At 59.9% G+C, this 111,550-nt stretch carries 108 protein-coding genes and 2 pseudogenes (1 of these 110 cut by a window edge); 46 read left to right on the top strand and 64 right to left on the bottom strand.

Annotation, left to right across the window (positions count from 1 at the left end; all coding sequences use genetic code 11):
- Positions 1–31: the end of a methyl-accepting chemotaxis protein gene (locus ACP7EE_RS19975; RefSeq protein WP_426236128.1), read on the top strand. It extends 1,574 nt beyond the left edge of the window; 31 of the gene's 1,605 nt are visible here — the last part of the coding sequence; its start codon lies off the left edge, out of view; it ends in the stop codon at positions 29–31.
- Positions 32–103: 72 nt separating this feature from the next.
- On the opposite strand, the gene ACP7EE_RS19970 is transcribed toward ACP7EE_RS19975, so the two are convergent.
- Both ACP7EE_RS19970 and ACP7EE_RS19965 read right to left on the bottom strand, forming a co-directional pair.
- Complete coding sequence (locus ACP7EE_RS19970; protein ID WP_420649645.1) at positions 104–340, bottom strand: DUF2789 family protein; 237 nt, start codon at positions 338–340, stop codon at positions 104–106.
- A 47-nt stretch (positions 341–387) separates the two neighbouring features.
- Positions 388–603: a hypothetical protein gene (locus ACP7EE_RS19965; RefSeq protein WP_426236166.1), complete on the bottom strand. Its 216-nt coding sequence runs from the start codon at positions 601–603 to the stop codon at positions 388–390.
- 487 nt (positions 604–1,090) lie between these two features.
- Between ACP7EE_RS19965 and ACP7EE_RS19960 the strand changes: the two genes are divergently transcribed.
- The 3 genes from ACP7EE_RS19960 to ACP7EE_RS19950 all read left to right on the top strand — a co-directional run bounded on the left by ACP7EE_RS19960 (position 1,091) and on the right by ACP7EE_RS19950 (position 2,879).
- Positions 1,091–1,540 carry a hypothetical protein gene (locus tag ACP7EE_RS19960; RefSeq protein ID WP_426236126.1) on the top strand — a complete coding sequence of 150 codons (450 nt, stop codon included), beginning with the start codon at positions 1,091–1,093 and terminating at the stop codon, positions 1,538–1,540.
- Positions 1,537–1,734, top strand: coding sequence for a hypothetical protein (locus ACP7EE_RS19955; RefSeq protein ID WP_420649647.1), 198 nt, complete (start codon positions 1,537–1,539; stop codon positions 1,732–1,734). Before ACP7EE_RS19960 ends, ACP7EE_RS19955 begins: the two co-directional genes overlap by 4 nt.
- A gap of 128 nt (positions 1,735–1,862) precedes the next feature.
- Entirely contained in the window at positions 1,863–2,879 is a 1,017-nt protein-coding gene (locus ACP7EE_RS19950; RefSeq protein WP_426236124.1) for an ABC transporter substrate-binding protein, read from the top strand.
- A gap of 89 nt (positions 2,880–2,968) precedes the next feature.
- On the opposite strand, the gene ACP7EE_RS19945 is transcribed toward ACP7EE_RS19950, so the two are convergent.
- The gene (locus tag ACP7EE_RS19945; RefSeq protein WP_426236122.1) at positions 2,969–5,101 is read right to left on the bottom strand and encodes a TonB-dependent receptor; all 2,133 of its coding nucleotides are present in this window, start codon (positions 5,099–5,101) and stop codon (positions 2,969–2,971) included.
- A 93-nt stretch (positions 5,102–5,194) separates the two neighbouring features.
- Entirely contained in the window at positions 5,195–5,581 is a 387-nt protein-coding gene (locus ACP7EE_RS19940) for a DUF2946 domain-containing protein (protein WP_420649650.1), read from the bottom strand.
- Positions 5,582–5,675: 94 nt separating this feature from the next.
- Between ACP7EE_RS19940 and ACP7EE_RS19935 the strand changes: the two genes are divergently transcribed.
- Positions 5,676–6,116 (top strand): DUF3995 domain-containing protein, encoded by a 441-nt coding sequence (locus ACP7EE_RS19935; RefSeq protein WP_420649651.1) that lies wholly within the window; start codon positions 5,676–5,678, stop codon positions 6,114–6,116.
- A 4-nt stretch (positions 6,117–6,120) separates the two neighbouring features.
- On the opposite strand, the gene ACP7EE_RS19930 is transcribed toward ACP7EE_RS19935, so the two are convergent.
- The 7 genes and pseudogenes from ACP7EE_RS19930 to ACP7EE_RS19900 all read right to left on the bottom strand — a co-directional run bounded on the left by ACP7EE_RS19930 (position 6,121) and on the right by ACP7EE_RS19900 (position 13,325).
- Positions 6,121–6,483, bottom strand: a complete 363-nt coding sequence (locus ACP7EE_RS19930; RefSeq protein ID WP_420649652.1) for a Na+/H+ antiporter subunit G — start codon at positions 6,481–6,483, stop codon at positions 6,121–6,123.
- The gene (locus ACP7EE_RS19925) at positions 6,480–6,758 is read right to left on the bottom strand and encodes a K+/H+ antiporter subunit F (protein ID WP_003225959.1); all 279 of its coding nucleotides are present in this window, start codon (positions 6,756–6,758) and stop codon (positions 6,480–6,482) included. Before ACP7EE_RS19925 ends, ACP7EE_RS19930 begins: the two co-directional genes overlap by 4 nt.
- A complete protein-coding gene (locus tag ACP7EE_RS19920; RefSeq protein ID WP_426236119.1) occupies positions 6,755–7,243 on the bottom strand; it encodes a Na+/H+ antiporter subunit E in 489 nt (162 codons plus the stop codon). The genes ACP7EE_RS19925 and ACP7EE_RS19920 overlap by 4 nt, the downstream gene beginning before the upstream one ends.
- Complete coding sequence (locus tag ACP7EE_RS19915; protein WP_426236117.1) at positions 7,240–8,919, bottom strand: monovalent cation/H+ antiporter subunit D; 1,680 nt, start codon at positions 8,917–8,919, stop codon at positions 7,240–7,242. Before ACP7EE_RS19915 ends, ACP7EE_RS19920 begins: the two co-directional genes overlap by 4 nt.
- Positions 8,916–9,260 (bottom strand): Na+/H+ antiporter subunit C, encoded by a 345-nt coding sequence (locus tag ACP7EE_RS19910; protein WP_003192163.1) that lies wholly within the window; start codon positions 9,258–9,260, stop codon positions 8,916–8,918. Before ACP7EE_RS19910 ends, ACP7EE_RS19915 begins: the two co-directional genes overlap by 4 nt.
- A complete protein-coding gene (locus tag ACP7EE_RS19905) occupies positions 9,260–12,178 on the bottom strand; it encodes a monovalent cation/H+ antiporter subunit A (RefSeq protein ID WP_420649655.1) in 2,919 nt (972 codons plus the stop codon). Before ACP7EE_RS19905 ends, ACP7EE_RS19910 begins: the two co-directional genes overlap by 1 nt.
- Positions 12,179–12,307: 129 nt before the next feature.
- Positions 12,308–13,325, bottom strand: a pseudogene (locus tag ACP7EE_RS19900) (DMT family transporter).
- Between ACP7EE_RS19900 and ACP7EE_RS19895 the strand changes: the two are divergent.
- Complete coding sequence (locus ACP7EE_RS19895) at positions 13,320–13,883, top strand: helix-turn-helix domain-containing protein (RefSeq protein WP_426236115.1); 564 nt, start codon at positions 13,320–13,322, stop codon at positions 13,881–13,883. The pseudogene ACP7EE_RS19900 and the gene ACP7EE_RS19895 sit on opposite strands and share 6 nt — an antisense overlap.
- Before the next feature lie 33 nt (positions 13,884–13,916).
- Positions 13,917–15,332 carry an FAD/NAD(P)-binding protein gene (locus tag ACP7EE_RS19890; RefSeq protein WP_426236113.1) on the top strand — a complete coding sequence of 472 codons (1,416 nt, stop codon included), beginning with the start codon at positions 13,917–13,919 and terminating at the stop codon, positions 15,330–15,332.
- 64 nt (positions 15,333–15,396) lie between these two features.
- Here the strand turns inward: ACP7EE_RS19890 and ACP7EE_RS19885 are convergent, their stop codons facing one another.
- A complete protein-coding gene (locus ACP7EE_RS19885) occupies positions 15,397–15,648 on the bottom strand; it encodes a hypothetical protein (RefSeq protein ID WP_426204286.1) in 252 nt (83 codons plus the stop codon).
- Positions 15,649–15,787: 139 nt separating this feature from the next.
- Positions 15,788–17,161, bottom strand: a complete 1,374-nt coding sequence (ppnN, locus tag ACP7EE_RS19880) for a nucleotide 5'-monophosphate nucleosidase PpnN (protein WP_420649659.1) — start codon at positions 17,159–17,161, stop codon at positions 15,788–15,790.
- Between the two features lie 211 nt (positions 17,162–17,372).
- On the opposite strand from ppnN, the gene ACP7EE_RS19875 reads away from it, so the two are divergent.
- A complete protein-coding gene (locus tag ACP7EE_RS19875; RefSeq protein ID WP_426236110.1) occupies positions 17,373–17,900 on the top strand; it encodes a DUF3087 domain-containing protein in 528 nt (175 codons plus the stop codon).
- On the opposite strand, the gene ACP7EE_RS19870 is transcribed toward ACP7EE_RS19875, so the two are convergent.
- From ACP7EE_RS19870 to ACP7EE_RS19860, 3 genes are all read right to left on the bottom strand, one after another.
- Positions 17,897–18,283 carry a DUF2784 domain-containing protein gene (locus ACP7EE_RS19870; protein ID WP_426236108.1) on the bottom strand — a complete coding sequence of 129 codons (387 nt, stop codon included), beginning with the start codon at positions 18,281–18,283 and terminating at the stop codon, positions 17,897–17,899. The two genes, ACP7EE_RS19875 and ACP7EE_RS19870, sit on opposite strands and share 4 nt — an antisense overlap.
- 144 nt (positions 18,284–18,427) lie before the next feature.
- Positions 18,428–18,700: a hypothetical protein gene (locus ACP7EE_RS19865; RefSeq protein ID WP_420649662.1), complete on the bottom strand. Its 273-nt coding sequence runs from the start codon at positions 18,698–18,700 to the stop codon at positions 18,428–18,430.
- Between the two features lie 258 nt (positions 18,701–18,958).
- The gene (locus tag ACP7EE_RS19860; RefSeq protein WP_426236106.1) at positions 18,959–19,636 is read right to left on the bottom strand and encodes an SOS response-associated peptidase; all 678 of its coding nucleotides are present in this window, start codon (positions 19,634–19,636) and stop codon (positions 18,959–18,961) included.
- Between the two features lie 219 nt (positions 19,637–19,855).
- On the opposite strand from ACP7EE_RS19860, the gene ACP7EE_RS19855 reads away from it, so the two are divergent.
- Positions 19,856–20,755 carry a polysaccharide deacetylase family protein gene (locus ACP7EE_RS19855; RefSeq protein ID WP_426236104.1) on the top strand — a complete coding sequence of 300 codons (900 nt, stop codon included), beginning with the start codon at positions 19,856–19,858 and terminating at the stop codon, positions 20,753–20,755.
- 110 nt (positions 20,756–20,865) lie between these two features.
- The gene (locus tag ACP7EE_RS19850; protein WP_420649665.1) at positions 20,866–21,108 is read left to right on the top strand and encodes a DUF1652 domain-containing protein; all 243 of its coding nucleotides are present in this window, start codon (positions 20,866–20,868) and stop codon (positions 21,106–21,108) included.
- Positions 21,109–21,112: 4 nt separating this feature from the next.
- Here the strand turns inward: ACP7EE_RS19850 and ACP7EE_RS19845 are convergent, their stop codons facing one another.
- A complete protein-coding gene (locus ACP7EE_RS19845; RefSeq protein ID WP_420649666.1) occupies positions 21,113–21,475 on the bottom strand; it encodes an NUDIX hydrolase in 363 nt (120 codons plus the stop codon).
- A 207-nt stretch (positions 21,476–21,682) separates the two neighbouring features.
- Positions 21,683–21,922, bottom strand: a complete 240-nt coding sequence (locus tag ACP7EE_RS19840) for a hypothetical protein (protein ID WP_420649667.1) — start codon at positions 21,920–21,922, stop codon at positions 21,683–21,685.
- Between the two features lie 177 nt (positions 21,923–22,099).
- Between ACP7EE_RS19840 and ACP7EE_RS19835 the strand changes: the two genes are divergently transcribed.
- Positions 22,100–22,309: a hypothetical protein gene (locus ACP7EE_RS19835; protein WP_426236102.1), complete on the top strand. Its 210-nt coding sequence runs from the start codon at positions 22,100–22,102 to the stop codon at positions 22,307–22,309.
- 74 nt (positions 22,310–22,383) lie between these two features.
- Positions 22,384–22,719 (top strand): hypothetical protein, encoded by a 336-nt coding sequence (locus tag ACP7EE_RS19830; RefSeq protein ID WP_426236100.1) that lies wholly within the window; start codon positions 22,384–22,386, stop codon positions 22,717–22,719.
- 65 nt (positions 22,720–22,784) lie between these two features.
- Here the strand turns inward: ACP7EE_RS19830 and ACP7EE_RS19825 are convergent, their stop codons facing one another.
- Positions 22,785–23,333, bottom strand: coding sequence for an RrF2 family transcriptional regulator (locus tag ACP7EE_RS19825; RefSeq protein ID WP_426236098.1), 549 nt, complete (start codon positions 23,331–23,333; stop codon positions 22,785–22,787).
- A 258-nt stretch (positions 23,334–23,591) separates the two neighbouring features.
- Here ACP7EE_RS19825 and ACP7EE_RS19820 point away from each other — a divergent pair, with 258 nt between their 5' ends.
- Positions 23,592–24,797, top strand: a complete 1,206-nt coding sequence (locus tag ACP7EE_RS19820; protein ID WP_426236096.1) for an NAD(P)/FAD-dependent oxidoreductase — start codon at positions 23,592–23,594, stop codon at positions 24,795–24,797.
- 55 nt (positions 24,798–24,852) lie between these two features.
- Here ACP7EE_RS19820 and ACP7EE_RS19815 read toward each other — a convergent pair whose 3' ends face one another.
- The 3 genes from ACP7EE_RS19815 to ACP7EE_RS19805 are packed head-to-tail and all read right to left on the bottom strand — an operon-like array spanning position 24,853 to position 26,133.
- Positions 24,853–25,131 carry a Rho-binding antiterminator gene (locus tag ACP7EE_RS19815; protein ID WP_426236094.1) on the bottom strand — a complete coding sequence of 93 codons (279 nt, stop codon included), beginning with the start codon at positions 25,129–25,131 and terminating at the stop codon, positions 24,853–24,855.
- Positions 25,132–25,135: 4 nt separating this feature from the next.
- Positions 25,136–25,393, bottom strand: a complete 258-nt coding sequence (locus tag ACP7EE_RS19810; RefSeq protein WP_426204273.1) for a DUF2024 family protein — start codon at positions 25,391–25,393, stop codon at positions 25,136–25,138.
- Positions 25,393–26,133, bottom strand: coding sequence for a hypothetical protein (locus tag ACP7EE_RS19805; protein ID WP_426204272.1), 741 nt, complete (start codon positions 26,131–26,133; stop codon positions 25,393–25,395). Before ACP7EE_RS19805 ends, ACP7EE_RS19810 begins: the two co-directional genes overlap by 1 nt.
- A 117-nt stretch (positions 26,134–26,250) precedes the next feature.
- On the opposite strand from ACP7EE_RS19805, the gene ACP7EE_RS19800 reads away from it, so the two are divergent.
- On the top strand, positions 26,251–26,817 hold the full coding sequence (locus ACP7EE_RS19800) for a MarR family winged helix-turn-helix transcriptional regulator (protein ID WP_426236164.1): 567 nt from the start codon (positions 26,251–26,253) through the stop codon (positions 26,815–26,817).
- 159 nt (positions 26,818–26,976) lie between these two features.
- A pseudogene (locus tag ACP7EE_RS19795) lies at positions 26,977–27,147 on the top strand (MFS transporter); the annotation flags it as partial.
- Between the two features lie 123 nt (positions 27,148–27,270).
- Here the strand turns inward: ACP7EE_RS19795 and ACP7EE_RS19790 are convergent.
- Both ACP7EE_RS19790 and ACP7EE_RS19785 read right to left on the bottom strand, forming a co-directional pair.
- Entirely contained in the window at positions 27,271–28,146 is an 876-nt protein-coding gene (locus tag ACP7EE_RS19790; RefSeq protein ID WP_426236092.1) for a LysR substrate-binding domain-containing protein, read from the bottom strand.
- A 150-nt stretch (positions 28,147–28,296) separates the two neighbouring features.
- Entirely contained in the window at positions 28,297–29,475 is a 1,179-nt protein-coding gene (locus ACP7EE_RS19785) for a hypothetical protein (RefSeq protein ID WP_426236090.1), read from the bottom strand.
- A gap of 185 nt (positions 29,476–29,660) precedes the next feature.
- On the opposite strand from ACP7EE_RS19785, the gene ACP7EE_RS19780 reads away from it, so the two are divergent.
- From ACP7EE_RS19780 to ACP7EE_RS19760, 5 genes are all read left to right on the top strand, one after another.
- Positions 29,661–30,593 carry a LysR substrate-binding domain-containing protein gene (locus ACP7EE_RS19780; RefSeq protein WP_426204266.1) on the top strand — a complete coding sequence of 311 codons (933 nt, stop codon included), beginning with the start codon at positions 29,661–29,663 and terminating at the stop codon, positions 30,591–30,593.
- A 106-nt stretch (positions 30,594–30,699) separates the two neighbouring features.
- Positions 30,700–32,124 carry an aldehyde dehydrogenase gene (gene aldA, locus ACP7EE_RS19775; RefSeq protein ID WP_426204516.1) on the top strand — a complete coding sequence of 475 codons (1,425 nt, stop codon included), beginning with the start codon at positions 30,700–30,702 and terminating at the stop codon, positions 32,122–32,124.
- 82 nt (positions 32,125–32,206) lie between these two features.
- Positions 32,207–33,541, top strand: coding sequence for an MFS transporter (locus ACP7EE_RS19770; RefSeq protein ID WP_426236088.1), 1,335 nt, complete (start codon positions 32,207–32,209; stop codon positions 33,539–33,541).
- A gap of 1 nt (position 33,542) precedes the next feature.
- Positions 33,543–34,760 carry a mandelate racemase/muconate lactonizing enzyme family protein gene (locus ACP7EE_RS19765; protein ID WP_426236086.1) on the top strand — a complete coding sequence of 406 codons (1,218 nt, stop codon included), beginning with the start codon at positions 33,543–33,545 and terminating at the stop codon, positions 34,758–34,760.
- A 41-nt stretch (positions 34,761–34,801) separates the two neighbouring features.
- Positions 34,802–36,415, top strand: coding sequence for a GMC family oxidoreductase (locus tag ACP7EE_RS19760; RefSeq protein WP_426236084.1), 1,614 nt, complete (start codon positions 34,802–34,804; stop codon positions 36,413–36,415).
- 150 nt (positions 36,416–36,565) lie between these two features.
- Here ACP7EE_RS19760 and ACP7EE_RS19755 read toward each other — a convergent pair whose 3' ends face one another.
- Positions 36,566–37,450, bottom strand: coding sequence for a LysR substrate-binding domain-containing protein (locus ACP7EE_RS19755; RefSeq protein WP_426204256.1), 885 nt, complete (start codon positions 37,448–37,450; stop codon positions 36,566–36,568).
- Between the two features lie 156 nt (positions 37,451–37,606).
- On the opposite strand from ACP7EE_RS19755, the gene ydiJ reads away from it, so the two are divergent.
- Positions 37,607–40,630 carry a D-2-hydroxyglutarate dehydrogenase YdiJ gene (ydiJ, locus tag ACP7EE_RS19750; protein WP_426236082.1) on the top strand — a complete coding sequence of 1,008 codons (3,024 nt, stop codon included), beginning with the start codon at positions 37,607–37,609 and terminating at the stop codon, positions 40,628–40,630.
- On the opposite strand, the gene ACP7EE_RS19745 is transcribed toward ydiJ, so the two are convergent.
- Positions 40,631–42,022, bottom strand: coding sequence for an aldehyde dehydrogenase family protein (locus ACP7EE_RS19745; protein ID WP_426236080.1), 1,392 nt, complete (start codon positions 42,020–42,022; stop codon positions 40,631–40,633). It lies immediately after the preceding gene.
- 103 nt (positions 42,023–42,125) lie between these two features.
- Between ACP7EE_RS19745 and ptrR the strand changes: the two genes are divergently transcribed.
- Both ptrR and ACP7EE_RS19735 read left to right on the top strand, forming a co-directional pair.
- Entirely contained in the window at positions 42,126–43,007 is an 882-nt protein-coding gene (gene ptrR, locus ACP7EE_RS19740; RefSeq protein ID WP_426236162.1) for a putrescine utilization regulator PtrR, read from the top strand.
- Between the two features lie 85 nt (positions 43,008–43,092).
- Positions 43,093–43,437, top strand: a complete 345-nt coding sequence (locus ACP7EE_RS19735) for a gamma-glutamylcyclotransferase family protein (protein WP_426236078.1) — start codon at positions 43,093–43,095, stop codon at positions 43,435–43,437.
- A 119-nt stretch (positions 43,438–43,556) separates the two neighbouring features.
- On the opposite strand, the gene ACP7EE_RS19730 is transcribed toward ACP7EE_RS19735, so the two are convergent.
- A complete protein-coding gene (locus ACP7EE_RS19730; protein ID WP_426204249.1) occupies positions 43,557–44,375 on the bottom strand; it encodes an alpha/beta fold hydrolase in 819 nt (272 codons plus the stop codon).
- Positions 44,376–45,171: 796 nt separating this feature from the next.
- Between ACP7EE_RS19730 and ACP7EE_RS19725 the strand changes: the two genes are divergently transcribed.
- On the top strand, positions 45,172–45,513 hold the full coding sequence (locus ACP7EE_RS19725) for a hypothetical protein (RefSeq protein ID WP_426236076.1): 342 nt from the start codon (positions 45,172–45,174) through the stop codon (positions 45,511–45,513).
- Positions 45,514–45,920: 407 nt separating this feature from the next.
- Positions 45,921–46,415: a hypothetical protein gene (locus tag ACP7EE_RS19720; protein ID WP_426236074.1), complete on the top strand. Its 495-nt coding sequence runs from the start codon at positions 45,921–45,923 to the stop codon at positions 46,413–46,415.
- A gap of 15 nt (positions 46,416–46,430) precedes the next feature.
- Here the strand turns inward: ACP7EE_RS19720 and ACP7EE_RS19715 are convergent, their stop codons facing one another.
- Entirely contained in the window at positions 46,431–47,474 is a 1,044-nt protein-coding gene (locus ACP7EE_RS19715) for an LLM class flavin-dependent oxidoreductase (RefSeq protein ID WP_426236072.1), read from the bottom strand.
- 68 nt (positions 47,475–47,542) lie between these two features.
- Entirely contained in the window at positions 47,543–48,028 is a 486-nt protein-coding gene (locus tag ACP7EE_RS19710) for a flavin reductase family protein (protein ID WP_426236070.1), read from the bottom strand.
- Positions 48,029–48,353: 325 nt separating this feature from the next.
- Between ACP7EE_RS19710 and ACP7EE_RS19705 the strand changes: the two genes are divergently transcribed.
- Entirely contained in the window at positions 48,354–49,454 is a 1,101-nt protein-coding gene (locus ACP7EE_RS19705) for a polyamine ABC transporter substrate-binding protein (RefSeq protein WP_426204234.1), read from the top strand.
- A gap of 17 nt (positions 49,455–49,471) precedes the next feature.
- On the opposite strand, the gene ACP7EE_RS19700 is transcribed toward ACP7EE_RS19705, so the two are convergent.
- The 3 genes from ACP7EE_RS19700 to ACP7EE_RS19690 all read right to left on the bottom strand — a co-directional run bounded on the left by ACP7EE_RS19700 (position 49,472) and on the right by ACP7EE_RS19690 (position 53,197).
- Positions 49,472–50,440, bottom strand: a complete 969-nt coding sequence (locus tag ACP7EE_RS19700) for a TerC family protein (RefSeq protein WP_426236067.1) — start codon at positions 50,438–50,440, stop codon at positions 49,472–49,474.
- Between the two features lie 135 nt (positions 50,441–50,575).
- Positions 50,576–52,282, bottom strand: a complete 1,707-nt coding sequence (locus tag ACP7EE_RS19695; RefSeq protein WP_426236065.1) for an amidase — start codon at positions 52,280–52,282, stop codon at positions 50,576–50,578.
- A 126-nt stretch (positions 52,283–52,408) separates the two neighbouring features.
- Positions 52,409–53,197: an AraC family transcriptional regulator gene (locus tag ACP7EE_RS19690; protein WP_426236063.1), complete on the bottom strand. Its 789-nt coding sequence runs from the start codon at positions 53,195–53,197 to the stop codon at positions 52,409–52,411.
- A gap of 84 nt (positions 53,198–53,281) precedes the next feature.
- On the opposite strand from ACP7EE_RS19690, the gene ACP7EE_RS19685 reads away from it, so the two are divergent.
- Complete coding sequence (locus tag ACP7EE_RS19685) at positions 53,282–54,280, top strand: bile acid:sodium symporter family protein (protein ID WP_426236061.1); 999 nt, start codon at positions 53,282–53,284, stop codon at positions 54,278–54,280.
- An 11-nt stretch (positions 54,281–54,291) separates the two neighbouring features.
- Here the strand turns inward: ACP7EE_RS19685 and ACP7EE_RS19680 are convergent, their stop codons facing one another.
- The gene (locus ACP7EE_RS19680) at positions 54,292–55,221 is read right to left on the bottom strand and encodes a LysR family transcriptional regulator (RefSeq protein WP_426236059.1); all 930 of its coding nucleotides are present in this window, start codon (positions 55,219–55,221) and stop codon (positions 54,292–54,294) included.
- 129 nt (positions 55,222–55,350) lie between these two features.
- Here ACP7EE_RS19680 and ACP7EE_RS19675 point away from each other — a divergent pair, with 129 nt between their 5' ends.
- Entirely contained in the window at positions 55,351–55,626 is a 276-nt protein-coding gene (locus ACP7EE_RS19675) for a DUF2798 domain-containing protein (protein WP_426236057.1), read from the top strand.
- A gap of 364 nt (positions 55,627–55,990) precedes the next feature.
- On the opposite strand, the gene ACP7EE_RS19670 is transcribed toward ACP7EE_RS19675, so the two are convergent.
- Both ACP7EE_RS19670 and ACP7EE_RS19665 read right to left on the bottom strand, forming a co-directional pair.
- Entirely contained in the window at positions 55,991–57,169 is a 1,179-nt protein-coding gene (locus ACP7EE_RS19670; RefSeq protein WP_426236055.1) for a cystathionine gamma-synthase, read from the bottom strand.
- Positions 57,166–58,542 (bottom strand): pyridoxal-phosphate dependent enzyme, encoded by a 1,377-nt coding sequence (locus tag ACP7EE_RS19665; RefSeq protein ID WP_426236053.1) that lies wholly within the window; start codon positions 58,540–58,542, stop codon positions 57,166–57,168. The genes ACP7EE_RS19670 and ACP7EE_RS19665 overlap by 4 nt, the downstream gene beginning before the upstream one ends.
- Positions 58,543–58,768: 226 nt before the next feature.
- On the opposite strand from ACP7EE_RS19665, the gene ACP7EE_RS19660 reads away from it, so the two are divergent.
- Positions 58,769–59,029: a ParD-like family protein gene (locus ACP7EE_RS19660; protein WP_420649700.1), complete on the top strand. Its 261-nt coding sequence runs from the start codon at positions 58,769–58,771 to the stop codon at positions 59,027–59,029.
- On the top strand, positions 59,026–59,817 hold the full coding sequence (gene map / locus ACP7EE_RS19655) for a type I methionyl aminopeptidase (protein WP_426236051.1): 792 nt from the start codon (positions 59,026–59,028) through the stop codon (positions 59,815–59,817). Before ACP7EE_RS19660 ends, map begins: the two co-directional genes overlap by 4 nt.
- Positions 59,818–60,007: 190 nt before the next feature.
- Here map and ACP7EE_RS19650 read toward each other — a convergent pair whose 3' ends face one another.
- From ACP7EE_RS19650 to ribBA, 5 genes are all read right to left on the bottom strand, one after another.
- Positions 60,008–61,162, bottom strand: a complete 1,155-nt coding sequence (locus ACP7EE_RS19650; protein ID WP_426236049.1) for an ABC transporter ATP-binding protein — start codon at positions 61,160–61,162, stop codon at positions 60,008–60,010.
- Positions 61,163–61,179: 17 nt separating this feature from the next.
- Positions 61,180–61,989 carry an ABC transporter permease gene (locus tag ACP7EE_RS19645; protein ID WP_426236047.1) on the bottom strand — a complete coding sequence of 270 codons (810 nt, stop codon included), beginning with the start codon at positions 61,987–61,989 and terminating at the stop codon, positions 61,180–61,182.
- 6 nt (positions 61,990–61,995) lie between these two features.
- A complete protein-coding gene (locus ACP7EE_RS19640) occupies positions 61,996–62,940 on the bottom strand; it encodes an ABC transporter permease (RefSeq protein WP_426236160.1) in 945 nt (314 codons plus the stop codon).
- On the bottom strand, positions 62,937–63,962 hold the full coding sequence (locus ACP7EE_RS19635) for an ABC transporter substrate-binding protein (RefSeq protein ID WP_426236045.1): 1,026 nt from the start codon (positions 63,960–63,962) through the stop codon (positions 62,937–62,939). The genes ACP7EE_RS19640 and ACP7EE_RS19635 overlap by 4 nt, the downstream gene beginning before the upstream one ends.
- Before the next feature lie 190 nt (positions 63,963–64,152).
- Positions 64,153–65,262, bottom strand: coding sequence for a bifunctional 3,4-dihydroxy-2-butanone-4-phosphate synthase/GTP cyclohydrolase II (gene ribBA, locus ACP7EE_RS19630; protein WP_426236043.1), 1,110 nt, complete (start codon positions 65,260–65,262; stop codon positions 64,153–64,155).
- 64 nt (positions 65,263–65,326) lie between these two features.
- On the opposite strand from ribBA, the gene ACP7EE_RS19625 reads away from it, so the two are divergent.
- Entirely contained in the window at positions 65,327–65,620 is a 294-nt protein-coding gene (locus tag ACP7EE_RS19625) for a DUF1330 domain-containing protein (RefSeq protein WP_426236041.1), read from the top strand.
- A gap of 18 nt (positions 65,621–65,638) precedes the next feature.
- Here the strand turns inward: ACP7EE_RS19625 and ACP7EE_RS19620 are convergent, their stop codons facing one another.
- The 7 genes from ACP7EE_RS19620 to ACP7EE_RS19590 form a co-directional block, all read right to left on the bottom strand.
- Positions 65,639–66,202, bottom strand: a complete 564-nt coding sequence (locus ACP7EE_RS19620; protein ID WP_426236039.1) for an NUDIX hydrolase — start codon at positions 66,200–66,202, stop codon at positions 65,639–65,641.
- A 1-nt stretch (position 66,203) separates the two neighbouring features.
- Complete coding sequence (locus ACP7EE_RS19615; RefSeq protein ID WP_426204206.1) at positions 66,204–66,968, bottom strand: GntR family transcriptional regulator; 765 nt, start codon at positions 66,966–66,968, stop codon at positions 66,204–66,206.
- A 57-nt stretch (positions 66,969–67,025) separates the two neighbouring features.
- Positions 67,026–67,415: a carboxymuconolactone decarboxylase family protein gene (locus tag ACP7EE_RS19610; RefSeq protein ID WP_420649709.1), complete on the bottom strand. Its 390-nt coding sequence runs from the start codon at positions 67,413–67,415 to the stop codon at positions 67,026–67,028.
- A 130-nt stretch (positions 67,416–67,545) separates the two neighbouring features.
- Positions 67,546–68,031, bottom strand: a complete 486-nt coding sequence (locus tag ACP7EE_RS19605) for a flavin reductase family protein (RefSeq protein ID WP_426236036.1) — start codon at positions 68,029–68,031, stop codon at positions 67,546–67,548.
- 12 nt (positions 68,032–68,043) lie between these two features.
- Positions 68,044–69,525: an aldehyde dehydrogenase gene (locus ACP7EE_RS19600; protein WP_426236034.1), complete on the bottom strand. Its 1,482-nt coding sequence runs from the start codon at positions 69,523–69,525 to the stop codon at positions 68,044–68,046.
- A complete protein-coding gene (locus ACP7EE_RS19595) occupies positions 69,522–70,355 on the bottom strand; it encodes an alpha/beta fold hydrolase (RefSeq protein ID WP_426236032.1) in 834 nt (277 codons plus the stop codon). Before ACP7EE_RS19595 ends, ACP7EE_RS19600 begins: the two co-directional genes overlap by 4 nt.
- 31 nt (positions 70,356–70,386) lie before the next feature.
- A complete protein-coding gene (locus ACP7EE_RS19590) occupies positions 70,387–70,977 on the bottom strand; it encodes an amino acid synthesis family protein (protein WP_426236030.1) in 591 nt (196 codons plus the stop codon).
- 327 nt (positions 70,978–71,304) lie between these two features.
- Here ACP7EE_RS19590 and ACP7EE_RS19585 point away from each other — a divergent pair, with 327 nt between their 5' ends.
- Both ACP7EE_RS19585 and ACP7EE_RS19580 read left to right on the top strand, forming a co-directional pair.
- A complete protein-coding gene (locus ACP7EE_RS19585; RefSeq protein ID WP_426236028.1) occupies positions 71,305–72,348 on the top strand; it encodes a WD40/YVTN/BNR-like repeat-containing protein in 1,044 nt (347 codons plus the stop codon).
- The gene (locus tag ACP7EE_RS19580) at positions 72,345–74,729 is read left to right on the top strand and encodes an efflux RND transporter permease subunit (protein ID WP_426236026.1); all 2,385 of its coding nucleotides are present in this window, start codon (positions 72,345–72,347) and stop codon (positions 74,727–74,729) included. The genes ACP7EE_RS19585 and ACP7EE_RS19580 overlap by 4 nt, the downstream gene beginning before the upstream one ends.
- Before the next feature lie 181 nt (positions 74,730–74,910).
- Here the strand turns inward: ACP7EE_RS19580 and ACP7EE_RS19575 are convergent, their stop codons facing one another.
- Together ACP7EE_RS19575 and ACP7EE_RS19570 are read right to left on the bottom strand one after the other, a co-directional pair.
- Positions 74,911–75,630 carry a FadR/GntR family transcriptional regulator gene (locus tag ACP7EE_RS19575; RefSeq protein WP_420649716.1) on the bottom strand — a complete coding sequence of 240 codons (720 nt, stop codon included), beginning with the start codon at positions 75,628–75,630 and terminating at the stop codon, positions 74,911–74,913.
- 253 nt (positions 75,631–75,883) lie between these two features.
- Positions 75,884–77,620: an IlvD/Edd family dehydratase gene (locus ACP7EE_RS19570; protein ID WP_426236024.1), complete on the bottom strand. Its 1,737-nt coding sequence runs from the start codon at positions 77,618–77,620 to the stop codon at positions 75,884–75,886.
- Between the two features lie 194 nt (positions 77,621–77,814).
- Between ACP7EE_RS19570 and ACP7EE_RS19565 the strand changes: the two genes are divergently transcribed.
- From ACP7EE_RS19565 to ACP7EE_RS19530, 8 genes are all read left to right on the top strand, one after another.
- Positions 77,815–79,137 (top strand): MFS transporter, encoded by a 1,323-nt coding sequence (locus ACP7EE_RS19565; RefSeq protein WP_426236022.1) that lies wholly within the window; start codon positions 77,815–77,817, stop codon positions 79,135–79,137.
- Between the two features lie 152 nt (positions 79,138–79,289).
- Positions 79,290–80,282, top strand: a complete 993-nt coding sequence (gene araD1 / locus ACP7EE_RS19560; protein ID WP_426236020.1) for an AraD1 family protein — start codon at positions 79,290–79,292, stop codon at positions 80,280–80,282.
- Between the two features lie 9 nt (positions 80,283–80,291).
- A complete protein-coding gene (locus tag ACP7EE_RS19555) occupies positions 80,292–81,872 on the top strand; it encodes an aldehyde dehydrogenase (NADP(+)) (RefSeq protein WP_426236018.1) in 1,581 nt (526 codons plus the stop codon).
- A 166-nt stretch (positions 81,873–82,038) separates the two neighbouring features.
- Entirely contained in the window at positions 82,039–82,332 is a 294-nt protein-coding gene (locus tag ACP7EE_RS19550; RefSeq protein WP_426204188.1) for a DUF5629 family protein, read from the top strand.
- Positions 82,319–83,494, top strand: a complete 1,176-nt coding sequence (locus ACP7EE_RS19545; RefSeq protein WP_426236015.1) for a lactonase family protein — start codon at positions 82,319–82,321, stop codon at positions 83,492–83,494. The genes ACP7EE_RS19550 and ACP7EE_RS19545 overlap by 14 nt, the downstream gene beginning before the upstream one ends.
- Before the next feature lie 156 nt (positions 83,495–83,650).
- Positions 83,651–83,830 carry a hypothetical protein gene (locus ACP7EE_RS19540; protein ID WP_426236014.1) on the top strand — a complete coding sequence of 60 codons (180 nt, stop codon included), beginning with the start codon at positions 83,651–83,653 and terminating at the stop codon, positions 83,828–83,830.
- Between the two features lie 270 nt (positions 83,831–84,100).
- Complete coding sequence (locus ACP7EE_RS19535) at positions 84,101–84,313, top strand: hypothetical protein (RefSeq protein WP_426204185.1); 213 nt, start codon at positions 84,101–84,103, stop codon at positions 84,311–84,313.
- Positions 84,310–84,567 carry a hypothetical protein gene (locus tag ACP7EE_RS19530; protein ID WP_426236012.1) on the top strand — a complete coding sequence of 86 codons (258 nt, stop codon included), beginning with the start codon at positions 84,310–84,312 and terminating at the stop codon, positions 84,565–84,567. Before ACP7EE_RS19535 ends, ACP7EE_RS19530 begins: the two co-directional genes overlap by 4 nt.
- Position 84,568: 1 nt before the next feature.
- On the opposite strand, the gene ACP7EE_RS19525 is transcribed toward ACP7EE_RS19530, so the two are convergent.
- From ACP7EE_RS19525 to ACP7EE_RS19480, 10 genes are all read right to left on the bottom strand, one after another.
- On the bottom strand, positions 84,569–85,165 hold the full coding sequence (locus ACP7EE_RS19525) for a glutathione S-transferase (RefSeq protein WP_426236010.1): 597 nt from the start codon (positions 85,163–85,165) through the stop codon (positions 84,569–84,571).
- A complete protein-coding gene (locus ACP7EE_RS19520) occupies positions 85,162–88,803 on the bottom strand; it encodes an AAA family ATPase (protein ID WP_426236008.1) in 3,642 nt (1,213 codons plus the stop codon). The genes ACP7EE_RS19525 and ACP7EE_RS19520 overlap by 4 nt, the downstream gene beginning before the upstream one ends.
- Positions 88,800–90,044 (bottom strand): exonuclease SbcCD subunit D C-terminal domain-containing protein, encoded by a 1,245-nt coding sequence (locus ACP7EE_RS19515; RefSeq protein WP_426236006.1) that lies wholly within the window; start codon positions 90,042–90,044, stop codon positions 88,800–88,802. Before ACP7EE_RS19515 ends, ACP7EE_RS19520 begins: the two co-directional genes overlap by 4 nt.
- A gap of 201 nt (positions 90,045–90,245) precedes the next feature.
- Positions 90,246–91,889: a BatD family protein gene (locus tag ACP7EE_RS19510; protein ID WP_426236004.1), complete on the bottom strand. Its 1,644-nt coding sequence runs from the start codon at positions 91,887–91,889 to the stop codon at positions 90,246–90,248.
- Positions 91,886–93,622, bottom strand: a complete 1,737-nt coding sequence (locus ACP7EE_RS19505; RefSeq protein WP_426236002.1) for a tetratricopeptide repeat protein — start codon at positions 93,620–93,622, stop codon at positions 91,886–91,888. Before ACP7EE_RS19505 ends, ACP7EE_RS19510 begins: the two co-directional genes overlap by 4 nt.
- Positions 93,619–94,698, bottom strand: coding sequence for a vWA domain-containing protein (locus tag ACP7EE_RS19500; RefSeq protein ID WP_426236000.1), 1,080 nt, complete (start codon positions 94,696–94,698; stop codon positions 93,619–93,621). The genes ACP7EE_RS19505 and ACP7EE_RS19500 overlap by 4 nt, the downstream gene beginning before the upstream one ends.
- Complete coding sequence (locus ACP7EE_RS19495) at positions 94,691–95,188, bottom strand: DUF4381 domain-containing protein (RefSeq protein WP_426235998.1); 498 nt, start codon at positions 95,186–95,188, stop codon at positions 94,691–94,693. Before ACP7EE_RS19495 ends, ACP7EE_RS19500 begins: the two co-directional genes overlap by 8 nt.
- On the bottom strand, positions 95,185–96,129 hold the full coding sequence (locus tag ACP7EE_RS19490) for a DUF58 domain-containing protein (protein WP_426235996.1): 945 nt from the start codon (positions 96,127–96,129) through the stop codon (positions 95,185–95,187). Before ACP7EE_RS19490 ends, ACP7EE_RS19495 begins: the two co-directional genes overlap by 4 nt.
- Positions 96,130–96,134: 5 nt before the next feature.
- Positions 96,135–97,094, bottom strand: coding sequence for an AAA family ATPase (locus tag ACP7EE_RS19485; protein WP_007913915.1), 960 nt, complete (start codon positions 97,092–97,094; stop codon positions 96,135–96,137).
- Between the two features lie 289 nt (positions 97,095–97,383).
- Entirely contained in the window at positions 97,384–97,737 is a 354-nt protein-coding gene (locus tag ACP7EE_RS19480) for a hypothetical protein (RefSeq protein WP_426204172.1), read from the bottom strand.
- A 513-nt stretch (positions 97,738–98,250) separates the two neighbouring features.
- Here ACP7EE_RS19480 and ACP7EE_RS19475 point away from each other — a divergent pair.
- Positions 98,251–103,143 carry an NAD-glutamate dehydrogenase gene (locus ACP7EE_RS19475; RefSeq protein ID WP_426235994.1) on the top strand — a complete coding sequence of 1,631 codons (4,893 nt, stop codon included), beginning with the start codon at positions 98,251–98,253 and terminating at the stop codon, positions 103,141–103,143.
- Between the two features lie 78 nt (positions 103,144–103,221).
- Here the strand turns inward: ACP7EE_RS19475 and ACP7EE_RS19470 are convergent, their stop codons facing one another.
- From ACP7EE_RS19470 to ACP7EE_RS19455, 4 genes are all read right to left on the bottom strand, one after another.
- Positions 103,222–104,499, bottom strand: coding sequence for a hypothetical protein (locus tag ACP7EE_RS19470; RefSeq protein ID WP_426235992.1), 1,278 nt, complete (start codon positions 104,497–104,499; stop codon positions 103,222–103,224).
- Between the two features lie 205 nt (positions 104,500–104,704).
- Positions 104,705–105,106 (bottom strand): cupin domain-containing protein, encoded by a 402-nt coding sequence (locus ACP7EE_RS19465; RefSeq protein WP_426235990.1) that lies wholly within the window; start codon positions 105,104–105,106, stop codon positions 104,705–104,707.
- Positions 105,107–105,338: 232 nt separating this feature from the next.
- Positions 105,339–105,632: a putative quinol monooxygenase gene (locus ACP7EE_RS19460; RefSeq protein ID WP_420649742.1), complete on the bottom strand. Its 294-nt coding sequence runs from the start codon at positions 105,630–105,632 to the stop codon at positions 105,339–105,341.
- Between the two features lie 120 nt (positions 105,633–105,752).
- Positions 105,753–107,189: a PLP-dependent aminotransferase family protein gene (locus ACP7EE_RS19455; protein ID WP_426235988.1), complete on the bottom strand. Its 1,437-nt coding sequence runs from the start codon at positions 107,187–107,189 to the stop codon at positions 105,753–105,755.
- A gap of 309 nt (positions 107,190–107,498) precedes the next feature.
- On the opposite strand from ACP7EE_RS19455, the gene ACP7EE_RS19450 reads away from it, so the two are divergent.
- Complete coding sequence (locus tag ACP7EE_RS19450; protein ID WP_426204166.1) at positions 107,499–107,939, top strand: carboxymuconolactone decarboxylase family protein; 441 nt, start codon at positions 107,499–107,501, stop codon at positions 107,937–107,939.
- Here ACP7EE_RS19450 and ACP7EE_RS19445 read toward each other — a convergent pair whose 3' ends face one another.
- A complete protein-coding gene (locus ACP7EE_RS19445; protein WP_426204165.1) occupies positions 107,940–108,287 on the bottom strand; it encodes a hypothetical protein in 348 nt (115 codons plus the stop codon). It abuts the gene before it with no gap.
- A gap of 149 nt (positions 108,288–108,436) precedes the next feature.
- Here ACP7EE_RS19445 and ACP7EE_RS19440 point away from each other — a divergent pair, with 149 nt between their 5' ends.
- Genes ACP7EE_RS19440 through ACP7EE_RS19430 form a run of 3 tightly spaced genes read left to right on the top strand, consistent with a single transcriptional unit; the run spans position 108,437 to position 110,674 of the window.
- A complete protein-coding gene (locus ACP7EE_RS19440) occupies positions 108,437–109,156 on the top strand; it encodes an STN domain-containing protein (protein WP_426235986.1) in 720 nt (239 codons plus the stop codon).
- Positions 109,153–109,704: an RNA polymerase sigma factor gene (locus ACP7EE_RS19435; protein WP_426235984.1), complete on the top strand. Its 552-nt coding sequence runs from the start codon at positions 109,153–109,155 to the stop codon at positions 109,702–109,704. Before ACP7EE_RS19440 ends, ACP7EE_RS19435 begins: the two co-directional genes overlap by 4 nt.
- Before the next feature lie 31 nt (positions 109,705–109,735).
- On the top strand, positions 109,736–110,674 hold the full coding sequence (locus tag ACP7EE_RS19430) for a FecR family protein (protein WP_426236158.1): 939 nt from the start codon (positions 109,736–109,738) through the stop codon (positions 110,672–110,674).
- Positions 110,675–111,550: the final 876 nt, after the last annotated feature.

Raw genomic sequence — 111,550 nt, 5'->3', positions numbered from 1 at the left:
TCTGGGCTACAAACCGCAAAAGCCGCGTTGAGGCATTGTTGCTTGAACTGCAATTAATCCGTGCACGGCGGTCGCTGTCGGCGACAGCCTGCACTGATCGCGGTTATTTGCCGTCGTGCAGACGCACGTTCAGCTCATCGACTACGATCGCCTCCTCACCGTCAGCCCGTAACCACTCTTTGAGAAGTTGAGCCTGTTGCGGGGTCCAGAAGTCGGCATCGATCAATTTGGTCTCGGCATCCAGCGGGTGCGATTCGATGAAATCATCAATGGCGGTGCCCTCAGAAGGCAGTCCCAGTTGATCGAACAGGGTCTTCAGATCATAAGTAGGCAGTTGCATCATGTGCTCCTTTGGCAGACGCCGGGGTGGCGCGGTCAATCTCTCTTTCATCTGAGGCGGTCACTGGCCAGGAGTTCGATCCGCGATTCAAGCGCGCGGGCGAGAGCGCAAGCCTTGTTGTGATCTTCGCGGAAACCTCTGACACGTCCGGTGGAAATTTCCTTGATATGAAAGAAACCAATTCCGGCCGGAATCACCTGAAACAAGGGCGGTTGACCGCATTGATCCTCCGCGCGCAGCCCTTGCAAACCTTCGATATGCATCGTGAAAGGGGCGCTGGCTTGGGCGTTTGCGGGCAAAAACAGATGGCTCAGAGTGCACATATGAAGTCCTTTTCATGGATTGGCCCGCATTTACAGGCTGTTACGGGTAGTCGCGAACAGCGTCGCTGCTCTAGAATCGCCAACAGCGGTTGACGGCATGGCGTTATCTAAAGCAATTTTTTGCCTGCGATATGTCGGAAACGTGCTTTTCTTACTGAGTTTTTTCCCTAAAGTTTGTAGTCAGTTTCTCTGGCCTGCATGGAAGCGCGGTTCTTCAACATTTGGAGAACGTCTTTGTGGGTTTCGCGAGTGACATTCCAGTAGTCTTGGGAACCTCGCGATGAATCGGCACTCTGCTCGGTTCAGGTTTTTATTTGATTGATTCGGTAACACCGTCGGCCTGGCCGTTATTTCTGCCGTGCGCGCTTTTCGCGCAGGCACTCTTTTCAAGTGTGGGGACGTTTCTTTGGCAGTCAGTAACCTCGATATGCATGCTTTGTTCGTGCTGGGTGATTTGCGCGCAAAGCTGGTCAAGCTGTTCCAGTCGCGTTTTGTTTACATCACCGAGCAAAACGCCGAAGGCATTTACGTTGCCGAGATCGACACTGAGTCGGCGTTGGTGGTCGATGACAAGCCGGGTCTCAAGCTCAAGGTCGGTGATCACTTCAGCGCGGCAGTCCTGCCCAGCCGTGAAGGCGGCAAGCTGGATCTGCGCTTTCGCGAGATCAAACTGACGGTTTATGGTCTGGGCGATTACGCCTTTGTCACGACTGCCGATGGTCAAGCGATCCTGTTCAAGGAAGGCCACAGCGTGGTCACCGTGTTCGCTGCAAACGAGCAGTTGCAGGAAGGTCTGACCAAGACTTTGAAAGCCGTGACCGCCAAGGCGGCCAAGTGGCGCAAGGGTGAACTCGTCGCGTTCAAGGCCAGCGAGTGAGCCGCGCCGATTTCCATTTGCAGAATCTCGACAGCGCCCGGGTCGAAGCTCAGCGACTGTTTGCTGCCAAGGCCGACATGCAGGGCGCCTGGCTTGGCTGGGTCGCATCGCAGATCTACAGCTTGCAGCCGGCGGAGTACGCCAGCATGGTCAGACGCGAGCTGCAAAGCTTGAAGGAAAAGTCTGAAACGTAACCTCGTCCGCAGCATGCCCCGGAAAAACCAGGAACCTCGTCTACAGTCAGTTGACTGAGTATTCAGAGGCTTGCGGTCTTCTGTCAGGCCATCCTGCTATTGCTGTGAACAGCACGAGGTGCAAAAGCATGAACGGATTTCGACGGTTGCTGGCTGCCTGTCTGGCCACGCTGGGCGTGTTGACGGTGGTGCCAGCGGCGAATGCTGCGCCGGCGCCCATTCACTTCGCCGACCTGAACTGGGAAAGCGGCAGTCTGATCACCGATGTACTGCGCATCATTGTCGAGAAAGGCTACGGCCTGCCGACCGATACGCTGCCGGGCACCACCATCACCCTGGAAACCGCGCTGGCCAACAATGACATTCAAGTGATTGGCGAGGAGTGGGCGGGGCGCAGCCCGGTATGGGTCAAGGCTGAAGCCGAGGGCAAAGTCATCAGCCTTGGTGATACGGTCAAGGGCGCGACCGAAGGCTGGTGGGTGCCGGAATATGTGATCAAGGGCGATCCGGCCAAGGGCATCAAGCCGCTGGCGCCGGATCTGCGCAGCGTCAGTGATCTGAAGAAGTACAAGGACGTGTTCAAGGATCCGGAAAATCCGAACAAGGGGCGTTTCCTCAACAGCCCGATTGGCTGGACCTCGGAAGTGGTGAACAAGCAGAAGCTGACTGCGTACGGGTTGCAAGACGACTTCACCAATTTCCGCAGTGGTTCCGGCGCGGCGCTGGATGCCGAGATCAGTTCATCGATCCGCCGTGGTAAACCGGTGCTGTTCTACTATTGGTCGCCGACGCCGTTGCTCGGTAAATTCAAACTGATCCAACTCGAAGAACCGCCGTTCGATGCCGAGGCGTGGAAGACGCTCACCGATGCGGATAACCCGAATCCGAAACCAACGCGTTCGCTGGCGTCGAAGTTGTCGATTGGCGTGTCTGCGCCGTTTCAGAAGCAGCATCCGGAGATTGCAGAGTTCTTCAGCAAGGTCGATTTTCCGATTGAGCCGTTGAACAAGGCTCTGGCCGAGATGAGCGAAAAGCACACGGCGCCTCGCGAGGCAGCGGTGGCGTTCATGAAGGCGCATCCGGATGTGTGGCAGGCGTGGGTGCCGAAGGATGTGGCGGACAAGGTTTCGGCTGATCTGAAATAGCAGGTGAGGCCGCTGGCCTCATCGCCAGCAGGCTGGCTCCCACAATGGAATGTATTTCCCTGTGGGAGCCAGCCTGTTGGCGATGCTTTTTAGAAGCTGGTTTGTACCGCTAGCTCGAAGGTGCGCGGTGTCCCGAGGTAATACGCCGGCGATACGTGCGCAAACTCGGCATACACCTCATTCGTCAGGTTGCGCACCCGGCCAGTCACGGTGGTGTGCGAATCCACCTTGTAGCTCAGGAAGCTGCCAAACAACGTGTAAGACGGCACGGTCATGGTGTTGGCATTGTCAGCAAACACCGAAGCCACGTACCGCGCATCAACCCCTCCTTGCCACTTCGGCGAAAAGTCGTAGGTCAGCCACAGATTGCCAACCCGATCCGGCACGTTGGTCGGTGTATTGCCCTTGCGCGAAACCACCACGCCAGCCGCGTTCTTCTCGTTGAATTCGTCGTACTGTGCATTGACCCAGGCGAAATTGCCCTCTGCCAGCAATTTGTCGGTGAGGCGCAGCGAACTGGCGATCTCGATCCCCTTCGAAGTCTGTTGGCCGACTGGAATGCTGCTGGTCGGATCCAGTGGATCAGTCACGGCGAAGTCCTTGCGCTCGATGGCGTAAGCAGCAACCGTCGCCGAACCACGTCCATTCAGGTAGTCGAACTTGCTGCCGATTTCCCATTGTTTGCCGGTCGAAACATCGAAGTCCTGCGTGCCGTTCGGCTGTTCGGCGGCGGTGCTGTATTGCACATACACATTGGCTGAAGGAATGAATTGATAAGTCAGACCGACGCGCCCGGTTACCGGCTCCCAGCTGCGTTTCATATGGCGCGGGTTGGCAGCGGTCACCGTGCGGTGGTTAGTCACGTCGAGGTCGATGTCGTCGTAGCGCAGGCCGGTGAGCAACGCCAGCTTGTCGGTCAATGCCAGGCGGTTTTCGGCGAACAACGCTTTGGTCGTGACCTCGTTGGTCTTGTCGCTGACGAAGCCTGGTTTGGTGCCGGGAATGTCATAGAAATGCCCCGGTCGATAGTTGTTCGGGTCAACACTGTTCGCACCTTTGATGTTGAGTGGCGAGTTGGTGGTCTGGTTGACCTTGTACTCGAAGCCGCCGGACCAAGTGGTATCGAGGCCGAACAGCGTGTTGTCATGGCGCAGTTCGAACTGGTTGCCGTTCTGTTCACCCTGATGCCGAACCTGGTAGGCGGTGGAGCGATTTACCGCGCTGTTGTCGGCGTTGTATTGGTAGGTTTCGAGGTTGCGGTAATCGCGCTGGCTGTCGAGGTGATACAGCGTGTTGCGCAGGGTGGTGCTGTCGTTGATGCGGTAGTCGATGATCGAGCGCAGCCAGATAGTGCGTTGCTCGTAGCGCCCGTCCTCGACGTTGTAATTGTTGAAGCGGTTGTGCTTGTCGATCTTCAGTTCGCCAGCCTTGGGATTCAGTACCGGGGTGCCCCAGTACGGGCTGTCCTCGTGCTCATCCTGGTATTCCACGGCGAGGGTGTGCGACAGGCTCGGCGTCAGGTCGCTGAGCAGTGAGAACGCGACACTCCATGCGTCACGCTCCTGGCGGTCGATGTAGCCGTTGCTGGTGTTGTGGCTGACGTCGAGGCGCGCGTAGTGCTGTACGTCGGCGCCGGGTTCGGTGAGAGCATGATTCAGGCCGAACGCGGTTTCCGTGGTGTCATAGGTGCCGTAGCTGATTCGGCCTTCGATGGCCTGCTCCTCCCGGGTCGCGAGTTTGGTCACGTAGTTGAGCGAACCACCCACCGAGCCTGCGCCGTTGATCAGCGAGGACGGGCCGCCGACCAGTTCCACCCGGTCATAAATCCACGAATCCACGGGCCGTGCCAGTCCGCCGGAGACGTTGATGCCGTTGAACATCTGCGTGATCTGACTGCTGGTGAAGCCGCGATAGGAAACGAACCCGCCAAACCCCGGCGGGGCGCTGGCGTTGACCCCGGGCAGGGTGTTAGCGGCGTCCTGAAAGTTCTGCGCGCCATGGCGTTCGATGTCGTTGCGGTTGGCGATAGCGACTGAGGCGGGGGTCTCACGAACGCTAAGACCGAGGCGTGAGGCCATGCCGCTGGATTGCTCGAGGCTCAAACCCGGTTCAGCAGCGGATTCGCCATCAATGGTGATTGGCGCCAGATCCACGGCGGATTGCGCCCAGGCGTTGACGGACAGGCAGCCGCACAGGCTCGCCAGCAAGGTAAGTTGTTTCATCGTTTGAATCCTGAATGCTTGTCTAGGAGTCAGCGCACAGGCGAACGCCGCGCGTTGGCGCAGTGGGCTGACAAATCAAAAAGGCAAAGACACTCAGGCAAGCGGCGGGGCGCGCGGGTTGGCCGAAGGCCAGATGAAGCGGGCAGGCAGATCGGGGCTGACAATCAGCGGCAGCGGCGGGCTGTGTTGTTCCGGCAGGATCGCCAAGGTCAGGCTGGAGTTGAATGCCGGGCCCATGCCGCCGGTGGAACACAGCGGACAACCAAAGGCCTTGGCCAGCGTCGGCAATTGTTCTTCAGAAGGATTGCTGGCGAGCGGCGCCTGAGTGCTCGGGTCGACAGCGCAGAACTGGCCGCCGATACCGTTGAGCTGCATGCCGACCATTTGCCCGTGACCGATGCTGCAGGCGAACACGTTGAACAGGACGCAGCAATAAAGCATCCAGGCCAGTAGTGAACGATCGGAACGGGAGAATTTCATGGGGCGGCACTTTACCCCACTGCCGGCCGGTCGTGCACATCAAAAAAAGCCGACTAGGATAGTTTGTTCAAATCCCTTTCAAGGATTCTCGACCATGACCTTTGTGTTGGCTCAATGGCTGGTGACGACTTTCGCGGTAATCAGTCTGGTGCATGTGTACTGGGCGCTGGGTGGGCAGTGGGCAGCAGTGGCGGCGGTGCCGCACATTCCGGTGGAGGGCGGTGGGCCGAAGTTGCGGCCGGCGTTCAAGCCGCGTGGCTGGATGACGTTTCTGGTGGCGGCAGCGTTATTGGTGATTGCGCTGCTGGTGTGTTTGCGTGTCGGGTGGTGGTTGCCCCCGGTGCATCACTCGGCGTTGCAATGGGTGATCAGCGCGATAGCGCTGTTGATGTTTGCTCGGGCGATTGGTGATTCGAATCTGGTAGGGTTTTTCAAAGAAGTGAAAGGCTCGCGGTTTGCCCGGCTCGACACTTGGGTTTACTCGCCATTGTGTCTGGTGTTGGGAGCCGGGTTGTTGGCGGTGGCTTGGGTTTGACCGGTTAGCTACCGGTTTCAGTGCGCCGGCTACTGACTTCCGCCGGCACGTCGTCGCCGGCCATGCGCTTGCGGAACAACGCCGCCCGCGCCAGCAGCAGCGTGGTCACGGGTACGGTGATCGACAGCAGAATCGGAATCAGCCACGCGTGAAAAACCGGGCCGGACTTCAGCGCGGAAAAACAGATGATCGACGCCAGCGCCACGCACCAGGCGCCAATCGTTGAAGCCAGCGCCGGCGGATGCATGCGCTGAAAGTAATCCTTCATGCGCAACAAACCGACCGCACCGAGCAACGCAAAAATACCGCTGAGTACCAGCAGGATCGCCACTGGAATTTCCACCCACAGAGACAGTTCCGCGTTCATTCGATCACCTCGCCACGCAGGAGGAATTTCGCCAGGGCAAACGAGCCGACGAAGCCGAACAGCGCGATCAGCAGCGCCGCTTCGAAGTAGGTGTCACTGGAATAACGAATCCCCAGCGTCAGCATCATCAGCATGGCGACGATGTACAGATAATCCAGCGCCAGTACCCGATCCTGCGCGGATGGGCCTTTGAACAGGCGGATCAGCGTCAGTACCATGGCCAGAGAAAACAGGAACAGCGTCAGCAGGATCGCGTTCGACAGCAGCGGGCTCATTCGAAAATCTCCATCAACGGTCGCTCGTAAGTGACCTTGAAGTGCTGGATGAATTGCGCCTCGTCATCCAGATCGAAAACGTGCAACAGCAAGATGCTGCGGTCCAGTGCCAGCTCCGACCATACGGTGCCGGGAATCACCGTGGTGATCATCGACAGCGCCGCCAGACCGTTGGCATCACGCAAATCCAGCGGCACCTTGATGAAGCGCGAGCGCGGCGGGCGGCGACCAGCATTGAGTACGCCCCAGGCCACGGCAAGGTTGGAAGCGATCACGTCGCGCCCGACCAGCAGGAACAGACGCAGGATCACGCCCGGGCGACGGATGCGCACCCGTTGCGGGCGCAACTTGCGCATCATCAACGGCGCGCAGAAGCCCAGCACGGCACCCAGAAGGATGTTGCCGGGGCTGATCGACACGTTGAGTACCAGCCACAGCAGCCACAGAGCCAGCGACAGCCATGGTGCAGGAAACAGACGCTTCATGGCTGCACCTCGAGCATCGCGGCTTTGGCTTCCGGACTTGGTACCACGCGGGTGCCGAGCACCGCCATCACGTACTGCTGCGGATTATTCAGCGCATCGGCGGCTGCCTGGGTGTAGCGCAACAGCGGCTCGGCCTTGAAGGTCAGAAGGATGCTCAGACCAAGTAGCAGAAAGATCGGCGCGCATTCGAGTTTGCGCAGCAGCGGCGATGGGCGCTCTTCAGGCGTCCAGAAACGCTGGATGCCCAGGCGGGAGAACGCCATCAGCGAACCCAGCCCCGTGAGAATCAACAGCGCCAGCAACGCCCACGCTGCATTCGAGATCGGCTCGTCTGCACCGAGACCCAAAGGATTGAGCAGGGCGCCGATCAAGCTGAGCTTGCCGATAAACCCGGACAGCGGCGGCATGCCGATGATCAGCAGCGCGCAGGCAATGAAGCTCAGGCCGAGGAACGCCATGGTCCACGGGATCACCTGGCCAACCACGGCTTTCTGCTCGTCGTCGAGGTTGATGCCTTTGGGCGGTTGCAACGACTCCTGTTGACGCGGCAGGTAACCGCCTTCATCTTCCAGCGGGATTTCGTTGGCCGAACGCGAACGCTCGATCAACTCGGCCAGCAGGAACAATGCACTCAGTGCCAGAGTCGAGCTGACCAGATAGAACAGCGCCGCGCCGATCAGCTTCGGTTGGGCGAAACCCACTGCCGACAGCAGAATCCCCGCCGACACCAGAATGCTCAGGCTGGCCATGCGCTCCAGCCGCTGCGCGGCAATGATCGCCACGCCCGCGCAAACCATGGTCGCCATACCGCCGTAGATCAGCCAGTCGCCACCAAAGTAAGCCGATGCGCCGGCCTGGCCGGAGAACAGCAGCGTCCACAAGCGCAGCAAGGTATAGACGCCGACTTTGGTCATGATCGCGAACATCGCCGCCACCGGTGCACTCGCCGAAGAATAGGCTGGCACCAGCCAGAAATTCAGCGGCCACATGCCGGCCTTGGCCAGGAACGCTACTGCCAGAATCCCTGCGCCGGCGTGCAACAAGCCACGATCAGCTTCCGGTACCAGCGGAATCTTCAGCGCCAGATCGGCCATGTTCAATGTGCCGGTCACGCCGTAAATCAGCGCCGCGCCGATCAGGAACAGCGACGACGCCAGCAGGTTGATCGAGATGTAATGCAGCCCCGACGACACCCGCGAGCGCCCCGAGCCGTGCAGTAACAAGCCGTAAGACGCGGCGAGCAACACTTCAAAGAACACGAACAGGTTGAACAGATCCGCCGTCAGGAACGCGCCGTACAAACCCATCATCTGAATCTGGAACAGCGCGTGGAAACTCGACCCCGCGCCATCCCAGCGTGCCATGGCGAACAGCAGCGCGCTGACGCCGATGATCCCGGTCAGCACCAGCATCAGCGCCGACAGTCGATCGACCACCAGCACAATGCCGAACGGCACCTGCCAGTTGCCCGGCAGGTACACGCCGATGGAGCCGGGAACGCCTGTGGTCTGGGTCCATTGCAGCAGCAGCACCGAAATGAACAGGCCGAGCAGACTGGAGAACAGATTGATCTTGGCCTTCAGCGGTCGGTGCTTTTCACCAAGCATCAGCATGATCGCGGCGGTCAGCAGCGGCAGCAGAATCGGCGCGGCGATCAGGTGGGTCATCGCCATCATTCTTTAGGCTCCCGGCCGTCTACATGGTCGGTGCCGGTCAAGCCACGCGAGGCCAGCAGCACCACGAGGAACAGCGCGGTCATGGCGAAGCTGATCACGATCGCGGTGAGTACCAGGGCCTGCGGCAGCGGATCGGTGTAATTGAGCAAATCCTGCGGCACGCCGTCCTTGATGATCGGCTCTTTGCCGATAAACAGGCTGCCCATGCTGAAGATGAACAGGTTGACGCCGTAAGACAGCAGGCACAGGCCCATCACCACCTGGAACGTCCGTGGCCGCAGGATCAGCCACACGCCAGACGCGGCGAGTACGCCGATGGCGATTGCGATGACTTCTTCCATCAGACGGCTCCTTTGGTGGCGACGGATTTGGGCAGGGATGCAGTCTTGTGACCACGCACCGATTGGTGGGCGAGGGCGGTGAGGATCAATAATGTCGAACCGACAACCACGCCATACACGCCGATGTCGAAGAACAGCGCACTGGCGACGTGGATGTCACCCAGAATCGGCAAGCTGAAATGCCAGGTGTGCGTGGTCAGGAATGGATACCCGGCGACCATCGCGCCGAGGCCGGTGGCCGTGGCGAACAGCAGACCGGTGCCCATCCAGCGCAGCGGACGCAGGCTCATTTGCGCCTCGACCCACTGCGTACCGGCAACCATATATTGCAGGATGAACGCCACCGACATCACCAGACCGGCAACGAAACCGCCGCCCGGCTGATTGTGCCCGCGCATGAACAGGTAGAACGACACCACCAGTGCAATCGGCAGCAGCAGGCGCACCAGCACTCCCGGCACCATCATGAAACCGAGCGCGGTGTCGCTGGCCGAACGCGGGTTGACCAGGTCGGTGACCACGTCCGGTGCGAGCAGGCGTTGCTGGGCTGGCAGTTGCAGGCTTTCTTTCGGTGGGCGGAAACGCCGGAGCAGGGCGAATACGGTCAGCGCCACCGCCACCAGTACGGTGATTTCGCCGAGGGTGTCGAAACCACGGAAATCCACCAGCATCACGTTGACCACGTTGCTGCCGCCACCTTCCGGCAGAGCGCGGCTGAGGTAGAACGAGGAAATATCGTTCGGCGTCTGCCGGGTGAGCATCGCGTACGACAGCAGCGCCATGCCGCCACCGACCGCAATCGACAGCAGCAAGTCACGCAGACGTCGGACCTTGGCCCTGCGCACGCTGCTCGGCAATGGCGAGACTTCCTCGATACGTCGCGGCAGCCAGCGCAGGCCGAGCAGGATCAGCACGGTGGTCACCACTTCGACCACCAGTTGCGTCAAGGCCAGATCCGGCGCGGAGAACCAGACGAAAGTCACGCAAGTCATCAGCCCGCAAACACTGACCATGGTCAGGGCGGCGAGACGGTGGTACTTGGCTTGCCACGCGGCACCGAGGGCGCAGGCAATCGCCAGCAGCCACAAGGTCACGAACACAATGGAACCGGGGATCTTCGGCCGGTCGCCCCAGCTCAGGCTACTGTGCAGCATCGGGATCAGCCCGGCGAGCACCGCCGCCAGCACCATCAGGAACAACTGCGATTGCAGGCGTTTGGTGCCGATCCGCCGTTCCAGACGACGGGCCAGACGCATCATCACTACCAGACTGCGCTCGAACATGCGCTTGCCGTTGAGGCGCCCCGCCAGCGGCGGGTACTTGAAGCGCCCGAGTTTGAGCTGTTTGCGCAGCAACAGGTACAGGACGATACCGCCGGACATGGCGATCAGGCTCATGATCATCGGCGCATTCAAGCCGTGCCAGATCGCCAGACTGTATTCAGGCAGCACGCCGCCAACCACTGGCAGCGCGGCCGCGGCGAGCAGCGGGCCGACGATCTGCGCCGGGAAAATCCCCACCAGCAGACAGGTGAACACCAGCAGTTCCACCGGCGCACGCATCCAGCGTGGTGGTTCGTGCGGTGTGTGCGGCAGGTCGGTGGCAGTCGGGCCGAAGAACACATCGACAGTGAAGCGCAGCGAGTAGGCAACGCTGAACATGCCGGCGATGGTCGCAACGATAGGCAGGGTCATTTCCACCCACGCCGTGGCGTTGATGAACACGGTCTCGGCGAAGAACATCTCTTTCGACAGGAAACCGTTGAGCAGCGGCACTCCGGCCATCGAGGCGCTGGCGACCATCGCCAGCGTCGCGGTGAACGGAATCAGTTTGAACAGACCGTTAAGCTTGCGGATGTCGCGGGTGCCACTTTCGTGGTCGATGATCCCGGCAGCCATGAACAGCGAAGCTTTGAAGGTCGCGTGGTTGAGGATGTGGAACACCGCAGCCACAGCGGCCAGCGGGCTGTTCAGACCCAGCAGCAAAGTAATCAGGCCGAGATGGCTGATGGTCGAGTAGGCCAGCAAGCCTTTAAGGTCGTTCTGGAACATCGCGCAATACGCGCCGAGCAACAGCGTACAGGCCCCCGCGCCACTGACGATGTAGAACCATTCTTCACTGCCGGACAGTGACGGCCACAAACGCGCAAGCAGGAACACCCCGGCCTTGACCATGGTCGCCGAGTGCAGATAAGCCGAAACCGGAGTTGGCGCCGCCATGGCGTGGGGCAGCCAGAAGTGGAAGGGGAACTGCGCACTTTTGCTCAATGCGCCAATAAGAATCAGAGGTAGGAGAACAGGGTAGAGGGCATGTGCGCGAATCAGATCGCCGGCGGCCAGGACCTTGTCGAGGTCATAGCTGCCAACCACATGGCCGAGAATCATGACCCCCGCCAGCAGGCATAATCCTCCCGCACCGGTGACCATCAGCGCCATGTACGCGCCACGGCGGGCATCGTGGCGATGGTGCCAGTAACCGATCAACAGGAACGAGAAGAGGCTGGTCAGCTCCCAGAAAAATACGATCTGGATCAGGTTGCCGGAGATCACCAGCCCGAGCATCGCGCCCATGAACGCCAGAAAAAACGCGAAAAAACGCGGCACCGGGTCATCCGGCGACATGTAATAACGCGCATACAAAGAGACGAGGGTGCCGATGCCGAGCACCAGCATCGAGAACAGCCAGGCGAAGCCGTCCATGCGCAAAACGAAGTTCAGGCCCAGGCTGGGCAACCAGACGAACTCTTCGCGGATTACACCGCCATTGGCGATTTGCGGGTACATCATTGCAACCGAAACGGTGCCGATCAGGGCGACCAATCCGGCCAACAGGGATTCAGCGTTACGCGCGTTGTGCGGCAGCACCGCTGCCAGACAGCTGCCCACAAAAGGCAGAAGCAGTAGAACTATCAGGGACATAGGCTTCTAATCTGCGGAAGTTTGTGAAGCATCATACGTGCCAGCTCCCGGATCGCCAAACGCGAGGATGTCTCAGAATCCTACAAAGTAGTCTCGAAATGGTTGGTTCACATTGTTTCAACGGCGCGTTTATTGCTCGGTTTCACGACTCAGATCTTCTTCGCTGTCCGCGACAACCTTACCCTTGGTCTTCAGCTCACTGACAATCACCGCCGCCACAATCAGCCCCGCACCTACCAGCGCAATTGCCGGCAGCCGTTCCCCGGCAAGCCGTCCGACGATTCCGGCCCACACCGGTTCGCCGGCATAGATCAACGTGGCTCGGGTCGGCGAGACACTTTTCTGCGCCCAGTTCATCGCCACTTGAATCGCCGCACTCGCTGCGCCCAGCCCCAGCGCGCTGCACAACAGCAGCCAGGAGAAATCCGGAAGCACTTCACCAGTCGGCACCACCATCAGAAACGCCAGCACTGCGGTTACGCCCAGTTGCACCACGGTCACCCGGCGCACGTCGACTTGCCCGGCATAGTTGCTGATCAGGATGATTTCGGCGGCAATCGCGATGGCGCTGATCAGCGTGGCGATTTCACCGGGGCTGAAATTCAGCGCAGCACCGGACGGCCCCGACAACAACATCAACCCGGTAAACGCCAGCATGATGCCGATGCTCGGCATCAACCCCGGACGCCGCCCCAGCATCAGCCATTGCAGCAGTGGCACGAACGGCACGTACAGCGCGGTGATGAACGCCGACTGACTGCTCGGGATGGTTTGCAAGCCAACCGTCTGCAAGCCATAACCGAGCATGATCGCCACCCCGATAAAGGCGCCGGCCTTGAATTCGAACAGCGTCAGTTCGCGCAGGTGTTTCCACGAAAACAGCGCGACGATGCTCGCTGCTGCAGCAAAGCGCAGCCCGACAAAAAACATCGGGCCGCTGACGGTCATCGCGTGCTGCACCAGCAAAAAGGTGCCGCCCCAGACCATGGTGATCAATACCAGCACGCACTCGGCTTTGCTGAAACGAGAGAAATGAGAGGAGCTGGCTGTCGTCATGAACTTGCGCACTTTTGCAGAGGCGACGCACAATGCGCCAAATGTTGCGCAGTATACTGCCCAACCCCAGCCAGTGAGCAATATAGTGCACAAAGATTCTGTTCAACGCGCCTCGGTCTTGCAGCACGTCAGCCAGAACGTGCGGCGCCTGCGGCATGCCGCCGACATGAGCCAGACCACCCTGGCGGAGAAATCCGGGGTCAGTCGGCGGATGCTGGTGGCAATTGAGGCCGGCGAGAAAAACGTCAGCCTGACCACTCTCGACCGGGTCGCCGAAGCACTCGACGTAGCCTTCAGCGATCTGATCCAGGCCCCGGACAATCGCGATCCCGGGCGCATCAATGAAGTGGCTTGGGCCGGCAGTATTCCCGGCAGCAAAGCCGTTCTGCTGTCCAAAGCCGTCGCCACTCGCGCGGTCGAACAGTGGGAATGGTGCCTGCAACCGGGCGAAATCTATCCCTCACAACCGGACGCCGAAGGCTGGAGCGAGCAGATTTTTGTCTTCGAGGGTTGCTTGACCCTGATGCTCGGCGATCAACCGCAGCACATCGCCGCGGGCGAGTTCTACATGTTCGCCAGCAATCAGCCGCATTCCTATCGCAACGACGGCGAGGTCGCGGCGCGGTTTGTGCGTAATGTCGTGGTCTGATTGATTGAGCCAACACTGAACAGCGAGAAAGGCATGAGCCAAACCGCAGACGCAGTATTTCGCCACGCCGACATCCTGATCATCGGCGGTGGCCTCAGCGGCACCCTGCTTGCGGCGCAGCTGCTGCGGCTACCCGGTCGGCGGCAAATCCTGATCATCGAACCGCGCGCCGAGCTGGGACGCGGTGAAGCCTACAGCGCCGTGGAGTTGGGCCACACACTGAATGGCAACGCGGCCCGTATGAGCGTCGATCCGGACAACGCCGATGACCTGACCCACTGGCTGACCGCGCACATTGCCGCTGGCGGCTGGCCAGAGTCGGATCAGCAACACGTGCCGATCAGCGAACTGTTCCCGCCGCGTGGACTGTTTGGTGTCTATGTGCAGCAGCGTCTGGCTGAGGCGCGGCAGGTTGGCGCTGCCAACGGTTCAACAGTCGAGCATGTGCGCGCCGAAGTGGTGGATTTGCAAACGACCGCCGACGCAGTTCAGATCACCTTGAGCGATGGTCAGCAATTACAAGGTGCCCAAGCAGTACTCGCCACCGGAATGTTCCCCGCCGCGCGCACGCCGCAAACACAATCCAGCGGCCTCAACGCCGCCGCGCTCGATCCTTGGGATGTCGACGCCATGCGCCAGCTCGACCCGCAATCGACGGTGCTGATCATCGGTTCCGGACTGACCATGGTCGATGCGGTGGTCTCGCTGGAGCAGGCCGGGCATCGCGGGCCGATTGAAGTGTTTTCACGCCACGGCCTGTTGCCACATGTACGTCGGCAACCACCGGCATGGGCGGATTTCCTCGCTGAAGATCACGGCATCCGTTCCCCACGCCAGTTGTTGCGCGAGCTGCGTCGGCATTGCCGGGACGCGCTTGCCCAAGGCATCGACTGGCAAGCGCCGCTGGACACCGTGCGTGCGCATATCGGTCGGTTGTGGAGCCAGGCGACTGACGTGCAGCGTCGACAATTCGTACGGCACGTGCGGCCGTGGTGGGAAAGCCATCACCATCGTTCGCCACCGCTGAGTGCCGAGCTGGTCGAGCGTCTGCATGTTGAGGACCGATTGCGAATTCAAGCTGCTTCCTACAAATGCCTGGAGCCGGCATCGGCGGACGGCGTGAGTATCCACATCCGTCGTCGCGGCGAGACTGAAACTTGCGTGGTTCAAGGCGCCGCGCTGATCAACTCCAGTGGTATCGAATACGACTGGCGCCGCGTCGCACGACCATTACCGCAGCAATTGCTGGCTCGCGGACTGGTGCAACCGGGGCCATTGGCGCTGGGAATTGCGGCGGCGGTTGATGGCGCGGTTGTCGATGCCAACGGAAAAGCCGCCAGCCGATTGTTCGCCATTGGCCCGCCATTACGCGGCATGTGGTGGGAAAGCACCGCTGTGACGGATGTGGCCGCACAGGCCAAAGCACTGGCCGCACGCCTGATTCGCTGAAGCGCAAATACAACAAACCCCGCATCGGCGGGGTTGGTTTTTTCTGGCAGTTCAAGCTATTGACTCAGTAGCGCTGATATTTGGAACCGAACTCAGGGCGGTTTTCCGCGACGTACAGTTTGGTTTGCTCAGCGTTCTGTTGCAGGTTGACGCTGCCTTTGCGTTCGGTGTCGATGCCGACGGTGTCGACATTCAAGGTACCGGACTGGCCAATAGTTGCAGCTGCAATCACGGGGGCGCTGGCGTGTGGGGCGGCGATGGCCGAGGTGGCGCCGATCAGCGAAACGATGAAGCCCAGGGCAATGATGTCTTTCATGATGTTGCTCCAAAGGGTGGGGAGAAGATGGAGCCCACTCTATGGCTGGAGCGTCGAGATGAAAAAACACCCTTGCGCATAGTCGTTATCGAAGGCGTTGATGTGCGGTCAACGCCTTGGCCGATCCTGGTCGGAAAAGTTACGCCACCACTTGATAGCACGGCACATACGCCGCGCCGCCCGGCAGTTTCATCCGGTGCTGCGCGACGAAGGCTTTGAGCAGCGCATCCAGCGGCTGCATGATCGCCGCTTCGCCACGGATCTGGTACGGCCCGTGTTGCTCGATCAGGCGGATGCCCATGTCCTTGACGTTGCCAGCCACGATCCCGGAGAACGCGCGGCGCAGGTTGGCTGCCAGTTCATGCGGTGGCTGGTCGCGGTGCAGTTTGAGGTTGGCCATGTTTTCGTGGGTCGGATCGAACGGGCGCTGGAAGCCTTCGTCGATCTTCAACAGCCAGTTGAAGTGGAACGCGTCGTTGCGCTCGCGGCGGAACTGTTTCACTTCTTTCAGGCCTTGCGTCATCTGCCGCGCCACCTGGGCCGGGTCGTCGATGATGATTTCGTAGTGCTTCTTGGCCGATTCGCCCAATGTCGCGACGACGAAGGCGTCGAGCTGCTCCAGATAAGGCGCGGCATGTTTCGGCCCGGTCAGGATCACCGGGAACGGCAGACCGGCGTTGTCCGGGTGCATCAGGATGCCCAGCAGGTACAAGAACTCTTCGGCAGTACCGGCGCCGCCCGGGAAGATGATGATGCCGTGACCGACGCGCACGAAGGCTTCCAGGCGTTTTTCGATGTCCGGCAGGATCACCAGTTCATTGACGATCGGGTTCGGCGCTTCGGCGGCGATGATGCCCGGCTCGGTCAAACCAAGATAGCGCCCGCCGTGAATGCGCTGTTTGGCGTGGGCGATGGTCGCGCCTTTCATCGGGCCTTTCATCACGCCCGGGCCGCAGCCGGTGCAGATGTCGAGGCTGCGCAGGCCCAGTTCGTGGCCGACTTTCTTGGTGTACTTGTATTCTTCAGTGTTGATCGAGTGGCCACCCCAGCACACGACGATTTTCGGCTCGACGCTTGGGCGCAAGGTGCGCGCGTTGCGCAGCAGCTGGAAAACGTAGTCGCTGATGCCCTGGGAATTGCTCAGGTCGATGCGTTGGCTGCCAAGTTCGTTCTCGGTGTAGACGATGTCGCGCAGGGCGCTGAACAGCATCTCGCGGGTGCTGGCAATCATTTCGCCGTCGACGAATGCGTCGGCCGGGGCGTTCAGCAGTTCCAGGCGTACGCCGCGGTCCTGCTGGTGAATGCGGATTTCGAAGTCCTTGTAGGCTTCCAGAATGGTTTTCGCGTTGTCGACATGCGCGCCAGTGTTGAGGATGGCCAGGGCGCACTGGCGGAAGAGGGTGTAGCTGCTGCCGGATCCGGTTTCGCTCAGTTGCTGAACTTCACGTTGAGACAGGGTTTCGAGGCTGCCCTTCGGGCTGACCGAGGCATTGATTACGTGTCGTTGGGTCATGCAATGATCCTTAAAACGATGTCATTGCCGGCGTGGCCAATGGCATCCGAATAGTGTGTATCCATGAATGAAGATGGCACGATCTGCGCAGTACCGCCATGTCCCCGTTGGACATTGAAAAGATGAAAAGGAGCTCCAGCATAGCTAAATCCGCCTCAGAGGCGATAATGCGCCGGCCTCTTTTTATTTCAAGCCATGGAAGCCTGTCACGATGTTCGAGATTCAGCCGATCGATGCCATCACTTATCGCCAGCAAACCCGGCGCAGCACGCTGATCATTGCGGTGCTGTTCATGGTGCTGGCGATGTCGTTTTCCACGGCGGCGGTTGCGCTGTTCGGCGAGCCGGGCGGGGATAACCTGCGCTTCAATGTCGGCGGGGTGTTTGCGGCGTTTCTGCTAACCGCGGGTCTGTTGCGCGGACGCTTCTGGAACCAGACCTGGATGGCCCCGGCGGTGTACGGCTGGCGCCTCAAGCGCAATCTGATGAGCGTGACCAACGTCATGCATCAAGTGACGGCAGCGGTTGAGAAGGCTGATCCGACGGCGATGAAAGTATTGCGCTTCTATCACCTGGGTCTGACGCAGATGCATGAACTGGACGCCAACTCCAGTGATCACGCGCAATTGCACCGCGAAGTCGAGCAGCACAAACTGCGAATGCAAGAGATGGGGCTTGATCCAGCACAGACCCGACTCGATCCGGCCTGGCTGGAAGCGTTGAAGGCGAAGTCGGTCTAGAATGGAATCCGCGCGGCGCGGCGCAGTTTCCAGCGGCGGATCAGGCGCCCGTAGACCAGAAGGTTGATCACCAGTACCACGCTGCCCAATGCCATTTGAATCTGCGGGGTCAGCCCGGCGGGATAGATGATCGGCCACACGTAGTGCTCGATGAACCCGCCGGCGTATTCGGTTTGCCCGGCGGCGTGGCGCATCAGGTTTTCCCAGTAGGTCAGCGGGCAGGTCAGGTGCAACACCTCGACCGCTACACCCCAGGCAGCCGCTGGCAAATGCAGCCAGATCAGCTTCGGCCACTTCAGCACCAGCAGCCCGCCGAAGAGCACAAACAGAATGAACAGCAAGTGGAACAGCACCAGCCCGTCGGCGGCAATTCGATAAAGCATGTCGTCTCCCTGACGCGAGTTTGAATGGTTGCAATGTTACTCGGCCAGGCGGCGCATGGCTGGGGATTTTTTCTGTGGCTGACCCCGAGTCAGCAAACCACTTGGCACAAAAAAGCCCTGCTTGTGCAGGGCTTCATTGTTGTATCAGAGACCGTCCAACTGCGTGAAATCGGGGTGCTCAGCCCGATAACCCAAGGTCTTGTCGATCCACGCATTCAGCTCGTTGACCATTACCGGCGGATGGCACGGATAGCTTTCGAGGGTAGTGCGCAGGATGCGGTCGATATCGGGCACGGCACTCAGGTTTCGGGTCTTGATGTAGTGGCGGATAAAACAGTCGAGTTGAAAGCGTTCTGTCGTCGACAGATGGACACACTCCAGGCCGCTGACCTGTTTGATTGCAAAATCGTCGCGCAACTTAGTTCTCTGCAAGGCTTGTACAAGTTGTAGGGAAATTTCCTTGTTTGTTGACTCTTTGGTCAACTGGTATGCCAAATGGAAATGCGGCGCGCATGCTATCCGTAGTGTTTGTAAATGTATGTATGACGATCGAAATGTCAGACGGGCGGTGCATTCAGTCAAACGGCTGTTTTGTTGATCCTGTTTCTTTACTGGAACAGCAGCTGTAACGCGCCTGAATCACCTGTCTGGAGAACGTCTGACGGCGGGGTTTATTTAGGCCACTGGCTCAATCAGATGTGGTCCTTGATTGCGCGTATTGCCAACCGCTTTGCTGACTTTGTACCACTCGAACGTCTCGCTCGGCTCGCCTTCGAACAGCAGCATTTGTTCGGCTCGTGGTGCGGGTGTCGCCGGATCGAGCCACTCGCGCGCGAGTTCTGCGGACAACACAATCGGCCGCCGATCATGAATGTCGAGCATGCCGCCAGCGCTGTCAGCGGTGATGATCACGCAGCCGTCGTCTTCTCTTGGGGGCTCTCCCGGAGCAGGAAACTGGCCAATACCGGCACAGAAAACCGGCTGCTGATCCGCCCGACGAATCAGCCACGGTTGCCGGCCATCGTCGGAATCGACCCATTCGAACCAATTGTCGACTGGCACAATCAGTCGCCGTTGCCAGATCGCCCGGAAGAACACGCCATGCGCGACTTTCTCGACCCGCGCGTTGATCGGCGCGGCGCGATCCCTGGCCCAGTGCGGACGCCAGCCCCAGCGCAAATTGTCGGCGTGCAATTGCTGTGCGTGTTGATGCAGCACTGCCAATTGCGTGGTGGGCGCAGCGTTATAGCGCGCCAGCGGCGCATCGCCGACATGGTTGGTCAGCGCATCGGGAATGCTCAACACCGCCACAAAATCGTGAATGCCCCGGTACTGCGTGAGTCGTCCGCACATGGCCGAGCCTCTGGCAAAACTGCCTGAAGGTTTGAGCTTAGTTGGCGCTTTCAGTCCTTGCCGACGACGGTGTTGAGTGCCAATGAACGAGCGCCGCATTCAATCCCTGTGTAATCTTGTCCAACCTCAGCGCGCATCAACGGGCCGAGAGAGGCAGCAACGGCGAGGGAGTTTTGCCATTCGACAACATGACTGGAACGGTCGGACTCGAGGCAAACCATGACTCGCGGACTCAAACTTCTCTGTGCAGCCGCCATCGCATCCGGACTGGCCGGCTGCATCGCGGCACCGATCGAACTGACGGCGCCAACCGCAACCCGGCTCAAGACCCAGGCGCCGGTGCGCTTTGTGCTGACATTCGATGACGGCCCCAGTGCTTCGAGCCTGTTCAACCCGACGCTGACGGTGCTCGACAGTCTGAAAACCAATCCGGTGCAAGCGGACATCAAAGCAGTATTTTTCGTCCAGACACGTGCACCGCGGGCCGGCAACAGCGACATCGGTCGCGAAGTCATGCAGCGCGAACATGCTGAAGGGCACATTCTCGGTTTCCACACTGCGACCCACTGGCACACCAATCACCGTTCGCTGAATCCACAGGAGCTGGAAGAGTCGCTGAGCAATGGCACTGCCGATATCGCGGCGATTACGGGTGCGCCACCGACGCTGCTGCGCCCGCCATTCTGGAATTACGACAAGCGCACCTTCGCCGCTTATCAGCGGCATGGGCTGCGTGTGTTGCTGACCGACGTCAGCGCGAATGACGGCAAAATCTGGGGTTTCAATGCCAGCCCACGGCGTCGGGCGAACATGCTTTTACAGCTGTCGCAAGTGCGCGAGCAGATTGCCAACGGCGAATTGCCGACGGTGGACGGGGCAATTCCGGTGGTGGTGACTTTCCATGATCTGAATCGCTACACCGCACGCCACACCCGCGAGTACTTGCAAATTCTGCTCGACAGCGCGGCGGCTACTGGTGTGCATCTGGCCGTCAAGCCGTTCTACGACGATCACGCCGCGCTGGAAAAAGCCGCGCTGGCGCGTACGGTGCAGCAGAGTTCCGAGCCGATGCAACTGCCGGGCCTGTGGAACTGGATCTGGGACAGCGACAGCCACTGAGAGATGTGAAGCGGTTGGCATTTTCCGTCGGGTACGGCAGCAGCGGGGCGACAAAAGCTCATCTATGCTCAATCGGTCAACCGCCCCCATCGCCTGCGAGGCGTCCACCCATGCTTGCCATCGCCGACATCTGCCGCATCGTCCAGTCCGGCTTTTCGCCGCTGAATTGCGACTGCACGGAAACCGCGCAGGGGCTGCTGCAAATCAAGGTTTATGAACCGGACAGCGGGCGGGTCGATTTGCTGCTCAATGGAGTGTCGCCGGAACACTTGGTCACCATTCGTGACATTTCCAACTTCATTGGTGAGTTGCGCACTGAAATGAGTGCCGGGCGCCGGGCGTTCGCCGGTTAGGACTTTAAAGCCTGCGCTGGAAGGCGCGCACGATGCGCAACGTGACTTCGCTGGTTTTCATGTTCTGTACTGCGTCCAGCGGATGCCAGACACAGTCGACAATTTCGTTCTGCGGGCGCATCTCGTCGATGTTCAGCACCGACGCCTCGTAGACGTGATGGCGTGTGTCGCTGCTGTGCACATCCATCAAGTACAGCACTTGCTCGGCGTTGAGTCCGGTTTCTTCCTGCAATTCACGGATGGCGGCTTGTGCGCAGGTTTCTCCAGGCTCGACTTTGCCTCCCGGCAAGGCCCAGCGACATCGGGGTTTGCGCACCAGGAGGATGTGCCGATCCTGTTCGCAGATGACCGTGGCTCTCTGTTTCATTGGTTACCCGATTGCTTGTGCCATAAAACGGTCATGAAACTGCAACGTTCGAGCCGTGCGTGGACGCAGAGGTTCCTCAAGATTTCAGAGCGCTGATCAGGCTGAAAAGTGCCAGTCAGCTAACGTTGAGCATAGGGGCCTTTCGATTAAAAGTGCCTGCCATAAAAAAGCCCCGGCAGTCCGGGGCTCTGGCTGTGCGGTCGAGACTCAATGCACCTTGGTGCGGCTGATGGCGCGGGTCTTCACTTCCATGGCATACAGTTGCAAACGTTCCTCATCGCTCTGCAGTATTTCGCAGGATCTGAGCACCGCCTGAGCGTCCGCTTCGTTGCCGGACTTGCGCAACTGGTCAGCGATACGCTTGAGTTCCACCGCTGACCAGCGCAGATCCGATGCAACGCTCTGCAGGTCGCGTTGAAGTTCGTGTTCGTCTTGGTTGAGCCGCATGATCATCTCCAGAACATTCCCGGTAGAAAATACTAGTCGCATTTTCCGGGTTCGGCGCAAGACTCGTCCGTCAGCGCTGCTGAACAGGGATGATTTGCATGCCGCTGGTCGGGGCGAGTGGGCTGCAAGCGCGAATGGGTGTCGTATTGGAGTGACCGACTTGACGAGGCAGCGCCCATGACCACGACGGATGATTTCAGATTCCATGCCCACGAGTTGGTGATTGACATGGATGCAGCGACTACCGAGATGATGAAGCTGATCAGCGCGCATCAATTGAACGGCCCGGAATGGGAGCGCGTGACGCAGTGGCAGCACGACGCGCACGAGCGCTGGGTGACTTTTCTCAACGCAAGGGATGATGCAGGCCAAGGTTCCGAGGGTTAAAGACACTGTGTTCTGATGGATGTCCGATCCGTTACAAGGTACATTCGCGTTTTTTTTCAGATGAAGGATTCACCATGCGGATGTTGATCGGGGGAATGCTGCTTGCAGCGTTGGCCGGTTGTTCGTTGCCAGCCTCCCTGGTTCCAGGCGAGCCGAACATTAGCAAAACCAGCGGCAAGGCTCCCAAGGAATACGCCGCATGCCTGTTGCCGTTGTGGCAAAAGGATGTCCCGAAGACTTCGCAGATCGGCATTTCCAACGGCTATCGCATCAAGGCGCCGAGCATTATCACGGCTGACGAAATCCTGGATATCGTGAAGTACAAGGATGGCAGCCGGGTCTCGCTGTATCAGGGGCCGCCATGGGCCAAGTCGGCCTCGCTGCGCAAGGCGGTTCGTGATTGCCTGTAACCGCTAGACCGTACACATGAAAAAGCAGAAACCGGTTGATTGGTTTCTGCTTTTTTTGTGCCTGTTCAGTCGGAAATATCGGTCAACGGGATACTGCCACCGCCGATTTTCTTTTCGCGTCGATCTTGAATCCAGTCTTCTATCTGGCCGTTGAACTCCGGCGGCGCCTTGCGCCCGACCTTGCGCGCGATGTCGAGAATGGTTTGCTGAGCCAGCGCTTCTTCCATGCGTTTTTGCGCGGTCATCATTGCCGCGTGAATCGAGCAGGTGCCGTCCAGTGCCCATTCCGGCGGGGAGCCATCGAACAGTGCGCAACGCCCGCGAATATCCCGGCACTCGAAAATATTCTTGCGCCCATCGATAGCATTGACGATATCGAGCAGGGTGATTTCATCCGCCGGCCGCGCCAGTGAAAACCCGCCCTTGATGCCGCCAGTGGCCAGCACCAGTTTGGCTTTCGCCAGTTTGGTGAAAATCTTCGCCAGATAATCCAGCGGCACGCCTTGCAGCTCGGCCAGGTCGCGCACGCTGGCTTCACGACTGTCACCGCCATTGCCCACCAGAAAGGTCAGGCAATGAATGCCGTATTCGACGCCTGCACTGTAAAGCGACATGGATATCTCCGACTGTAATTGTCGCAGATGTTAGCAGGCTTGGCACGCGCGGACAATTGTCCCGCTGAGCGTCCTTGGTGGTTTTTTCGCTGTATCTATGAGGTTTTTCCGATTGGAGCAGGTTTTATAAGTCAGATGGTAAAGCCCGTTAGATATCGAGATATACGATCAAATCTATCGGATTATCTGACTTGTTGAAATTAACGGCGACCAATAGAGTCGCCGTTAATTAACTCGGCGACTGGCTTGGAGATAACAATGAAGCAGCACATTCTGGTAATCGGTGCAGGTTTTGGTGGCATGTGGACTGCGCTCAGCGCGACACGTCTGGTCGACATTCACAATCGCGACAACATCCAGGTCAGCGTTCTGGCACCGCAGGCCGAGCTGCGCGTACGTCCACGTTTCTACGAGCCAAATGCGCATCACTTGGCTGCGCCGCTGGGCGAGCTGTTTGATGTGGTCGGCGTCAACTTCATCAAAGGCGCAGCCAACACCATCGACGTGCAGGCGAAAACCGTTGGCTACACCGATGCGGCGGGCGCTGAGCAAGTGGTGCATTTCGACAAACTGGTGCTGGCGTCCGGCAGTGGGCTGGCGCAACCGGACACTCTAAGTGTGACGCAGCATGCGTTCGACGTCGATCAGATCGAAGCGGCAATCCGTCTCGAAACTCATTTGAAAGCTCTGGCCACCCAGCCCGAGAGCCAGGCGCGCAACACCGTGGTGGTCGCTGGCGGTGGCTTCACCGGGATCGAAACTGCAACCGAAATGCCGGCGCGCCTGCGGGCCATCCTCGGTGAACAAGCGGACATAAAAGTGATCATCGTTGATCGCGGGCAGAAAGTCGGCGCAGCGATGGGCGAAGCCATCAGCGTGTCGATTGCCCAGGCTTGCACCGAGCTGGGCGTTGAATGGCGACTGGGTGTGTCGGTGCAATCAATCGATGCCAACGGCGTGACGCTCTCGGACGGTCAGCACATTGACGCGAAAACCGTGATCTGGACCACCGGCGTGCGCGCCAGCTCGCTGACCGAGCAGATCCCGGCCGAGCGCGATCGCCAAGGTCGTCTGCACGTTGACGCCAACCTCAAAGTCATTGGCCAGGACGACATCTTCGCCACCGGCGACGTGGCTTACGCCGCCAGCGACGAGATCGGCAACTTCGCGCTGATGACCTGCCAGCACGCAATTTCCCTCGGACGCCACGCCGGCAACAACGTCGCGGCGCAGATTCTCGGGGTTGACCCGACGCCGTATAGCCAGCCGAAGTACGTGACCTGTCTCGATCTGGGCGCGTGGGGTGCGGTGTACACCGAGGGTTGGGATCGTCAGGTGAAACTGGTCAAGGAGGAGGGCAAAGCGCTCAAGACCCAGATCAACACCCAGTGGATTTACCCGCCGGCAGCTGACCGTGTGAGTGCGCTGGCGGCTGCGGATCCGATGATTCCCGTGGTTGCATGAATCCATAGCCTCGAATGAAATCCCGTCCGGTGTATGCCGGACGGGATTTTTTCGTTCAGAAACGGCAGACCGCGTCGGTGAAACTAATCCGGGCGAACTGCGCATGCGCATCCTGCGGGGTGATCGCGAGTAACTGGTCGAGGCGAATGTCCTGCTGCACTCCGGCATGCTCGACCCGCATGAATTCCTCTTTCTCCCTCGACGTGCGGGTAGTCAATGCCCGCGCCACCAGCCGCTGGCCGTCGATCAGCTCGATGTCCAGCTGATAGCCGCGCAGGCAAGCGATTTCCAGGTAGTCGTGCAGATCACAGTTCAACGGCTGATAGCGGGTCATGGCGTTACTCCTCGAAACCTTGCAGGGTGATGATGAAATAGCCGTCCTCGCTGATCGCCTTGGCGACTTGCGGGTTGGCCGGCTCGCTGTGGCAAAACAAGCACTGGCTCTGGGAAATGTCTTCGTCCTGATAGCCCTTGCCGATCAGGAACTGCCGGGCGAAAGCCTTGGCCGCATCGGCTTCGCGATCGGTCAGCACATCGAAATGCAGGTAGCGGCCATCCTTGGTGCGTACGTGGGTATCGAACACTTTGACGAACATTATTGAGCCTCCTGCATTTTCCAGGTGCCCGGCAACGACAGGTCGCCCGAGGCAATGTCATACACGCTGCTTACACACAACAGCGGATTGTGCAGATCGGCATTGACCTTGAGTGCAGCGGTCACGCCGTCGTAGTTGAAACTCTTCGGGAAACCGACTGCCGCCAGTGGCACGCGGATTTGCGCGGCGTCGTTTTTCACGCTCAGGTTGTATCCCGGCGAATCGATGTACAGCGGCGCACCGGGCCAAGTGGCGGGGAGCTTGGGTTTCGCATCCTTGGGAATGTCGCGCACTTTCAAGCCGCCGGGACCGCAGCTTTCATCTTTGCTCAACACCACCCAGTGCGAGTGCCAGAGGCCGCCGTCGTTGTCCTTCTTGCCGTCCTTGTTTTCATCCAGTTGCGGAGTGTCGTCAAAGTCCGGGTGCGATGTCAGCGCGAGGGCGAGGATGCCGGAACCTGCTTCAAAGCCGACTGCGCCACTGTCGAGGCTGGTCGGCCAGACATAGCTGTAAACCTCGGCGCCGGCGAACGAACCCTTGGCGCTTGGTACGCGGCTGCCGGCCTTGCCATCGACCAGTTGCTCGAACACCAGAGTGCTGCCATCGGTGAAAACGCGGGTGTGCACCAGGTCGAACGCCGCGTCGGTCTTGCCGGTTGCACTGTGGATGCCTTGCGGCCCATGGGCCCAGGCTTGGGTGCTCAAGATTGTGCTGATGGTCAGCGCCAGTAGGGTTTTCATTGCGGCTCCTCGGTTGATTAGTTTGTTTCGAATCGACACCGCAATCCTAATCTTCAGCCGTTTTTTGTCAATAAGGTTTTTATTCGATACTATTCATCGACCCCATTGAGCCAGGCAATAACCGTGTTATTTGATTTGCTGGAAAGATTATCGAGCCTGACCCGCGTGTGGTTTCGCGAGCATCCGCTGCTGGCCGAGCTGCAACCGATTCAACTGAGCGCGCTGCTGTACCTGGCGCGCTGCAACCGCTATTCGAATACGCCGCTGGCGGTCACCGATTATCTGGGGCTGACCAAAGGTACGGTTTCGCAATCGTTGAAGGCACTGGAACTCAAGGGCTTTGTGAACAAGGTTCCGGACGTGCGCGACAAGCGCAGCGTGCATCTGGAATTGACCGCCACGGCGCGCACGTTGATCGAAGCGGTCATGCCGCCGGATTTCCTGCGCAGCGCCGCCGAACGCATGGGCGCCAGCGCCGGTGATCTCGAGGGTCTGCTGCTGGAGTTGTTGCGCAATATTCAGCGAGGAGAAAATGTCCCGAGTTTCGGACTTTGCCGGACGTGCCGCTTTCACCAGACCTCGGCAACCGGCGCCGTGTGCGGCTTGACCGGTGAACCGCTGGTGGCCAGGGAGATAGACCTGATTTGCCGAGAGCATCGCTTGCCCCTGGAACCCCCCGGCTGAAACGGCTGCTGCATCGACGCCAAACAATCCCGCTGACTGAGCGGGATTTTTTTCGCCCGTGAAAAGGCTATGACTAAAAGTCATTGCCCCATGATTTTTCATGGTTATGGCCGGCTTCGCTCCCCTGGGTCGTTCAGCGTGATCTGGACGTTCGGTTACGTCACGGGGATCGGGCTGAGCCCGACCGTGGCGATTCTGGCGCTGGGCGCGCTGCAGTCCTGGGCGCGGGCGCCGGAGAGCAAGTCGCTGACGTTGAGTCAGGCATGCAAGGCGCAGAGTCCGGTGGAGGTCAGTTCGATTGCGGTGAGCAAGGCCGCCACCCCGGTCTGACTGTCCGCCCACAATCCCGGAGCTGCCGCAGGCTGCGATATTTTGATTTTGTTTTTAAGATCAAAAGATCGCAGCCTGCGGCAGCTCCTACAGGGTTTGTGGGTTTGTGGGGATTGTGGGGTTTCAGGGGTTGCTGACCAGGCTCAGCCACTCGGTAAAGAGGTTTACTTTCGATAAACCTTGCTTGTCATTCGCCACATCCAGCCAATATCCATATGGCCCGATCACCTCAATCGGGGTGATCGGCAGCAAGCTGCCGTTGGCCAGTTCCTTTTCGATCATCTGCCGATCAATCACCGCCAGACCACCCCCCGCCAATGCCGTGTGAATCACCTGATCCAACGTGCTGAATTCCAGCCCGCGACCGGCATCGATGTCGTCCCGGCCCATGGCTGCCAACCAGTTCTCCCAAACCTTTAAACGCTTGCCGTCGTGCAGGATATGCAGCAATGGGATCTGCCACAGATCCGGCGCTTGATCGCCGTTGAACAACTCCGGACTGGCGACCGCGATGTGCCGCTCCATCACCAACAAGCGGCTGACGCAATTGTGCGTTGGCGCGAGACCGAAGCGAATGTGGCAGTCGACTTCCGTGAGGCTGTCGTGGCCGATCTGGCTGGTGATACTCAGGTTGATGTCCGGGTAGCGCTGGCAGAATGCGCGCAAGTGCGGCGACAGCCAGCGCGTGGCCCAGGTCGGCGGGGCGAGCACCCGCAGGCGCTGGCGCAGATTGGGCACGCGCACCGCTTGCAGGGCGCGCTCGATATGGTCGAAGGCCTCGGCCAGATGCGGCGATAAGGCACTGCCGGATTCGGTCAGCGACAGGCCTTGCGGCGTGCGCACGAACAGCGCCACGCCGAGGTAGTCTTCGAGATGTTTGATCTGGCGGCTGACCGCGCCCTGGGTGACGTTCAGCCCGAGTGCGGCCTGACTGAAACTGCGATGCCGCGCGACTTCTTCGAACACGCGCAGGGTATTGAGCGAGGGCAGCTGGCGCATGGAGGCAGAACTCCGGGGCGGGTGGTTTATTGTTGTTTTGAGGTGGGCCTATCTGACTATTGATGGAGGTGCTGATGCAAGTGTTGTCCGGGCGGACGCCATCGCGGGCAAGCCCGCGATGACGAACGACATGACGCTAAAGATTCCCGATCAGAAGTAGTAACCAACATTCACATACATCTGATTTTCCCACTGATCCAGCCCACCGGCGCCCAGACTCTGGGTGTAGCTGCTACCACCAATATAAGGGTCGTTCTTGCCGATCAGCCATTCCGCCGCGACCCACAATTTACTCACCGAAAACGAGCTGCCGAGGATCATCCGCTCCGAGGTCTTGAAGCCGCTGGCGGATTTGTCGAAGGCGCTGTAGTTGGCGTAGAGCTTGACCCCGCTGATCTGGTCGAACAGGTATTTGCCGCCGACGTCATAGCTCAGATCCGCCACGTACAGGTTGCCGCGACTGGCTACGTTGTAGGTGCCGTCATAGCCGCCCAGTGTCACCACTTCATCGCTGCCCGGATTGCGCGGCGACATCTGCTGGCGCGCCGCCTGCAACTGCACGCCCCATGGGCCGTTCTTGCCCAGATAGTGCACGGCCACGGCGTTGCGTCGACCGTCATTGTGGGTGTCTTTATTTTCGAGGCTTGAGGTCAGGCCGGAGATCCCGACTTCGGATTTCCACGGCCCCAGATCCAGAGCTTTGGCCACTCGCAGGACGACGGTGTTGCGTTCCTGGTTAGCGCTGCCGTCGGCCACGTAACTGTCGGCTTCGGAGACGACGCTGGAGTAGGTCACGCCGTTGCTGGTGCCTTTGCCTTGCCAGGCCGGGCGCAGGTAATAACCGGCCTGAATATTCCAGTCGCCGTTTTGCTGGATGTATTTGGCGCCGACCTGCTGCACGTCTTCGAGGCCGATAACGTTGCCGAGGGTTTCGTAGAAGGTGCTGCCGAAGTAGGGCTGCAAGCCGAACGGCACCGTATTCAGACCCACTTGCACCTGCTGGTCGGGGTTGAACTTGTAGCCGGCCCACGCGAACTTGGCGAAGTGGATATCGCCATAGTTTTTAGTGTACTGATACGGGTAGGAGCGACCGTAGAAGCGGTATTGCGCCTCACCGATCCAGGTGTCGGAGTTGTACTTGGCACTGAGGAACACCGTGTCCAGACCAAACTTCTGAATATCGCGGTCAGGGTCGACGTCCCACCGGGCGCGAATGGCGCCGCCGAGGTCGAGATTGTCGGTGACTTGCACCGCCATGGCCGGGGCGGCAAAGCTGCAGAACAGAGCGATGGAGGTGCTGCGCAGACGCAAAGATGCTGGGAAGGGCATGGAGCGGCTCTCGATTGTTTTTATTAGAGATGCCGCGCAGTTTTGCCATCCGCAGAATGTTGAACAAACGATAAAAATGCTGAGCAAACCTGCATCGGATGCATGTTACTCGCAAAATCCTGTAGGACAGTCCGGCGCAGTCGTGGGATGCTTTGCGCCCCGTCAGCAGTTTTCGAGTGCCTTGTATGAAACGCAAAATGCCCGGCCTGAATGCGCTCAAGGCGTTCGAAGTGGCCGGCAGCACCGGCAGCTTCACCCGCGCCGCCGAGTTGCTTAACGTGACCCAGAGCGCGGTCAGTCGCCAGGTGCGCCAGCTCGAGGAACAGCTCGGCGAGAGCCTGCTCGAACGCCGCCATCACCATCTCGAATTGACCGGCGCCGGCAAGATTCTGCTGCGGGCATTGCACCAGTCATTCGACAAGATCGAGCTGACGGTGCGCAGTATCCAGCAGAAAACCCACGCCAATCGCCTGCACATTAACGCGCCGCCGACCTTTACCAGCCGTTGGTTGATGCCGCGTCTGGGGCGTTTGCGCGAGCAGCATCCGGAGCTGGAGCTGAGCATCACCACGCGTTTGCAGGACAGCCTCGCCGAAACCAGCACGCTGGATTGCGCGATCCGTTTTGGCGATGGCGAGTGGGACGGCCTCGACAGTTCGCTGCTGATTCAGGAACGGCACATCGCCGTGTGCGCGCCGACCCTGTATGCGCGGGAGGGCGGCGAGCAGGGCATCGATCTCAATCGCCTGACGCTGCTGCACGTGCTGGCCAAGGAAGATCAGCGCTACCTGACCTGGAAACACTGGCTGCACGCCGCACGGATCAACGGCATCGATACCGAGGGCGGTTACGAGTTCGATCTGCTCGATCTGGCGATCCAGGCGGCCATCGACGGCCTCGGCATCAGCATTGCCGACTGGCACATGGTGGCTCCGGAACTGGCCAGCGGGCAGTTGACCCAAGTGCTCAATGTGCATGTGGAAGGTCACCAGTCGTACTGGCTGGTGACCCGGCCGGAGCAGACACAAATGCCGCAATTAGTGGCATTCAGTCAGTGGTTGCAGGAAGAAATCTGGCTGGCGCAGCGCCAGCTTGAGCCTTCGACGGCGATTTTTTGAGTAACCTGCATTTTTCGCATGTTTGGCCTGCCGATAAATCGTTTGTTCAACGTCGGCGGGATGACAAGACTGGCCCCATCGATAAAAACAACGATGGGCGATGCACATGCGAGTCGAGCGAAATTTTGTAAACGGCCACTTCGTCGAGCCAGCCAGCGCGGCGCAAATTGCGGTCTATAACCCGGCCACCGAAGCGTTGCTTGGCCAGGTTTCAGCCGCTACTGCCGAAGAAGCCACCGCAGCCGTGGATGCCGCAGCGGCAGCGCAAAAAGTCTGGGGCAAACTCACCAGCATCGAACGCGCCGAACACCTGCGTGCTTTCGCTACCGCACTGGAAGACTGCGCCGAAGCCATCGGCACCGCGTTGGCCGCCGAGTCCGGCAAGAGCGTGGCCGATGCCAGCAATGAAGCCCGCTATGCCGCACAGATCACCCGCTACCACGCCGAGTGGGCGCGGCGTATCGAAGGCGAGATCATTCCCAGCGACAGCCCTGATGAAAACCTGTTCCTGCATCGCGAGCCGATTGGCGTGGTCGCGTGCCTGATTCCGTTCAACTATCCGGTTTACACCCTGCTGCGCAAAATCGCCCCGGCGCTGATTGCCGGCAACACGGTGGTGGTACGCCCGAGCAACAACACCCCGACTTCGGCGTTCGAGATCGCCAAAGCCGTGCAGCAATCGGGCATGCCCGCCGGTGTCATCAACATCCTGGCGATGGATCACGCCACCGCCGCTGCGGTGTGCACGCACAAGGCTGTGGGTCTGATCACCTTGACTGGCAGCGTGAATGCCGGGCGCATCGTCCTCGATTACTGTAAGGCCAACATCGCCAAGCCGTCGCTGGAACTGGGCGGCAAGACCCCGGCGATCATCGAAGCCGATGCCGATCTGGAAGCGGCCGCGTCAGCGATTGTCGCCTCCAAGACCACTCACTGCGGCCAATTGTGCACGGCAGTCGAGCGGGTCTACGTGCAGGAAAGCGTCCACGACCAATTCCTCGCGTTGCTCAAAGCGAAGATCGCCGCTGTGAAGTTTGGCGACCGCGCGACTGACGCCAGTCTGATGGGGCCGCTGGTCAACGCCAGTTCGCAACAGAACATCCACGCGATGGTCGAGCGTGCTGTCGCCGACGGCGCCGTACTCGAAACCGGTGGCGTGCTGCCCGCAGGGCCGGGGCATTTCTACCCGCCAACGCTGCTCAGCGGTTGCCGGCAGGACATGGAAATCATTCAGGAAGAAATCTTCGGCCCGGTGTTGCCGGTGCTCAAGTACCGCGACATCGACGAAGCGCTGGCCATGGCCAACGACCACCAGTTTGGTTTGGCGTCGGTGCTGTACACCGAGAATTACCGCACCGCACACAAAGTCGCCAACGCCATTGAAGCCGGCGAGTTGTATGTCAATCGCACGCCGGCTGATCCGTATCAGGGCTACCACGCCGGGTGGAAACGCTCGGGCCTGGGCGGCGATGACGGCAAGCACGGCATGCTCGAATTCACCCAGACCCGTCTGGTGGTGATGAAGTACTGATCCATCGCACCACGCCTCACGCTGCACCTATAAAAACAATTATCAGGGGCGTCCGGAGCACCGGTCGCCCGAGGTCACTTCAATGTCCAAGCATGCATCCTCTGCTGCCGCTGTTCAGGGTTCCACTTCGGCTGTGAACAGCCACAGCGACAAGGGAAGTCGCTATCTGCAATTGACCCTGCTGGTGCTGGCCGCCGGCGCGATCTATCCGATTCTGTATCTGCGCCAGGTCTATCAAACCACCATGCTCGAGGTGTTCCAGATCAGCCACAGCGAACTGGGCTATCTGTACTCGATGCTCGGCACGATCTTCCTGCTCAGCTACTTGCCCAGCGGTTGGCTGGCCGACCGGATCGCCCCGCGTTTTCTGATTTTCTTTTCGCTGGTCGCCACCGGTGCGCTGGGCCTTTGGTACTCCACCGCGCCGTCGATGACCGGGCTGATGATCATCTTCGGTTGCTGGGGCCTGACCACCGGCCTGACCTTTTGGGCCTCGGTGCTCAAGCGCGTGAAGATGATTGCGCATCACACCGAACAGGGGCGGTTCTTCGGCATTCTCGATGGCGGTCGTGGCCTGGTCGAGGCGCTGCTGGCGACGGTTGCGCTGGGGCTGTTCGCCTACGCCACCGAAACCAACGGTGAGTCCACCGCGCAAGGTTTCAAACATGTGATCTACCTCTACGCCTTCACCTGTATCGCGCTCGGTTGTGTGCTGGTGCTGATCAAGGATCCGAAGTCGATGGAAGACACAGCGGCGGTGGAGAAGGGCAAGTTCAATTTGCTAAGTGACCTGGCGACGCTGGTGAAGATTCCTGAACTGTGGCTGGTCACCGCCATTGTGTTTTGCGGTTACCACATCTTCTGGGCGACCTACAGCTTCTCCGATTACCTGCAAGGCAACGGCATGACCGCCGTGATGGCCGGCACCATCACCACCATCAAGTTGTGGATGCGTCCGGTGGGCGGCATCGGTGGCGGCTGGCTGGGCGACAAATTCTCGAACATCTCGGTGCTGATCGTGGCGCTGTTGCTGGCGACGCTGGCGATGTTCGGTCTGATCGTGTTTCCGGCCATCAACAGCATCGGTCTGCTGATCGCCACGGTGATTTTCATCGGCCTGATGACCTACGCCATTCGTGGCCTGTACTGGGCGATCCTCGATACCTGCAACATTCCGCTGCGCATTACCGGTCTGGCGATCGGCATCGTTTCGGTGGTCGGTTACCTGCCGGATACCTTTATTCCGCTGATCAACGGCTACCTCACCGAGCAATACCCCGGTGCCTTCGGCTACCAGCTGTATTTCGGTTACATCGCCAGCGTCGGCCTGATCGGCACGCTTGCCGCGCTGACCCTGCGCGCCCGCATCAACAGAAAATCCTCGATCAAGACCTCTTTGAACAAGACAGGTGCCTGAGATGAAAATCGTCGCCCTTGAAACCCATATCGTCGCCGTACCACCACCGCACATTGGCGGGATGTACTGGCTGTTCGTCAAACTCAAGACTGACTGCGGCATTGAAGGCGTCGGCGAGATCTACGCGGCGACGTTCGGCCCGAAAGCCATGCTGCCGATCATCGAAGACGTGTTCGAGCGGCACTTGCTCGATCAGGACCCGCACCACATCGAACGCTTCTTCCGCCAGGCCTATTCGAGCGGCTTCACCCAGCGTCCTGACCTGACCATGATGGGCGTGGTCAGCGGCCTGGAAATGGCTTGCTGGGACATCATCGGCAAAGCGGCGAACAAGCCGGTTTATGAGTTGCTCGGCGGCAAGGTCAACGAGCGCCTGCGCTCCTACACCTACCTGTACCCGGTCAACAGCCGTGGCGAATACGACTACGACGATGCCGATCTGGCCGCCGAGTGCGCCGTCGAGAACATGAACAAAGGCTTCACCGCGCTGAAGTTTGACCCGGCCGGGCCGTACACCGCGTACTCCGGTCACCAGCTCTCGCTGGAAGTGCTGGAGCGCTGCGAAACCTTCTGCCGCAAGATTCGCGAGGCGGTCGGCAACAAGTGCGATCTGCTGTTCGGCACCCATGGGCAGATGGTGCCGTCCTCGGCGATTCGTCTGGCCAAACGCCTGGAGAAATACGACCCGCTGTGGTTCGAAGAACCGGTGCCGCCCGGCCAGGAAGAGGCGATGGCGCAGGTCGCGGCCAAGACCAGCATCCCGATTGCCACCGGTGAGCGCCTGACCACCAAGTACGAATTCTTCAAGCTGTTGCAGGCCGGCGGCGCGTCGATCTTGCAGATGAACGTCGCACGCTGTGGCGGACTGCTCGAAGCGAAGAAAATCGCGAGCATGGCCGAAGCCTATTACGCGCAAATCGCCCCGCATTTGTACAACGGACCGATTGGCGCGGCAGCAAGTTTCCAGCTCGCCACTTGCACGCCAAATTTCCTGATTCAGGAAAGCATCGAGACCTGGGGCGGTTTTCACGCCGAGATCCTCAAGAAGCCGTTGCAGTGGGAGGACGGGTACATCATTCCATCGACCGAGCCGGGCCTTGGCGTCGAGCTGAACATGGACGTGGTGCGCAAGCATTCGCCGTACACCGGCACGCGCCTGCACCTGCAAATGGCGCCGACCCCGGTGGACGTCAAAGACACATCGCCAGCCAGGGGCTGACAGCGGTTTTTTTTGTACAACGACTTACGCGGTAACCGTGCATGACATATGACTACATCATCGCTGGCGCAGGCGCCGCTGGCTGCGTGCTGGCCAACCGGCTCTCGGCCTCGGGCAAACACTCGGTGCTGCTGCTGGAAGCGGGCGGCAAGGACAGTTCCCTGTGGTTCAAGATCCCGGTTGGCTTCGCCAAAATGTATTACAACCCGACCTTCAACTGGATGTACTACAGCCAGCCACAAAAGCACTTGGGCAACCGCGAAATCTACGCGCCGCGCGGCAAAGTGCAGGGTGGTTCCGGCTCGATCAACGCGATGATCTACGTGCGTGGCCAGGCCCATGACTTCGACGATTGGGCGGCCAATGGCAATGACGGCTGGGGCTTCAAGGACGTGTTGCCGTACTTTCGCAAACTGGAAAACCATCCGCTGGGCGACAGCGAATACCACGGCGGCAGCGGCCCGATCAGCATCACCCCGATGGCCGGCCAGACCCACCCGATCTGCGACGTGTTTCTCAAGGGCTGCGATGAACTCGGCTACCCGCGCAGCAACGACTTCAACGGGCCGAAATTCGAAGGCGCGGGTCTCTATGACGTCAACACCAAAAACGGTCAGCGCTGCTCCAGCAGTTTCGCGCACCTGCATCCGGCGCTGAGCCGGGCGAATCTGACCGTCGAGCATTACGCGCTGGTTGATCGCGTGCTGTTCGACGAAACGCAGCAACGCGCGACCGGTATTTCCATCACTCAGCATGGCGTGGTCCGCACCTTCAACGCGCGCAAAGAAGTGATCTTGTGTGCTGGAGCGGTCGACACGCCGAAAATCCTGCAATTGTCCGGTGTGGCTGACCGCGACTTGTTGGCCAGGCATCAAATTCCGCTGGTCAAGCACCTGCCGGCGGTGGGGCAAAATCTGCAAGATCACCTGTGCGCCAGCTATTACTACAAGGCCAACATCCCGACCCTCAACGATGAACTCAGCTCGCTGTTCGGCCAGTTCAAGCTCGGCGTGAAATACCTGCTGACGCGCAAGGGCGCGCTGGCGATGAGCGTCAATCAGGCCGGTGGGTTCTTCCGTGGCGACGCGCAGCAGAGTCATCCGAACCTGCAGCTGTATTTCAACCCGCTTTCGTATCAGATTCCGAAAAACAACAAAGCCAGCCTCAAGCCCGAGCCGTATTCCGGCTTCCTGCTGTGCTTCAACCCGTGCCGTCCGACCAGTCGCGGGCACATCGAGATTGCTTCGAAAAATCCACGCGACGCGGCGCTGATCGATCCGAACTACCTGAGCACGCAAAAGGACATTGACGAGGTGATTCAGGGCAGCCGGTTGATGCGCAAAATCATGGGGGCGCCGGCCCTCAAAAGCATTACCGTTGACGAGGTGTTGCCTGGCCCGGCAGTCGAGACCGATGAGCAAATGCTCCAGTATTTTCGCGACAACTGCGGCTCGATCTATCACCTGTGTGGTTCGTGCGTGATGGGCGCGGATGAACAGACTTCGGTGGTCGACAAACGCCTCAAGGTGCATGGGCTGGACGGGCTGCGGATTGTCGACGCCTCGATCTTCCCCAACGTGACCTCCGGCAATACCCATGCGGCGGTGCTGATGGTGGCGGAGAAGGGCGCTGATCTGATTTTGCAGGATGCATAAGCTGTTTCTGAGTTAAGGCTTCTGGCCCCATCGCTGGCAAGCCAGCTCCCACAGGTTCGGCGTACACACAGATACTTGGTGCTGCGTACACACAAAACCCTGTGGGAGCTGGCTTGCCAGCGATGGCGGCCTGACTGGCGATAGAGGAATTCAGAGCGTACGCATCAACCAATCCCGAAACGCCTTCAGCGACGGCAACGACTCATTGCGCGCCGGGTACACCAGGTAATAGCTGCGCCGACTGACAATCGCCTCACCCAGTTGCAGCAGTTCACCATTCGCCAACTCGTCCTCCACCAAAATCCGCGGCACCAGCCCGATCCCGATATTCGCCCGCACCGCTTGAATCAAGTGCGACGTCATCTCAAAACTCGGGCCGATGCGCATGCTGCGATGCGGCAGTTGGTGCTGGCTGAACCACTCGGCCCAGGCCTGCGCGTTGCTGCTGACATTCAGCAGCAGTTGCCCGGCGATTTGCTTTTCGGCCACGCATCGTTCGTCCGCAGACAACTGCGCACTGGCGATCACCACCAGTTCTTCAGTGTGCAGTCGATGCGCCGTCAACCCCGGCCAGTCACCGCCACCCACGCAAATCGCCGCATCGATTTCGCTGGTATCAAAGTCGATCGCCTCAATGCGCGAGTGCAGATGCACGGTCATGCCGGGGTGTGCGGTGTAGAAATCCTTGAGTCGCGGCAGCAGCCATTTCGAACCAAACGTCGGCAACGTCGCCAGCCGCAAGCTGTGGATCCCGGAACCAAACGCCATCGCCTGCAACGTCGCGCTGCGAATCTGCCCGAGCGCTTCGGCGAGTTCGCGCTGATACATGCGCCCGACGTCGGTGAGAATCACCCGCCGGCCCTCGCGGCTGAACAGGCGCATGCCGAGCATCTTCTCCAGGATTTGCACCTGACGGCTGACTGCGCTCTGGGTCAGCGACAGCTCGTGGGCGGCGCGGGTGTAGCTTTCGTGGCGTGCAGCCGCTTCAAAAGCCAGCAGCAGCGACATCGAGGGCGTGAGCGTTCGCGGATTCATTCGTTTTAGTCATCAATAGCGGGTCGAATTTACGTTTGTCCCGAGCGGTATATGCAATGAACATGGGCGCCATGAGATGGCGGAGCCTGACGCAATCATTCGTTGCCGACAAGTGTTTACCGCCACAACGCCTTTTTGACCGGGATTGACCGACCGATGATTGCCCAGCTTTCGCCTGCCTCCACGCTGAACAGCGATTACCAACAGTTCCTCAAGGCACTTGCGGCCGCTGGGTTCAAAGGCGAAATCAGTGCCGACTACGCCAGCCGCGTGGTGCTTGCCACCGACAACTCGATCTACCAGCGCTTGCCGCAAGCGGCGGTGTTTCCGAAGGATGCCGACGACGTAGCGCTGCTCGCGCGGTTGATCGCCGAACCGGCTTATCAAAAAGTGGTGGTTACGCCTCGTGGCGGCGGCACCGGCACCAACGGCCAGTCGTTGACTGACGGCTTGGTGGTTGATCTGTCGCGGCACATGAACCGCATCCTCGAAATCAACGTCGAACAGCGCTGGGTGCGCGTGCAGGCTGGCGTCGTCAAAGATCAGCTCAACGCCGCACTGAAATCCGCCGGGCTGTTTTTCGCCCCGGAACTCTCGACTTCGAACCGCGCCACGGTCGGCGGCATGATCAACACCGACGCCAGTGGCCAAGGCAGTTGCACCTACGGCAAGACCCGCGATCACGTGCTCGAATTGCACATGATCCTGCGCGGTGGCGAACGTCTGCACGGCCAGCCGCTGGAGGAAAACCAGCTCGGCGAACAATGCGCGCGCGAGGATCGGGTCGGCGAAGTTTATCGTTGTGCGCGGCAGATCATCGACGAGCAGGGCGAGCTGATCAAACAGACCTTCCCCGATCTCAACCGCTGTCTGACCGGCTACGACCTGGCGCACCTGCGCGAGGCTGACCAGCGCTTCAACATCAACAGCGTGCTGTGCGGCGCCGAAGGTTCGCTGGGCTTCGTGGTCGAGGCGAAACTCAACGTGCTGCCGATCCCCAAGCACACGATGCTGGTGAATATCCGCTACGCCGGTTTCATGGATGCGCTGCGCGATGCCCGGGCGCTGATGGCGCTCAAGCCGCTGTCGATCGAAACCGTGGATTCGAAAGTGCTGCTGCTGGCGATGCAGGACATCGTCTGGCACGGCGTCGCCGAGTACTTCCCCGAGAGCGGCGAACGGCCGACGCTGGGCATCAATCTGGTGGAGTTCTGTGGTGACGATCCCGAGGAACTGCAGCAGCGGGTCGTAGACTTTATCGAGCATTTGAGCAGCGACAATACTGTCGAACGGCTGGGCCATACGCTGGCGGTCGGGCATGCGGCGGTGAACAAGGTCTACGGCATGCGCAAACGCGCGGTGGGTCTGCTCGGCAACGTCGCCGGTGAAGCGCGGCCGCAGCCGTTTGTTGAAGACACTGCGGTGCCGCCGCAGCACTTGGCCGAGTACATCGCCGAGCTGCGCGAGCTGCTCGACAGCCACGGTTTGCAATACGGCATGTTTGGCCATGTCGATGCCGGCGTGCTGCACGTACGGCCGATTCTCGACATGAAAGATCCGCAGCAAGCGGCGCTGGTTCGCCCGGTGTCCGATGGCGTGGCGGCGCTGACTCAACGTTATGGCGGCCTGCTGTGGGGCGAGCATGGCAAAGGTCTGCGCTCGGAATACGTGCCGGCATTCTTCGGCGAGTTGTACCCGGCGTTGCAGGCGCTGAAGGCTGCGTTCGACCCGTTCAACCAGTTCAACCCCGGCAAGATCGCAACACCGAATATCCCCGGTGCAGCGCTGTTGAAGATCGACGAAGTGACTCTGCGTGGGGAGCTGGATCGGCAGATCGACGAGAAAGTCTGGCAGGACTATGGCGCGGCCATGCACTGCAACGGCAATGGCGCCTGCTACAACTTCGATCCTGACGACGCGATGTGCCCGTCGTGGAAAGCCACCCGCCAGCGCGCGCAATCGCCCAAGGGCCGCGCTTCGCTGATCCGCGAATGGCTGCGCTTGCAGGGTGCGGCGGGGGTGGATGTGTTGTCTGACGCGGTACGCCGACCGGCGTTTTTCTCATCCTTGGTGCAGCGCTGGCGCAACAGCCGAGGGGCAAGTGCTGACTTTTCCCATGAAGTGTATGACGCGATGGCCGGGTGTCTGGCGTGCAAATCCTGCGCGGGGCAATGCCCGGTAAAGGTCAACGTCCCGGATTTTCGTTCGCGCTTTCTCGAGCTGTATCACACACGCTATCTGCGACCGTTGCGGGACTATTTGATCGCCTCGCTGGAATTCACCATCCCGCACATGGCGCGGGTGCCGCTGTTTTATAACGGGTTGATGGGCGCTGCGCTGGTTCGCCGAATGCTTGGACGCGTCGGGGGCATGGTCGATGTGCCGCTGCTCAGCCGTTTCGATTTTCATGCAGCGATGCGCCGCTGGAAGGTGCAGCCAGCTTCAGTGGCGCGGCTGTCGGCGCTGACTCCCGCGCAACGCGAACGCAGCGTGGTGCTGGTGCAGGATGCGTTCACCCGCTACTTCGAAGCGCCGCTACTGGCGGACTTGATCGAGCTGATTTCGCGTCTCGGTTATCAGGTTTATCTGGCGCCGTTCAGCGCCAATGGCAAGCCGCTGCATGTGCAGGGTTTCCTCTCGGCATTCAATCGCGCGGCGTTACGCAATGCCGGGCAACTGCGAGAACTGGCTGAGATCGGGGTGCCGCTGGTAGGGCTGGATCCGGCGATGACGCTGGTCTATCGCCAGGAATATCTGAAGGTTCCGGGCATGCAGAATTGCCCGGAAGTGGCGCTGGTACAGGAATGGCTGCTGAAGGTCATGCCTGAGCGCGCGGGCAATCAACAAGCCTTCCGTCTGTTGGCGCACTGCACCGAGAAAACCAACGCCCCGGCTGCGACGCGTCAGTGGGAGCAGGTGTTTGAACGGATTGGCTTGAAGCTGGCGACTCAGGCCACCGGTTGCTGCGGGATGTCCGGCACTTACGGACATGAGGCACGCAACCGCGACACTTCTGCGCTGATCTTCGAGCAGTCCTGGGCCAAACACGTCGCGGTGCCGGTGGAGCAGGGTGAGGCATTGGCCACCGGCTATTCGTGCCGCAGTCAGGTCAAGCGCGAGGCGCAGCAAACGCTGCGCCATCCGTTGCAAGTGTTGCTGCAAGTCCTGCGCAGCGCTTGATCAGCGGCGATCCAGCCACACCGTCTGCGCGTTGCAGAATTCGCGCACGCCGAAGTGCGACAGTTCTCGGCCGAAACCGCTTTTCTTCACGCCACCAAAGGTCACGCGCGGATCGCTGGCCGAGTAGCCGTTGATGAACACGCCGCCGGTTTCCAGTTCGCCGGTCAGTGACTGCGCCAGTTCGACGTTGGCGGTGTAGATCGTTGCGGTCAGGCCGAAATCGCTGTCGTTGGCCAGGGCCACGGCATGCGCGCAATCGCGGGCAGTGATGATCGAGGCAACCGGGCCGAACAGTTCCTGTTTGAACGAGGTCATCTGATCGGTGACATCGGCCAGCACGGTTGGCTCGTAGTAGTTGCCCGGGCCTTGCGCCTTGCCGCCGCCGAGCAGCAGGATCGCTCCTTCTTCGAGGGTCGCGCGCACTTGCTGATCAAGTTCATCACGCAGATCGAAACGTGCCATCGGGCCGATGTAGGTGTCAGCGGCGAGTGGATCGCCGACCACCAGTTTGCGCGTGGCTTCGACAAACTTGCGGGTGAATTCTTCGACCACGCCTTGTTCGATGATCAGCCGCTTGGCAGCGGCGCAGACCTGACCGGAGTTCTGATAGCGACCGATCACGGCGGCTTGCACCGCTTCGTCGAGATTGGCGTCATTGAGCACGATAAATGGATCGGAACCACCGAGCTCCAGCACACATTTCTTCAGCGCAGCGCCGGCCTGTGAACCGATGGCCATGCCAGCGCGCACGCTGCCGGTCAGGGTCACAGCGGCGATGCGTGGGTCAGCGATGGCGCTGGATACGCCGTCCGGGGTGACGTTGATCACTTCAAATACGCCATCGGCGAAACCGGCGCGCACGAAGGCGTCGCGCAGCAGATAAGCGCTGCCCATCACGTTCGGCGCATGCTTGAGCACATAAGTGTTGCCGGCCAGCAGCGTCGGAACGGCACCGCGCAGCACTTGCCAGATCGGGAAATTCCACGGCATCACCGCCAGGATCGGCCCGAGCGGACGATACTCGATGCGCGCTTTGCCGCCTTCAACCTGAGTCGGTTCGGCGTCGAGCATGGCCGGGCCGTGTTCGGCGTACCACTCGCAGAGCTTGGCGCATTTCTCGACTTCGCCACGGGCCTGAGCGATCGGCTTGCCCATTTCCTCGGTGATCATGGTGGCCATGGCTTCGGCGCCATCGCGCAACGCACCGGCGAGGGCGGTCAGCAGGCGCGAGCGATCTTGCAGTGGCTTGCGTTTCCACTTGTTGAAGCCATAAGCGGCGCGGGTCAGCGCGGCATCCAGCGCTTCGGCAGATTCAAATGCGTAGTGGCCGATCTGCTCGCCGGTTGTTGGATTGATCGAGATAGCGTGGGTCTGGCTGGAGATCGGGCTCATGGCATGGTCCTGCAATGTGAGTTGATGGGCACAGAGTAGGGTGGCGTTTGTTTTCTGGAAACTGAATAATAAAGATCGTTTCTTTCACGTTTGGAGAATGACTGTGGATCTGGTGCAGCTGGAAATCTTCAAGGCCGTTGCCGAGCACGGCAGCATCAGCGCGGCGGCGCAGCAGATTCATCGCGTGCCGTCGAATCTGACGACGCGGATCAAGCAGCTCGAAGAAGACTTGGGCGTCGATCTGTTCATTCGCGAGAAAAGCCGACTGCGCTTGTCGCCGGCCGGTTGGAGTTTTCTCGAATACACCCGGCGCATTCTCGATCTGGTGCAGGAAGCGCGAGCGACGGTGGCGGGGGAGGAACCGCAGGGCGCTTTCCCACTGGGTTCGCTGGAAAGCACGGCGGCAGTGCGTATCCCTGGCCTGCTCGCGGCTTACAACCAGCAGCATCCGAAAGTCGATCTGGATCTGTCGACCGGACCTTCGGGAACGATGATCGACGGCGTGCTTTCCGGCCGCTTGGCGGCGGCATTCGTCGACGGCCCGGTGCTGCATCCGGCGCTGGAAGGTGTGCCGGCTTTCGAAGAGGAAATGGTCATCATCGCGCCGCTGCATCACGCGTCGGTGCAGCGCGCCAGTGACGTCAACGGCGAGAATATCTACGCCTTCCGCTCCAATTGTTCTTACCGCCATCACTTCGAAAAATGGTTCAGCAGCGACGCCGCGGTGCCCGGCAAGATCTTTGAGATGGAGTCCTACCACGGCATGCTCGCCTGCGTCAGCGCCGGTGCCGGTCTGGCACTGATGCCACGCAGCATGCTGCAAAGCATGCCCGGTTGCGCGACGGTCAGCGTCTGGCCGCTGGCGGCGGATTTCCGTTTTCTGACGACCTGGCTGGTGTGGCGCCGGGGCACGGTGTCGCGCAGTCTGAGCAGTTTTGTGCGCTTGCTTGAAGAGCGCGGAGTGGTGCGCGAAAAAGCTGATTGACACTTTGTGTCATGGCTCGGTTAGTATCGCCATATACAAACGTATACAGCGTATGAATCGCGCCATTTGATTTCGGGAATCACTCATGACCAACCACACCGTGCTGCTGTTCTCCTACGGCACGCTTCAAGACACCGCTGTGCAACTCTCGAACTTCGGACGTGAGTTACACGGCCGCTCCGACAGCCTGCCGGGCTATAAGCAGACCATGGTGGAGATCACCGACCCTGCGGTGCTCGCCACCAGCGGCAAAAACCACCACCCGATCGTGCAGGCCAGTGGCGACATCAAGGACGAGATTGCCGGCACGGTGTTCGAGGTCAGCGAACAGGAACTGGCTGCCGCCGATGACTACGAAGTGTCCGACTACAAACGCGTGAGTGTTGTACTGAAGTCCGGCAGCAACGCTTGGGTTTACGTGCAGGCGTGAGGCGCTGTAGTTGTTGCTTCCAGCACAGGTGAATCCACGTATTCAGCCGACGAAGAAAAGGGGCGCCGACATCGCTGTCGGCGCCCCTTTTCTTCGTAGCGGTCAAGCTCAGATCGAACTCAGCGATTGAGGAACGCCAGCAAGTCCTCGTTCAGTTCCTGAGCATGAGTCACGGCAAAACCGTGCGGTGCGCCGGCATAGACTTTCAGCTCGGCGCCCTGGATCTGTTCAGCGGCCAGTTTGCCGGTGGTGGCGAACGGCACGATCTGGTCGCCGTCACCATGGATGACCAGTGTCGGCACGTCGATCTTGGCCATGTCCGGACGGAAGTCGGTTTCCGAGAACGCGGTGACGCAATCTACGGTACCTTTCAGGGAGGCTAGCAGGGCGATGTTCAGGGTCTGGGTCAGCACGCCGTCGGAGACTTTCTGGCCCTGGTTAGTGCCATAGAACGGCGCGTTGAAATCGGCGATGAACTGCGCGCGATCCTTGAGCAGGCCAGCCTTGATCCCGTCGAAAACCGCTTTTGGCACACCTTCGGCGAAATCGGCTTTCTGACCGAACAGCGGCGTTACCGCGCCCAGCAACACCAGCCCGGCAACGCGCTCGCTGCCGTGACGTGCGATATAACGGCTGACATCGCCACCGCCCATGGAGAAACCGACCAGCGTCACATCACGCAGATCCAGATGCTCGATCAACTGCGCGATGTCATCGGCAAAGGTGTCGTAATCGTAACCGGTCCACGGCTGCTCGGAACGCCCGAAGCCGCGACGGTCGAAGGCGATCGTGCGAAAGCCGCGGCTGCTCAAGTATTCCATCTGGTATTCCCACATGTCGGCATCCAGCGGCCAGCCGTGGCTGAACAGGACAGGCTTACCGCTGCCCCAGTCCTTGAAATAGATTTCGGTGCCGTCTTGGGTCTGGAAGGTGCTCATGGAAACTCCTTGGGTTTGCGGTCAGTCGTGTAGACGCGAGTGGATGCCGCGATGGCAGCGTTCACTATCGACGTAATCTGCATCGGCAACTTGTACGCAAGTGCTAATTTTTCATTGTCTGAAGCGAGCGTTGTCGGCTACACGCCATTTCGCGATACGACGTAATTCTTTTCGACAGGCAGGAGAGGAGCTTGGGCGCTTTTATCCAAGTCATCCTGTCCATCTACAAAGGTGATGACACAAAAGTGCCCAGATGCAGAGCAACACGTCAGGGGCCTCTGGTCTCCGGCTTTGAGAGGGTATCGGCTACAGAAAATGCTATAGCGGCCGATGCATGGCGCGAGAGCTACGACATAAGCCTCTCAACTGGATCGAAACCACTATGGGAATATTTAAATGAGGTTCATACATGCGTTTCGCCGGTTAGTCATATGTTTGAGTCTTGTCCTTGGCGCCCTGTCGGTGTTTGTCATGATTTCGCTCGTGTTAGTGTCGTTAGTGATGTTTGTTCTGTTTTTGTTTTGTGAGCCGGATTTTGTAGTTGTTTTCAAGTGGGCGGGCATGCCGTTAGCATGTTTGTTGACGATTCGATGGGTTTATAAAAGCACAACGATGCTTAAGGCGATTTTGAGAGGCGATTTCTAGAGCGCAGGTGTGTGTGAGTAGCATCTAGCCTTTTGTTTAAAGCAGCGATGGTCGAGGGTTTGATTTTTGATTCGAATCTGAGCGCGAATTACGGGCGCAACTAGGGGATTTCGAAATCGACTTCAGGGAGCATGACTAAAGGGGGCTTTAAATGATGAAGGCTACTTCCTATTATTGCTCTCTTCCAGGAAAAAAATGGGCAGATTTATTTTGCGGAAATGGCAAGGTTTCATTGGCGGAGTTAAAGGTGGCGTCCGTGCAGCTTGAAAAAATAATTGAATATTTTTTTACATACGCAAATGAACAGGGAAAGCCCTATAAGGAATTTCCCTTGGGTACCGAAATAGAGGAATTCGGTGCGCCCTTTATTGAGATTTCTGCGTCAGGCAAGCTAGCCCTCGTTGCGAGAGATCGCGGTACGGAGCAGCTTAGGAAAGAAACGATGTCGCCAGAAGTTATGGCCAAGTGGGTATTTGAGCTTTTTAGCTACTAGGCTTCGCCGGCGATGGGCGAAAGACGGAGTGCGCGGTAATGAAATTAAATATCGACTTTCCCGAAAATATGATTACGGATGACTTGCTAAAACAGCAACGAATCCCGTGCTTTTGTAAAGTTTCTACTCAGTTTGAGATCTTCTTTTCGGATACCGTTCCGGAATCATCTGGCGTTGTATCTGACGCCCCTCCTGGGAGTTTCTGGGATGAAGAATAGGCTCCTCACGGATACTGAAATCCGTATTCAATATTGCGAGAGAAGATGGGGACGTGAAAAGAGTCTCGCCGCGCGGCAGATCCGGACCAGCGCATGGAGGTGGTGGGTGTCGTTGTCGATTCAGGCCGGATCGACGTATTGCGGTAGTAAACGTGCCGCACTGATATTGATTGCCGGGAAACAACAAGCATGAGCATGAACAAAGCAGCCTATCCACGTTTGAAAGTGTTTTTGATCTTCCTTTTCTGCCCTGCGGTTCCGGGCTTTATCGCTGGCATCGTCAAGACATTTGCGACGATCGCTCATATCGCCATGAACCCAAGGCTTATAGGTGAGGTCGCGGGCGCCCAATTGATGTTGATGCCATTTCTCGCACCGGTACTCGCCGTTCTGATATTTCTGATCCCGTTTCTGTTTTTCTCGGCGGTGATCGCGTTGACTAAGGTCATGAAGACTCCACGAGCGTGCATGGCGATTGCACTGTCAGGTGCTTCGTTAGCCACATTGTGGGTGATGCCTTTTATCTTGGCGGTGGTACGCGATCACGATGGTGCAGCAGTCTCGGATTATGCCTGGGAAATTGTTGTACTGTTTCTCACATCCATGGCGACCTGTTGGCTTACTGCACGTTTGGCTCTGCCGGAAACGCAAACGCCCCGAACAGATCAGGGCGCTTTGGTTTAACAGGTTCGGTAGCCCTTAGCTGAACGCTGGCACTACATGCTTGATAAACAGCTCTAGCGACTTCTTCTTCTCCGCATGCGACAAGCTGTTATCGCACCAGAAACTAAACTCATCCACCCCCAGTTCCTGGTAGTACTTGATGCGCGGAATGATCTCTTCCGGTGTGCCAATCATCGCCGTTTTATGCAAACTCTCCAGCTCAAACTCCGGCCGGGCAGCAAACTTCTCTTCCGGACTCGGCGCGAGGAAGCCGTTGACCGGCACTTCCTTGTTGCCAAACCACGCATCGAACGTGCGGTAAAACCGTGAGATCGCTTTCGCGCCAACCTTCCAGCCTTCCGGATCATCAACCCCGTGCACATGCGTGTGACGCAGCACCATCAATTGCGGGCGCGGCACATCAGGATTGTTGTCCAGCGCGGTCTGGAATTTGTTTTTCAGGTCGAGGACTTCTTCGTCGCCCTTCATCAATGGCGTAACCATCACGTTGCAGCCGTTGGCCACCGCAAAATTGTGCGAGTCCGGGTCGCGGGCGGCGATCCACATGGGTGGATTGGGCTTCTGGATAGGTTTCGGCACGCTGGTCGACGTCGGGAATTTCCAGATGTCGCCGTCGTGGGCGTAGTCGCCTTGCCACAGGGCGCGCACCACCGGGACCATTTCGCGCAGTGCCTGGCCGCCGCTTGAAGCTGGCATGCCGCCGGCCATGCGGTCGAATTCGACCTGATAGGCGCCACGCGCCAGGCCGACCTCCATCCGGCCGTTGCTGATCACGTCGAGCAACGCGCATTCACCAGCAACCCGCAGCGGATGCCAGAACGGCGCGATGATGGTGCCGGCGCCGAGGCGGATGGTGGTGGTCTTGGCGGCGAGGTACGCCAGCAGCGGCATCGGGCTCGGCGAGATGGTGTACTCCATCGCGTGGTGTTCGCCGATCCACACGGTGCTGAAACCGCCGGCCTCGGCCATCAGGGTCAGTTCGGTCAGGTCTTCGAACAGTTGGCGGTGGCTGACGCTTTCGTCCCAGCGTTCCATGTGTACGAACAGGGAAAATTTCATGACGCTACCTCAAATCTTTTGTTGTTGGCCGGTCGAGTGCGGGCCTGTTGATGTGGCAATCGTCGGGATCAGGCAACGAGGGGCAGGGCGCCCATTTTTCCGTGGCAATACACCAGCGGGCCGTGGCTCTGCTGGGGCACGATCAGATTCTTCACGGCGCCGACCATAATGGCGTGGTCGCCGCCTTCATATTCACGCCACAACTCACACTCGATGATAGCCGTCGCATTGGCGAGGATCGGGTTGCCCAACTCGCTCAACGTCCACTCGATGCCCTGCGCCTTGTCCTTGCCTTTGCGCGCGAAGGCATAGGCTTCGCTTTGCTGACCGCCGGACAGCACGTGGATGGCAAAGCGTTTGTTCTTGATCAGGATCGGGTAGGAGTCGGAGCTGTAGTTGGGGCAGAACAGCACCAGCGCGGGGTCCATCGACAGCGAGCTGAACGCGCTGGCGGTAAGGCCGACGATCTGACCGTCGTCATCCAGGGTGGTGATGACGGTTACGCCGGACGGGAACGAACCCATGACTTGTTTGTAGACGGCAGCATCGATCATTGAGCAATCCTCGAGTGCGGTGAAGCGGGTTTTTATGAGATTTATAGGTCTGATGGTATACCGTAATACATCGATTGCAAGGGCTTTTTCGAGGAAGCGATCAGCGTTGTTTGCGTATCCCGACGGTCACGCAGATTGGCCATTTCGATCCCCTTTTGGCCAACCAACCACTGTGATCGAACCCCGACGTCGGCAAGAATCGAAACCACTGCAACACACTAAAAATATTTGACGCTTGCTCGCTTTGCCCTTGGCTACCGTTATAGCCACTGCCGTGTACAGAACATAAAAACCATCGAACTCACGTAGCATTCGGGGAAACACCATGGTCACGATGAAACGCATTCTGGGCGCCACTGTCTGTGGGCTGACGCTGCTGGCCAGCGCCGTACAGGCCGAACAGCGCGAGCTGCGGGTGTACAACTGGGCTGATTACATTCTGCCGGCGGTGCCCAAGGACTTCGCGGCGAAAAGCGACATCAAAGTGACTTGGGACACCTTCGACACCAACGAATCGCTGGAAGCCAAGCTGCTGACCGGTAACTCCGGCTACGACTTGGTGGTGCCGTCGAACCAGTTCCTCGACACGCAGATCAAGGCCGGCGTGTTCCAGAAACTCGACAAATCCAAACTGCCGAACTGGAGTCACCAGGATCCGGCGCTGCTCAAACTGCTCGACACCAACGACCCCGGCAATCAGTACGGCGTGCCATACATGTACGGTACTGTGCTGATTGGCTTCAACCCGGCCAAGGTCAAGGCTGTGCTGGGCGAGAATGCGCCGGTGGACAGTTGGGATCTGGTGTTCAAACCGGAAAACATGGAGAAGCTCAAATCCTGCGGTGTGGCGATGCTTGATTCGCCGTCGGAAATCCTGCCGCTGGCCCTGCATTATCTGGGACTCGACCCGAACAGCCAGAACCCCGCTGACTACGAGAAGGCCAAAGCGCTGATGCTCAAAGTCCGCCCGTACGTGACGTACTTCAACTCGGCCAAGTACATGACTGACATCGCCAACGGCGATATCTGCGTGGCCATCGGTTACTCCGGCAGCTTCTACCAATTCGCCAACCGCGCCAAAGAGGCGGGCAATGGCGTGGTGGTCGACTGGCGTTTGCCGAAAGAAGGCGCGCCGATCTGGTTCGATACGTTCGCCATTCCCAAGAGCGCGAAGAACGTGACCGAGGCGCATGAATTCCTCAACAACCTGCTCGATCCGAAAGTCATCGCTTCGATCAGTGACTTCCTTGGCTACCCGAACGCGAACAAGGATTCGATGGGTCTGATCAACAAGGAAATCACCGGCAACCCGAACCTGACGCCGACCAGTGAGGCGCTGAAAACCTTGTACGTGGTGCAGCCGCTGCCGCAGAAAATGGAGCGGGTACGGACGCGGGTCTGGACCAGTATCAAGTCCGGGAATTGATCAGTACACCTAGCGGTTTAATGGGGCTGTGTCTGGTCTTTGCGGGTGAGGATCAGGCTCAGCGCCACTGACAACAAAATCACCCCGCCGACCACCGCCAGAGACCATTCCACCGGCATGTGAAACCACGGCATCAGTGTCATTTTCCCGCCAATAAATACCAGCACCAGCGCCAGCCCATATTTGAGCAGGTGAAACCGGTCTGCCATGTCCGCCAGCAGAAAATACAGCGCGCGCAGGCCCATGATCGCGAAGATGTTCGAGGTGAAAACAATGAACGGGTCAGTGGTGACGGCGAAGATCGCCGGGATGCTGTCAACCGCGAACATCAAGTCACTGGCCTCAATCAGCACCAGCACCAGAAACATCGGCGTGGCCCAGCGCACGCCGTTCTGACGCACAAAAAACCGTTCACCATGAAAGCCCTTGGTAATGCGCAGATGCCCACGCACCCAGCGTAATAACGGGTTGTTATCCAGATCCGGTTGCTGGTCAGCGAACACCAGCATCTTGATCCCGGTGATGATCAAAAACGCACCGAACACATACAACAGCCACGCAAACTGCGAGACCAGCCAGACCCCGGCGAAGATCATTGCCGCGCGCATCACGATCGCCCCGAGCACGCCGTACAGCAGCACCCGGCGTTGCAGCTCCGGTGGCACGGCGAAATAGCCGAAGATCATCACGAAGACGAACATGTTGTCGATCGACAGCGATTGCTCGATCAAATAACCGGTGAGGAATTCCAGGGTTTTCTGTTGTGCAATTTCAGGACCGAATTCGCTATTCAGATACCACCAGAGCAACCCGGCGAAGGCCAGCGCAAGTATGCACCATGCGATGACCCAGCTCGACGCTTCGCGCACCGACACGCGGTGGGCTTTGCGCCCGCCGAAGACGAACAAGTCCACGGCGAGCATGGCGAGGATGAAAATGATGAAGGCACACCACATCCATGGTTCGCCGATGTTGATGGGCTGCATGGCGTTCTCCCGGTTTTTGTTTTGGGGTAGACGTGGCCATGCTAGCCGCGAGTTTGCTGCAAGGAAAAATCGTTTATTTTTGCCCGACTCTTCGTAAAAAACGAAGTATCGCCGTCGGGACTTCCTGTAGGTGCTTTACGTTCTCAGCGGTGGTGTACGCGGGGGCACCAGGCGTTTCGAGCCGGTTGCTTCGAACGCCGAAGCCAAACGCAGCAACTCCGAATCATCATAAGCGCGCCCGGCAAACGTCAGCCCGACCGGCATGCCGATATCGGCCATCACGCCCATCGGCACGGTCACGGTTGGCACGCCGAGATGGCGAATCGCGAGGTTGCCGTTGGCCACCCACACGCCATTACTCCAGGCGATGTCCGCCGAGGCCGGATTCACATCGGCATCCGCCGGCCCGACGTCGGCGTTGGTCGGGAACAGCACGGCGTCGAGGCCGAGGCGATCCATCCAGTCTTCGAGGTCGATCTTGCGCGTGTGTTCGAGGCCGCGCAGGCCGTCGGGCAGGGTCGGGATCTGATCCCACGGCGTGATACCGCGCTCGGCCATGCGTACGTACTCGTCCATGCCGGCCGCCAGATCGCCTTCGCGGTTGGGCAGGGTGCCGGGGTCGTGCGGGAAGATTTTCGGCCCGTCGACATCCACCAGACGATTGAGCTTCGGATCACCGTTGGCTTGCAGGAATTCATCGAACGCCCATGCCGACAGATCCCACAATTCATGGTTCATGAACTCTTTGGAGACGATGCCGCGATTGAACACGGTCGGTGCACCGGGACGATCGCCTTCGCAGTTGGAAACCAGCGGGAAATCGACTTCGATGACTTCGGCGCCGGCAGCTTCCAGTGCTGCGCGGGCCTGTTTCCACAGATCGATCACCGAGGCGCGGGTGTTGATGCGCCGCCCGGTCGGGCCACCAATGCCCGGTTCCTCACTAGTGCCAGCCTCGGGGTCAGCGTTGATGTACATGCGCGGCACGCCCAGGCGCTTGCCGGCCAGAGATTCGCTGCTGACCGCCAGCGCGGCGTATGAAGCCGGGCGCACTGACGCAACGCTCGGGATCGGCACCCATGGTTGCAGGCGCCACAGATCGCCACGGGTTTCGGGGTCTTCCGCGACGACCACGTCGAGCACTTCGAGCAGATCGGCCATGGTGCGCGCGTAAGGCACGACCACGTCCATGGTCGGCGTCAGCGGCCAGTTGCCGCGCACCGAGATCACCCCGCGTGACGGCGTGTAGGCGCACAAGCCGTTGTTAGACGCCGGACCGCGACCGCTGGACCAGGTTTCTTCGGCCAGACCAAATGCCGAGAAACTCGCCGCAGTGGCAGTGCCGGCGCCATTCGACGAGCCGGAGGCAAACGGTGCAGTCAGGTAGTCAGCGTTGTACGGGCTCTCGGCCCGGCCATAGATGCCACGCTGCATGCCGCCATTGGCCATCGGCGGCATGTTGGTCTTGCCCAGGCAGATCGCTCCGGCCGCGCGCAGGCGCTCGATGGTGAAGGCATCACGTTGGGCCACAAGATCGACAAATGCCGGGCTTCCAGACGCAGCGGTCAGGCCTTTGACCAGGTAGCTATCCTTGGCGGTGTAGGGAATGCCGTCCAGCGGACCGAGGGTTTTACCTTTGGCGCGACGCGCATCCGAGGCCTGCGCTTCTTGCAGCGCCTGGGGATTGCGCACGACCACCGCATTCAACGCAGTGGCAGTGTCTGCACCGTCGTAGGCGTCGATTCTGGCGAGGTAAGCCTGCACCAGCTCGACCGCCGTGGTCTGGCCGGATTCGAGCGCTGAGCGCAGTTGGGCAATGGAAACTTCAGTGACTTCAATCATGTGATTACCGCCGAAGGGTTCTCAAAGGGTTGATCAATGGCAAACGATGTAAAAAATTATTGATGGTAAGACTCTACCCGGAACTTTGCCGAATGGCATGTGCAAAGTCGATAAATATCGGTAATTTCATCGGAAAAATTCTCCGGGCGTCTCACCGAACTGCTGGCGGAACGCGGCGATGAATGCCGAAGTTGAATCGTAACCGCAGGCCAGAGCCACGTCGGTGACGCGTTCACCTTTTTCCAGTGGCGTCAGTGCGCCGAGCAAACGCAAGCGCTGGCGCCATGCGCGGAAGGTCAGACCGGTGTCACGCAGGAACAACCGGCTGAGGGTTTTCTCTGTCACGTCAAACTTTTGCGCCCAATGGCTGAGCGTGGTCGGTTGTTCCGGATGCTGCTCCAGGCTCTGATAGATCTGCCGCAAACGCGCATCTTGCGGCAGCGGCAACATCAGATCGATCTGCGGAGCGTCGGCCAGTTGATCGAGAATCACCTGCGCCAGACGCCCGTGCGGCCCGTTTTGCTCGTACTCCACCGGCACCTGACTGAAGGCGCGGATCAACTCGCGCAGCAGGTCACTGACCGCGAGCACGTGGCAACGCTCAAGCGCCCAGCCAGACACGCTGCAATCGATGTACAGGCTGCGCATTTCAGTGTGCGGCGAGCTGAACACCCGGTGCGGCATGCCCGCCGGAATCCACACCGCACGCTCCGGCGGCGCGACGAAGCGGCCGGCGGCGGTCTGCACGTCGAGCACACCTTGAATCGCATAAGACAACTGCACCCACGGATGACTATGACGGCGGGTGAGGGCGCGATTGGGCAGTGACTCAGTGCGCCCATACAGCGGACGCGGCAGGCTCGACAGCCCGGGAATGCTGCGTCTGACGCTTTTGTCGTGTCCTTTAGGCGGCATCTACGGGCTCTTCGGCGTTAGTCGGTAATTCTCAAGCACGTTAGAGTCGCTTTCACGTACTGGCAACCCCCGGATGAGCAAACCATGACCCGCCCCCGATTCCTGCCCGACAACTTCACCCTGACCCTGATCGGCGTGGTGCTGCTGGCCAGCTTCCTGCCGGCCAGCGGCCAGGTCGCGGTCGGCTTCGGCTGGCTGACCAACCTCGCCATCGCGCTATTGTTTTTCCTGCACGGCGCGAAGCTGTCGCGCGAATCGATCATCGCCGGCGCCGGTCACTGGCGTCTGCATTTGCTGGTGTTCAGCCTGACCTTTGTCCTGTTCCCATTGCTGGGGCTGGCGCTCAAACCACTGCTCGCGCCGATGGTCGGCGACAACCTGTATTTGGGCATGCTTTATCTGTGCGCGCTGCCGGCCACGGTGCAATCGGCTATCGCGTTCACTTCGCTGGCGCGCGGCAATATTCCGGCGGCGATTTGCAGTGCGGCGGCATCGAGTCTGTTCGGGATCTTCCTCACGCCGCTGCTGGTGACCTTGCTGCTGGACGTACACGGTGACGGCGGCTCGACCCTCGATGCGATCCTCAAAATAAGCATGCAATTGCTGCTGCCATTTATCGCCGGCCAGATCGCCCGGCGCTGGATCGGTGCGTGGGTCGGGCGCAACAAGAACTGGCTGAAATTCATTGATCAGGGTTCGATTCTGCTGGTGGTGTACGGCGCGTTCAGCGAAGCAGTGAACGAGGGTATCTGGCATCAGATCCCTGTCTTGGAACTGCTCGGGCTGGTGGTCGCGTGCTGCATTTTGCTGGCACTGGTGTTGCTGGCGGCGACTGTGCTGGGCAAGGCATTCGGGTTCAGTCTGGAAGACCGCATCACGATTCTGTTCTGTGGCTCGAAAAAGAGCCTGGCGACCGGGGTGCCAATGGCTCAGGTATTGTTCGGCGGCGCGACCATTGGCGTGCTGATTCTGCCGCTGATGCTGTTCCATCAGATTCAATTGATGGTCTGTGCGGTGTTGGCGCAGCGTTATGCGCGACGGCAGGAGTCGGTGCCGGAACTGATGGCTCAGGTCGATCCTTGATTTAGCCCCGGCTAAACGTTGTAGCCTGGCCAGCGCGTTTGCAAACGCTCAATCAAGTAATCGATGAACGCCCGGGCCTTGGGCGTCATCGCCTCGCGATCCTGCACGCAGGCATAGATATCGAGCGGCTCGGCATGGGCGTAGGTTGACGCGTCGCGCTGCTCGAACAGTGCGACGAGTTGGCCGCTTTCGATATAGGGCGCCGCCACGAATTCAGCCAGCCGTGTGATGCCTGCGCCATGAATCGCCATCTGCGCCAGTGCATCGATGTCGTCACTGATTGCGGTCGCGTTGATCGGAGCATCGAAGCGCTGTCCGTCGCGGACAAATCCCCAGCGTAGAAAACGTCCGTCCAGCGGGTAGCGGAACGCGAGGCAGGCGTGCGTTTGAAGGTCTTCAGGTATCTGCGGCCGGCCTGCGCGTTGCAGGTAGGCAGGCGCCGCACAGACGATGAACGGCACCGAGGCGACCTGGCGCGCGACGATGGCGTCCTCGAGTTGCGGCTTGATCCGCAGGCTCAAATCAATGCCGTCCTGAATGTGGTTGATTTTGCGGTCGGTAGTTGAAAGCTCCAGCATCACTTGCGGATGCTTTTCAGCGAACCCCGCAATCACCGACGCCAATACATGCCGACCGAATGCCGAAGTCGAGGCGATACAAAGACGTCCCTGAAGTTGCGCTTGCGTGCTGCTGAGTGCGCTTTGCGCCGTTTCCAGATCGTGGGCAATGCGTCTGACTTTCTCGTAGTACAGCGTGCCGTTTTCGGTCAGCGCCATGCTGCGGGTAGTGCGTTGCAGCAACCGCGTGTTGAGGTGGGTTTCGAGGCGGGTGATGGTCTGGCTGACGGCCGCAGCGCTGACGCCGAGCTGTTTCGCGGCGCCGACGATGGAGCCTGCTTCGACTACTTTGATGAAACTTTCGATTGCTCCAAGCAGGTTCATTGCGCTTCCGGCAGGCAGAGATTCGTAAGAGTCTGTTTATAAAGCACTCACGAACAAGCGTCTAGTTGTCGGTTTTCGAGATTGTTAAGGTGCCTGGCACTTATCAATACAAGACCATCAGGGCCTGACATGAATTCGACTGATACCTCGAAACCCGCACTCCTTCTTCAACGCAAGCTTTCGTCCCGCGCGACGCCTTACGTGTTTGCGCTGTATATGGCGACGATCATGGCGTTCCTGATGTCGCTGGTGATTACCGCGGCCAACTCCGGAATCGAGGGCGATTACCTGGGTAATGCGCTGCACGCGTACAAGCTCGCCATGCCCGTGGCATTTCTGTGCATTCTCGTGGTTCGGCCGATCGTGGTGAAGCTGGTTGCGCTGACTGTGCATCCTCATCGTTGAGGGCAGTTGCGATAGTCGGTTCACTTCCTTGGCCGTCAGCGCTAGAAGGAAATCAGTCTAAAAACGCGCAGGCGAATCTCGGGGCTTTTACTAAGCTCAATGATGTAGGCGAAGACGCAGACTGATGCGCAAGCGGATAGCGAGGGCGCGTGGGGCGCGCTCCGAAGGGTACACGGTTAGAAAGATCTCCGCGCTGAGATCCAGCCCTTATGCCGTGTGAAGCAGCAGAGCCCGGATGTAAGCAAAATTGATTGATTGGTGCCTGTTGTGGGAGTCCCGATAAACCTCGTAAGCCAGAGACCAGCACTGGCCGCCTACTCAAACACCAAAGCCCGCATTTGCGGGCTTTGACGTTTTTGCAGGTTTAGATTGTCGCCAGCGCCTGGGCCAGATCGGCGCGCAGATCTTCGACGTCTTCCACGCCCACCGACAGACGCACCAGACCATCACCGATGCCGAGCTTGGCACGGGTTTCGGCCGGAATGGTCGCGTGGGTCATGATCGCCGGATGCTCGATCAGGCTCTCCACGCCGCCGAGACTTTCGGCCAAGGCAAAGATCTGCACGTTCTCCAGGAAGCGTCGCGCACCGGCCAGATCACTGTTCAGATCGAGGGAAATCATCCCGCCGAAACCACGCATCTGACGCTTGGCCAATGCATGCTGTGGATGCGATTCCAGCCCCGGATAGTAAACACGCTTGACCTGCGGTTGCTGCTCCAGCCAGCGCGCCAGATCCAGTGCGTTGCTGCAATGACGCTCCATGCGCAGTGCCAGCGTTTTCACGCCGCGCAAGGTCAGGAACGCGTCGAACGGGCCGGCGATTGCACCAACGGCGTTCTGCAAGAAGCCCAGACGCTCGGCCAGTTCGGGATTGTCACCAACTACCGCGATGCCGCCGATCACGTCGGAGTGACCGTTCAAATATTTGGTGGTCGAGTGCAGCACGATGTCGAAGCCCAGTTCCAGCGGACGCTGAATCCATGGGCTGGCGAAGGTGTTGTCGGCCACGCAGATGATCCCGCGAGCGCGGCAGATGCGGGCGATGGCGGCGAGATCGGACAGGCTCAGCAACGGGTTGGTCGGGGTCTCGACCATGACCATGCGCGTGTCGTCCTTCAGCGAGGCTTCGAAGGCCGACAGGTCAGCCAGATCGACAAAGCTGAAACGGTGCCCGGCGCTGCGCTGACGGACCTTGTCGAACAGGCGGAAAGTGCCGCCGTACAAGTCATTGCCGGAAACGATGTGCGAACCGGCATCGAGCAATTCGAGCACGGTAGAAATCGTCGCCAACCCGGAAGCGAACGCGAACGCCTGAGTGCCGCCCTCCAGATCCGCCACGCAACGCTCCAGCGCAAAACGCGTCGGATTGTGCGAGCGACCGTAGTCAAAACCTTTGTGCACGCCAGGACTGTCTTGCAGATACGTCGAGTTGGCGTAGATCGGCGGCATCAGCGCGCCAGTGGTCGGATCAGGAGTTTGCCCGGCGTGAATCACGCGGGTGGCGAAACCCTGCGCCGGGGCGTTCTTGTCGTGCTGACTCATGCGAGGGATCTCCGTAATTGGTTGAGCATGTCGACGTGGGTGATCAGGCCATGGAAGCCCGATTTATCGGCAATGATTGCCACCAGACCGCGGCTGAGCACAGCTTTGAGCTCGGCCAGCGAGGCGTCCGGGGCGAGGGTTTGCAATTTTTCGGTCATGGCGCTGGAGACGGTCTGGCTGAAACGCTCAGCGTCTTCGTGCACGCGCAGGAGGATGTCCGACTCGTCGATCACGCCGACCAATTGTTTGCCATCGACCAGCACTGGCAGTTGCGAGACATCGGCCAGGCGCATGCGCTGGAACGCGGTCAGCAGTGTGTCGTCGGGGCCGACGCTGACCACTTTGCCGTCTTCGAAACGGCGCGCGATCAGGTCGCGCAGGTCGCCGTAGCCCTTGCGTTGCAGCAGGCCTTGATCGGTCATCCACTGGTCGTTGTAGACCTTCGACAGGTAGCGCGTACCGGTGTCGCAGACAAAACTCACCACGCGTTTCGGCACGGTCTGCTCGCGGCAATAACGTAGCGCAGCGGCGAACAGCGTGCCGGTCGACGAACCGCCGAGAATGCCTTCGGCGCGGAGCAATTGGCGGGCGTGATCGAAGCTCTCTTCGTCGCTGATCGAATAGGCGTGGCGCACGCTCGACAGGTCGGCAATCGATGGAATGAAATCTTCGCCAATACCTTCTACGGCCCACGAACCGGCAGTGCCGATGTCGCCGCTGCGGCTGTATTCAGCCATCACCGAACCGACCGGGTCAGCCAGGACCATTTCCAGATCCGGTTGTACGCGCTGGAAGAAGCGGGTCAGCCCGGTCAGCGTGCCGGCAGAGCCGACGCCAACGACGATGGCGTCCAGATCGTGTTCAGTCTGCGCCCAGATTTCCGGCGCGGTGCTGCATTCGTGGGCCAGCGGGTTGGCCGGGTTGTTGAACTGGTCGGCGAAAAACGCGCCGGGAATGTCCTTGGCCAGACGCGCGGCGACATCCTGGTAATACTCGGGATGACCCTTGCCGACGTCCGAGCGAGTGATGTGCACTTCGGCGCCCATCGCCTTGAGGTGCAAGACCTTTTCGGTAGACATTTTGTCCGGCACAACAAGCACTACACGGTAGCCTTTGGCGCGACCGACCAAAGCCAGGCCCAGACCGGTGTTGCCGGCGGTGGCTTCGACGATGGTGCCGCCGGGAGTCAGGCGACCATCGCGTTCAGCGGCGTCGATCATTGCCAGACCGATACGGTCCTTGATCGAACCGCCGGGGTTTTGCGATTCGAGTTTCAGGAACAGCGTGCACAGGCCGGTATCAAACCGGGTCACGCGAACCAACGGGGTATTGCCTATCAGCCCAAGTACGGCAGGGCGTGAATCCTTCGACATCTTTGTCACCTCATTGTGTGTGGTGATTTATCGCGTTCCGATCGCGGAAAAATCTCGCGAGCAACATAAGCCCGCCTGTCACCCGCCGCAACCGAAGTCGCGCCGTATATCCGGCTATTTCGTTCTAACCATAGAACTGAAAACGTCCGCGCGGCGGCGGATTTGCAATCTTTCGTCAACCTTGGCTAATATACGATCCATATACATTTCATATCGAGTAACACTTGTGGGCATCGTAAAAATTTCCGAGGAGATGCACGAAAATCTGCGCATCTCCAGCAACGCGCTCAGCCGCTCGATCAACGCGCAGGCCGAGCACTGGATGCGCATCGGCATGCTCGCCGAGCTGCACCCGAATCTGGATCACCACGCGATCTGCCGTTTGCTGATTCGTGCGGAACAGGCCGGCGGACTCGATCTGCAACAACTGTGTGCGCTGGCGGATGCTGCGCAGGAAATCTCGCTTCAGGAAGGCGCCAAGGCATGAAAAACCCGATCAAAATCAACACCCCGGCCGACATCGCGCAATCGCGCGCAGCCGGCAAACTGGCGGCCGAAGTGCTGGCGATGCTGGTGCCGCACGTCAAGGCTGGCGTGACGACCGATCATCTCGATCAACTGTGCAACGACTACATCGTCAATGTGCAAAAAGCGGTGCCGGCCAACGTCGGTTATCACGGCTTCCCGAAAACTGTCTGCGCCTCGGTCAACGAGGTGGTGTGTCACGGGATTCCATCGGGCCGGGTGTTGAAGGATGGCGACATCGTCAACCTCGACATCGCGGTGATCAAGGACGGCTGGTTCGGCGATACCAGTCGCATGTACGTGGTGGGCGAGGCCACGCCTGAAGCGCAGCATCTGATCAAAACCACTTACGAAGCGATGTGCGCCGGTATTCGTGTGGTACGTCCGGGCGCGACCTTGGGCGACATCGGTCATGCGATCCAGAGCCTGGCGGAGAAGGAAGGTTTCAGTGTGGTGCGCGAGTATTGCGGGCACGGGATCGGCAAGGTTTATCACGACGAGCCGCAGGTGCTGCATTACGGGTTTCCGGATCAGGGTCTGAAGCTCAAGGCGGGGATGATTTTCACCATTGAGCCGATGCTCAATGCCGGCAAGCGGCATGTGAAAAGTCTGGCCGATGGCTGGACGGTGGTGACCAAGGATATGTCGCTGTCGGCGCAGTGGGAGCACATGGTGGCGGTGACGGAGGATGGGTTTGAAGTGTTGACGGTTTGGCCGGATGAGATTGAGGGGTATGTGGCGATCAGGTGATACCGAGTCGCCTGCTTCCCCTAACCCTCTCCCGGGGGAGAGGGGACCGATTGGGGAATATTCGAGAACTACGCCGACCTGAAAGCTTCGTAGTGAATCCATATTCGCCGCAGATCCTTCAGGTCGATGTCTGACGCAAGACACCGCGGTCAGTCCCCTCTCCCTCCGGGAGAGGGCTAGGGTGAGGGGATCAGTGCGCACCCGCAGCTTTGTTCAGATCGCTTTCGGCCCACTCCGTGTACACGCAAGCATCCGCCGTCGCCCACCGCACCTGCACCGCATCCCCAGCCTGCAACGGCATCCCCGCCGCCGACAGCGCTTTTACGGTCATCGAAGTCCCCCCCGAAGTCACTACACTGCACGTCTGGCTCTCACCCAGAAACAGCACCTCGACCACCTTGGCCGACACCTCATTCCAGCCCGCCGCCAACGGCTGATTGATCGCCTGCTGCACGCTCAACGCGACTGCTTTTTCCGGGCGCACCATCAGCAACACATCCTGATCAGTGCGCAAACCAGCGGTGAGGCGGATCGACAACGACTGGCCCTCGAAATCCGCCGCCGCATTGCCCTGCGCTTTGAGCTTGAGGAAGTTCGAGTTGCCCAGAAACGAGGCTACGAACGCATTCGGCGGATTCTGGTACAGGTCATAACCGCTGCCCAAACCGACAATCTTGCCGTGACTGAAAATCGCGATGCGCTGGGATAAACGCATGGCTTCTTCCTGGTCGTGGGTCACGTAAACGATGGTGATGCCCAGACGCCGATGCAACTGACGCAGTTCATCCTGCAAGTCTTCACGCAGCTTCTTGTCCAGCGCCCCGAGCGGTTCGTCCATCAGCAGAATGCGTGGTTCGTAGACCAACGCGCGGGCGATGGCCACCCGTTGCTGCTGGCCGCCCGACAGTTGCGAAGGGCGGCGATGGGCGAATTGTTCGAGCTGCACCAGTTTCAGCATGGCGTCGACACGCTTCTCGCGTTCAGCAGTGGCGAGTTTGCGGATCGCCAGCGGGAACGCGATGTTGTCGCGCACCGACAGATGCGGGAACAGCGAGTAGCGCTGGAATACCATGCCGATGTCGCGTTTGTGCGGCGGCACATTCACCAGCGACTGGCCGTTGACCAGGATCTCGCCGCTGCTCGGCGTTTCGAAGCCGGCGAGCATCGACAGCGTGGTGCTTTTGCCCGAGCCGCTGGAGCCGAGGAAGGTCAGAAACTCACCGTCCTTGATGTCCAGCGAGATGTCGTCCACGGCAGCAAAGTCGCCGTAGTGCTTGTTCAGATTGCGCAGGCTGACGAGGGGTTGGTCGTTCTGCTGGGATGGGTCTTTGATCACGGCACTCATGTCGTACTCCTCAGGCCTCAGGCGCTGGTTTCGTTGCGCCGGCGCAGGGCGGCGGCGATCACCATCACCAGCACTGACAGCGCGATCAGCAGCGTCGAAGCGACGGCGATCACGGGAGTCAAATCCTGGCGCAGGGTGGTCCACATTTTCACGGGAAGGGTTTGCAGGGTCGGGCTGGCCATCATCACGCTGAGCACCACTTCATCCCACGAAATCAGGAAAGCGAAGAGGGCGCCGGCGACCATGCCCGGACGAATCGCCGGGAACGTCACCTTGAACACCGCTTGCAGGCGTGACGCGCCGCAGATCACCGCCGCGTCTTCAATCGACTGATCGAACAGCTTCAGCGAGTTGATGATCGAGATGATGGTGAACGGCAGCGCGACGATCACATGGCTGACGACGAAGGCGAACATGGTCCCGGTGTAACCGAGCTTGAGGAACAGCGCGTAGACCGCCACTGCAATGATCACCAACGGCACGATCATCGGCAAAGTGAACAGGCCGTAGAGCATTTCCCGACCGGGAAAACGCCCGCGCACCAACGCAAATGCCGTCGGCAAGCCAAGGGCCACCGCGAAAATCGTCGTCAGCACTGCGACCTTGAGGCTGGCCAGTGCTGCGCTCATCCAGTCGGGATTAGAGAAGAACTGGCCGTACCATTTCAGCGTCCAGCCCGGCGGCGGAAACACCAGCCACTGCGACGAGCCGAATGACAGCAGCACGATGAACACGATCGGCAACAGCAGGAACACGCCGATCAGGCCGGTGGTGGCGTAGAGGCCGAAGCGCATTCGGCGGCTCATGGCATTGGGAGTCAGGAGCATCTCGGCTTACCTCGCGTTGCTGGCGCCAACCGGGGATTCCGGTTGCAGCTTCAGGTAGAAGTAGAACAGCACCAAAGTGATCGCGATCAGCAACGCGGCGCCGGCACTCGCCAGACCCCAGTTGAGGAACGATTGCACCTGCTGAATGATGAACTCCGGCAGCATCATGTTCTGCGCACCACCGAGCAGCGCCGGGGTGACGTAGTACCCGAGCGACATCACGAACACCATCAGACCGCCGGACGCCAGCCCCGGCCGACACAACGGCAGGAACACCCGGAAGAAGTTGGTCCACGGACTCGCGCCGCAGATCGAACCGGCTTGCAGAATCATCGGGTCGATGGCCTGCATGGTCGCCTGCAACGGCAGCACGATGAACGGAATCATGATGTAGCTCATGCCGATCACCACGCCGGTCAGGTTGTGCACCATTTCCAGCGGCTGATCGATGATGCCCATCGCCATCAAAGCCTTGTTGATCACGCCCGACGCCTGCAGCAGCACCAGCCATGAATAGGTGCGGGCGAGCAGGCTGGTCCACATCGACAGCAGCACAATGTTGAGGATCCAGCGACCCCAGCCGCGCGGCACCAGGGTGATTGCCCAGGCCAACGGGAAGCCCAGCAACAGGCTGAACAGCGTCACCAGGCCCGCCACCGAAAAGGTGTTGAGCAGCACTCGCGCATACGCCGAGTTGGCGAACAGTTGTTCATAGTTGCCAAGGCCAGGCACAGGTTCGAGCACGCCGCGCAACAGCAAGCCAATCAACGGCGCGAGGAAGAACAGGCCGAGGAACAGCAGCGCTGGCAGCAGATTTCCTGCGCCGCGCCAGCGTTGTCTGAGGGATGGGGCTTGCGCCATTGCACTCGCCTTGCCTGAAGCCGGACCGGCAGCGCTCGCGGCGCTCCCGGTGGCAGTGGAGGGACGGGACGCCGTGGCCGTCATTTTCATTTGACCAGCCATTCGTTCCACCGTGTCGCGATGGCCGGACCGTTCTTGGCCCAGTACGCGAAATCAAGAGTGATCTGATCCTTAGCGTAGGCAGTCGGCAGGTTGCGGGCCAGCGTCGAGTCCAGACGCGCCACGCTGTCGAGGTTGACCGGGGCGTAAGCGGTCAGGTTGGAGAAGTCGGCCTGGCCTTTGGCACTGCTGGCGTTGGCCAGAAACTTCATCGCCGCGTCCTTGTTTTTCGAACCCTTTGGAATCACCAGAATGTCGGCCATGACCAGGTTCTGTTTCCAGCTCACGCCGACCGGTGCGCCGTCTTCCTGCAATGCGTGGACGCGGCCGTTCCAGAACTGACCCATGCTCGCTTCACCGCTGGCCAGCAACTGCTGCGACTGCGCGCCGCCGCCCCACCAGACGATGTCTTTCTTGATGGTGTCGAGTTTCTTGAAGGCGCGATCCAGGTCCAGCGGGTAGAGCTTGTCCGCTGCTACACCGTCAGCGAGCAGGGCCAGTTCCAGTACGCCGGGGCTAGGCCATTTGTACAGCGCGCGTTTGCCGGGAAAGGTTTTGGTGTCGAACAGGGCGCTCCAGTCCTGCGGCTTGTTGGCACCGAGTTTGCCCTCGTTGTAGCCGAGGACGAAGGAGAAGAAGAACGAGCCGACGCCGTGATCGCTGACGAAACGCGGGTCGATCTTGTCGCGCTGGATGACGTTGAAGTCGAGAGGTTCGAGCAGGCCTTCAGCGGCGGCACGCAGGGCGAAATCGGCTTCGACATCGACCACGTCCCACTGCACGTTGCCGCTTTCGACCATGGCCTTGAGTTTGCCGTAGTCGGTCGGGCCGTCCTGCACGACGGTGATGCCGCTGGCCTTGCTGAACGGATCGGCCCAGGCCTGTTTCTGCGCATCCTGGGTGCTACCGCCCCAGCTGACAAAATTCACGCTCTCGGCGGCCATCGCGGCCTGGCCGGTCACGCTCAGCAGTCCCGCGAAAAAGATCGCGGTTGCAGCTTTGTTCAACACCATGTTCACGCCCTCATTGTTGTGTTTTTGAGCGGGCTTGCGTTGTTGCCCGCCTGTCGGGAGCAGTAGATGGGCGATTTTCAAGTCGTCCGGTCTATGGAATATCATATTATGGTATTCCAAGCTTTGTGCAAGGGTTTTGCCTTACCGGCTATCTGGGCTTTTCTTACAGGGGATCACCGATGTCTGTGGGTTATTCGCTGAAGGGAATGCTCTCGACCACTTCCAGATCGTAGCCGGTCAGTCCGGCGTATTTCAGCGGCGGACCGAGGTGGCGCAGTTTGCCGACTCCCAGGTTCTGCAGGATCTGCGCACCCGTACCCACTTCAGAATAGATCCGCGATTGCGAGCGACTGAACTGCCGTGGCGGCTGCGTCAATTGCGGTACCCGCTCCAGCAACGCCTGGGAAGACTCATGATTGGCCAGCACCACAACCACGCCGTGCCCCTCCGCCGCGACCCGTTGCAGCGCTGCCCACAACGTCCAGTTGCTCGGCCCGCTGTAGTCAGCGCCGACCAGATCTCGCAGCGGATCGATCACATGCACGCGCACCAGTGTCGGCTCCTCGCGGCGCAGTTCACCCATGACCATCGCCATGTGCACGCCGCCCTCGATGCGATCCTCGAAGGTGATCAGACGGAAAGTCCCGTGCACCGTCGGCAACTCGCGTTCGCCGATACGTTCGATGGTGTGCTCGGTGCTCAGGCGATAGTGGATCAGGTCGGCAATGGTGCCGATCTTGATCCCGTGCTTGTGCGCAAACACTTCCAGATCCGGGCGGCGAGCCATGGTGCCGTCGTCGTTCATCACTTCGACGATTACCGAGGCCGGAGTAAAACCCGCCAGTCGCGCCAGATCGCAACCGGCCTCAGTGTGCCCGGCGCGGGTCAGCACGCCGCCTTCCTTGGCGCGCAGCGGGAAGATGTGGCCGGGTTGCACCAGGTCTTGCGCGCAGGCGTTCGGCGCGACAGCGGCAGCCACTGTGCAAGCACGATCGGCGGCAGAGATACCGGTGGTGACGCCGACGGCCGCTTCGATGGACACTGTGAACGCCGTGCTGAACACGCTGCCATTGCTCGGCACCATCTGCTCCAGACCCAAGCGCTGGCAATGATCGTCGGTCAGCGTCAGGCAGATCAGCCCGCGAGCTTCCCGGGCCATAAAGCTGATCGCCGCTGGTGTGCAACGGTCAGCGGCCAGCAACAGATCGCCCTCGTTTTCGCGGTCTTCGTCATCCACCAGCAGGACCATTTTGCCGAGGCGGTAATCTTCGATGATTTCTTCGATGCTGTTGAAGGCCATGCTCGACTCCGGTAACCATTAAATTCGTGGTATACCATAATACACATTAAGCCATGAGGTCACTATGAAGGCGTACTGGATTGCTCACGTAGATATCACCGATCCCGACCACTACAGCCAATATACCCAGCGCGCGCCCAAGGCGTTCACTGAGTATGGCGGACGATTTCTGGCCCGAGGCGGGCGCAGCGAGTCGTTAGAGGGGAGGGCTACGCCGCAACGCAGCGTGGTAATCGAATTCGATTCATACGAACAGGCAGTCGCGTGTTATCGCTCGGATCTGTATCAAGAAGCCAAGCGTTACCGCGAAGAGTGGGCGAAGGCAGACATCATCATCGTCGAAGGCATGGCGCCATAAGCAAACACGGCAACGCGCTCAACGCATGAAATGAATCTTGCCGCTGTCGTCGTTGCCCATGTACATGCCATACACCCCGGCCTGGCGTTCCTCGATGTAGCGTTCGAGGATCTGCCGGATCGCCGGGTAGTAGATCTGCTCCCACGGAATGTCCTCGGGGGCGAAGAATTTGTAGTCGAGGGTTTCCGCGCCGAACTGGCCGGTGATCTCCAGCGCGAGCGCGCGGAAGATGATGTACACCTCGCTGATTTTCGGCACGCTGAAAATCGAGTACGGCGAGAGGATTTCCGCACGCACGCCGCTTTCTTCCCAGACTTCGCGCAAGGCTGCCTGTTCAGTGGTTTCGCCGCTTTCCATGAAACCGGCGGGCAGGGTCCAGGTGCCCGGGCGCGGAGGGATCGCCCGTTGGCACAACAGGTATTTGCCGTCCTGCTCGATGATGCAGCCGGCGATGATCTTGGGGTTCACATAGTGGATGTAGCCGCAGCCACGGCACATCAGGCGCTCGTGCGTATCGCCCGGCGGTAACTGCTGATTCAGATCAGGGCCACCGCATTTCGGGCAAAAGCTCGGGCTGAACATGTCAGTGACCTATGCGTGGTTCTTTCAAAGGGATGGGCAGGGTGATCGGCGGCGTTTTTGCAGCAGTGCCGTCGGTTTCTTCCTGTTTACGCTTGAGATAATCGAGCGCCACGGCAGCCGCCGCGCGCACGTGATCGACACAGGCCTGATGCGCCAACAGCGGATCACCGCTCTTGATCGCTTCGACCATTTTTTCCATTTCCTGATTGCTCGCGCCACGCCGGTTGGCCTGGGAAACCGAGGTCGCGCGCAGGTAGCTGATGCGCGCCTGCAACTGCCGCAGTTGCGTGGCCGCAACGTGGTTGCCGGAGCCTTCAAGCAGTACGTCGTAGAAACCCTGAACGGAGTCAATCACCTGTTGCAACTCGCCGTCCTTCAGCGCCTTGCGGTTCTCTTCGAGGGCTTTTTCCAGGGCTTTGATGTCCTTGGCCTTGGCGCGCAAGGTGAACAACTGAACGATCAAACCTTCGAGCACGCAGCGCAATTCGTAGATGTCGACGGCATCGGCGAGGGTGATGATCGCAACACGCGGGCCTTTGGCATCGGCGAATTCCACCAGACCTTCGGATTCGAGGTGACGCAAGGCTTCACGCACCGACGTCCGGCTCACGCCGAGGCGATCACACAGATCGCGTTCGACCAGACGATCGCCCGGCAGCAGCTGAAAATTCATGATGGCGCTGCGCAGTTTATCCAGCACGATTTCGCGCAGGGTAACGGGGTTGCGATTGACCTTGAAGCTGTCGTCGAGTGGCAGGCGTTTCATGGGGTCCGCTCTTTCTATGGCTGTCCATGCCAGACGGGCATCAAAACAGCCGAGGGTTTAACTGGAGGCCTCGGCGTCGGCTTCGGCGAAGGCTTCACGGGCCAGCCGGAAACTGTCCACGGCTGCCGGAACTCCGCAATAAATGCCGACTTGAAGCAGAATTTCGCGTATTTGCTCACGACTAAGCCCGTTACGCAAGGCGCCACGCACATGCAGCTTGAGTTCGTGCGGGCGGTTGAGCGCCGAGATCATCGCCAGGTTGATCATGCTGCGCTCCTTGAGCGACAAACCCTCACGGCCCCAGACATGGCCCCAGCAATACTCGGTGACCATTTCCTGCAACGGGCGGGTGAAGTCGTCGGCGTTGTCGAGGGAACGCTGGACGTAGGCTTCACCGAGCACCTGAGTGCGGATTTTCAGGCCTTTTTCGTACTTTTCGTTACTCATATTTTTTGCCTCACTCAATCCCTGTGGGAGCTGGCTTGCCAGCGATAGCGGACTATCAGCCAACATCAATGTTGAATGTTAAGCCCTCATCGTTGGCACGCCAGCTCCCACAGGTTTTTGTATGAATCTACTAAGCCAAGGTCGGCAGCGGCCCAAGCTTGCCCTTGTGATAAATCATCGGCGTCACCGGTTCTGTCGGCAGGATCAGGTTCTTCACCGCGCCGACAATGATCGCGTGATCACCACCGTCGTATTCCCGCCACAACTCGCACTCGATGATCGCCGTGGCTTTGGCGAGGATCGGATTGCCGAGTTCGCTCAAGTGCCACTCGATGGCCTTGGCTTTGTCCTTGCCTTTACTGGCAAATGCATAGGCTTCAGCCGTCTGGTCGGCGGACAGCAAATGGATTGCGAAACGCTTGCTGTCGCGCAGCACCGGATAGGTGTCGGAAGCGTAGTTGGGGCAGAACAGCACCAGTGCCGGATCAATCGACAGCGCACTGAAGGCGCTGGCGGTGATGCCGACGATGCCGCCGTCCGGGTCGAGGGTGGTGACCACCGTGACCCCGGACGGAAACGAGCTCATGACGTCTTTGTAAATGCCGGGTTCGATCATTTTTCAGGACTCCTAGCGCATCACAAACGGATCAGGCATTGGCGCCTGGGAGAGGTTGATCCACACCGTTTTCAGTTCGGTGTAGGCCAGCACCGAGTCGATGCCGCTTTCGCGTCCATAGCCACTGTTCTTGAAGCCGCCAATCGGCGCCATCGCCGATACGGCGCGATACGTGTTGACCCAAATGATCCCCGAACGCACGTCGCGCGCAAGGCGATGGGCACGCCCCAGATCGCGGGTCCAGATGCCGGCGGCGAGGCCGAACTGTGAGTCGTTGGCAATCGCCAGCGCTTCGGCTTCGTCTTTGAAGCGGATCACCGAAGCCACCGGGCCAAAGACTTCTTCCTGCATGATCTTCATCGAATTGCTGTCGCATTCGAACAGCGTCGGCTCGTAGAACCAGCCGTCGCCAAGCCCTGTCGGTCGCTTGCCACCGATGCGCAAACGCGCGCCCTCGGCAATCGCATCGGCGACCAGACCTTCGACTACTGCCAGTTGTTGCGCGGTGGCCATCGGCCCCATTTCGCTGGCGTCATCCTGCGGGTTGCCGATACGAATGCGCTGGGCACGTTCGACCAGACGGCCGACGAATTCGTCATAGATTTCGTCCTGCACCAACAGTCGCGAACCGGATACACAGCTCTGGCCAGACGCCGCGTAAATCCCGGCAATCGCGCCGTTGATCGCACTGTCGAGATCAGCGTCGGCGAAGATGATGTTCGGCGATTTGCCGCCGAGTTCCAGCGACAACTTGGCGAAATTCTCGGCGCTGCTGCGCACAACATGCCGCGCCGTGGCCGCGCCGCCGGTGAAGGCGATCTTGCGTACCAGCGGATGGCGGGTGAGGGCGGCGCCAGTGCTCGGGCCGTAGCCGGTGACGACGTTGACTACGCCCGGCGGAATCCCGGCTTCGAGGGCCAGCCGCGCCAGTTCCAGAATGGTCGCCGAAGCGTGCTCGGATGGCTTGATCACAATCGTGTTGCCGGCGGCCAGCGCCGGCGCCAGTTTGATTGCGGTCAGATACAGCGGGCTGTTCCACGGAATGATCGCCGCGACCACGCCCATGGCTTCGTGCACCGTGTAGGCAAACAGGTCAGGCTTATCGAGGGGCAACGTGCCGCCTTCGAGCTTGTCTGCAAGGCCTGCGGTGTAGTGGAAAAATTCCGGCAGATAACCGACCTGGCCACGGGTTTCGCGAATCAGTTTGCCGTTGTCGCGGCTTTCCAGCTGCGCCAGTTGTTCTTTGTTTTCCGCGATCAGATCACCGAGACGCCGCAGCAGTTTGCCGCGTGCGGTGGCGGTCAATCCGCGCCACGCCGGGTTGTCGAATGCGGTCTGTGCCGCCTGCACGGCGCGTTCGACGTCGGCTTCATCGGCGTCGGGCAGTTCGGCCCAAGGCTCGGCGAGCGCCGGGTTGAGACTTTCAAAAGTCTTGCCGGAGAGGGCGTCGACCCATTCTCCGCCGATGCACATCTGGAAGCGTGCGAGCGTCATGCAACGATCCCCTTTATATGATTTTGTCGGGCGTATGCGCTGTCGAGAAATTCCATCAGCATCTGGTTGACCAGACGCGGTGACTCTACCGGCATCATATGCCGTTGCTCCGCCAGCACGGCAACCTTGGCGCCGGGAATGCGGGCGGCCAATTGCTCGGCCATTTCCGGGGTGGATCCGGGGTCGAGCTCGCCGGTGGCGATCAGCGTCGGTGCCTGGATGCTGGCGAGGTCGTCGACGCGGTACATGTCCTGGGTGGCGAACAATTCGTAGGTGGTCAGATAGCCTTGCGGATCGTTGTTCGCCAAGGTCTGGCGCAACGCGGCGATTTGCGCCGGATTGGCCGCTTGATACTCCCGGCTGAACCAGCGCGACAGCGCCGCTTCGGCATTCGCGTCCGGGCCGTGTTCAGCCGCCTGAGCAGTGCGTGCGATAACCCCGGCGCGTTGTTCTTCGCTGCGGTTGAACACGCTGTTAAGCACCACCAGGCTTTTCAGCCGCTCCGGGTAATGCAGGGCGAACGCCCGCGCCACCAGCCCGCCCATGGAAAAACCGATCACTGAGGCTTGCGGCAATTGCAGGTGGTCGAGCAGCTCCAGCAACTGATCGGCATACCCGAGCAGGGCAGTGCCGCTGGCCGGTCGCGGACTGGCGCCATGCCCGAGCATGTCGTAGGCGATCACCCGATATTGTGTGGCCAGGCCAACGACCTGGCCGCCCCACATTTCTTTGTTCAGACCAACGCCGTGGATCAACACCACGGGTTGGCCAACGCCTGTCGCCAGATAACTGGTGCCGGCCGGGGTGAGTTCAGCGTTGAGCCGAATCATGGAGCGCTCCTGCAATGCCTTCTTATTGTGATTACTGGGCTTTTTCGGCGGCCAGTTCTTCCAGATCGATGTAGCGGTTACCGATGCGCGGGTGCAGGCGACCACCGTCGGCGCACCCGAGCACCACGACGATTTCGTCGGCGCGCGGCGCGTCTTCGATCTGCATTTCCAACGTGATGTAGTGCGAGCGCAGGCCTTCGTCATCCTTGTGCATCATCGGGATCTGAATCGACGTGCCCGGGCCGCCGCGCTTGTTGGTGAAACTCAGGTAACTCTTGGCCTTGACCGCTTCGCGATAGTGGTTGCCGAAGCGCAAGGTGTGGATCACCGCCGAGGCGTGTTCGATCTCGCCATCCGCGCCGACCACCGCGGCTTTGCCGTACGCCTCAATCTTGTCGGCGCCGCCGATGATGCCCACCAGACGCTCGACCATCATCGCGCCGAGGTCCGAGCAATTGGCGCGGATCTGCGGTTTGAGGTCTTCGACAAAGCCGTTACCCACCCAAGGGTTTTTCATCACCACGGCGAGGCCGACCATGGTCACCGGGGTGTCGGATGCCTTGCCGCCTTCAATAAAGGTCTGGTCGACATAGCTGACGATCTTGCGGATTTCGAAACTCATGAGCTGCTCCGTAGGGGATAAACAGTGTCTGTGCGTCTGATGGTATACCATAATACCTATCGTGCAAGTCCCTCAGCGCAAGAATCCCGCCATCAGTCGGACGAATGCCCGCGCATTCACCCGTAGCTATAAGCCGGTTGGTTAACAAAAGATAACGTTGCGCCGATTGTCAGACGTTTCTAATGCCCGATAGGATGGGCCAGCTTCCGAAGGCGCTCTGGATTGCGGGTTTCAGGTCTATGCTTGAGACCAGTCAGTTATCAGGGAACAGCCTTGCGGCGCCCTTTAAGGCCCGATGGCCTAACAATAATAAATAGGGGAAGGTCTATGAGTCGTTGCCGCCCGCCGGCGTTACGCAACACCGCGTTGCTGGCCACAGCACTCACTCTGCTGGGTTTTGCCTCGCTGTCGGCACCGGTGCTGGCTGCCGAAGCGCCGGCCGACGTGGTCTATTCCACCGAATCGGTCAAAGCCGCGAAAAGCCTGATGCTCGATGTGGTTCACGCAGGCAAGCGCCTGGTGGCGGTCGGGGATCGTGGGCACATTCTCTATTCCGATGATCAGGGCAAGACCTGGACTCAGGCCAAAGTGCCGAGCCGCCAGCTGCTCACGGCAGTATTTTTTGTCGACGACAAGCACGGCTGGGCCGTAGGACATGACGCGCAGATTCTCGCCAGCGAGGATGGCGGCCAGACCTGGAACAAACAATTCGAAGACCTCACACGCGAATCGCCGCTGCTCGACGTCTGGTTCAAGGACGTCAACAGCGGCTTTGCCGTGGGCGCCTACGGTGCGTTGATGGAAACCACCGACGGCGGCAAGAACTGGGCAGACGCCAGCGACCGCCTCGACAATGAAGACCAATTCCACCTCAACGCCATCGCGGCGGTGAAGGATGCCGGGCTGTTCATCGTCGGCGAGTCAGGCAGCATGTTCCGCTCCGCCGACTGGGGTCAGACCTGGGAAAAACTCGAAGGCCCGTACGAGGGCTCGTTGTTTGGTGTGATCGGCACTGCGCAACCCTCGACGCTGCTGGCCTACGGTCTGCGCGGCAATCTCTATCGCTCCACCGATTTCGGCAGCAGCTGGGAGCAGGTCGAACTCAAGGCTGCGCGCGGCGCGCTGGAGTTCGGTTTGTCCGGCGCGACCTTGCTTGAAGACGGCTCGATCGTGATCGTCGGCAACGGCGGTTCAGTGATCAGCAGCAGCGACAACGGCGAGACCTTCAGCGTGTTCAACCGTCCGGACCGCATTTCGCTGTCCTCGGTCACCGCTGCCGGCAACGGCAACCTGATTCTGACCGGGCAGGGCGGCGTACGCATCACTTCGCCGAACGGCGCCGAGATTAATAATAAGAAGGCGGGGCTATGACTTCCTTGAGTAATCATAATCAGGACAAGGCGACGTTTCTCGAACGCCTGATTTTCAATAACCGCCCGGCAGTCATCGTGATCTGCCTGCTGGTGAGCATTTTCCTGTTCTGGCAGGCGACGCTGATCCGCCCGTCCACCAGTTTCGAAAAGATGATCCCGCTCAAGCATCCGTTCATTGAAAAGATGATGGAGCATCGCAACGATCTGGCGAACCTGGGCAACACCGTGCGTATTTCGGTGGAAGCCAAGGACGGGGACATCTTCTCCAAGGAATACATGGAGACGCTGCGGCAGATCAACGACGAGGTGTTCTACATCTCCGGCGTCGACCGTTCCGGCCTCAAGTCGCTGTGGAGCCCGAGCGTACGCTGGACCGAAGTGACCGAGGAGGGTTTTGCCGGCGGTGAAGTCATCCCGCAGAGCTACAGCGGCTCGCAGGACAGCCTCGACCTGCTGCGCAACAACGTGCTCAAGTCGGGTCAGGTCGGGCGGCTGGTGGCCAACGACTTCAAGTCGAGCATCGTCGACATCCCGCTGCTGGAGTCCTACCCGGACCCGCAGGATCAGGGCAAGTTGCTGGCGCTGGACTACCGCAAGTTCTCCCATGAACTGGAAGACAAGATTCGCGACAAGTTCGAAGCGCAGAACCCCAACGTCAAGATCCACATCGTCGGTTTTGCCAAGAAGGTCGGCGACCTGATCGATGGTCTGGTGATGGTGGTGATGTTCTTCGGCATCGCCTTCGTCATCACCCTGATCCTGCTGCTGTGGTTCACCAACTGCCTGCGCAGCACGGTCGCGGTGCTGAGTACCACGCTGGTGGCGGTGGTCTGGCAGTTGGGTCTGATGCACTTCTTCGGCTTCGGGCTCGATCCGTATTCGATGCTGGTGCCGTTCCTGATCTTCGCCATCGGTATTTCCCACGGCGTGCAGAAGATCAACGGTATCGCGCTGCAATCCAGTGAGGCCGACAACGCCCTGACCGCTGCACGACGCACCTTCCGCCAGTTGTTCCTGCCGGGGATGATTGCGATTCTGGCGGACGCCGTCGGCTTCATCACGTTGCTGATTATCGACATCGGCGTGATCCGTGAGCTGGCCATCGGCGCGTCCATCGGCGTGGCGGTGATCGTGTTCACCAACCTGATCCTGCTGCCGGTGGCGATTTCCTATGTCGGCATCAGTAAGCGCGCAATCGAAAAGAGCAAGAAGGACGCGCACCGCGAACATCCGTTCTGGCGCCTGCTGGCGAACTTCGCCAACCCGAAAGTCGCGAAGATTTCCGTGGTGCTGGCGCTGATCGCCTTCGGTGGCGGCCTCTGGTACAGCCAGAACCTGAAAATCGGCGACCTCGACCAGGGCGCGCCGGAACTGCGTCCGGACTCGCGCTACAACAAGGACAACAACTTCATCATCAGCAACTACTCGACCAGTTCCGACGTGCTGGTGGTGATGGTCAAGACCAAGTCCGAAGGCTGCTCGCGCTACGAAGCGATGGGGCCGATCGACGAACTGATGTGGAAGATGCAGAACACCGAGGGCGTGCAGTCGGCGATCTCGCTGGTGACCGTGTCCAAGCAGATGATCAAGGGCATGAACGAGGGCAACCTGAAATGGGAAACCCTGTCGCGCAACCCGGATGTATTGAACAACTCCATCGCGCGTGCCGATGGCCTGTACAACAACAGTTGCTCGCTGGCGCCGGTGCTGGTGTTCCTCAACGACCACAAGGCCGAAACCCTTGATCGTGCGGTGCATGCGGTGCAGGAGTTCGCCAAGGAGAACAACAAGGACGGCCTGGAATTCATCCTCGCCGCCGGTAACGCCGGCATCGAAGCCGCCACCAACGAAGTGATCAAGGAATCCGAACTGACCATTCTGATCCTGGTTTATATCTGTGTGGCGACCATGTGCATGATCACCTTCCGCTCATGGGCGGCGACCTTGTGCATCGTCCTGCCGCTGGTACTGACCTCGGTGCTGGGCAACGCGCTGATGGCGTTCATGGGCATCGGCGTGAAAGTCGCGACCCTGCCGGTGGTGGCGTTGGGTGTGGGCATTGGCGTGGACTACGGCATTTACATCTACAGCCGTCTGGAGAGTTTCCTGCGCGCCGGCCTGCCATTGCAGGAAGCCTATTACCAGACCCTGAAATCCACCGGTAAAGCAGTGCTGTTCACCGGTCTGTGCCTGGCCATCGGCGTGTGCACCTGGATCTTCTCGGCGATCAAGTTCCAGGCGGACATGGGCTTGATGCTGACCTTCATGCTGCTGTGGAACATGTTCGGTGCGCTGTGGCTGCTGCCGGCATTGGCGAATTTCCTGATCAAGCCGGAGAAACTGGCGGGGCAGAAGGGTAATTCGTTGTTTGCGCATTGAGTTGAGCAAGCTGAAATGACAAAGCCGCAACCTTTAGGGGTTACGGCTTTTTACATTTCAGAGGTTACACCGACCACTGTGGGAGCTGGCTTGCCAGCGATAGCGAACTCACAGCAGACATCAATGTTGAATGTTAAACCGTCATCGCTGGCAAGCCAGCTCCCACAGGGTTTTGTCTGGGTCAGGAGAGTTCGGTTCCGAGCACCACACTCAACGCACTCCGCGCATCATCCAGCTGCACCAACGCCGCATGCCGTGCCCCCAACGCATCCCGGTTCTCGATCGCCGTCAGAATCGCCTTATGCCGCGGCAGCGCCAGATCATGCAGATTCGGCCGCTGATTCGAATGCTTCAACGCCTCGGCAATCGCCACCGACAGCATGTTGCACAGATTTGCCAGCAAATCATTGTGCGTGGCATCGGCAATACGGCTGTGGAAATCCAGGTCCGGTTGCAGCAAAGCTTCCGGCGTCGGCGCCGCTTCCATGCGTTGATAAGCTTCGTCGATCAACGCGATATCGGCATCGGTCGCATGCTGGGCGGCGAGGGCGGCAGCGGCCGGTTCGATGATGCTGCGCACCGTGGTCAGCACGTTGAAGAACTCATTTTGCGGACTGCTTTGCATCAGCCAATGCAGTACGTCGGGGTCGAGCATGTGCCATTCGCGGCGCGGTTTGACCACGGTGCCGACGCGCGGCTTGGAGTACACCAGACCCTTGGCGACCAGCACTCGTGTAGCTTCGCGCAACACCGGTCGGCTGACCGCGTATTCCTCGCACAGCAAGGCTTCGGCGGGCAGTTTGTCGCACGGCAAAAAGCGTCCGGAAACGATCTGCATGCCCAGTTCCTGGACGATGCGCGAGTGCATGCTTTTGCGGTCGGAGGGTTTGCGGTAATCCATGGGGAACGGCGCGATCCTGTGCGATGGAAGTGCCGCGCATCATAGCAGGCGTGGCGGGCAATCATCAGACCTGAAATCTGCGAATACCCTGTGGCGAGGGAGCTTGCTCCCGCTGGGTCGCGAAGCGGCCCCAAACCCGATACATCTGGTCATCCAGAATTACCACATTCATCGATTTTGCGACTGCTACGCAGCCGAGCGGGAGCAAGCTCCCTCGCCACAAATGATGCACAACTCAGGGCTATGCTGGTGATCAGTGGGAGTGTCGCGGCACTTCAGCCCCTCGGCAGCCGACGAGGAAATCAAAGTCACAACCCTGATCCGCCTGCAACACGTGCTCGATGTACAGCTGACGATAACCGCCCACCAACAATTGCTGCGGTGGTTGCAGATCAGCCATGCGCGCCGCCAGTTCGGCATCCGAAATATCCAGATGCAAGCGTCCATTGGCGCAGTCCAGCTCGATCCAGTCGCCTTCTTTCACCGTCGCCAAAGGCCCGCCAGCCGCTGCTTCCGGCGCCACGTGCAACACGACCGTGCCGTACGCTGTGCCGCTCATGCGCGCATCGGAAATGCGCACCATGTCAGTCACGCCTTGGGCCAACAGTTTCGCTGGCAGCCCCATGTTGCCGACTTCAGCCATGCCCGGATAACCTTTCGGCCCGCAGTTTTTCATCACCAGAATCGAGTTGGCATCGACGTCCAGTTCCGGATCGTTGATCCGTGCCTTGTACATATCGAAGTTCTCGAACACCACCGCACGACCGCGATGCTGCATCAGTTCGGCGCTGGCGGCGGATGGCTTAAGCACCGCACCCAGCGGCGCCAGGTTACCGCGCAACACGCAAATCCCGCCGTCGGCACGGATCGGGTTGTCGATGGTGCGGATCACTTCGTCTTCGCCATAGATCGGCGCGTCCTTGGTGTTCTCGCCGATGGACTTGCCGTTGACCGTCAACGCATCCGGATTCGGGATCAGATTGGCCTCACCGAGAAGGCGCAGCACCGCCGGCAGTCCACCGGCGTAGTAGAACTCTTCCATCAGGAAGCGCCCGGACGGTTGCAGGTCGACGATGGTCGGCATGCCGCGACCGATACGGGTCCAGTCATCCAGATCGAGCTCGACGCCGATGCGTCCGGCAATGGCTTTGAGGTGGATGACCGCGTTGGTCGAACCACCGATGGCAGCGTTGACCCGAATCGCGTTTTCGAACGCTTCCTTGGTGAGAATCTTCGACAGTTTCAAATCTTCCCACACCATCTCGACCGCACGCATGCCGGACATGTGCGCCAGCACATAACGCCGGGCATCCACCGCCGGGATCGCCGCGTTGTGCGGCAGGGAAGTGCCGAGAGCTTCGGCCATGCAGGCCATGGTCGACGCGGTGCCCATGGTGTTGCAGGTGCCGGCCGAGCGCGACATGCCGCCCTCGGCCGCGAGGAAATCGTCAATGGTGATGGTGCCGGCCTTGACCTGTTCGCTGAGCTGCCAGACCACGGTGCCCGAGCCGATGTCCTTGCCTTTGTGCTTGCCGTTGAGCATCGGTCCGCCGGTGACGACGATGGCCGGCACGTCGCAACTGGCCGCGCCCATCAGCAGTGCCGGAGTGGTCTTGTCGCAACCGGTGAGCAGCACCACGCCGTCAATCGGGTTGCCGCGAATCGCTTCTTCAACGTCCATGCTCGCCAGGTTGCGGGTGAGCATGGCGGTCGGGCGCAGGTTGGATTCGCCGTTGGAGAACACCGGGAATTCCACCGGGAAACCACCGGCCTCGATCACGCCGCGTTTGACGTGTTCGGCGATCTGCCGGAAGTGCGCGTTGCACGGCGTCAGCTCCGACCAGGTGTTGCAGATCCCGATGATTGGTTTGCCGTGAAACTGATGGTCGGCGATGCCCTGATTCTTCATCCAGCTGCGGTACATGAAGCCGTTTTTGTCGGCCGTGCCAAACCATTGGGCGGAGCGCAGGGTGGGTTTCTTATCAGACATGATCGATTCTCTTATTGTAAGACTATTGTTTGCGAGCTTTGGCCTAACATAAGCTCAAAATCGACTGTTTGGAAGTGTTGTTGGGTAATTAGTATTACTATATAGTCGTTTTCGACGGAGGGATTGGCCCTGGCGGTTTTCCGCGAGAGGCGTCCCCCGAGGTTCTATAACAACAACAATCGGAGACCGATCTCATGAGCCAGGAATTGCGGCTTATCCGGCGTATCACGCTGAAACTGATTCCCTTCCTGATCCTGCTGTACCTGATCGCCTATGTGGATCGCTCCGCCGTCGGCTTCGCCAAACTGCACATGGGCGCCGACATCGGCATCGGTGATGCGGCTTATGGCCTCGGTGCCGGCCTGTTTTTCATCGGCTACTTTCTGCTGGAAATCCCCAGTAACCTGATGCTCGAACGCTTCGGCGCCCGGCGCTGGTTCGCGCGGATCATGATCACTTGGGGCGCGATCACCATCGGCATGGCCTTCGTCCAGGGCCCACACAGTTTCTACGTAATGCGCTTTCTGCTCGGCGCGGCGGAGGCGGGATTCTTTCCCGGCGTTCTGTACTACATCACCCAATGGTTCCCGGTGCGCCATCGCGGCAAGATCCTCGGACTGTTCATCCTCTCCCAACCCATCGCGATGATGATCACCGGCCCGGTCTCCGGCGGCTTGCTAGGCATGGACGGCATCCTCGGTCTGCATGGCTGGCAGTGGCTGTTCATTGTCATCGGCACTCCGGCGATCCTGCTGACCTGGCCGGTGCTGCGCTGGTTGCCGGACGGCCCGCAACAAGTCAAATGGATGGATCAGGCCGAGAAGGACTGGCTCAGCGGCGAGCTGAAAAAGGATCTGCAGGAATATGGCCAGACCCGCCACGGCAATCCATTGCATGCGCTGAAAGACAAACGCGTGTTGCTGCTGGCGCTGTTCTATCTCCCGGTAACCCTGAGCATTTATGGCTTGGGTCTGTGGTTGCCAACTTTGATCAAGCAATTCGGTGGCACTGATCTGGTGACCGGTTTCGTGTCTTCGGTGCCGTACATTTTCGGCATCATCGGTTTGCTGATTATCCCGCGCAGTTCCGACCGTTTGAATGATCGCTACGGCCATCTGGCGGTGCTGTATGTGCTGGGTGCGATTGGTCTGTTTCTCAGTGCCTGGCTGTCATTGCCGGTGGCGCAACTGGCGGCATTGTGTCTGGTGGCGTTCGCACTGTTTTCCTGCACGGCGGTGTTCTGGACCCTGCCGGGACGATTCTTTGCCGGGGCCAGTGCAGCGGCCGGGATCGCGTTGATCAACTCGGTGGGCAACCTCGGTGGCTACATCGGACCGTTCGTGATTGGCGCGCTGAAGGAGTACACCGGGAACCTTGCTTCGGGTTTGTATTTCTTGTCGGGGGTGATGGTGTTCGGGTTGATTCTGACGGGTGTGGTTTATCGCTTGCTGGAGCGTAAACACGTGTTGCCGGTGGACCAATTTGCCGCAAGTGCACGTGGAGCAACCCGTACCTGATCCCCAATCACCACCGATCCTGTGGGAGCTGGCTTGCCAGCGATGACGGCGGCACATTCAAAATGGATGTGTCAGACAGACTGCTATCGCTGGCAAGCCAGCTCCCACAGGGTTTTGCAGTGTTTTGAAGGCTTGTTTACAGGAGAAAATCCATGCATCTGGTTCAATTCGAATTGAGTAACCGCGAGCGCCGGGTCGGTGTGGTCGAGAACGGTGTGGTGCGCGAAGTGCAGAATGCGCGCAGCGTGCGTGATCTGGCGCTGTCCGCCATCGAAGCCGGCAGCAGCCTTGAACAGCAAGTCAAAATCCACGGCCTGGGCATCAGCCACGACTACGCTGAGCTGCTGCAAGACCTGCGCATCCTGCCGCCACTGGACCACCCGGACCCGGCGCACACGCTGGTCAGCGGCACCGGTCTGACGCACCTCGGCAGCGCTTCGGCCCGCGACAAGATGCATCAACAGGCCGGCGATGAAGCGGCGCTGACCGACACCATGCGCATTTTCAAATGGGGCGTGGAGGGCGGCAAACCGGCAGCGGGGCAGGCCGGCGTGCAACCGGAATGGTTTTACAAGGGCGACGGCAGCATCGTTGTGCGTCCCGGTCAGCCATTCCCGCTGCCGCCATTTGCTGAAGACGCCGGCGAGGAGCCGGAGATGGCCGGTCTTTACATCATCGGCCACGACGGCAAGCCGTATCGCCTCGGTTTCGCGGTGGGTAACGAGTTCTCCGACCACATCATGGAGCGCAAGAATTACCTGTACCTTGCGCACTCGAAATTGCGCAGTTGCAGTTACGGCCCGGAACTTCGCGTCGGTGAGCTGCCTCAACATCTGGCAGGCACCAGCCGCATCCTGCGCGACGGCGAGGTGCTGTGGCAGAACGAGTTCCTCAGTGGCGAGGCGAACATGTGCCACAGCTTGGGGAACCTCGAATACCACCACTTCAAATACAGCCAGTTCCTGCGTCCCGGCGACGTGCATATTCATTTTTTCGGCACCGCGACGCTGTCGTTCGCCGATGGCATTCGTACCCAGCCCGGAGACGTGTTCGAGATCAGCCAGGCCGAATTCGGCGCGCCGCTGATCAACGGCATCGTTCCGGTTGACGCGGTTTTTCAACCGGACAGCATCGGCACCCTTTAAGGAGATCCCATGACTCAGATTCTCGGTCACAACTACATCGGCGGTCAGCGCAGCGCGGCCGGCAACCTCAAATTGCACAGCGTTGACGCCAGCACGGGCGAGCAACTGCCGCACGATTTCATTCAAGCCACCGCTGAAGAAGTCGACGCCGCCGCCAGAGCTGCCGCTGCGGCTTACCCGGCCTATCGCAGCCTGAGTGCCGAACGCCGCGCGCAGTTCCTCGATGCAATCGCCGATGAACTGGATGCGCTGGGTGATGATTTCGTCGCCGTGGTCTGCCGCGAAACCGCGCTGCCAGCGGGACGCATTCAAGGCGAGCGCGGTCGCACCAGCGGCCAGATGCGTCTGTTCGCCAAAGTCCTGCGTCGCGGGGATTTCTACGGTGCGCGGATCGATCTGCCATTGCCGGATCGTCAACCGCTGCCACGTCCGGATCTGCGCCAGTACCGCATCGGCCTCGGCCCGGTGGCGGTGTTTGGCGCGAGCAACTTTCCATTGGCGTTTTCCACTGCCGGTGGCGATACCGCCTCGGCGCTGGCTGCCGGTTGCCCGGTGGTGTTCAAGGCTCATAGCGGCCACATGGCCACCGCCGAACTCGTCGCCGATGCGCTGATCCGCGCGGCGGAAAAAACCGGCATGCCGGCCGGTGTATTCAACATGATCTACGGCGGCGGGGTCGGCGAATGGCTGGTCAAGCATCCGGCGATTCAGGCCGTGGGCTTCACCGGTTCGCTCAAGGGCGGACGCGCTTTGTGCGACATGGCCGCTGCACGCCCGCAACCGATCCCGGTGTTTGCCGAGATGTCGAGCATCAACCCGGTGATTGTGCTGCCGCAAGCGCTGGCTCAGCGTTCAGAAACTGTGGCTCGCGACCTCACCGCATCGGTGGTGCAGGGGTGCGGTCAGTTCTGCACCAATCCGGGTCTGGTGATCGGTATTCGCTCGCCGCAGTTCAGCGCGTTCGTGCAGCAAGTCGCCGGGCTGATCGGCGATCAACCGGCGCAAACCATGCTCAACGCTGGCACCCTCGGCAGCTACGGCAACGGTCTGCAGAAGCTCTTGGCGCATTCTGGCATCGAGCATCTGGCCGGAAATCGGCAGCAGGGCAATCAAGCCCAGCCGCAACTGTTCAAGGCTGACGTCAGCTTGCTGATCAACGGCGATGAAGTGCTGCAGGAAGAAGTGTTCGGCCCGACCACAGTGATCGTCGAAGTGGCGGATCAGGCGCAACTCAGCGCTGCGTTGAACGGCCTGCACGGGCAACTGACGGCGACCATCATTGGCGAGCCGGCGGATTTCGAAAAGTTCGCTGAACTGACGCCGCTGCTGGAACAGAAGGTCGGGCGGATTTTGCTCAATGGTTATCCGACTGGTGTCGAGGTGTGCGATTCGATGGTGCACGGCGGGCCGTACCCGGCGACGTCCGATGCCCGTGGCACTTCGGTGGGTACGCTGGCGATTGATCGCTTCCTGCGCCCGGTGTGCTTCCAGAACTACCCCGACAGCCTGCTGCCGGAAGCGCTGAAAAACGCCAACCCGCTGCGCATCCAGCGCCTGGTCGACGGCAAGCCATCGCCCGACGCGATCTAAGCTCTTAACGCATCACCTGTGGGAGCTGGCTTGCCAGCGATGGCGGCGGCACATTCAACATTTATGTGACTGACAGACTGCTATCGCTGGCAAGCCAGCTCCCACAGGGGATCGACTCCGACAATAAGCTATCATTGCCCCTTTCCCCCTAGAAAGACTGTTTGCCATGACTGCCCAAACCCTTCTCGACGTCCTCGAACACTGCGACATGGTTGAAATCGATGGCCTGCACGCCTTCGAATTTTCCCTCGACGAAGACGACAACCTGCATATCGAATGCATTGATGGCCGAGCGGCCAAGCACTGGGAGTTCACCCCCGCGCAAGTCAGCGCAGCCACGTTCGATACGGATTTGCAAAGCTGGCTGATTGTCGGCGATTCCGGCGAGCACCGTCTGGTTTGCTCGCAAGCCTTCGGCGGCAGCAACGACGACGAGGAAGAATCGAATGAAGATGCGTAATTTCTGGCCATTGCTGATGGCCGGCAGCGTCGGCGCGATGGGGCTGTCCACGGCCTCGGCCGAGAGCTTCCAGTTGCTGGTCGGTTCGTACACCGCCGGCAGCAGCCAAGGCATTTACCGGATGAATTTCGACAGCGCCACCGGCCAGATCGACGCCAAGCCGCTGCAAGTAGTCGAAAGCGAAAACCCGTCGTGGCTGACGATCTCCAAAGATCAGCGTCACCTGTTCGTGGTCAACGAAAACGGCCCGGGCCAGAAAGATCCGGTCGGCCGCGTCAGCAGCTATGCCATCGATTCCAAGACCCATGCGCTGAGCCTGATCAGTCAGGTGCAGAGCCTGGGCAACGAGCCAACTCATTCGAGCCTCAGCGGCGATGCCAGCCACTTGTTCGTCAGCAACTACTCGGTGGTTGAAGATCCGGGTGGCACCCTCGCGGTGTTGCCGGTGGGCAGCGACGGCAAGCTGAAACCGGTGGTGCAGATGAGCGCTCACCCGGCCAGTCGCGTCAATCCTCAGCGTCAGGCATCGAACCACGTGCATTCGACGGTTTCCTCGCCGGACGGGCGCTACGTGTTCTCCAATGATCTGGGCGCGGACAAGGTGTTTATCTACCAGTTCGACCCGAAGGCCAATCCAGAGCTGCCGCTGACTCCGGCGAAAGCTGCTTCGGTGCAACTGCCACCGGGCAGCGGGCCGCGTCATCTGCTGTTCAGCGCCGACGGCAAACATGCCTGGCTGAGCATGGAAATGAGCGCGCAGGTCGCGGTGTTTGATTACCAGGACGGCGTGCTGACCCAGACGCAAATGATCGACCTGGCAGCCGGCCAGCCGACTTCGGACAAAGCTGCCGCCGCGCTGCATGCGTCCGCAGACGGCAAGTTCCTCTATGTGAGCAACCGTGGCACCGCCAATCAGTTGCTGGTGTTCGCCATCGATCCGGCGACCGGCCAGCTCAAAGAACTGCAGCGACGCTCGGTGGAAGGTGATCACCCGCGCGAGTTCAGCCTCGATCCGAGCGGCAAGTTCTTGCTGATTGCCAACCAGAAAAGTAACGCAATCATTGTGGTCGAGCGCGATGCCAAGAGCGGTCTGCTCGGCAAAATCGTGCAGAAGCTGCCGATGGACGCGCCGAGCGACCTGAAGTTTCTAGTGCGTCAATAAGCCGCAGGCCCCGGATCGCGGGGCCTGCGTCTTTGTATTAATCGCGCTGATAACAGCTAATGCTACAAAAGATTTCAAGCGAGCGACCCTCGAGCGTTAAGTTGGCTTCACCGCCCAACCGGGCAAGCAAGTCAACCGAACACGAGGGTTACCGCCATGAACTTCAATCTCTTCTCGATCATCGCCGCATCCGCCATCTCCGCCACAGTTGCGTTGCCAGCCAGCGCCAGCGCTGAAATCAGCGACAAAAAATCCCACGCCCAGAGCTACACCCAGAAATACCTGCAACAGAGCGCCAATTTCTACGCCGCACTGGACCACAAAACTCAACACTGAAATTCCCTCGCTGAACTCCTGATCCCCTGTAGGAGCTGCCGCAGGCTGCGATCTTTTGATCTTGTTTTTTAAAAGCAAAATCAAAAGATCGCAGCCTTCGGCAGCTCTTACACGTGTGTGCAATGTTCAGCGATAGATATTACTTAGGGCAGAAATAGAGCAGCTTAATGATCAATCAGGCTGATGGTTACTATGGAAATCGCTGAGTGGTTAGCCGGGTTTTTTTGATCGATTCTGTGGACCTCGAAACATGTCCACGGAGCACAGATCATGGCCCATGCAATCATCACTTCCGCCAAACGCGGCGCCTACCTGGCCATCGGTCTGTACCTGGTCATGGTGCTGTTCGTCAGCTTCGCATCGCAGTCGCAACACAGCTTTGACGCGCCGATCGAGGTCGCGCATCCCGGCATCCAGTTCGAACACCGTGCGCAAAATGCAGCGGTCGACGGTGCTGAATTCGCAGGAGTCGCCGGGGCATGAAAGGCTACAGATTATGGGTCATCGCCGGACTGGCATTCATGACCAATGGCGCGTCATTACTAGGCATCGGCCAAGGCTCGGTCGGCTCGCTGGCCCGGGCGATAGAAGCCAATCACAGCATCGCGCACAACATCGAACGGGCCAATACGCTGGGTCTGCTCGCCGGCAATCCACCGAGCAAAACGCCGGCCAATTTCCTCGGCCCGTTCGAAGTGGATTGCTCGGCACTCGGCATGTGCGCCGTCCTCGCCTGAATCACTTTTTCATGATGGATGTGAAGAGGTCCGACTCGAGAAAACGTTCAAGCCAGGCCTGCAAGCGAACATACGGCGTCTGCGCAAACCACTCGCGGTCAACATGCGCGAACTGGCGCACGAACGGCAGCAGGGCGATATCCGCCATACACGCATGGTCAGCCAGCAAGTAATCGCGATCCTTGAGCAGACCATCCAGCTTGGCCAGAAACAACTCGCCTTCGGCGCGATAAGCTTCCATCGGCTGCTCGGGATAACGCTCGGCGTACTTGTAGCGATTCAAATGCACCTTGAACACCTGATCATTACCCTCGATCAGCTTGTCCATCCACAGCGCCCCGAACGAATCATCCTTGAGCAACCAGTCATCCGGATCGTTCTGCGCCAGCGCCCAGCGCATGATTTCCAGACTCTCTTCAATCACCCGACCATCCGCATCCAGCACCGGCACCGTGCCCTTGGGCGAGATTGCCAGCATCTCGGCCGGTTTGGCCTTGAGGCTGACCTCGACAATGTCCACGGTCACGCCGGAATAACGCAGCGCCATCCGCGCGCGCATCGCGTACGGGCAGCGGCGGAACGAATACAGCGTATTCATTTCACCTCCAGCGTGCTCAGGCCATTGCCTTGGCGCTGCACCTGAATCTGCACCGGGATCCGCTCGTGCATTTCCTGTACGTGGGAAATCACCGCGACCTTGCGCCCCTGCGCCTGCAAACCATCGAGCGCATCCATCGCCAGTTGCAGCGATTCCGGATCGAGACTGCCGAAGCCTTCGTCGATGAACAGCGATTCGATCTTCAGTGTGCTCGACGCCATTGAGGCCAGACCCAGCGCCAGTGCCAGCGACACGAGGAAGGTCTCGCCACCGGACAGCGAATGCACCGAACGCAGTTCGTCGCCCATCTCGGTGTCGAGCACCAGCAGGCCGAGCATGCTGCCACCGCGTTTCAGGCGATAGCGTTTGACCAGTTGGCGCAGTTGCACGTTGGCGTGATGCACCAGCAAATCGAGGTTGTAAGCCTGAGCGATCTTGCGGAAGGTGTCGCCGGTGGCCGAGCCGATCAACGCATTCAGGCGGGCCCAGCGCTGATACTCGGCATAGGCGTCGGCGATCTGTTGCGCCAGCGCCTGATTGGCGTTTTGCCGACGCTGATCCTCGGCCTGTTCGGCGCGCAGCTCGGCGCATTGTTGTTCGCTGATGACGCACTGGTTCTGCAGATCATTCAGTGCGACCGTCAGTTGCTCGGCTTCCAGATTGCCGTTGTGTTGCGCCTGATGCGCGAGCAACTGGCGTTCGCGCTCCTGCACCAGAACCCTGGCCTGTTCGATGGCTTTTTCATTGTTCTGCAAGCGCTGACGCAGCTCGCTGACCTGCGCGTCATCGACCTGCAGCAGTTCTTCGAGGCCGCCGTCATCCAGCTCCGGATGACCGGCCCGCCATTGCGCGATCTTGCTGGCGAGTTCGCCGTGTTCGCTTTCCAGGGCGAGCAAACGTTCCTGCTGCGCCTCAAGCTCGGCAGCTATTTTCACCCGTTGAGTGCTTACGCTCTGTAGCTCTTGAGCCGTGCCAGCCTCGGTAGTGCGCGCGGTTTCCACAGTCTGTTCAAGCTGTTGTTGCCAGTGTTCAGCGCTGCGGTGTTCGCCGAGCAACTGGGCGAGTTTCTGCTGGCTGACCTGTTGCTGTTCGTTGAGTGCCTGGAACTGCTGTTCAGCAGTTTGCAGCTGTTGCACGCGGGACTGCTGGCGGTCTTGCTCTTTTTCCAGCGTCTGCTGACGCTGTTGTTGCTCGGCCAGTTCTTCTCTCTGCTGATCGAGTTGTGCCAGACGCTCGGCAATCTCGCGGTCGAGTTGCATGAAGGTCGCCGCCGGTTCGACGCGCAACGCTTCCAGAGTATCGGCCGGCAGCAGGCTGGCAAATGCGCTGAGTTCTTCGTCCAGACGCTGACGATCATTACTCAATTGCTGCTGCTGATTGCTCAGGTGTTGAGCCGCTTGCTGGTGCGCAGTTTCGGCCTCGCGCAGCTGTTGCGTCAGGCGCGCGGCGTCCTGTTGCAGGGTGAGCAGGGCGCTCTGGCGCTGCTCGTCCTGGCTGATGCTCTGGTTCAACTGGTTGTTTTGCTGGGTCAGCCAGGCGTCACGTTTTGGCGCATCCTGATTGAACAGTGATGCAGCCAACGGATGCGCTTCAAGACTCGGCGTCAGTGCTTGCTGCTGGCTCGCCAGTTGTTCCTGCTGCTGCAGCAGTTCCTTCTGCCGGGCGATCACGCCGCCGACTTCGGCACGCAGTTCGGTGAGCTTTTCCTTGAGCTGATCCACCGCGTTCTGCGCGTTGGCCTGTTCGTTTTCATCATGGCGACCGAGGCTTTGCAGCAGCGCTTCGGGCTGATGGTACGGATGCTCATGACTGCCACACACCGGGCACGGCTGATCATCCTGCAACTGCGCGCGCAACTCTTCGACACTGGCACTGCGCGCCACACGCTGACGCTCCAGCAGTTCGCGGGTGACGTTGAGAGTCTGCTCGGCGATGGTCAGCTCGGCTTTGGACTTGACCCCGTCCTGGGTCAGGCGCTCGCGTTCTTCCTGTGCCGCGAGTTGCCGCTGTTGCAGCTCGGCGTTGCGCTGATCCAACTCCTGCTGAGTGGCCCACAGCCGCGACAGGTCTTCGATGGCACGCAGGTGTTTGCGGTTGTCCTGCAACAATCCGCCGAGCATGCCGATCTGTTCGGCGACAGCGTTCGGCTCGGCTCCGGCTTCCTTGAACAGGACTTCCAGTTGCTGCTTCTGCGTAGCGAATTCTTCGGCGCTGCGCGTGGCGGTTGCTTCTAGCGTCGCCAGTTCACCCTGGCCTTTGTTCAAGCGATTGCCGATCAGCATTAACTGCTGCAAACGGTCGCGATAAGCGTTCCACGCATCGCTCAGTGGTGCCAGATGCAGACTTTGCTCAAGCTCGACGGCGATGCGCTGCAAGCGCTCGCCGACTTCCACCTGCTTTTGTTGCATTGCTTGAATCGCACTTTGGCCTTGGGTGCAGGCCTGTTGTGCATTCTGTTGGGCTTCGCCACTTTGTGCGGCGTCTTTGATCAGACGGGCGAGGGTGCTTTGCTCGTCGAACGCCTGGCGCACCAGCGGGGCACTTTCGGCTTGCTGTTTTTGCGCTTCGCTGAGGGCGACTTGAGCGGCGGCGAGGTTCTGATCGAGCTGCGTCTGACGCTCGCTCAACTCAGCGTGTTGCTGGGTATGCGTGGCAATCTGCGCAGCCAGTGGCGTCAGCAGCGCGTCGATTTGCGCTTTGCGCGCAAACTGATGCCGTTGCGGCGCGAGTTGTTCGAGGCGCGTAAGTTTCAGGCGTTCGCCGACCAGGCTGTCACGCTCCAGTTCAGCGCTGTGCAGTTGCTCGGCGGCAGCCTGTTGCGCGTCCTGTAGCAGGCGCAAATCCTTCAGCCAGGTGTGTTGCTGCTCAAGCTGCTTGAGCCGGGCCTGCTGCACTTTGAGTTGCTGCTGAGCGGCGTTGAAGCGTTCGTCGAGTTCGGCGCGGGCTTCGGCGGTCAGCGGCGTGACGCCAGTGGCCTGATCCTGCAACAGCTTGTGCGCTTCGCGGGCCTCTTTGGCCTTGTCGAACGCGCGACGGCCGAGGCGAGTGTAGAGCGCGGTATCGGTAAGTTTTTCCAGCAGTTCGCTGCGGTCGTTATCGTCAGCCTTGAGGAAGGCGCTGAACTCGCTTTGCGCGAGCAAAACGGCACGGGTGAACTGTTCGAAATTCAGCCCCAGCGCGGCTTCGAGTTGCGCCTTGTACTCACCTTTCTGACTGGCCAGCAGTTGATCCTGATCGATGTCACGCAGGCTTTGCCGACTGGCCTGCAACTTGCCGCCAGCCTTCTCGCGCGCGCGATTGGCCTCCCAGCGCGCCCGGTAACGCCGACCATTTACACCAACAAAATCGACTTCCGCATAGCCTTCACCGGTGCCGCGCCGCAGCAGGGTGCGCGGGTCGCCAGTGGCGATTTCACCGTCGGCGTCTGGCACTTTGGCGTCACGGCTGGTGTTATTCAAGCGCGGCACCGTGCCGAACAGCGCCAGACACAGCGCATCGAGCAAGGTACTTTTACCGGCGCCGGTCGGGCCGGTGATTGCAAACAGGCCGGCACTGGCCAGCGGTTCGGCGGTGAAATCGATGTCGAACGGGCCGGCCAGCGAAGCGAGGTTTTTCAAACGAATCGCGAGAATCTTCATGGCTGCTCGTCCTCCATTTGCACGTCTTGCAGCAGTTCGGCGAAGTCCTTGAGCGTCTGTTCATCGACCTCGCTGCCGTAGTTGTCGAGCCAGGCGCGGCTGAACAATTCCTGCGGCGAGAGCTGGTCAAGTTCGATCAACGCGCTGCCGTCCTCCGCACCGTCCGGGCCACCGCTACCGGCGTATTCGGCGGCAATGCGCACCAGACGCACGGCTTTGCCTTGCAATGCACCTTCAATTTGATGGCGCAGATCCGGCTGCGGCTCGTCGAGCGTCACGCGCACTTCCAGCCATGGTTGACGCTGGGTTTCAGCCAGCAGATCGATGTTCGGCAGCTCCGCCAGTTGCAGCAGAATTTCTGCGAGCGGCATCGGGCCGATGCGTTGCAGATTGACCGCGCGCGGGATCAGTTTCGGCTCGACGCTGACCAGGGTTTCGCCGTCGAGCAATACTTCTAGAATCTGATGCTGATAGCCAATCTCGGAGAACGACAGCGGAATCGGCGAGCCGCTGTAGCGAATGCGCTCTTCGCCGTTAACCTTCTGCGGCTTGTGCAGGTGGCCGAGGGCAACGTAGCTGATGCTCGGCCCGAACAGGCTGGCGGGCAGCGCCTCGGCGTTACCAATGATCAGGCTGCGCTCCGAGTCTTCCGAAACCGAACCGCCGGCCATGTGCGCATGGCTGATCGCAATCAGCGCCTGACCCGGTTTGCGCTTGGCATTGGCCGCTTCGATCAGCCATTCGTGAACTTGGCCGATGCCACGCAGGTAGTTGTCGCCCAAGTGCGCGCCGGTGACTTCGGCAGGCCGCAGGAACGGCATCGCCAGGCACCACGCGGCGATCTCGCCTTGCGCATTCGGCAGCGGCAACAGCAGGCGTTCGGCATCCAGTTGCCCGTCATCCAGCCACAACACCCGACCTAGCGCATGGGTACGCAGACGGCGCATCAACGGCGCGGGCAGTTCGATGCGCGAGCCGGAATCGTGGTTGCCAGCGATCATCACGATGGTCAGCAGCGGCTGTTGTTCGTGGGCACTGACGATGAAGTTGTACAGGGCTTCCTGAGCTTTGACCGGCGGATTGACCGTGTCGAAGATGTCGCCGGCAATCAACAGCACATCCGGCTGCGCCAGTTTCAGTTGGCCCAGCAGCCATTCGAGAAAGCACGCATGCTCGAAATCGCGCTCCTGGCCGTGCAGGTTTTGCCCAAGGTGCCAGTCGGAGGTGTGAAACAGACGCAAGGCGGACTCCGTAACAGAAAGAGGTGATAGCCGCAGATGGAGAGGGCGGCGAAAGAGGAGGGAGTTTACTGGCAATCGGGTCAGGTTGCCCGAAGGGGATGAAAATCAACAGATCGTCCGATCGCGGCCCGAGCCTGCGGAAGCTTCAGGGGAAATGCATTGCAAATTGTCGGAGCTGCCACAGGCTGCGATCTTTTGAGCTTATTTCGGATAAAGCGGCGGCAACCCGCTGTCACCCACCGGATCCTGCACCCGCTCCGCCGCCGGTATCGCCCGAATCGCCCGCCATAAATCTTCGCCTTGCCAATGCTGGCCGGTTTCGCTGTAGAGCGCACCGTTGAGGCCATCCAGCGCATCCGACAGCGGCACAAACCGCGCCGCCATGTCCGCCAGCGTTTCCGGCTGCTGCCGCGCCCAGGCATCCAGCGCCTGCCGCGTTGCGTGCGGGTCGTTGGCCTGACTGGCACGCTTGATGTCGTCCATCAATGTGCGGGGGCTCGGGCCGGTTTGCGCGGCGCGCAAAATCGCCGGTTGCCAGCGGGCGCGCCACCACAGGCCGAAGCCGAGCAGGGTGGTGCAGGCCAGAATCATGGTGCTGAGTTTCCACCACCACAGCGCTTCACTGTCGGCGCCGCCGGCCATTTGCAGGTTGCCAGCCGGGGTGTCGACTTGCAGGCTCGGATTGTTCAGCACTTGCAGGGTGCGCGCCGGCAGGCTGCTGTGTTCCAGATGATCTTCGAAGGTGTTCCACCAGACCACGTCCACCGTCGGCAGCTCGATGGCGCCGCTGCGACTCGGCACCAGCGCTTCACGTTCCTCGCGACTGCCGATCAGGCCTCGTTCGCTGTTCTGGTTGGTCAGCACCGGTTGATCCGGATAGCGGCGCAAACCGTTGGCCTCGGTCGCGGGCAGCGGCGGCAATTGTGAGCTGGCCTGGCCTTCGACCCTGAGCGTCAGGCTGCGGGTCAGGGAGTCGCCGACTTGCGTGTGCTCCGGTTCCGGGCTCCAGCTCTCGCTCAGGCTCAAGCTGCGCGCCGGTAGCCACGGCGCGTCACTCGGATAAGTCATCGGTTTGGGTTTGACCGTCAGCGGAATCTCCACCGAGCTGATGCGCATCAGCTTGCCCGGTTTCGGCCCTTGCGCCGCCGTAGCGTCCTGCGACGGCTGGGCGTCGACCAGTGTGGCGCTGAAGGTTTGCGGCGCGATAGTCAGCAGACCGCTGTGTTGCGGGTAGATCGCGTAGCGCATCTCGATCACGCCGTGACGCACACCGTTGATGTCTTTCTCATAGGTGCGCATCTCGCCCAGCTGTTCGATGCGCGCATCGGCGATCTGCAACGGGGTCAGGCTGCTGTCGTCATACAGCGACACCGAATGGTAGATGCGCAGGGTCAGGATGGCCTGGGCCTGCACATAGACGGAGGACTGATCGAGGCTGGCCTCGATGAACACCGGGTCCTGCGCATTTTTGTCTTCGCGGGTGTCGCTTTCAACTACTTGCACGGTGATCGGCTGAGTTTGCGTTTCACCCAGTTGCAGCGACGGGATGACCACGCTGCCGTTTTGTTTGGGCAGCAGGGTGATGATCCAGCGCGTGGTCGCACGGTTGGCGCCATTCAGCGTATTCAACTGGTTGACCTGACGGGTGCCACGCACTTCGAACTGTGCCTCCAGCGGTGCCAGATCCGGTTTGCCGAACTGCGTGACATCGTTGGATTCGAGGGTCAGCTCGACCGTCTCGCCGGAGTTCAGGCGACTGCGATCCACACTGGCTGTCAGCTCGGCCGCGTGGGCAGAGGCTGTGCAGATCAGCAGTGGCAGCAAGAGGGCGGTGAAGCGGGTCATCGAGTGTTTTCCTGATCCTGATGTTGTTGCTGTTCGTACCAGAACTTGCGTCGCAGCAGTTCGCCCGGATCGTCCGGGATCTTGCCCAGCCATTGTTCCAGTGCCTGGCGTTGCTCGCCGGCGAGGTTGTCCTCGCTCGGGTGCAGCGTCGGCGGGGTGCTTTGTTGTTCGCCTGGCTCGCTTTCCGGCAACTGGTTGGCGCCCGGCAGTGGCGGAGCAGTTGGCGGCGGTTCGGCGGCCGAATCGCTTGGTTGAACCTCGCCTGAGGTTTCATTTGTACCTGCCGGCGGTGGAGTGTTTGCCGGCGGTGTGTCACCACCCGGAGCGTTTTGCTGATCGGTCTTGTTGTCCGGTTCGGCCGGCGGTGGAACATTTTTCAGCTTGAGCAGATTTTCCACCAGCGCCTTGTTGGTCAGCGCCGGGCGCAGATCTGGCTGGCGCTCCAGTGCCTGTTCGTAGGCATCCAGTGCCGCGTCCAGCTCACCGCTTTTGGCCAAAGCATTGCCACGATTGTAGTGGGCGTGCGCGTCGTTGCCTTCGGCAAAGCGCTGAGCGGCGCCACTGTAGTCGCCGGCCTCGTACAGCGCCACCCCTTGCCACTGCGGATCTTCGAAATGCTGCGCGGCCTCAGCCGGGCGTTTTTGCTTGAGCAGGTGCAGGCCTTGCTGGTCGGGGCGTAGCCACAGGTCTTCGAAGTCGAACGCGTAACTCGGTTGCGGCAGGCAGAACAGCAGCGGCAGGCAGAACAACCAGCCACGCCGACCGGCGCAAGCCGCCAGCAACAGCAGCGGCAATAGCAACCAGAAACCCTGATCGGCCCAGGTGTCGAGACGCAGGGTCTGGCCATCGTTGCGCAGGCTGCGCGGACCGTCGAGCAGACCGAGTTCGCCCAGATCGGACTCATCGAGACGAGCAATCCGATACTCGCCGCCCACTGAATTTACAAAGCTGTTGAGCGCGGCGCTGTCGAGTTGCGGCACGCGGATCGCGCCTTGTTCATCCTTGAGGAAACTGCCGTCCTCCTGCGCTATCGGCGCACCTTCGGCGGTGCCGATCCCAAGCATCAGCAACTGAGCCGATTGCCCGCCCAGCGCCTGACGAATGCCTTGGCGCTCCTGTTCCGAGAGCGACGAGCCGATCAGCAGAATCCGCCCTTGGCCGAGTGCGCCTTGTTCGAGCAACGCCAAAGCTTTGCTCACTGCCAAATCAGCGCGATGGCCGCTTTCCGGCATCAGCGAAGGCTTCAATGCGTCGAGCAGATTGCGACTGGTCGCCAGATCATCCGACAGCGGCACCAACGTATGCGCGCTGCCGGCGTAGACAACGATTGCAGTCTGCGCATCGCTGCGCACCTGAAGCAGATCGAACAGTTTGCGCCGCGCCTGTTCCAGGCGCGTCGGCGGCGAGTCGGTGGCGAGCATTTCCGGAGTCAGTTCCAACACCACCACCAACGGATCGGCAGGCTTCTGGCTGATCTGTTCGACGCGCTCCCAGCTCGGCCCGAGCAACGCCAGAATCGTCAGCAGCCACGCCACGCCAAGCGCAACCCACGGCAGTTTACTGTCGCGACCGCTACCGCCACTGAGCAAAGTGGCGTGGAACGCTGGCGGCAAGATCATCTGCCAGCGCCCGGCGCGTTTTTGTCGATGCCAGAGCAGCCAGATCATCCAGCCGAGCAATGGCAAAAGCAGCAGCCACCAAGGGCGGAACCAGTGCGGCCAGAGGGCGATCATCGGCGCCTCCGCAAACGCAGACGCTTGAGGCGTTCACGCCAGTCAGGCAGAGGGCTTTGCAGAAAAAGTTCCTTGGTGAACAGGCGTTGCAGCGGGTTGTCCGGCCACAATTCGCGTGCGACCAGCAGCATGCTCAACCACAGCGCCAGTGCCAGCGGCCAGTGATACAGCGCTTGGGCCGGGCGGGCCTGGGTTGGTTGCTGGGTCACCGGTTCCAGTTGATCGAGGGTGTCCTTGATCGCTTGCAGCTCCTTGGCGTCACGGGCGCGGAAGTAGCGCCCGCCCGTGGCCTCGGCGATGGCTTTGAGAGCCGGTTCGTCGAGATCCAGCGTCGGGTTGGCGCCGAGCAGGGCGGTAGCGCCGCTTTCTGCCGGATCGGCGCCAATGCCGATCGGATAGATCTTCACGCTTTCGCTAGCCGCCAAACGAGCAGCGGTCAGCGGATCGATTTCGCCGCCATTGTTGGCGCCGTCAGTGACCAAAATCAGCACCCGGCTCTGCGCCGGACGCATGCGCAAGCGCTTGAGCGCCAAACCGATGGCATCGCCAATCGCGGTGTTCTTGCCGGCAATGCCAATGCGCGCTTCGTCGAGCCAGACCCGCACCGTGCGCCGGTCAAACGTCAGCGGCGCTTGCAGATAAGCCTGGCTGCCGAACAGGATCAAACCCACCCGATCACCCTCGCGACTTTCGAGGAAATCGCCGAGCAGATGCTGGACCAGCGTCAGGCGGCTGACGTCTTCGTCATTCCACTGCATGTCGGGGAAATCCATCGAGCCGGACACGTCAACTGCCACCAAAAGATCACGGCCACTGGCGGCAATCGGCAGCGGTTCGCCGAGCCACTGCGGGCGCGCGGCAGATATCAGCAACAACAGCCAGAGCAGCATGAACGGTGCCTGTTGCCGCCACGCCGGCAGATTGGCCCGGGCGCGGCGGCGGGCGAGGCCTTCGAGGTCGGCGAGGAAACTGACTTTCAATGCCGGCTCGCCGCTGTCGGCCACCGGCAGCACGAGGCGCATCACCCATGGCAATGGCAGCAGTAGAAAGATCCACGGCCAGGCGAATTCAAACATGCTTGCGAATCCAGGTATCGACCGCTTGAGTCAGACCGGCGATGGCCTTGTCGTCAAGCTTGCACTCAGGCTTGTACGCGCCCTCGACCAGCACCATCCAGCGCGTCAGACCGGCGGCGGGGCAGCGGTTGTCGAGAAACGCCAGCCATTTGCGGCCATTGAGGGTGTGGCTCTGGCTATACGGATAATGGTTGCGGCACAGGCGCTTGAGCAGACCGTTGAGCTGTTGCAACCAGGCTCCGGCCGGTGCGCCGTCGTAAGGTTTGGGCATCTGTGCGAGTTCTGCGAGCGCGGCGACGCGCACCGGGTCCAGCGGGATTTCGGCGCGCACGATCGGGCGTTTCTTGATCGGGATGAAACGACGCAGACGCCACACGGCAACGCCGAGCAACGGCAGCAACAGAAGCAGCAACCACCAGCCCGGCGCCGGCGGCCAGAAGGCAATCGGTGGCGGCGAGATCAGCGGTTGCAGTTTTTCGAGGTCGTTCATCGACCTTTCCCCGGACGCTGCGGATTGAGGAATTCGCGCAGTTGCTCGACCATTTCACTCTGGGTGCTCAGTGGCATCAACAACACGCGCAGTTTTTGCGCGAGCAATTCCCAGCGGGCGATGCGTGCTTCGGCTTGTGCGCGGTAGGTCTGGCGCAGTTCGAAATTCAGGGTGTCGAGTTCCAGCTGCGCGCCGCGTTCGGCGAATCTCAACAGTCCTGCGGCGGGCAGGGCGTGATCCAGTGGATCGGACAATGGCAAGAGCAGCAGGTCGCAATGACGCGACAACAGGCTCAGTTGCTGCTCGGCACTCTCGGACAGCGCGCGCTCATCACAAATCACAATCGCCAGACTGCCCGGGCGCAGCACTTCGCGCGCACGGCGCAGGGCCACGCCAAAGGCATCGCGATCCGGCTCGCGCTCGGTGTGCAGCGATTGATTGACCTTGACCAAGCGGTTGAGCAGTTGCAGCAAGCTTTGTTTGCTGCGCCGTGGCTTGATCTCGTAGTGCTCGTTGTCGCCGAATACCAGCCCGCCGACCCGGTCGTTATGACCCAGCGCAGCCCAGCCGATCAGCGCCGCCGCCTGCGCCGCGAGTACCGATTTGAACATCAGCCCGGAGCCGAAAAACAGCCGCCGGCTCTGTTCGACCATGATGAAAATCGGCCGCTCGCGTTCTTCATGGAACAGCTTGGTGTGCGGCTCTTGAGTGCGCGCCGTCACGCGCCAGTCGATGGTGCGCACGTCGTCGCCGGCCTGATACACCCGCACCTGATCGAAGTCGACACCACGCCCGCGAAACTTCGAGTGATGCAGGCCGATCAGTGGGCTGCGCTGGCTCGGCGTGGAAAACAGCTGCACCTCGCGCACCCGGTGGCGCATCTCGATCAGATCAGCGAGGGTGATGCGTACGCCGGGTTCCGAGGGCAGGGAGGCGTTCATCGGGGTCAAGCGACGGCTACGACGTCGAGAATCCGCTGCACCACGCGATCCTGATCGATACCGGCCGCTTCGGCCTCAAACGACAGAATGATGCGATGGCGCAACACGTCGAACAGCACCGCCTGAATATCTTCCGGGCTGACGAAGTCGCGACCCGCCAGCCAGGCGTGGGCGCGGGCGCAACGGTCGAGGGCAATCGAGCCGCGCGGACTCGCGCCGTAGGCGATCCACTCGGCCATTTCCGGGTCGAACTTGGCGGGGTTGCGTGTGGCCATGACCAGTTGCACCAGGTATTCCTCCACGGCGTCAGCCATGTACAGACCGAGGATTTCCTTGCGCGCGGCGAAGATCGCCTGCTGGCTCACCCTACGTTCGGGTTTAGTCTCGCCGTTCAGCGCTTCGCCACGGGCCTGTTGCAGGATGCGCCGTTCGACAGCAGCGTCGGGGAAGCCAATCTTGACGTGCATCAGGAAACGGTCGAGCTGCGCTTCCGGCAGCGGGTAAGTGCCTTCCTGCTCGATCGGGTTTTGCGTGGCCATCACCAGGAACAGCGGCGAAAGCTCATAAGTGCTGCGGCCGACGCTGACCTGACGCTCGGCCATGGCTTCGAGCAATGCCGATTGAACCTTGGCCGGGGCACGGTTGATTTCGTCCGCCAGCACCAGATTGTGGAAGATCGGGCCTTGCTGGAACACGAAGCTGCCGGTTTCCGGGCGATAGATCTCGGTGCCGGTGATGTCTGCCGGCAGCAGGTCGGGGGTGAACTGGATGCGATGGAACTGGGCCTCGATGCCCTCGGCGAGTTCTTTGATCGCTTTGGTCTTGGCCAGCCCCGGCGCGCCCTCGACCAGCATGTGGCCGTCGGCGAGCAGGGCGATGAGCAAACGCTCGATGAGTTTTTCCTGGCCGAGAATCTGCGTTGAAAGAAAGGTTCGCAGCGCGAGCAGCGCTTCACGATGTTCCATCGATGACTGTTCCTGGAAAAGGTCGCCCCGGCAGTTCGAATAACCCCGGGGCTGGGGGCGTTACTTTAATCCATCGCGGGGGGTGGCGACTAACGGCATTTTGCGCAAAGTGCGGGAAATGACTGGGGGGAATGTTGGAATTTTGTAGGCGGGGGAGTGTTGAGGTGGCAGTTATGGCCTCATCGCTGGCAAGCCAGCTCCCACAGTGTCCGTGGTGAACACAGATTTTGTGTATACCCCAGAACCTGTGGGAGCTGGCTTGCCAGCGAATGGGCCAGTGCAGACACCCTCAAATCTGGCTAATGAAAGTGCCAGTGCCATCCAGAATATTCTTCAAAGTCAGCTCGACTTCAGCCAGGTCGACCATGTTCGCGTCGTAGGTGATTTCCAGCACGTCATCACCGTTGAGCACATCGGCATCAGCAGCGGCGATTTCAATCTTCAGCAGCGTCGGGGTCAGCGTGACTTTCACTCCGTCCAGCGTCGAAGGCTCGCCATCCAGCGTGATCTCCAGCTCTTCCTCGTCCGGGTAGCGGCTCATCAGAAACATTTCGCCCTTGTCGCTGTGGCAGCAGAGCATGGCCATGTTGTCTTCTTCGTCGTCGCACGGGTTGACGATCAAAAGGGCGGTGGTCATTTGCATGGGGGAATTCCTGCCTCGGCGGGCGTATTGGTCGCAATAAAGCCCAATTCTGCCAGCCCTCGGGAATTTCTGCTCGGACAAGTGTCTGAGCAGGGGCGTGACCGTCGTGAGGGTGTCGGGTCATTTCATGTGCGGATGTTTCGAAAAAACTCACCCAAACCGCCTGAATCCGGCGCTGACTGCTAGTGTTGTGCGATGCATCGCGCGTTGTTTGCGTGCCCGTGAACGAATATGTCGCAGCGCCGCAAGCAGACACATTGTCGCAGTCGTTAAGCTGCGCAACGGATGAGCACCTGCAAAGGCATTGTCGCTGGCCCGGTTGCGGCGCCCGGCAGTCGCTTTTGCAGATGCCCATTCACGGAGGTGAATGTGACCTGAGTGTCTCGTCCAGCTTCACCCACCTGTCATCCTGTTTCCTCTGCCCGAGATTCAGGAACAGGCTGACGGATCGCCCCGAAAGGGGTTTTGCACGCGACGCTTCCATCAATAACAAGCCCAAGCGGAGTACCACAGATGGCGTTCTTCACCGCAGCCAGCAAAGCCGACTTCCAGCACCAACTGCAAGCGGCACTGGCGCAGCACATCAGTGAACAGGCACTGCCACAAGTGGCGCTGTTCGCTGAACAATTCTTCGGCATCATTTCCCTGGACGAGCTGACTCAACGTCGCCTCTCCGACCTCGCTGGCTGTACTCTTTCTGCGTGGCGCCTGCTTGAGCGCTTCGATCACGCGCAACCGCAAGTGCGCGTCTACAACCCTGATTACGAACGCCACGGCTGGCAGTCGACCCACACCGCGGTCGAAGTGCTGCACCACGACCTGCCATTTCTGGTCGACTCGGTACGCACCGAGCTGAACCGCCGCGGCTACAGCATCCACACCTTGCAGACCACCGTGCTCAGCGTACGCCGTGGCAGCAAGGGCGAGTTGCTGGAAGTCCTGCCGAAGGGCACTCAGGGCGACGGCATTCTGCAAGAGTCGTTGATGTACCTGGAAATCGACCGCTGCGCCAACGCGGCCGAGCTGAACGTGCTGTCCAAGGAGCTGGAACAGGTACTCGGTGAAGTCCGCGTTGCGGTCGCCGATTTCGAGCCGATGAAGGCCAAGGTGCAGGAGATCCTCACCAAGCTCGATAACAGCCAGTTCGCCGTCGATGCCGACGAGAAGACCGAAATCAAGAGTTTCCTGGAATGGCTGGTGGGCAACCACTTCACCTTCCTCGGCTACGAAGAGTTCACCGTTACCGATGAAGCCGATGGCGGCCATATTCAGTACGATCAGAACTCGTTCCTCGGCCTGACCAAACTGCTGCGCAACGGCCTGACCTACGAAGACCTGCGCATCGAAGACTACGCCGTCAACTACCTGCGCGAACCGACCCTGCTGTCGTTCGCCAAGGCTGCGCACCCAAGCCGTGTGCACCGTCCGGCTTACCCTGACTACGTGTCGATCCGTGAAATCGACGCCGACGGCAAGGTCATCAAAGAACACCGTTTCATGGGCCTGTACACCTCGTCGGTGTATGGCGAGAGCGTGCGGGTCATCCCGTTCATCCGTCGCAAGGTCGAAGAAATCGAACGCCGCTCCGGCTTCCAGTCCAAGGCTCACCTGGGCAAGGAACTGGCGCAGGTACTAGAAGTGCTGCCGCGTGATGACCTGTTCCAGACTCCGGTCGACGAACTGTTCAGCACCGTGATGTCGATCGTGCAGATCCAGGAGCGCAACAAGATCCGCGTGTTCCTGCGCAAAGACCCGTACGGTCGTTTCTGCTACTGCCTGGCCTACGTGCCGCGCGATATCTATTCCACCGAAGTTCGCCAGAAAATCCAGCAAGTGCTGATGGAACGCCTGAAGGCTTCCGATTGCGAATTCTGGACGTTCTTCTCCGAGTCGGTACTGGCGCGTGTACAGCTGATTCTGCGGGTTGATCCGAAGAATCGTCTGGACATCGATCCGCTGCAACTGGAAAAAGAAGTCGTGCAAGCCTGCCGCAGCTGGCAGGACGACTACGCCGCACTGACCGTGGAAAACTTCGGCGAAGCCAGCGGCACCAACGTGCTGGCCGACTTCCCGAAAGGCTTCCCGGCTGGCTACCGCGAGCGTTTCGCTGCGCATTCGGCCGTGGTCGACATGCAGCATCTGCTGAGCCTGAACGACAAGAATCAGTTGGTGATGAGCTTCTACCAGCCACTGGGTCAGGTCTCCGGTCAGCGCGAGTTGCACTGCAAGCTGTACCACGCCGACACGCCGCTGGCGCTGTCCGACGTGTTGCCGATTCTGGAAAACCTCGGTCTGCGCGTGCTGGGTGAATTCCCATACCGTCTGCGCCACAACAATGGCCGCGAGTTCTGGATTCACGACTTCGCGTTCACGGCTGCCGAAGGTCTGGAACTCGACATCCAGCAACTCAACGACACCCTGCAAGACGCGTTCGTGCACATCGTGCGTGGCGATGCCGAGAACGATGCGTTCAACCGTCTGGTGCTGACCGCCGGCCTGCCTTGGCGTGACGTGGCGTTGCTGCGTGCTTATGCGCGTTACATGAAGCAGATTCGTCTGGGCTTCGATCTGGGCTACATCGCCAGCACTCTGAACAACCACACCGACATCGCTCGCGAACTGACCCGGTTGTTCAAAACGCGTTTCTATCTGGCACGCAAGCTGTCCGGTGATGATCTGGACGACAAGCAACAGCGTCTGGAACAGGCGATCGTGACCGCACTGGACGACGTTCAGGTGCTCAACGAAGACCGCATCCTGCGTCGCTACCTTGACCTGATCAAGGCGACCCTGCGCACCAACTTCTACCAGACCGATGCCAACGGCCAGAACAAGTCGTACTTCAGCTTCAAGTTCAATCCGCACTTGATTCCTGAGCTGCCAAAACCTGTTCCGAAGTTCGAAATCTTCGTTTACTCGCCACGCGTTGAAGGCGTGCACCTGCGCTTCGGTAACGTTGCGCGTGGTGGTCTGCGCTGGTCCGACCGTGAAGAAGACTACCGCACCGAAGTGTTGGGCCTGGTAAAAGCCCAGCAAGTGAAAAACTCGGTGATCGTGCCGGTCGGTGCGAAGGGCGGTTTCCTGCCACGTCGTCTGCCACTGGGCGGCGGGCGTGACGAGATCGCGGCTGAGGGCATCGCCTGCTACCGCATCTTCATTTCGGGCTTGTTGGACATTACCGACAACCTGAAGGACGGCGCACTGGTGCCGCCGGCCAACGTCGTGCGGCATGACGATGATGACCCGTACCTGGTAGTTGCTGCGGACAAGGGCACTGCGACCTTCTCCGACATCGCCAACGGCATCGCCATCGACTACGGCTTCTGGCTGGGTGACGCGTTCGCCTCCGGTGGTTCGGCGGGTTACGACCACAAGAAAATGGGCATTACCGCCAAAGGCGCGTGGGTTGGCGTACAACGTCACTTCCGCGAGCGCGGCATCAATGTTCAGGAAGACAGCATCACGGTAGTGGGCGTCGGCGACATGGCCGGTGACGTGTTCGGTAACGGTCTGTTGATGTCCGACAAGCTGAAACTGGTCGCTGCTTTCAACCACCTGCACATCTTCATCGATCCAAACCCGGAAGCAGCCAACAGCTTCGCCGAGCGTCAGCGTCTGTTCGATCTGCCGCGTTCGGCGTGGTCGGATTACGACACCAGCATCATGTCCGAAGGTGGCGGCATCTTCTCGCGTAGCGCGAAAAGCATCGCCATCTCGCCGCAGATGAAAGAGCGCTTCGACATTCAGGCTGACAAGCTGACCCCGACCGAACTGCTGAATGCCTTGCTCAAGGCGCCGGTGGACCTGTTGTGGAACGGCGGTATCGGCACCTACGTCAAAGCCAGCAGCGAAAGCCACGCCGATGTCGGCGACAAGGCCAACGATGCACTGCGCGTGAACGGCAACGAACTGCGCTGCAAAGTAGTGGGCGAGGGCGGTAACCTCGGCATGACCCAACTGGGTCGTGTGGAATTCGGTCTGAATGGCGGTGGTTCCAACACTGACTTCATCGACAACGCCGGTGGCGTGGACTGCTCCGACCACGAAGTGAACATCAAGATCCTGCTCAACGAAGTCGTGCAGGCCGGCGACATGACCGACAAGCAACGCAACCAGTTGCTGGCGAGCATGACCGACGAAGTCGGTGGTCTGGTGCTGGGCAACAACTACAAGCAGACTCAAGCGCTGTCGCTGGCGGCCCGTCGCGCATTGCCACGGATCGCTGAATACAAGCGTCTGATGAACGATCTGGAAGGCCGCGGCAAGCTGGATCGCGCCATCGAGTTCCTGCCGAACGAAGAAGCGCTCAACGAACGCATTGCCGAAGGCCATGGCCTGACCCGTGCCGAGTTGTCGGTGCTGATTTCGTACAGCAAGATCGACCTCAAAGAACAGCTGTTGAGCTCGCAGGTTCCGGACGATGACTACCTGACCCGCGACATGGAAACGGCGTTCCCGCCGTCCCTGGTCAGCAAGTTCTCCGAAGCCATGCGTCGTCACCGCCTGAAGCGCGAGATCGTCAGCACCCAGATCGCCAACGATCTGGTCAACCACATGGGCATCACATTCGTTCAACGACTCAAAGAGTCGACCGGCATGAGCCCGGCGAACGTAGCTGGCGCTTACGTGATCGTGCGCGACATCTTCCATCTCCCGCACTGGTTCCGTCAGATCGAAGCCCTGGATTACCAGGTTTCCGCTGACGTGCAACTGGAGCTGATGGATGAGCTGATGCGTCTGGGTCGTCGCGCTACACGCTGGTTCCTGCGTGCCCGCCGCAACGAGCAGAATGCTGCTCGTGATGTCGCGCATTTCGGTCCGCAACTGAAGGACCTGGGCCTCAAGCTCGACGAACTGCTCAACGGCGAAATCCGCGAAACCTGGCAGGCGCGTTATCAGGCCTACGTCGAAGCCGGCGTGCCGGAGTTGCTGGCGCGCATGGTGGCTGGCACCACGCACCTGTACACCCTGCTGCCGATCATCGAAGCATCGGATGTCACCGGCCAGAACCCGGCAGACGTGGCCAAGGCCTACTTCGCCGTGGGCAGTGCGCTGGACATCACCTGGTACCTGCAACAGATCAGCGCTCTGCCGGTTGAAAACAACTGGCAGGCACTGGCCCGTGAAGCGTTCCGCGATGACGTCGACTGGCAGCAACGCGCGATCACCATCTCCGTCCTGCAACAGGGCGACGGTACGCTGGACGTGGAAACCCGTCTGGCACAGTGGATGGCACTGCACGAGGGCATGATTGCCCGCTGGCGCGCCATGCTGGTGGAAATCCGTGCTGCGAGCGGCACTGATTACGCCATGTACGCGGTGGCCAACCGTGAGCTGCTGGATCTGGCTTTGAGCGGGCAAGCCGTGGTGCCTGTCACTGCTGCTGCGGAGCTTGAAACTGCTTAAGTAAGGCGTTGAATAAAAAAGCCCCGCTCTCGAAAGAGGCGGGGTTTTTTTTCATCCAGACGAACCAGGAATGGGATTTCAACTTTTCAGGCGGAAAGCATAAGCGCGAACCCCTTCAGGTTGAGGTAGCGAGGTAGCCACCCCGACGATTTTATCTTGCTGAATCGCAACAGATTGGCCGATATCCAGCACATCACTCACCTTGACGATCACTTGTCCTGAAGTGCCGAAATTCTCGTCGGGGCCACCATTGGAATGGTATTGGTTAATGATGATCGCCGAGCTCGCGCCCGTAGTTGAGCCGAGAGTGACGAATTTGCCGTCCGCTCGTTGTGCACCAGATAACCACTGCAGGCCAGTTGATGGATCGGGGGCTGGCGTTATAACAGGTTTACCACCATTGAAGTCTTGAACAAAACCGCCAGTTTTATCGAGACAAACTATCAGCCCATGAAGCTCGCCCTTATCTGTAGATCCGATCCCGATAATGTTGCCGTCGGAAGTTTCCAAGAGAGAAAATATCTGGTCTAGTGCGCCGATTGAGTCGAGCAATACATACCCTCCGACCCCAAAAGTTTCGACCGGATCGCCTGCAGAGTTGTAGAGAGCGATGAAACCAAGATTTTTTCTGTCTTGGTGCACTATTCCACCAATTGCAAAATTACCATTGCTTAGCGGTATGACAGTGCCGGCGTAAGTCGAGTGAGCGGTGTATTGAATGCGTACATACCCTTCTTGGTTTCCGAACGTGTAATCGATTTTCCCTTGGCGATCGACGCGCATCAGGATGCCAATGTTGTCTGAATAACTGTACTGATGATTGCTTCGCACCATTAACTTTCCATCGGGTAGTTCGATGGATGACATGTTTTGTTGTCCTGCCGGAGATTCTTTTGATTGGTCTGTCTGTTGTGCCAAGGCCTGTGTCGGCAAGGAATCGGGATGCACAACAGTTGTGCCAGCCTCGCCGAACGTTGTTACCGGACGTCCGGAATGGTCAAACAGGGCAAGGCCGCGTTTTGTTGGGCCTAACTCGTGCTCACTCCAGGCTCCGCTCAACAGTATCTCGCCACTTTTCAGCACGCTGATGCTTCCACGGGTAGATTGGTAGCCTTCGCGAAATTTGCCAGTGCGGTAACCGTAGTCATTGAAGGAGGAGTCTGTAGTTCCATCCTCGTTCAGGCGGCCTACGTAGAAGTTAGATCCTGATGCTCCAGCGATAATCAGTTTTTGATCAGGCCCGACAGTCAGGCGCTGCATAAATCCTCGGGCAACGTCGGTGTGCTCGATCCATGAAACTCCATCATTTCCAAATGTTTTATCAAGGTGCTCATTGGAAGAATTAATACCTTTCATTTTGACACTCCTTGTATTGCAGTGACGAGAGCAACGGACACGCCGCGCCCTGGTTATTTCCACGGCTGAAAGTGCAGGAGTTTCATTGATAGTCGCGATTGTATTAGGTGTCTACTGTCAGTTATGACAGTAGACATGTTGGTGGGAGTTATGGTGGTTGGCGGGTAAGCCTTGTGTTGAACAGCTAAGCTCGGCTCTACAGCGATTAGTTTTTCAACGGGATCAAAACTTGTTCGTCAGGCGAGAGCACCATGAACACCAGCAACTTGGCCGGCTTGCTCTTGCTCGCATTTTTCGACACCAGATGCTCGGAGCCGGCCGGCTCGTACCAGAACTGGCCTTTTTTGTAGGTGACTGCCTGTTCGCCTTTGACCTGAGAAATCACTTCGCCCTCCAGCACATAAGCCATGGCCGTGCCGTCATGCTTATGCGCGATGGAGGACTGGCCGGGCTTGTAGTCGACTTCGATCATCATGGCTTTTTTGCCGGGGACGTTTTTCAGGGGGTGGTCTTGCAACACCGTGACCTTCTCGGACGGGTCGTGAGCCAGTGCCGAGACAGAAACAGTCAAAACCAGAGCGGCAGCTAAGACGGGCAGGATTTTCATGGCGGATTACCTGTGCAGTACGGGGAGTCGGTAATCACAGTAGTCCGCGTGCCGGGGGATTCAAACGGCCAATGTTCGGGAAGATCGGGTGACCAATCTGCGGGATTTCAGCGCTTGCGAAGACGCCATCGCTGGCAAGCCAAGCTCCCACAGGTTCTGTTGTCGTTCATATGATTTGTAAACAACACGAAACCCTGTGGGAGTCTGGCTTGCCAGCGATGGCGTCAGTAAGTCAAACGATTGGAAAAGAGTTGAAATCCACACTATTGGCCAGCCGGCTATCAATCAGATCAATAAAACCCTGCGCTTCCGGGCGATTGAAATGCGCTTGCATCGCCGCTTCCGACTGCCAGTGCGCGCTGACCGTCCAGCGGTGGCTGTCCTCGGGGCAGCGGTCGACCATGTAGGAATCGCAGCCCGGCGTCTGGCGCAGGGTGTCGACGATGCGCTGCAACTGCTTGCCGAGTTCTTCGGAGCGGCCGGCCGCAGCCTGCACCTGCACGGTATTGATCACTTCGTTGGACATTGCTCACACTCCTGAATCAGGCCGGACGAATCCTGCTCATTGAGGGATAACGCCTGTGCAGAATAGGCCTGCGCCCCCGGATCACCAATAACCAATCGGCGGTTAATCGGTTAGGCCAATCTAGCAGGCGACTTGTTGCAGAATGTCGCGCAGACGATCCAGCGCGATGTCGATGTCGAGCGTCTCGATGGCTCCGAAGCCGAAGTACAACCCGCTACGAGCCGTTTGCTGATGATAGAACGTGTCGATGGAATACAGCCCGACCTCGACCTTTTTCGCCAGCTCGATCACCAGTGGCAAGTCAATCGGCACCCGGCAATACACCGCCATGTGAAACCCGGCGCGGGCCGGAACCGCTTCCAGCCATGGCGCCAGATCGCTGGCCATGCGCACCAGAATCCGCTCGCGGCGCTGGGCGTAGATGGTGTGGCAGCGACGGATATGCTTGAGCAGGCAACCCTCGGCGATGAACTTGGCCAGCGCCCATTGCGGCAGAGTCGAGGCGTGCAGATCGGTCAGTTGCTTGGCGCGGATCACCGCTTCGAGGATCGCCGGCGGCAGGATCGCGTAACCCAGACGCAGCTCTGGCAGCAGGGTCTTCGAGAAGGTGCCGACGTAGGCGACGATGCCGCGCTGATCGAGATTGTGCAGCGAATCGGTCGGCCGGCCCTCGTAACGAAACTCGCTGTCGTAGTCGTCCTCGATGATGATTGCGCCCAGCTCATGCGCGCGCTCCAGCAACGCCTCGCGTCGCGCCTGACTCATCGGCATGCCTAACGGAAACTGATGCGACGGCGTTACATAAATCAGCCGCGTGCCATCGGGAATATGCTCGACCTGCATGCCCTCGGCATCGACCGGCACACCGACCACCGTCGCCCCATGCGTGCCGAATAGCAGGCGTGCCGGCGGATAACCGGGATCTTCCATCGCCACCAGACTGCCGGGGCGCAACAGCACGCGGCTGATCAGGTCCAGCGCCTGCTGCGCACCGTTGCACACCACGATGTCTTCTTCCTGGCAGTTCACCCCGCGAGAAAACGCGATGTGCCGTGCGATTGCAGTGCGTAGCGCTGGCAAGCCTTCGGCAAAACTGTAGAAGCCCTTTGACGCCGCTATCTGTCGCAGCGCGTGAGAGACGCAACGGCGCCAGTCATCGTGGGGGAACTGGCCCTTGCTGGTGGCGCCGCCGATGAAGTCGTAACGCAGCGAACCCTCAAGCGTCGGGTGGCGCAGGAACACCGGCAGATTGCGCCAGCTCTCGATCACCTCGGCTGCGGCCAGTTCCGAATGACTTTGCTTGCGCTGGACGGTCGCGGGCCGTGCATTGACGTAGGTGCCTTTGCCGATCACGCCGGTGAGGAAGTTTTCGTAGGTCAGTAGCGCGTAGGTGTCGGAAATGGTCTTGCGCGAGATCCCCAGTTGCTCGGCGAGCAAGCGGCTCGGCGGCAACTGAGTGCCAGCGGCCAAGCGCCCGGATTCGATGGCGCCGCGCAGTTGTTGGTACAACTGCGCGGCCAGATCCTTGCGGCCGTTGATCACGACGTGAAGTTCCATATCGACGGGGCGCTCCGGGCAATTGAAGTGCCGGCCAGATTACTCTGGTTTGCACTGCAGGCTGAAGTTGCGTAGTGCAAATCCCGCAAATTGGACACGTCCCCTGTGGGAGCTGGCTTGCCAGCGATGAGGACTTTGGATCCAGCATGGATGTCAGCAGATATGCCGCCATCGCTGGCAAGCCAGCTCCCACAGGTTTTGTGTTTGGCTTGTAGGCAGTGGTGTGGCGGTTTTGCGTGAAATTGGGGCTGTGATGCGGGCGGGGTAGCGCTTAGGTTATAGGCATACTTCCGTCATGAGAGCCGCATCATGTCCCCGCGCCTGGATTACTACAGCGCTTCACCCAAAGCGATGAAAGCGATGATTGCCATGGAGGCCCTGACCAGCAACCTGAGCATCGAGCAGCCGCTGCTGCACCTGATCAAGATCCGCGCTTCGCAGCTCAATGGCTGCGCGTTCTGCACCGACATGCACTCGGTGGACGCGCGCCGGGCGGGGGAGAGTGATCGGCGTTTGTATTCGCTGGTGGTGTGGCGCGACAGCGATTTTTTCAATCCGCGCGAACGTGCTGCGCTGACGTGGGCCGAGGCGGTGACCCTGCTTTCTCAAAGCCACGTGCCTGACGACGTTTACCAGTTGGCGCGCGAGCAGTTCAACGAGGCGGAAATGGTCGATCTGACGATTGCCGTCACCACGATCAACAGCTGGAATCGCCTGGCGGTAAGCTTCCGCCAAACCCCCAGCGAGTGATCATTTGCCGATCAACAACGGCGAATTGCCCGGATTGACTGGCGGGCGCTGCGGTTTCACTGATGTACCAAAGGTATTGCCCATCCGCGTACTAGTCGCCGCTGGCGTCGCCAAACCAACCTGATTCGGTGCGCGTTTGTTCACCGGCACATTCAGCGCCTCTTGATTCTTCTGCGCCGCCGCCGCACCTTCTGGATTGTTGCCCATCTGCTGGCTCAGACAATCGTAATTCGGCGCCTTATAGCCGCCGACCGTGACTTCCACGCAACCCAACGGTTGCTCGGCGTGCGCGACATTGAGCGCGGATATCAGCAGCCCGCCAAGGGCGATTTTCCACAGTGCATGCATGTTGGCCTCCTGGCCGGCCCGGACGGGCCGCTCTGCCTCTGAGTCTAGTGCAAGCGTGCTGACAACCCCGTGATGGTTTTTTTGCAGTGACCGTCACACCAGATTCATAAACAGCCCTCAGGATGACGGTTTTCAGGGGTATCCCAGCCGTGCAGCGAGGCAGTGCCAGGGACGGTTTTGTGCGTTCAGCGCTTTTGCGCCGGGTCTGCCTGGGGCTGCTGCTTGGCCTGTTGTCAGGCCAGACTCTGGCCGAAGCGCTGCCGGCGACGATGCGTGTAACGCTGCATATTCCCGCTCAGGATCTGGCGCCGGCGCTGGACCAGTTCAGTCGTGCCACTGGCATGGCGGTGCTGGTCGACAGCCAGTTGAGCCGCGGTCGTCGTTCGTTGGCAGTGGACGGCGAGTTCACCGCCGCTCAGGCGTTGCGCCAGTTGCTCGGTGGCAGCGGATTGATGGCGCGCTATGCCCGCGACGATGCGTTCACTTTGCAAGTGGCGCAGGTCGAGGACGTAGCGCAGCCGATGGAAAAACCGGTGCCGGGCAGCGCGGCAGTCAATCGCAGTTACGCGACCGCAGTGCAAGCGGCCATCGAGCGCAATCTGTGCCGTTCGCCGCTGACTCGGCCCGGGAGTTTTCGCGCGGTGTTGCAGTTGTGGATCGGCCGCGATGGCGTGGTGCAACACAGTCGCCTGCTCACCTCGACCGGTGATGTGCGCCGCGATGCCGCGCTGGTAGACAGCTTTCACACGCTGAAAATCGACCGACCGACACCCGGCGCACTGCGCCAGCCGGTCACCTTGCTGTTGCTACCCGAATCCTCAGGAAAACGCATGGAATGCACACAACGGGAAGGAGCCTCTGAAGCATGAAAGACCCCGAACACCGTTCGATGGTCGAGCTGTTCCTGGCGTCCTACGAGGACTTTCGGGTGCGCCTGCGCAGGCGACTGGGTTCGGAGGATCTGGCCAACGACGTGCTGCACGAAACCTGGCTGCGCGTCGACCGCATGGAGACGCCACCGAACATCGCCAGCCCTAACGCCTACCTCTATCGCATGGCCCTGAACATCGCCGCCGATCGACGTCAGGCCGACGCGCGTTTTCTGACCGGCACCGAGGTTGAAGAGCTGCTGCAAATCAGCGACGAAGCGCTGGACCCGGCGCGCGTGGTCGGTGGGCAAAAGGAAATTCAGTCGCTGCTCGACGCGTTATACGAGCTGCCGGCACGGCGCCGCCGGATCTTCATTGCCGCGCGACTGGAAGAAGCGCCGCACCTGGAAATTTCCCAGCGTTTCGGCATCTCCACGCGGATGGTCGAGAAGGAAATCAAAGCCGCGCTGGGGCATTGCGCGGCGAAACTGGAAAGAAAAGTGTTTCAGCGGTTCGGTCGCGGGGCCGGAAAACCGTCATCTGAATGAGTCCCGATTAATTCGCCGAGTATCCGTGCGTTTGAACATCTTCCGTCTGACACCTGCCGAGCCAACGGCCGCCGAGCGTCTGCAAAGCGAAGCCCGTGACTGGCTGATTCTGCTGACCTCAGGCCGCGCCACGGTCGCCGACGCCCGCGCGCTGCGCCAGTGGTGCGCGCAAAGCGCCGAGCACGCGCGGGCCTTCGAAGACTGCAAAGCCTTGTGGCACCTGCTGCAACCGGCGGCAGAGGCTGTGCAGGCGCCGCGTGGTTATGGTCGACGGGCATTTCTCGGCGGGGCCATCGCGGCGTCGGCGGCGTTCTTTCTGGTGCGCGGCACGGTTCCTGGCGGGTTCTCCGGGCTGGGGGCGGATTACATCACCGAGGTTGGCCAGCAGCGACGCGTCGATCTGGCGGATGGTTTGAGCCTGGAACTGAATACCCAGACGCGCATCAATCAGCGTGCCACGGACGAGGGTGTACAGGGTTTTGAATTGCTCAGTGGCGAAGTTGAAGTGCAGACCGCGCGGTTGCCGCTGGCGATGCAGGCTGGGGGCGGATGGTTGCGCGCCAGTCAGGCGCGGTTCAACTTGCGCAACATTGATCAGCAAGTGTGCGTGACCTGCCTCGATGGGTTGCTGGACATCGACGTTGGAGACCGCAGCCTGCGTTTGGAACCGGGGCAGCAGCTGACCTACGATGCACAACAGGTTGGCGCCGTGCAAAGCGTCGACACGGCAGCGGTGATGAACTGGCGGCAACAGATTTTGGTGTTCAACGGCGCGACCTTGAGTCAGATGATTGACGAGATCAACCGTTACCGTCCGGGGATGTTGCTGCTGTTGAACCGTCAACTTGGTGAACGGCGGGTGCAGGCGCGTTTCAGTCTTGATCAACTGGCGGGTGTGGCGCTGTTGATTCGCGATGCTTATGGCGTGAAATGTACTGAGTTGCCAGGTGGTGTCGTTGTTTTGAGTTAGTGGGGTTGGCTGTGTATATATCCGTTGCTGCGGTAATTGCCGCTTAGGGTTCCGCCCTGACGGCGGGTCACCTTTTCCAAACGCCGAAAAGGTAACCCAAAAGGCTTGCTCCTACGTACGGCCCGCTCGCTGGGGCTCGGGGTTCCTTCGCTCCGGGATCCATCCGGGGGCATCGCCTCCGGTTTGCTTCGCTGCACCTCCTCTCGATGCATTTGGCTTCGCCAAACGGTCGCTGCGCTCCCACCCCCGAATGGATCCCTCCACTCAGCCTTCCGACGTCGCCCGCGGATCAAGATCAAAAGCTGCAGCCGAGCTAACGCTCATCCTGTTGAGTGGTGGGGAGCAGAGGCGGGGGGCGGTGGGCGTTGTTTTGGTATTTGCTTTTGCTTTTGCTTTTGCTTTTGCTTTTCTGTGGGAGTGAGCTTGCTCGCGAAAGCATCCTGACAGCCAACCAATATCTACCGGCTGTACTTAAATCCCTGTGGGAGCCAGCCTGCTGGCGATGGCAATCTCACAGGCGCCGATGCAATTGCAGATGTCCCCAAAACCTGTGGGAGCTGGCTTGCCAGCGATGGCGGCCTATGAGCCGACCGTCTCTTGCAGATGTACTCAGTCCCCACTGTGAGCCAGCCTGCTGGCGACGACATCCTGATAACCGACCAATCTCTACCGGCTGCACTCAATCCCTGTGGGAGCCTGGCTTGCCAGCGATGACGGCCATCCAGCCAACCAATCCCCAACTGCCTTAACCCAATCCCCCTGTGGGAGATTCTATGGTTGAGGGGAAGCCCTCAACCGACTTTCGGTTGGTATTCGTCCTCCCCCTTCAGCAGTGCAAATACCACTCGGGCAAGCTTGCGGGCCAGGATCACCAGG

The sequence above is a fragment of the Pseudomonas sp. TWP3-2 genome (assembly GCF_049897765.1).
Classification (GTDB): domain Bacteria; phylum Pseudomonadota; class Gammaproteobacteria; order Pseudomonadales; family Pseudomonadaceae; genus Aquipseudomonas.
The sequence above is the reverse complement of the archived record's forward strand: the minus strand, read 5'-3'. Positions and strand labels throughout refer to the sequence as shown.

Coding starts and splice junctions, on each gene's coding strand:
- ACP7EE_RS19970 (WP_420649645.1), bottom strand. CDS start 340: ATGCAACTGCCTACTTATGATCTGAAGACCCTGTTCGATCAACTGGGA.
- ACP7EE_RS19965 (WP_426236166.1), bottom strand. CDS start 603: ATGCATATCGAAGGTTTGCAAGGGCTGCGCGCGGAGGATCAATGCGGT.
- ACP7EE_RS19960 (WP_426236126.1), top strand. CDS start 1,091: ATGCATGCTTTGTTCGTGCTGGGTGATTTGCGCGCAAAGCTGGTCAAG.
- ACP7EE_RS19950 (WP_426236124.1), top strand. CDS start 1,863: ATGAACGGATTTCGACGGTTGCTGGCTGCCTGTCTGGCCACGCTGGGC.
- ACP7EE_RS19945 (WP_426236122.1), bottom strand. CDS start 5,101: ATGAAACAACTTACCTTGCTGGCGAGCCTGTGCGGCTGCCTGTCCGTC.
- ACP7EE_RS19940 (WP_420649650.1), bottom strand. CDS start 5,581: ATGAAATTCTCCCGTTCCGATCGTTCACTACTGGCCTGGATGCTTTAT.
- ACP7EE_RS19935 (WP_420649651.1), top strand. CDS start 5,676: ATGACCTTTGTGTTGGCTCAATGGCTGGTGACGACTTTCGCGGTAATC.
- ACP7EE_RS19930 (WP_420649652.1), bottom strand. CDS start 6,483: ATGAACGCGGAACTGTCTCTGTGGGTGGAAATTCCAGTGGCGATCCTG.
- ACP7EE_RS19925 (WP_003225959.1), bottom strand. CDS start 6,758: ATGAGCCCGCTGCTGTCGAACGCGATCCTGCTGACGCTGTTCCTGTTT.
- ACP7EE_RS19920 (WP_426236119.1), bottom strand. CDS start 7,243: ATGAAGCGTCTGTTTCCTGCACCATGGCTGTCGCTGGCTCTGTGGCTG.
- ACP7EE_RS19915 (WP_426236117.1), bottom strand. CDS start 8,919: ATGATGGCGATGACCCACCTGATCGCCGCGCCGATTCTGCTGCCGCTG.
- ACP7EE_RS19910 (WP_003192163.1), bottom strand. CDS start 9,260: ATGGAAGAAGTCATCGCAATCGCCATCGGCGTACTCGCCGCGTCTGGC.
- ACP7EE_RS19905 (WP_420649655.1), bottom strand. CDS start 12,178: ATGTCCCTGATAGTTCTACTGCTTCTGCCTTTTGTGGGCAGCTGTCTG.
- ACP7EE_RS19890 (WP_426236113.1), top strand. CDS start 13,917: ATGAGCCAAACCGCAGACGCAGTATTTCGCCACGCCGACATCCTGATC.
- ACP7EE_RS19885 (WP_426204286.1), bottom strand. CDS start 15,648: ATGAAAGACATCATTGCCCTGGGCTTCATCGTTTCGCTGATCGGCGCC.
- ppnN (WP_420649659.1), bottom strand. CDS start 17,161: ATGACCCAACGACACGTAATCAATGCCTCGGTCAGCCCGAAGGGCAGC.
- ACP7EE_RS19875 (WP_426236110.1), top strand. CDS start 17,373: ATGTTCGAGATTCAGCCGATCGATGCCATCACTTATCGCCAGCAAACC.
- ACP7EE_RS19870 (WP_426236108.1), bottom strand. CDS start 18,283: ATGCTTTATCGAATTGCCGCCGACGGGCTGGTGCTGTTCCACTTGCTG.
- ACP7EE_RS19860 (WP_426236106.1), bottom strand. CDS start 19,636: ATGTGCGGACGACTCACGCAGTACCGGGGCATTCACGATTTTGTGGCG.
- ACP7EE_RS19855 (WP_426236104.1), top strand. CDS start 19,856: ATGACTCGCGGACTCAAACTTCTCTGTGCAGCCGCCATCGCATCCGGA.
- ACP7EE_RS19850 (WP_420649665.1), top strand. CDS start 20,866: ATGCTTGCCATCGCCGACATCTGCCGCATCGTCCAGTCCGGCTTTTCG.
- ACP7EE_RS19845 (WP_420649666.1), bottom strand. CDS start 21,475: ATGAAACAGAGAGCCACGGTCATCTGCGAACAGGATCGGCACATCCTC.
- ACP7EE_RS19840 (WP_420649667.1), bottom strand. CDS start 21,922: ATGCGGCTCAACCAAGACGAACACGAACTTCAACGCGACCTGCAGAGC.
- ACP7EE_RS19835 (WP_426236102.1), top strand. CDS start 22,100: ATGACCACGACGGATGATTTCAGATTCCATGCCCACGAGTTGGTGATT.
- ACP7EE_RS19830 (WP_426236100.1), top strand. CDS start 22,384: ATGCGGATGTTGATCGGGGGAATGCTGCTTGCAGCGTTGGCCGGTTGT.
- ACP7EE_RS19825 (WP_426236098.1), bottom strand. CDS start 23,333: ATGTCGCTTTACAGTGCAGGCGTCGAATACGGCATTCATTGCCTGACC.
- ACP7EE_RS19820 (WP_426236096.1), top strand. CDS start 23,592: ATGAAGCAGCACATTCTGGTAATCGGTGCAGGTTTTGGTGGCATGTGG.
- ACP7EE_RS19815 (WP_426236094.1), bottom strand. CDS start 25,131: ATGACCCGCTATCAGCCGTTGAACTGTGATCTGCACGACTACCTGGAA.
- ACP7EE_RS19810 (WP_426204273.1), bottom strand. CDS start 25,393: ATGTTCGTCAAAGTGTTCGATACCCACGTACGCACCAAGGATGGCCGC.
- ACP7EE_RS19805 (WP_426204272.1), bottom strand. CDS start 26,133: ATGAAAACCCTACTGGCGCTGACCATCAGCACAATCTTGAGCACCCAA.
- ACP7EE_RS19790 (WP_426236092.1), bottom strand. CDS start 28,146: ATGCGCCAGCTGCCCTCGCTCAATACCCTGCGCGTGTTCGAAGAAGTC.
- ACP7EE_RS19785 (WP_426236090.1), bottom strand. CDS start 29,475: ATGCCCTTCCCAGCATCTTTGCGTCTGCGCAGCACCTCCATCGCTCTG.
- ACP7EE_RS19780 (WP_426204266.1), top strand. CDS start 29,661: ATGAAACGCAAAATGCCCGGCCTGAATGCGCTCAAGGCGTTCGAAGTG.
- aldA (WP_426204516.1), top strand. CDS start 30,700: ATGCGAGTCGAGCGAAATTTTGTAAACGGCCACTTCGTCGAGCCAGCC.
- ACP7EE_RS19770 (WP_426236088.1), top strand. CDS start 32,207: ATGTCCAAGCATGCATCCTCTGCTGCCGCTGTTCAGGGTTCCACTTCG.
- ACP7EE_RS19765 (WP_426236086.1), top strand. CDS start 33,543: ATGAAAATCGTCGCCCTTGAAACCCATATCGTCGCCGTACCACCACCG.
- ACP7EE_RS19760 (WP_426236084.1), top strand. CDS start 34,802: ATGACATATGACTACATCATCGCTGGCGCAGGCGCCGCTGGCTGCGTG.
- ACP7EE_RS19755 (WP_426204256.1), bottom strand. CDS start 37,450: ATGAATCCGCGAACGCTCACGCCCTCGATGTCGCTGCTGCTGGCTTTT.
- ydiJ (WP_426236082.1), top strand. CDS start 37,607: ATGATTGCCCAGCTTTCGCCTGCCTCCACGCTGAACAGCGATTACCAA.
- ACP7EE_RS19745 (WP_426236080.1), bottom strand. CDS start 42,022: ATGAGCCCGATCTCCAGCCAGACCCACGCTATCTCGATCAATCCAACA.
- ACP7EE_RS19735 (WP_426236078.1), top strand. CDS start 43,093: ATGACCAACCACACCGTGCTGCTGTTCTCCTACGGCACGCTTCAAGAC.
- ACP7EE_RS19730 (WP_426204249.1), bottom strand. CDS start 44,375: ATGAGCACCTTCCAGACCCAAGACGGCACCGAAATCTATTTCAAGGAC.
- ACP7EE_RS19725 (WP_426236076.1), top strand. CDS start 45,172: ATGATGAAGGCTACTTCCTATTATTGCTCTCTTCCAGGAAAAAAATGG.
- ACP7EE_RS19720 (WP_426236074.1), top strand. CDS start 45,921: ATGAGCATGAACAAAGCAGCCTATCCACGTTTGAAAGTGTTTTTGATC.
- ACP7EE_RS19715 (WP_426236072.1), bottom strand. CDS start 47,474: ATGAAATTTTCCCTGTTCGTACACATGGAACGCTGGGACGAAAGCGTC.
- ACP7EE_RS19710 (WP_426236070.1), bottom strand. CDS start 48,028: ATGATCGATGCTGCCGTCTACAAACAAGTCATGGGTTCGTTCCCGTCC.
- ACP7EE_RS19705 (WP_426204234.1), top strand. CDS start 48,354: ATGGTCACGATGAAACGCATTCTGGGCGCCACTGTCTGTGGGCTGACG.
- ACP7EE_RS19700 (WP_426236067.1), bottom strand. CDS start 50,440: ATGCAGCCCATCAACATCGGCGAACCATGGATGTGGTGTGCCTTCATC.
- ACP7EE_RS19695 (WP_426236065.1), bottom strand. CDS start 52,282: ATGATTGAAGTCACTGAAGTTTCCATTGCCCAACTGCGCTCAGCGCTC.
- ACP7EE_RS19690 (WP_426236063.1), bottom strand. CDS start 53,197: ATGCCGCCTAAAGGACACGACAAAAGCGTCAGACGCAGCATTCCCGGG.
- ACP7EE_RS19685 (WP_426236061.1), top strand. CDS start 53,282: ATGACCCGCCCCCGATTCCTGCCCGACAACTTCACCCTGACCCTGATC.
- ACP7EE_RS19680 (WP_426236059.1), bottom strand. CDS start 55,221: ATGAACCTGCTTGGAGCAATCGAAAGTTTCATCAAAGTAGTCGAAGCA.
- ACP7EE_RS19675 (WP_426236057.1), top strand. CDS start 55,351: ATGAATTCGACTGATACCTCGAAACCCGCACTCCTTCTTCAACGCAAG.
- ACP7EE_RS19670 (WP_426236055.1), bottom strand. CDS start 57,169: ATGAGTCAGCACGACAAGAACGCCCCGGCGCAGGGTTTCGCCACCCGC.
- ACP7EE_RS19665 (WP_426236053.1), bottom strand. CDS start 58,542: ATGTCGAAGGATTCACGCCCTGCCGTACTTGGGCTGATAGGCAATACC.
- map (WP_426236051.1), top strand. CDS start 59,026: ATGAAAAACCCGATCAAAATCAACACCCCGGCCGACATCGCGCAATCG.
- ACP7EE_RS19650 (WP_426236049.1), bottom strand. CDS start 61,162: ATGAGTGCCGTGATCAAAGACCCATCCCAGCAGAACGACCAACCCCTC.
- ACP7EE_RS19645 (WP_426236047.1), bottom strand. CDS start 61,989: ATGCTCCTGACTCCCAATGCCATGAGCCGCCGAATGCGCTTCGGCCTC.
- ACP7EE_RS19640 (WP_426236160.1), bottom strand. CDS start 62,940: ATGAAAATGACGGCCACGGCGTCCCGTCCCTCCACTGCCACCGGGAGC.
- ACP7EE_RS19635 (WP_426236045.1), bottom strand. CDS start 63,962: ATGGTGTTGAACAAAGCTGCAACCGCGATCTTTTTCGCGGGACTGCTG.
- ribBA (WP_426236043.1), bottom strand. CDS start 65,262: ATGGCCTTCAACAGCATCGAAGAAATCATCGAAGATTACCGCCTCGGC.
- ACP7EE_RS19625 (WP_426236041.1), top strand. CDS start 65,327: ATGAAGGCGTACTGGATTGCTCACGTAGATATCACCGATCCCGACCAC.
- ACP7EE_RS19620 (WP_426236039.1), bottom strand. CDS start 66,202: ATGTTCAGCCCGAGCTTTTGCCCGAAATGCGGTGGCCCTGATCTGAAT.
- ACP7EE_RS19615 (WP_426204206.1), bottom strand. CDS start 66,968: ATGAAACGCCTGCCACTCGACGACAGCTTCAAGGTCAATCGCAACCCC.
- ACP7EE_RS19610 (WP_420649709.1), bottom strand. CDS start 67,415: ATGAGTAACGAAAAGTACGAAAAAGGCCTGAAAATCCGCACTCAGGTG.
- ACP7EE_RS19605 (WP_426236036.1), bottom strand. CDS start 68,031: ATGATCGAACCCGGCATTTACAAAGACGTCATGAGCTCGTTTCCGTCC.
- ACP7EE_RS19600 (WP_426236034.1), bottom strand. CDS start 69,525: ATGACGCTCGCACGCTTCCAGATGTGCATCGGCGGAGAATGGGTCGAC.
- ACP7EE_RS19595 (WP_426236032.1), bottom strand. CDS start 70,355: ATGATTCGGCTCAACGCTGAACTCACCCCGGCCGGCACCAGTTATCTG.
- ACP7EE_RS19590 (WP_426236030.1), bottom strand. CDS start 70,977: ATGAGTTTCGAAATCCGCAAGATCGTCAGCTATGTCGACCAGACCTTT.
- ACP7EE_RS19585 (WP_426236028.1), top strand. CDS start 71,305: ATGAGTCGTTGCCGCCCGCCGGCGTTACGCAACACCGCGTTGCTGGCC.
- ACP7EE_RS19580 (WP_426236026.1), top strand. CDS start 72,345: ATGACTTCCTTGAGTAATCATAATCAGGACAAGGCGACGTTTCTCGAA.
- ACP7EE_RS19575 (WP_420649716.1), bottom strand. CDS start 75,630: ATGGATTACCGCAAACCCTCCGACCGCAAAAGCATGCACTCGCGCATC.
- ACP7EE_RS19570 (WP_426236024.1), bottom strand. CDS start 77,620: ATGTCTGATAAGAAACCCACCCTGCGCTCCGCCCAATGGTTTGGCACG.
- ACP7EE_RS19565 (WP_426236022.1), top strand. CDS start 77,815: ATGAGCCAGGAATTGCGGCTTATCCGGCGTATCACGCTGAAACTGATT.
- araD1 (WP_426236020.1), top strand. CDS start 79,290: ATGCATCTGGTTCAATTCGAATTGAGTAACCGCGAGCGCCGGGTCGGT.
- ACP7EE_RS19555 (WP_426236018.1), top strand. CDS start 80,292: ATGACTCAGATTCTCGGTCACAACTACATCGGCGGTCAGCGCAGCGCG.
- ACP7EE_RS19550 (WP_426204188.1), top strand. CDS start 82,039: ATGACTGCCCAAACCCTTCTCGACGTCCTCGAACACTGCGACATGGTT.
- ACP7EE_RS19545 (WP_426236015.1), top strand. CDS start 82,319: ATGAAGATGCGTAATTTCTGGCCATTGCTGATGGCCGGCAGCGTCGGC.
- ACP7EE_RS19540 (WP_426236014.1), top strand. CDS start 83,651: ATGAACTTCAATCTCTTCTCGATCATCGCCGCATCCGCCATCTCCGCC.
- ACP7EE_RS19535 (WP_426204185.1), top strand. CDS start 84,101: ATGGCCCATGCAATCATCACTTCCGCCAAACGCGGCGCCTACCTGGCC.
- ACP7EE_RS19530 (WP_426236012.1), top strand. CDS start 84,310: ATGAAAGGCTACAGATTATGGGTCATCGCCGGACTGGCATTCATGACC.
- ACP7EE_RS19525 (WP_426236010.1), bottom strand. CDS start 85,165: ATGAATACGCTGTATTCGTTCCGCCGCTGCCCGTACGCGATGCGCGCG.
- ACP7EE_RS19520 (WP_426236008.1), bottom strand. CDS start 88,803: ATGAAGATTCTCGCGATTCGTTTGAAAAACCTCGCTTCGCTGGCCGGC.
- ACP7EE_RS19510 (WP_426236004.1), bottom strand. CDS start 91,889: ATGACCCGCTTCACCGCCCTCTTGCTGCCACTGCTGATCTGCACAGCC.
- ACP7EE_RS19505 (WP_426236002.1), bottom strand. CDS start 93,622: ATGATCGCCCTCTGGCCGCACTGGTTCCGCCCTTGGTGGCTGCTGCTT.
- ACP7EE_RS19500 (WP_426236000.1), bottom strand. CDS start 94,698: ATGTTTGAATTCGCCTGGCCGTGGATCTTTCTACTGCTGCCATTGCCA.
- ACP7EE_RS19495 (WP_426235998.1), bottom strand. CDS start 95,188: ATGAACGACCTCGAAAAACTGCAACCGCTGATCTCGCCGCCACCGATT.
- ACP7EE_RS19490 (WP_426235996.1), bottom strand. CDS start 96,129: ATGAACGCCTCCCTGCCCTCGGAACCCGGCGTACGCATCACCCTCGCT.
- ACP7EE_RS19485 (WP_007913915.1), bottom strand. CDS start 97,094: ATGGAACATCGTGAAGCGCTGCTCGCGCTGCGAACCTTTCTTTCAACG.
- ACP7EE_RS19480 (WP_426204172.1), bottom strand. CDS start 97,737: ATGCAAATGACCACCGCCCTTTTGATCGTCAACCCGTGCGACGACGAA.
- ACP7EE_RS19475 (WP_426235994.1), top strand. CDS start 98,251: ATGGCGTTCTTCACCGCAGCCAGCAAAGCCGACTTCCAGCACCAACTG.
- ACP7EE_RS19470 (WP_426235992.1), bottom strand. CDS start 104,499: ATGAAAGGTATTAATTCTTCCAATGAGCACCTTGATAAAACATTTGGA.
- ACP7EE_RS19465 (WP_426235990.1), bottom strand. CDS start 105,106: ATGAAAATCCTGCCCGTCTTAGCTGCCGCTCTGGTTTTGACTGTTTCT.
- ACP7EE_RS19460 (WP_420649742.1), bottom strand. CDS start 105,632: ATGTCCAACGAAGTGATCAATACCGTGCAGGTGCAGGCTGCGGCCGGC.
- ACP7EE_RS19455 (WP_426235988.1), bottom strand. CDS start 107,189: ATGGAACTTCACGTCGTGATCAACGGCCGCAAGGATCTGGCCGCGCAG.
- ACP7EE_RS19450 (WP_426204166.1), top strand. CDS start 107,499: ATGTCCCCGCGCCTGGATTACTACAGCGCTTCACCCAAAGCGATGAAA.
- ACP7EE_RS19445 (WP_426204165.1), bottom strand. CDS start 108,287: ATGCATGCACTGTGGAAAATCGCCCTTGGCGGGCTGCTGATATCCGCG.
- ACP7EE_RS19435 (WP_426235984.1), top strand. CDS start 109,153: ATGAAAGACCCCGAACACCGTTCGATGGTCGAGCTGTTCCTGGCGTCC.